This is a genomic window from Acinetobacter lwoffii, assembly GCF_019343495.1.
GTDB lineage: Bacteria > Pseudomonadota > Gammaproteobacteria > Pseudomonadales > Moraxellaceae > Acinetobacter > Acinetobacter lwoffii_P.
Genome location: NZ_CP072549.1, coordinates 2,074,780 through 2,190,122, shown reverse-complemented (window position 1 = coordinate 2,190,122; position 115,343 = coordinate 2,074,780). Strand labels below are relative to the sequence as shown.

At 40.9% G+C, this 115,343-nt stretch carries 96 protein-coding genes, 2 rRNA genes and 1 pseudogene (2 of these 99 only partly in view); 61 read left to right on the top strand and 38 right to left on the bottom strand.

The window, feature by feature from the left end; genetic code table 11:
* The 6 genes from J7649_RS10325 to J7649_RS10300 form a co-directional block, all read left to right on the top strand.
* A 23S ribosomal RNA gene (locus J7649_RS10325) occupies positions 1 to 2,721 on the top strand; it begins 173 nt to the left of the window's first position.
* Positions 2,722 to 2,945: 224 nt separating this feature from the next.
* Positions 2,946 to 3,060 (top strand): 5S ribosomal RNA (gene rrf, locus J7649_RS10320).
* 285 nt (positions 3,061 to 3,345) lie between these two features.
* Complete coding sequence (locus tag J7649_RS10315) at positions 3,346 to 4,710, top strand: MFS transporter (protein ID WP_005094821.1); 1,365 nt, start codon at positions 3,346 to 3,348, stop codon at positions 4,708 to 4,710.
* A 343-nt stretch (positions 4,711 to 5,053) separates the two neighbouring features.
* Entirely contained in the window at positions 5,054 to 6,403 is a 1,350-nt protein-coding gene (locus J7649_RS10310) for an aromatic acid/H+ symport family MFS transporter (protein WP_004647700.1), read from the top strand.
* Between the two features lie 90 nt (positions 6,404 to 6,493).
* Positions 6,494 to 7,261: a hypothetical protein gene (locus J7649_RS10305; protein WP_219307857.1), complete on the top strand. Its 768-nt coding sequence runs from the start codon at positions 6,494 to 6,496 to the stop codon at positions 7,259 to 7,261.
* A gap of 9 nt (positions 7,262 to 7,270) precedes the next feature.
* The gene (locus J7649_RS10300; protein ID WP_219307855.1) at positions 7,271 to 7,594 is read left to right on the top strand and encodes an ankyrin repeat domain-containing protein; all 324 of its coding nucleotides are present in this window, start codon (positions 7,271 to 7,273) and stop codon (positions 7,592 to 7,594) included.
* 49 nt (positions 7,595 to 7,643) lie between these two features.
* Here J7649_RS10300 and J7649_RS10295 read toward each other — a convergent pair whose 3' ends face one another.
* Both J7649_RS10295 and J7649_RS10290 read right to left on the bottom strand, forming a co-directional pair.
* The gene (locus J7649_RS10295) at positions 7,644 to 8,195 is read right to left on the bottom strand and encodes a type 1 glutamine amidotransferase domain-containing protein (RefSeq protein WP_005245514.1); all 552 of its coding nucleotides are present in this window, start codon (positions 8,193 to 8,195) and stop codon (positions 7,644 to 7,646) included.
* A gap of 367 nt (positions 8,196 to 8,562) precedes the next feature.
* Entirely contained in the window at positions 8,563 to 9,252 is a 690-nt protein-coding gene (locus J7649_RS10290) for a TIGR04219 family outer membrane beta-barrel protein (RefSeq protein ID WP_219307853.1), read from the bottom strand.
* Positions 9,253 to 9,386: 134 nt separating this feature from the next.
* Between J7649_RS10290 and J7649_RS10285 the strand changes: the two genes are divergently transcribed.
* From J7649_RS10285 to zupT, 4 genes are all read left to right on the top strand, one after another.
* Complete coding sequence (locus tag J7649_RS10285) at positions 9,387 to 10,835, top strand: aldehyde dehydrogenase family protein (protein ID WP_219307851.1); 1,449 nt, start codon at positions 9,387 to 9,389, stop codon at positions 10,833 to 10,835.
* Between the two features lie 579 nt (positions 10,836 to 11,414).
* The gene (locus J7649_RS10280; protein ID WP_174894033.1) at positions 11,415 to 12,890 is read left to right on the top strand and encodes a sodium-dependent transporter; all 1,476 of its coding nucleotides are present in this window, start codon (positions 11,415 to 11,417) and stop codon (positions 12,888 to 12,890) included.
* 10 nt (positions 12,891 to 12,900) lie between these two features.
* On the top strand, positions 12,901 to 13,011 hold the full coding sequence (locus J7649_RS10275) for a methionine/alanine import family NSS transporter small subunit (RefSeq protein WP_005268210.1): 111 nt from the start codon (positions 12,901 to 12,903) through the stop codon (positions 13,009 to 13,011).
* 88 nt (positions 13,012 to 13,099) lie between these two features.
* Positions 13,100 to 13,909: a zinc transporter ZupT gene (zupT, locus tag J7649_RS10270; protein ID WP_005268208.1), complete on the top strand. Its 810-nt coding sequence runs from the start codon at positions 13,100 to 13,102 to the stop codon at positions 13,907 to 13,909.
* A gap of 70 nt (positions 13,910 to 13,979) precedes the next feature.
* Here the strand turns inward: zupT and rsmB are convergent, their stop codons facing one another.
* The gene (gene rsmB, locus J7649_RS10265) at positions 13,980 to 15,287 is read right to left on the bottom strand and encodes a 16S rRNA (cytosine(967)-C(5))-methyltransferase RsmB (RefSeq protein WP_219307849.1); all 1,308 of its coding nucleotides are present in this window, start codon (positions 15,285 to 15,287) and stop codon (positions 13,980 to 13,982) included.
* Positions 15,284 to 16,246 carry a methionyl-tRNA formyltransferase gene (fmt, locus tag J7649_RS10260; protein WP_005268206.1) on the bottom strand — a complete coding sequence of 321 codons (963 nt, stop codon included), beginning with the start codon at positions 16,244 to 16,246 and terminating at the stop codon, positions 15,284 to 15,286. Before fmt ends, rsmB begins: the two co-directional genes overlap by 4 nt.
* Before the next feature lie 408 nt (positions 16,247 to 16,654).
* On the opposite strand from fmt, the gene ilvD (J7649_RS10255) reads away from it, so the two are divergent.
* From ilvD (J7649_RS10255) to J7649_RS10230, 6 genes are all read left to right on the top strand, one after another.
* Positions 16,655 to 18,484, top strand: coding sequence for a dihydroxy-acid dehydratase (gene ilvD, locus J7649_RS10255; RefSeq protein ID WP_026056552.1), 1,830 nt, complete (start codon positions 16,655 to 16,657; stop codon positions 18,482 to 18,484).
* A gap of 558 nt (positions 18,485 to 19,042) precedes the next feature.
* On the top strand, positions 19,043 to 20,728 hold the full coding sequence (gene ilvD / locus J7649_RS10250; RefSeq protein ID WP_005094796.1) for a dihydroxy-acid dehydratase: 1,686 nt from the start codon (positions 19,043 to 19,045) through the stop codon (positions 20,726 to 20,728).
* Between the two features lie 177 nt (positions 20,729 to 20,905).
* Entirely contained in the window at positions 20,906 to 22,201 is a 1,296-nt protein-coding gene (locus J7649_RS10245; RefSeq protein WP_219307841.1) for an RNA-guided endonuclease InsQ/TnpB family protein, read from the top strand.
* Positions 22,202 to 22,379: 178 nt separating this feature from the next.
* Positions 22,380 to 23,702, top strand: a complete 1,323-nt coding sequence (locus J7649_RS10240; protein ID WP_219310102.1) for a hypothetical protein — start codon at positions 22,380 to 22,382, stop codon at positions 23,700 to 23,702.
* Positions 23,683 to 23,970: a chorismate mutase gene (locus J7649_RS10235; RefSeq protein ID WP_219307839.1), complete on the top strand. Its 288-nt coding sequence runs from the start codon at positions 23,683 to 23,685 to the stop codon at positions 23,968 to 23,970. Before J7649_RS10240 ends, J7649_RS10235 begins: the two co-directional genes overlap by 20 nt.
* Before the next feature lie 308 nt (positions 23,971 to 24,278).
* A complete protein-coding gene (locus J7649_RS10230) occupies positions 24,279 to 24,458 on the top strand; it encodes a hypothetical protein (protein ID WP_004280844.1) in 180 nt (59 codons plus the stop codon).
* Positions 24,459 to 24,723: 265 nt separating this feature from the next.
* On the opposite strand, the gene J7649_RS10225 is transcribed toward J7649_RS10230, so the two are convergent.
* The 3 genes from J7649_RS10225 to J7649_RS10215 form a co-directional block, all read right to left on the bottom strand.
* Positions 24,724 to 26,019, bottom strand: a complete 1,296-nt coding sequence (locus J7649_RS10225) for a solute carrier family 23 protein (protein ID WP_004728924.1) — start codon at positions 26,017 to 26,019, stop codon at positions 24,724 to 24,726.
* A gap of 306 nt (positions 26,020 to 26,325) precedes the next feature.
* Complete coding sequence (ppc, locus tag J7649_RS10220; RefSeq protein WP_005268200.1) at positions 26,326 to 29,010, bottom strand: phosphoenolpyruvate carboxylase; 2,685 nt, start codon at positions 29,008 to 29,010, stop codon at positions 26,326 to 26,328.
* Positions 29,011 to 29,159: 149 nt separating this feature from the next.
* Positions 29,160 to 29,783 carry a TetR/AcrR family transcriptional regulator gene (locus J7649_RS10215; RefSeq protein WP_005268199.1) on the bottom strand — a complete coding sequence of 208 codons (624 nt, stop codon included), beginning with the start codon at positions 29,781 to 29,783 and terminating at the stop codon, positions 29,160 to 29,162.
* Between the two features lie 148 nt (positions 29,784 to 29,931).
* Here J7649_RS10215 and J7649_RS10210 point away from each other — a divergent pair, with 148 nt between their 5' ends.
* The 3 genes from J7649_RS10210 to J7649_RS10200 all read left to right on the top strand — a co-directional run bounded on the left by J7649_RS10210 (position 29,932) and on the right by J7649_RS10200 (position 34,684).
* A complete protein-coding gene (locus J7649_RS10210; RefSeq protein WP_005268198.1) occupies positions 29,932 to 31,035 on the top strand; it encodes an efflux RND transporter periplasmic adaptor subunit in 1,104 nt (367 codons plus the stop codon).
* Positions 31,036 to 31,037: 2 nt separating this feature from the next.
* Positions 31,038 to 34,175 (top strand): efflux RND transporter permease subunit, encoded by a 3,138-nt coding sequence (locus J7649_RS10205; RefSeq protein ID WP_219307837.1) that lies wholly within the window; start codon positions 31,038 to 31,040, stop codon positions 34,173 to 34,175.
* A gap of 131 nt (positions 34,176 to 34,306) precedes the next feature.
* A complete protein-coding gene (locus J7649_RS10200) occupies positions 34,307 to 34,684 on the top strand; it encodes a sodium/proton-translocating pyrophosphatase (RefSeq protein ID WP_164542996.1) in 378 nt (125 codons plus the stop codon).
* A 22-nt stretch (positions 34,685 to 34,706) separates the two neighbouring features.
* Here the strand turns inward: J7649_RS10200 and J7649_RS10195 are convergent, their stop codons facing one another.
* Positions 34,707 to 35,768 carry an RNA-guided endonuclease InsQ/TnpB family protein gene (locus tag J7649_RS10195; RefSeq protein WP_219307835.1) on the bottom strand — a complete coding sequence of 354 codons (1,062 nt, stop codon included), beginning with the start codon at positions 35,766 to 35,768 and terminating at the stop codon, positions 34,707 to 34,709.
* 212 nt (positions 35,769 to 35,980) lie between these two features.
* Between J7649_RS10195 and dnaJ the strand changes: the two genes are divergently transcribed.
* From dnaJ to J7649_RS10165, 6 genes are all read left to right on the top strand, one after another.
* The gene (gene dnaJ, locus J7649_RS10190; RefSeq protein ID WP_208462279.1) at positions 35,981 to 37,099 is read left to right on the top strand and encodes a molecular chaperone DnaJ; all 1,119 of its coding nucleotides are present in this window, start codon (positions 35,981 to 35,983) and stop codon (positions 37,097 to 37,099) included.
* A 606-nt stretch (positions 37,100 to 37,705) separates the two neighbouring features.
* Positions 37,706 to 37,921: a cold-shock protein gene (locus J7649_RS10185; protein ID WP_004280856.1), complete on the top strand. Its 216-nt coding sequence runs from the start codon at positions 37,706 to 37,708 to the stop codon at positions 37,919 to 37,921.
* A 108-nt stretch (positions 37,922 to 38,029) separates the two neighbouring features.
* The gene (locus J7649_RS10180) at positions 38,030 to 38,257 is read left to right on the top strand and encodes a hypothetical protein (RefSeq protein WP_004647679.1); all 228 of its coding nucleotides are present in this window, start codon (positions 38,030 to 38,032) and stop codon (positions 38,255 to 38,257) included.
* Positions 38,258 to 38,327: 70 nt separating this feature from the next.
* Positions 38,328 to 38,525, top strand: a complete 198-nt coding sequence (locus tag J7649_RS10175; RefSeq protein ID WP_004280859.1) for a hypothetical protein — start codon at positions 38,328 to 38,330, stop codon at positions 38,523 to 38,525.
* A 350-nt stretch (positions 38,526 to 38,875) separates the two neighbouring features.
* A complete protein-coding gene (gene dapB / locus J7649_RS10170) occupies positions 38,876 to 39,697 on the top strand; it encodes a 4-hydroxy-tetrahydrodipicolinate reductase (RefSeq protein WP_219307833.1) in 822 nt (273 codons plus the stop codon).
* Positions 39,698 to 39,753: 56 nt separating this feature from the next.
* A complete protein-coding gene (locus J7649_RS10165) occupies positions 39,754 to 40,398 on the top strand; it encodes an START domain-containing protein (protein WP_208462277.1) in 645 nt (214 codons plus the stop codon).
* A 48-nt stretch (positions 40,399 to 40,446) separates the two neighbouring features.
* Here J7649_RS10165 and ahr read toward each other — a convergent pair whose 3' ends face one another.
* The 11 genes from ahr to J7649_RS10110 all read right to left on the bottom strand — a co-directional run bounded on the left by ahr (position 40,447) and on the right by J7649_RS10110 (position 50,622).
* Positions 40,447 to 41,475, bottom strand: coding sequence for an NADPH-dependent aldehyde reductase Ahr (gene ahr / locus J7649_RS10160; RefSeq protein WP_219307831.1), 1,029 nt, complete (start codon positions 41,473 to 41,475; stop codon positions 40,447 to 40,449).
* Positions 41,476 to 41,479: 4 nt separating this feature from the next.
* Positions 41,480 to 42,061 carry a DNA-3-methyladenine glycosylase I gene (locus tag J7649_RS10155; RefSeq protein ID WP_219307829.1) on the bottom strand — a complete coding sequence of 194 codons (582 nt, stop codon included), beginning with the start codon at positions 42,059 to 42,061 and terminating at the stop codon, positions 41,480 to 41,482.
* Positions 42,062 to 42,085: 24 nt separating this feature from the next.
* Positions 42,086 to 42,331: a hypothetical protein gene (locus tag J7649_RS10150; RefSeq protein WP_004647674.1), complete on the bottom strand. Its 246-nt coding sequence runs from the start codon at positions 42,329 to 42,331 to the stop codon at positions 42,086 to 42,088.
* Between the two features lie 15 nt (positions 42,332 to 42,346).
* Positions 42,347 to 42,898 carry a M23 family metallopeptidase gene (locus J7649_RS10145; RefSeq protein ID WP_420868614.1) on the bottom strand — a complete coding sequence of 184 codons (552 nt, stop codon included), beginning with the start codon at positions 42,896 to 42,898 and terminating at the stop codon, positions 42,347 to 42,349.
* 60 nt (positions 42,899 to 42,958) lie between these two features.
* On the bottom strand, positions 42,959 to 43,987 hold the full coding sequence (mutY, locus tag J7649_RS10140) for an A/G-specific adenine glycosylase (RefSeq protein ID WP_420868612.1): 1,029 nt from the start codon (positions 43,985 to 43,987) through the stop codon (positions 42,959 to 42,961).
* A 162-nt stretch (positions 43,988 to 44,149) separates the two neighbouring features.
* Entirely contained in the window at positions 44,150 to 44,509 is a 360-nt protein-coding gene (locus J7649_RS10135) for an HIT family protein (RefSeq protein WP_026055739.1), read from the bottom strand.
* A gap of 93 nt (positions 44,510 to 44,602) precedes the next feature.
* Positions 44,603 to 45,337 (bottom strand): dienelactone hydrolase family protein, encoded by a 735-nt coding sequence (locus tag J7649_RS10130; RefSeq protein ID WP_219307815.1) that lies wholly within the window; start codon positions 45,335 to 45,337, stop codon positions 44,603 to 44,605.
* A gap of 164 nt (positions 45,338 to 45,501) precedes the next feature.
* Positions 45,502 to 46,191 (bottom strand): BamJ family beta-barrel-assembly machinery protein, encoded by a 690-nt coding sequence (locus J7649_RS10125; protein WP_005108287.1) that lies wholly within the window; start codon positions 46,189 to 46,191, stop codon positions 45,502 to 45,504.
* A 48-nt stretch (positions 46,192 to 46,239) separates the two neighbouring features.
* Positions 46,240 to 46,944: a BamJ family beta-barrel-assembly machinery protein gene (locus J7649_RS10120; protein WP_034170756.1), complete on the bottom strand. Its 705-nt coding sequence runs from the start codon at positions 46,942 to 46,944 to the stop codon at positions 46,240 to 46,242.
* A 167-nt stretch (positions 46,945 to 47,111) separates the two neighbouring features.
* The gene (locus tag J7649_RS10115; protein ID WP_219307813.1) at positions 47,112 to 49,295 is read right to left on the bottom strand and encodes a polysaccharide biosynthesis tyrosine autokinase; all 2,184 of its coding nucleotides are present in this window, start codon (positions 49,293 to 49,295) and stop codon (positions 47,112 to 47,114) included.
* Between the two features lie 250 nt (positions 49,296 to 49,545).
* The gene (locus J7649_RS10110; RefSeq protein WP_219307811.1) at positions 49,546 to 50,622 is read right to left on the bottom strand and encodes a polysaccharide biosynthesis/export family protein; all 1,077 of its coding nucleotides are present in this window, start codon (positions 50,620 to 50,622) and stop codon (positions 49,546 to 49,548) included.
* A gap of 742 nt (positions 50,623 to 51,364) precedes the next feature.
* On the opposite strand from J7649_RS10110, the gene rfbB reads away from it, so the two are divergent.
* From rfbB to J7649_RS10055, 11 genes are all read left to right on the top strand, one after another.
* Entirely contained in the window at positions 51,365 to 52,423 is a 1,059-nt protein-coding gene (rfbB, locus tag J7649_RS10105) for a dTDP-glucose 4,6-dehydratase (RefSeq protein ID WP_219310100.1), read from the top strand.
* Complete coding sequence (gene rfbA / locus J7649_RS10100) at positions 52,423 to 53,301, top strand: glucose-1-phosphate thymidylyltransferase RfbA (protein WP_219307809.1); 879 nt, start codon at positions 52,423 to 52,425, stop codon at positions 53,299 to 53,301. The genes rfbB and rfbA overlap by 1 nt, the downstream gene beginning before the upstream one ends.
* Positions 53,302 to 53,303: 2 nt before the next feature.
* Positions 53,304 to 53,729, top strand: a complete 426-nt coding sequence (locus J7649_RS10095) for a sugar 3,4-ketoisomerase (RefSeq protein WP_219307807.1) — start codon at positions 53,304 to 53,306, stop codon at positions 53,727 to 53,729.
* Between the two features lie 223 nt (positions 53,730 to 53,952).
* Positions 53,953 to 55,068: a DegT/DnrJ/EryC1/StrS family aminotransferase gene (locus J7649_RS10090; protein ID WP_219307805.1), complete on the top strand. Its 1,116-nt coding sequence runs from the start codon at positions 53,953 to 53,955 to the stop codon at positions 55,066 to 55,068.
* On the top strand, positions 55,069 to 56,313 hold the full coding sequence (locus J7649_RS10085; protein WP_219307803.1) for an O-antigen translocase: 1,245 nt from the start codon (positions 55,069 to 55,071) through the stop codon (positions 56,311 to 56,313).
* Positions 56,314 to 56,326: 13 nt separating this feature from the next.
* Positions 56,327 to 57,214, top strand: a complete 888-nt coding sequence (locus J7649_RS10080; protein ID WP_219307801.1) for a glycosyltransferase family 2 protein — start codon at positions 56,327 to 56,329, stop codon at positions 57,212 to 57,214.
* Positions 57,215 to 57,365: 151 nt separating this feature from the next.
* Entirely contained in the window at positions 57,366 to 58,508 is a 1,143-nt protein-coding gene (locus tag J7649_RS10075) for an O-antigen ligase family protein (protein WP_219307799.1), read from the top strand.
* A gap of 2 nt (positions 58,509 to 58,510) precedes the next feature.
* On the top strand, positions 58,511 to 59,377 hold the full coding sequence (locus J7649_RS10070; protein WP_219307797.1) for a glycosyltransferase family 2 protein: 867 nt from the start codon (positions 58,511 to 58,513) through the stop codon (positions 59,375 to 59,377).
* Positions 59,377 to 60,525 (top strand): glycosyltransferase family 4 protein, encoded by a 1,149-nt coding sequence (locus tag J7649_RS10065; protein ID WP_219307795.1) that lies wholly within the window; start codon positions 59,377 to 59,379, stop codon positions 60,523 to 60,525. Before J7649_RS10070 ends, J7649_RS10065 begins: the two co-directional genes overlap by 1 nt.
* 104 nt (positions 60,526 to 60,629) lie before the next feature.
* A complete protein-coding gene (locus J7649_RS10060) occupies positions 60,630 to 61,583 on the top strand; it encodes a GNAT family N-acetyltransferase (RefSeq protein WP_219307793.1) in 954 nt (317 codons plus the stop codon).
* Between the two features lie 1,182 nt (positions 61,584 to 62,765).
* The gene (locus J7649_RS10055; protein ID WP_228738677.1) at positions 62,766 to 63,416 is read left to right on the top strand and encodes a sugar transferase; all 651 of its coding nucleotides are present in this window, start codon (positions 62,766 to 62,768) and stop codon (positions 63,414 to 63,416) included.
* 255 nt (positions 63,417 to 63,671) lie between these two features.
* On the opposite strand, the gene J7649_RS10050 is transcribed toward J7649_RS10055, so the two are convergent.
* From J7649_RS10050 to J7649_RS10040, 3 genes are read right to left on the bottom strand one after another with little or no spacing between them, the layout of a single operon-like run.
* Complete coding sequence (locus J7649_RS10050; RefSeq protein ID WP_219307788.1) at positions 63,672 to 65,870, bottom strand: polysaccharide biosynthesis tyrosine autokinase; 2,199 nt, start codon at positions 65,868 to 65,870, stop codon at positions 63,672 to 63,674.
* Positions 65,871 to 65,886: 16 nt separating this feature from the next.
* The gene (locus tag J7649_RS10045) at positions 65,887 to 66,315 is read right to left on the bottom strand and encodes a low molecular weight protein-tyrosine-phosphatase (RefSeq protein ID WP_219307786.1); all 429 of its coding nucleotides are present in this window, start codon (positions 66,313 to 66,315) and stop codon (positions 65,887 to 65,889) included.
* Complete coding sequence (locus tag J7649_RS10040; protein WP_219307784.1) at positions 66,315 to 67,418, bottom strand: polysaccharide biosynthesis/export family protein; 1,104 nt, start codon at positions 67,416 to 67,418, stop codon at positions 66,315 to 66,317. Before J7649_RS10040 ends, J7649_RS10045 begins: the two co-directional genes overlap by 1 nt.
* Positions 67,419 to 67,713: 295 nt before the next feature.
* Here J7649_RS10040 and tviB point away from each other — a divergent pair, with 295 nt between their 5' ends.
* The 18 genes from tviB to J7649_RS09950 all read left to right on the top strand — a co-directional run bounded on the left by tviB (position 67,714) and on the right by J7649_RS09950 (position 88,423).
* Complete coding sequence (gene tviB, locus J7649_RS10035) at positions 67,714 to 68,991, top strand: Vi polysaccharide biosynthesis UDP-N-acetylglucosamine C-6 dehydrogenase TviB (protein ID WP_219307782.1); 1,278 nt, start codon at positions 67,714 to 67,716, stop codon at positions 68,989 to 68,991.
* Positions 68,992 to 69,009: 18 nt separating this feature from the next.
* Entirely contained in the window at positions 69,010 to 70,038 is a 1,029-nt protein-coding gene (locus J7649_RS10030) for an NAD-dependent epimerase/dehydratase family protein (RefSeq protein WP_219307780.1), read from the top strand.
* Positions 70,035 to 71,288: an oligosaccharide flippase family protein gene (locus tag J7649_RS10025; RefSeq protein WP_219307778.1), complete on the top strand. Its 1,254-nt coding sequence runs from the start codon at positions 70,035 to 70,037 to the stop codon at positions 71,286 to 71,288. Before J7649_RS10030 ends, J7649_RS10025 begins: the two co-directional genes overlap by 4 nt.
* Positions 71,272 to 72,405: a polysaccharide pyruvyl transferase family protein gene (locus tag J7649_RS10020; RefSeq protein ID WP_219307776.1), complete on the top strand. Its 1,134-nt coding sequence runs from the start codon at positions 71,272 to 71,274 to the stop codon at positions 72,403 to 72,405. Before J7649_RS10025 ends, J7649_RS10020 begins: the two co-directional genes overlap by 17 nt.
* Positions 72,405 to 73,235 carry a glycosyltransferase family 2 protein gene (locus J7649_RS10015; RefSeq protein ID WP_219307774.1) on the top strand — a complete coding sequence of 277 codons (831 nt, stop codon included), beginning with the start codon at positions 72,405 to 72,407 and terminating at the stop codon, positions 73,233 to 73,235. Before J7649_RS10020 ends, J7649_RS10015 begins: the two co-directional genes overlap by 1 nt.
* A gap of 5 nt (positions 73,236 to 73,240) precedes the next feature.
* On the top strand, positions 73,241 to 74,353 hold the full coding sequence (locus J7649_RS10010) for a hypothetical protein (RefSeq protein WP_219307771.1): 1,113 nt from the start codon (positions 73,241 to 73,243) through the stop codon (positions 74,351 to 74,353).
* 18 nt (positions 74,354 to 74,371) lie between these two features.
* Positions 74,372 to 75,529, top strand: a complete 1,158-nt coding sequence (locus tag J7649_RS10005; RefSeq protein ID WP_219307769.1) for a glycosyltransferase family 4 protein — start codon at positions 74,372 to 74,374, stop codon at positions 75,527 to 75,529.
* Position 75,530: 1 nt separating this feature from the next.
* Positions 75,531 to 76,133 (top strand): sugar transferase, encoded by a 603-nt coding sequence (locus tag J7649_RS10000; RefSeq protein WP_219307768.1) that lies wholly within the window; start codon positions 75,531 to 75,533, stop codon positions 76,131 to 76,133.
* 1 nt (position 76,134) lies between these two features.
* Entirely contained in the window at positions 76,135 to 77,325 is a 1,191-nt protein-coding gene (locus J7649_RS09995) for a type III PLP-dependent enzyme domain-containing protein (RefSeq protein ID WP_219307766.1), read from the top strand.
* Positions 77,326 to 77,338: 13 nt separating this feature from the next.
* A complete protein-coding gene (locus J7649_RS09990) occupies positions 77,339 to 78,352 on the top strand; it encodes an NAD-dependent epimerase/dehydratase family protein (protein ID WP_219307764.1) in 1,014 nt (337 codons plus the stop codon).
* Positions 78,349 to 79,323, top strand: a complete 975-nt coding sequence (locus J7649_RS09985) for an ATP-grasp domain-containing protein (protein WP_219307762.1) — start codon at positions 78,349 to 78,351, stop codon at positions 79,321 to 79,323. The genes J7649_RS09990 and J7649_RS09985 overlap by 4 nt, the downstream gene beginning before the upstream one ends.
* 214 nt (positions 79,324 to 79,537) lie before the next feature.
* Positions 79,538 to 80,713 (top strand): DegT/DnrJ/EryC1/StrS family aminotransferase, encoded by a 1,176-nt coding sequence (locus J7649_RS09980; RefSeq protein ID WP_219307760.1) that lies wholly within the window; start codon positions 79,538 to 79,540, stop codon positions 80,711 to 80,713.
* Between the two features lie 118 nt (positions 80,714 to 80,831).
* Positions 80,832 to 82,706: a polysaccharide biosynthesis protein gene (locus J7649_RS09975; RefSeq protein ID WP_219307758.1), complete on the top strand. Its 1,875-nt coding sequence runs from the start codon at positions 80,832 to 80,834 to the stop codon at positions 82,704 to 82,706.
* A gap of 12 nt (positions 82,707 to 82,718) precedes the next feature.
* Positions 82,719 to 83,594: a UTP--glucose-1-phosphate uridylyltransferase GalU gene (gene galU / locus J7649_RS09970; protein WP_219307756.1), complete on the top strand. Its 876-nt coding sequence runs from the start codon at positions 82,719 to 82,721 to the stop codon at positions 83,592 to 83,594.
* Between the two features lie 12 nt (positions 83,595 to 83,606).
* Positions 83,607 to 84,863 (top strand): nucleotide sugar dehydrogenase, encoded by a 1,257-nt coding sequence (locus tag J7649_RS09965; RefSeq protein ID WP_219307754.1) that lies wholly within the window; start codon positions 83,607 to 83,609, stop codon positions 84,861 to 84,863.
* Positions 84,863 to 86,530, top strand: a complete 1,668-nt coding sequence (gene pgi, locus J7649_RS09960) for a glucose-6-phosphate isomerase (RefSeq protein WP_219307744.1) — start codon at positions 84,863 to 84,865, stop codon at positions 86,528 to 86,530. Before J7649_RS09965 ends, pgi begins: the two co-directional genes overlap by 1 nt.
* Positions 86,523 to 87,542: a UDP-glucose 4-epimerase GalE gene (gene galE, locus J7649_RS09955; protein WP_219307742.1), complete on the top strand. Its 1,020-nt coding sequence runs from the start codon at positions 86,523 to 86,525 to the stop codon at positions 87,540 to 87,542. The genes pgi and galE overlap by 8 nt, the downstream gene beginning before the upstream one ends.
* Before the next feature lie 2 nt (positions 87,543 to 87,544).
* A complete protein-coding gene (locus J7649_RS09950) occupies positions 87,545 to 88,423 on the top strand; it encodes a beta-1,6-N-acetylglucosaminyltransferase (protein ID WP_219307740.1) in 879 nt (292 codons plus the stop codon).
* Positions 88,424 to 88,506: 83 nt separating this feature from the next.
* Here J7649_RS09950 and J7649_RS09945 read toward each other — a convergent pair whose 3' ends face one another.
* The 5 genes from J7649_RS09945 to J7649_RS09925 form a co-directional block, all read right to left on the bottom strand.
* The gene (locus tag J7649_RS09945) at positions 88,507 to 89,883 is read right to left on the bottom strand and encodes a phosphohexomutase domain-containing protein (RefSeq protein ID WP_219310097.1); all 1,377 of its coding nucleotides are present in this window, start codon (positions 89,881 to 89,883) and stop codon (positions 88,507 to 88,509) included.
* Positions 89,884 to 90,064: 181 nt separating this feature from the next.
* A complete protein-coding gene (locus J7649_RS09940; protein WP_180038353.1) occupies positions 90,065 to 91,678 on the bottom strand; it encodes a Tn7-like element transposition protein TnsE in 1,614 nt (537 codons plus the stop codon).
* A 2-nt stretch (positions 91,679 to 91,680) separates the two neighbouring features.
* On the bottom strand, positions 91,681 to 93,216 hold the full coding sequence (locus J7649_RS09935; RefSeq protein WP_219307738.1) for a TnsD family Tn7-like transposition protein: 1,536 nt from the start codon (positions 93,214 to 93,216) through the stop codon (positions 91,681 to 91,683).
* 27 nt (positions 93,217 to 93,243) lie between these two features.
* A complete protein-coding gene (locus J7649_RS09930; protein WP_219307736.1) occupies positions 93,244 to 94,926 on the bottom strand; it encodes an AAA family ATPase in 1,683 nt (560 codons plus the stop codon).
* A complete protein-coding gene (locus J7649_RS09925; protein ID WP_228738640.1) occupies positions 94,923 to 96,635 on the bottom strand; it encodes a Mu transposase C-terminal domain-containing protein in 1,713 nt (570 codons plus the stop codon). The genes J7649_RS09930 and J7649_RS09925 overlap by 4 nt, the downstream gene beginning before the upstream one ends.
* Positions 96,636 to 96,831: 196 nt before the next feature.
* Between J7649_RS09925 and J7649_RS09920 the strand changes: the two genes are divergently transcribed.
* Positions 96,832 to 97,860 carry an IS701 family transposase gene (locus tag J7649_RS09920; RefSeq protein ID WP_079255106.1) on the top strand — a complete coding sequence of 343 codons (1,029 nt, stop codon included), beginning with the start codon at positions 96,832 to 96,834 and terminating at the stop codon, positions 97,858 to 97,860.
* Between the two features lie 13 nt (positions 97,861 to 97,873).
* On the opposite strand, the gene J7649_RS09915 is transcribed toward J7649_RS09920, so the two are convergent.
* The gene (locus J7649_RS09915; RefSeq protein ID WP_228738639.1) at positions 97,874 to 98,149 is read right to left on the bottom strand and encodes a hypothetical protein; all 276 of its coding nucleotides are present in this window, start codon (positions 98,147 to 98,149) and stop codon (positions 97,874 to 97,876) included.
* Positions 98,136 to 98,939: a TnsA endonuclease C-terminal domain-containing protein gene (locus J7649_RS09910; protein ID WP_219307734.1), complete on the bottom strand. Its 804-nt coding sequence runs from the start codon at positions 98,937 to 98,939 to the stop codon at positions 98,136 to 98,138. Before J7649_RS09910 ends, J7649_RS09915 begins: the two co-directional genes overlap by 14 nt.
* 431 nt (positions 98,940 to 99,370) lie before the next feature.
* Here J7649_RS09910 and J7649_RS09905 point away from each other — a divergent pair, with 431 nt between their 5' ends.
* Together J7649_RS09905 and J7649_RS16790 are read left to right on the top strand one after the other, a co-directional pair.
* Positions 99,371 to 99,637, top strand: a complete 267-nt coding sequence (locus J7649_RS09905; RefSeq protein WP_219307731.1) for a type II toxin-antitoxin system TacA family antitoxin — start codon at positions 99,371 to 99,373, stop codon at positions 99,635 to 99,637.
* Positions 99,627 to 100,106, top strand: a pseudogene (locus J7649_RS16790) (GNAT family N-acetyltransferase). The gene J7649_RS09905 and the pseudogene J7649_RS16790 overlap by 11 nt, the downstream one beginning before the upstream one ends.
* A 594-nt stretch (positions 100,107 to 100,700) precedes the next feature.
* Here the strand turns inward: J7649_RS16790 and glmS are convergent.
* The 9 genes from glmS to J7649_RS09860 all read right to left on the bottom strand — a co-directional run bounded on the left by glmS (position 100,701) and on the right by J7649_RS09860 (position 110,648).
* The gene (glmS, locus tag J7649_RS09900; RefSeq protein ID WP_219307729.1) at positions 100,701 to 102,539 is read right to left on the bottom strand and encodes a glutamine--fructose-6-phosphate transaminase (isomerizing); all 1,839 of its coding nucleotides are present in this window, start codon (positions 102,537 to 102,539) and stop codon (positions 100,701 to 100,703) included.
* 11 nt (positions 102,540 to 102,550) lie between these two features.
* Entirely contained in the window at positions 102,551 to 103,915 is a 1,365-nt protein-coding gene (gene glmU / locus J7649_RS09895) for a bifunctional UDP-N-acetylglucosamine diphosphorylase/glucosamine-1-phosphate N-acetyltransferase GlmU (protein WP_219307726.1), read from the bottom strand.
* A 20-nt stretch (positions 103,916 to 103,935) separates the two neighbouring features.
* A complete protein-coding gene (locus J7649_RS09890; RefSeq protein WP_085064581.1) occupies positions 103,936 to 104,457 on the bottom strand; it encodes a phosphatidylglycerophosphatase A family protein in 522 nt (173 codons plus the stop codon).
* Positions 104,435 to 105,352, bottom strand: coding sequence for a thiamine-phosphate kinase (thiL, locus tag J7649_RS09885; RefSeq protein ID WP_219307724.1), 918 nt, complete (start codon positions 105,350 to 105,352; stop codon positions 104,435 to 104,437). The genes J7649_RS09890 and thiL overlap by 23 nt, the downstream gene beginning before the upstream one ends.
* 17 nt (positions 105,353 to 105,369) lie before the next feature.
* Positions 105,370 to 105,819, bottom strand: a complete 450-nt coding sequence (gene nusB / locus J7649_RS09880) for a transcription antitermination factor NusB (RefSeq protein ID WP_004280924.1) — start codon at positions 105,817 to 105,819, stop codon at positions 105,370 to 105,372.
* Positions 105,820 to 105,823: 4 nt separating this feature from the next.
* Positions 105,824 to 106,294: a 6,7-dimethyl-8-ribityllumazine synthase gene (ribH, locus tag J7649_RS09875; protein ID WP_004280926.1), complete on the bottom strand. Its 471-nt coding sequence runs from the start codon at positions 106,292 to 106,294 to the stop codon at positions 105,824 to 105,826.
* An 18-nt stretch (positions 106,295 to 106,312) separates the two neighbouring features.
* A complete protein-coding gene (ribBA, locus tag J7649_RS09870; protein WP_004280927.1) occupies positions 106,313 to 107,428 on the bottom strand; it encodes a bifunctional 3,4-dihydroxy-2-butanone-4-phosphate synthase/GTP cyclohydrolase II in 1,116 nt (371 codons plus the stop codon).
* A 400-nt stretch (positions 107,429 to 107,828) separates the two neighbouring features.
* Positions 107,829 to 109,340, bottom strand: a complete 1,512-nt coding sequence (gene exaC / locus J7649_RS09865) for an acetaldehyde dehydrogenase ExaC (protein ID WP_219307722.1) — start codon at positions 109,338 to 109,340, stop codon at positions 107,829 to 107,831.
* 345 nt (positions 109,341 to 109,685) lie between these two features.
* Entirely contained in the window at positions 109,686 to 110,648 is a 963-nt protein-coding gene (locus J7649_RS09860; protein ID WP_219307720.1) for an alpha/beta hydrolase, read from the bottom strand.
* A 293-nt stretch (positions 110,649 to 110,941) separates the two neighbouring features.
* Between J7649_RS09860 and J7649_RS09855 the strand changes: the two genes are divergently transcribed.
* From J7649_RS09855 to J7649_RS09840, 4 genes are all read left to right on the top strand, one after another.
* Entirely contained in the window at positions 110,942 to 112,642 is a 1,701-nt protein-coding gene (locus J7649_RS09855) for an NAD-dependent malic enzyme (protein ID WP_164542976.1), read from the top strand.
* Positions 112,643 to 113,134: 492 nt separating this feature from the next.
* Positions 113,135 to 114,031 (top strand): phytanoyl-CoA dioxygenase family protein, encoded by an 897-nt coding sequence (locus J7649_RS09850; protein ID WP_219307718.1) that lies wholly within the window; start codon positions 113,135 to 113,137, stop codon positions 114,029 to 114,031.
* Between the two features lie 227 nt (positions 114,032 to 114,258).
* A complete protein-coding gene (locus J7649_RS09845) occupies positions 114,259 to 115,068 on the top strand; it encodes an ABC transporter permease (protein ID WP_228738638.1) in 810 nt (269 codons plus the stop codon).
* A protein-coding gene (locus J7649_RS09840) for an ABC transporter ATP-binding protein (protein ID WP_219307710.1) crosses the window boundary here: on the top strand, positions 115,065 to 115,343 show its 5' portion. 384 nt of this gene lie beyond the right edge of the window; only the first 279 of its 663 coding nucleotides appear in the window; the start codon lies at positions 115,065 to 115,067; its stop codon lies off the right edge, out of view. Before J7649_RS09845 ends, J7649_RS09840 begins: the two co-directional genes overlap by 4 nt.

Genomic DNA, 115,343 nt, shown 5'->3' with positions numbered 1-115,343 from the left:
CAAGGCGAACGAGGGGAAGTGAAACATCTCAGTACCCTTAGGAAAAGAAATCAATTGAGATTCCCTCAGTAGCGGCGAGCGAAAGGGGAAGAGCCCATTAAGTCATATAAGTTCTAGTGGAACGCTCTGGGAAGTGCGACCGTAGACGGTGATAGTCCTGTACACGAAAGGGCTTATATGATGATGTCGAGTAGGGCGAGGCACGTGAAACCTTGTCTGAATATGGGGGGACCATCCTCCAAGGCTAAATACTCCTGACTGACCGATAGTGAACCAGTACCGTGAGGGAAAGGCGAAAAGAACCCCTGTGAGGGGAGTGAAATAGATCCTGAAACCGCATGCATACAAGCAGTGGGAGCCGACTTGTTCGGTGACTGCGTACCTTTTGTATAATGGGTCAGCGACTTATATTCAGTAGCGAGGTTAACCGAATAGGGGAGCCGTAGGGAAACCGAGTCTTAATAGGGCGTTTAGTTGCTGGGTATAGACCCGAAACCAGGTGATCTATCCATGAGCAGGTTGAAGGTTGGGTAACACTAACTGGAGGACCGAACCCACTGTCGTTGAAAAGCCAGGGGATGACTTGTGGATAGGGGTGAAAGGCTAATCAAACTTGGTGATAGCTGGTTCTCCCCGAAAGCTATTTAGGTAGCGCCTCGGACGAATACCATTGGGGGTAGAGCACTGTTTCGGCTAGGGGGTCATCCCGACTTACCAAACCGATGCAAACTCCGAATACCAATGAGTACTATCCGGGAGACAGACTGCGGGTGCTAACGTCCGTAGTCAAGAGGAAAACAATCCAGACCGCCAGCTAAGGCCCCAAAATTATAGTTAAGTGGGAAACGATGTGGGAAGGCATAGACAGCTAGGAGGTTGGCTTAGAAGCAGCCACCCTTTAAAGAAAGCGTAATAGCTCACTAGTCGAGTCGGCCTGCGCGGAAGATGTAACGGGGCTAAAACTATATGCCGAAGCTGCGGATGCATAATTTATTATGCGTGGTAGGGGAGCGTTCTGTAAGCCGATGAAGGTGGATTGAGAAGTCTGCTGGAGGTATCAGAAGTGCGAATGCTGACGTGAGTAACGACAATGCGAGTGAAAAACTCGCACGCTGAAAGACCAAGGGTTCCAGTCCAACGTTAATCGGGGCTGGGTGAGTCGACCCCTAAGGCGAGGCCGAGAGGCGTAGTCGATGGGAAATTGGTTAATATTCCAATACTTCTGTGTAATGCGATGAGAGGACGGAGAAGGTTAAGTCAGCCTGGCGTTGGTTGTCCAGGTGGAAGGTTGTAGGCATGTATCTTAGGCAAATCCGGGGTACTCTATGCTGAGAACTGATAGCAAGCTGTACTTGTACAGTGAAGTGGCTGATACCATGCTTCCAGGAAAAGTCTCTAAGCTTCAGTTACACAGGAATCGTACCCGAAACCGACACAGGTGGTCAGGTCGAGTAGACCAAAGCGCTTGAGAGAACTCTGCTGAAGGAACTAGGCAAAATGGTACCGTAACTTCGGGAGAAGGTACGCTGTTGTCGGTGATAGGACTTGCTCCTTGAGCGGGCGACAGCCTCAGAAACCAGGCCCCTGCAACTGTTTATTAAAAACATAGCACTCTGCAAACACGAAAGTGGACGTATAGGGTGTGATGCCTGCCCGGTGCTGGAAGGTTAATTGATGGGGTTAGCGTAAGCGAAGCTCTTGATCGAAGCCCCAGTAAACGGCGGCCGTAACTATAACGGTCCTAAGGTAGCGAAATTCCTTGTCGGGTAAGTTCCGACCTGCACGAATGGCATAATGATGGGGGCGCTGTCTCCAGCAGAGACTCAGTGAAATCGAATTCGCCGTGAAGATGCGGTGTACCCGCGGCTAGACGGAAAGACCCCGTGAACCTTTACTGCAGCTTGACATTGAACTTTGATCTTACTTGTGTAGGATAGGTGGGAGGCTTTGAAGTCGCGACGCTAGTTGCGATGGAGCCGTCCTTGAAATACCACCCTGGTAATATTGAGGTTCTAACTCTGTCCCGTTATCCGGGACGAGGACCATGTCTGGTGGGTAGTTTGACTGGGGCGGTCTCCTCCTAAAGAGTAACGGAGGAGTACGAAGGTGCGCTCAGCGTGGTCGGAAATCACGCGTAGAGTATAAAGGCAAAAGCGCGCTTAACTGCGAGACCCACAAGTCGAGCAGGTACGAAAGTAGGTCTTAGTGATCCGGTGGTTCTGTATGGAAGGGCCATCGCTCAACGGATAAAAGGTACTCTGGGGATAACAGGCTGATACCGCCCAAGAGTTCATATCGACGGCGGTGTTTGGCACCTCGATGTCGGCTCATCTCATCCTGGGGCTGAAGCAGGTCCCAAGGGTATGGCTGTTCGCCATTTAAAGAGGTACGCGAGCTGGGTTTAGAACGTCGTGAGACAGTTCGGTCCCTATCTACCGTGGGCGTTGGAAATTTGAGAGGATCTGCTCCTAGTACGAGAGGACCAGAGTGGACGAACCTCTGGTGTACCGGTTGTCACGCCAGTGGCATCGCCGGGTAGCTATGTTCGGAAGGGATAACCGCTGAAAGCATCTAAGCGGGAAGCCTACCTCAAGATAAGATTTCCCCGAGACTTTATGTCTCCTAAAGAGCCGTTGAAGACTACGACGTTGATAGGTTGGATGTGGAAGTGTAGCGATACATGAAGCTGACCAATACTAATTGCTCGTGAGGCTTGACTATACAACACCCAAACAGTTGTTGTACGAACTTCGAAAGAAGTGAGGATCAATTGATTCGATATTAAGCAAAACAGCTTGATTTAGTGAACGCTTAAGAACAAATGAGAGTATAATTAAGCACTGCTTAGTTCTACTCGCAAGAACTCAGATATACCTGTTAATGAATTCTATTTGACCACGCATTGGCATCTAAATAAGACCAAATGCAAAGTCATAAACAGTTGTGCTGGCGACCATAGCAAGAGTGAACCACCTGATCCCTTCCCGAACTCAGAAGTGAAACCTCTTAGCGCTGATGGTAGTGTGGGGTTACCCATGTGAGAGTAAGTCATCGCCAGCTCATTATTCAAAACACCCCCTGTTTTAGACAGGGGGTGTTTTTTTGTGGGTGGGTTTTAGTCAAATCACTGTGGGAATTGTTGAGTATTGATTAAAAACCGGACTCATGGGTTTAGAATTCTAAGGAATAAGTAAGACTTTAGTCGGATATTGCATGAAAAGTAGCTGTGTTGAACTAAGTTGTTGCGAAGACATGGCGATAAGAATCATTAAAAATAATAAATAAGAGTTAGGGTCATGTGTCGTGCTAAAAACAACGAAAAAAACTCACAGGAGGTGAGTAAAAATGGCAGAAAACATGAAGCGAGTAGCAAACACGGTGAGTGTGAATGATGTGATTGATCAGGCAAAATTCACTAAATTTCACTTAAGCATTGTATTGTGGTGTTTGTTTATTGTCCTATTTGACGGATATGATTTAGCAATTAACGGTGTCGTTCTGCCTCTACTTATGCAAGAGTGGGGCATGAGTGCTGTTCAAGCAGGCATGCTTGCAAGTACAGCACTCGCTGGCATGATGTTTGGAGCCATGCTGTTTGGGATGCTTGCAGACAAAATTGGTCGTAAAAAAGTTATCTTGATTTGTGTTTCTTTATTTAGTGCTTTTACATTTTTAGGTGGATTTACCACTAATCCAACAGAATTTGGTATTTTACGTTTTATTGCTGGTTTAGGGATTGGTGGTGTATTACCAAACTTAGTCGCTCTAACGTCTGAATATGCACCTAAACGTTTAAAAAGCACACTGGTAACCACCATGTTTAGTGGTTATGCGGTGGGCGGTATTATGGCTGCATTATGCGGTACATGGTTTACACCAAGTTTTGGTTGGGAAATTATGTTCTTCATTGCAGGTATTCCATTACTTTTTGTTCCATTTTTTTGGAAGTTCTTACCTGAGTCTTTAACTTTCCTCGTTAAAGAACAAAAAGTGAATGAAGCACGTCGTTTTATAAAGCAAGTCGAGCCAACTGCAGACATACAAGAAGATACTGAACTGGTTCTAGCTAGCGCTGATCAGACCCAAAGTGCATCAGTAAAAGCTTTATTTACAGAAAATCGTGCCACAGGAACATTCTTATTTTGGATTGCTTTCTTTATGTGCTTACTCATGCTTTACGCACTTGGAAGCTGGCTACCAAAACTGATGATGGCAGCGGGATATTCTTTAGGTAGCAGTTTAATGTTCTTATTAGCACTGAATATTGGTGCCGTGATCGGAACCATTAGCGGTGGTATTTTGGCAGACCGTTTTGACTTTAAACCTGTTCTTATGAGTATGTTAACTGTCGGTGTACTATCTTTGGTTGGTTTGGGCTTTAATTCTCCAACCCCTGTTATTTATTTACTTGTGAGTTTAGCAGGTGCCTCATCTATTGGTACCAGTATCTTGTTATATAGCTATGTTGCTCAATACTATCCTGTTGCAGTACGTTCTACTGGTATTGGTTGGGCTTCTGCTGTAGGGCGTACAGGTGCAATTGTTGGCCCAATCGTGATTGGTATGCTGCTTGGTATGGAGTTACCACATAAATGGAACTTTATCGCAGTGGCAATGCCAGGTATTATTGGCATCATCGCTATTTCAATGATTCGTAAGCCACAACCTGGTCGCGTGATGGTGAAAAAATTAAAAACAGCCAAAATTTAAACTCTCGTAATTAACCTACTCAGTTAAAAAAGCTCCTTACTTAAAGGGGCTTTTTCATATCTTTAGTATGAAATTAAATCAATATTCAATTGGTCAAAAGAATAAGCGGATTAATAGAGCTTAAATATTGGGCGAATTAAAAAATAAACATCAATTATTCAAAAGTTTATATTAATAATATTGTGACATATCACGCAAATAAATGACATTTCCGAGAGCATAGCAGAATATCAATTAGTCTTATTGTGCCTTAAATCCCGCTTGCGTATATTGCCTGACATTGAAGATTGACTTCAGTCTTCAACAAGATGTTATGGACAAGTACTCATGGGAGATGAGAACGATGACAACGGAAAAAATAGATGTAAATTCTGTAGTCGATAATGCGAAATTCACGCCTTTCCACTTCAATGTAGTTGCTTGGTGTTTACTCATTATCTTATTTGATGGCTACGATCTCGCAATCAATGGTGTAGTTTTACCGTTATTGATGCAAGACTGGGGCTTAAGTGCAGTGCAGGCTGGAATGCTTGCAAGTACCGCACTGGCCGGCATGATGTTTGGTGCGATGATCTTTGGTTCCCTCGCGGACAAGATCGGTCGTAAGAAAGTGATCATGATCTGTATTGTATTATTTAGTGGTTTAACTTTTGCCGGCGGCTTTGCTTCAAACCCAACCGAATTCGGTATTTTACGTTTCCTTGCCGGTCTTGGTATTGGTGGCGTAATGCCAAACCTGGTGGCATTGACTTCGGAATATGCCCCACAAAAAATGCGTAGTACGCTGGTGACCACCATGTTTAGTGGTTATGCGGTCGGTGGCGTAATGGCTGCGTTATTGGGTTCATGGTTTACCCCAAGTTTTGGTTGGCAAATCATGTTCTTTATCGCCGGTATTCCACTGTTTTTATTACCAGTGATCTGGAAATTCCTGCCTGAATCGCTCGCATTTATTGTGAAACAGAACAAGCAGCCAGAAGCTCGTCGCATTGTACGTCGCTTGGCGCCAAATCTGACAGTTACTGAGAATACAACTTTCACTTTGCCACAGGAAAATGTGCCTGAAGCAGCCAACGTGGTGAGTTTGTTCCGTCGTGGTCGTGCGGTCAATACTTTACTGTTCTGGGTCGCGTTCTTCACTTGTCTGTTAACCATGTATGCACTGAGTAGCTGGTTACCGAAGTTGATGATGGCAGCAGGCTACTCGATGGACAACAGCTTGATGTTCATGATGGTGATGAACGTTGGTGCGGTTGTGGGTATTGTCGGTGGTGGTATTCTCGCGGATCGTTTCCACCTGAAACCGGTACTGATGTTCCTCGGTATGATGGGTGCGATTGTGATGAGCTCAATGGGCTTTGCATCTAACCAATTCTTACTTTACATCTTAGTATTCTTGGCTGGTGCAGCGTCAATTGGTTCGCAAATGTTGCTGTATAGCTATGTTGCGCAGTTCTACCCACTTGCAGTACGTTCGACAGGTATTGGCTGGTCTTCTGCGATTGGTCGTATGGGTGCGATTGTAGGGCCGATTCTGATTGGTGGTTTACTTGGTATGAACCTGCCTGCTTACTTTAACTTTATGGCAGTTGGTTTACCGGTTCTGATTACTGCAATTGCTGTTGCATTGATCATGCATGACAATGAATCTGAAAAGATTGGTTCAATTGAACCCGCAGTGTCTAAAGCTTAAAACCAAGTTTGAAATAAGAAGCCTCCGAAAGGGGGCTTTTTTTTCATACCTATAGTATTATGTCTAAAATTTAATCAAAAAATACTATCTATGTTTAATTCAAATTTAACTTCAGATGATACTCAGATAGAGACTAATAAACTTATCTTGGATTTAAAAAGAGTAATAGAAAAAGAATTCAATGCTAGTGATTGGAGTGAGATTGGTCTTTTAGTTAATGCGGATCAAATAATTCATAATCATTCTAGATTGCTAAGAAGTTTGAGCTTTGGTGATGATGATTATGGTGCCAATATTATTGATGTCTTAAGAGCAATTAGTTATAAAAATCCTAAATCTTTACAACAAATTAAAGATTATCTAGAGCACAAATATCCTGATGAGAATACTCTATATGTATCGCATCAAGTAAGTGTAAATAAAATTACATTTTCTCCTTCAGTATTTAGTGTTCCCAGTGTAGATTTAGAAAATGATTTAATAGCTGTAATGATGCCTTTTTCAGGTTTTGATAGTGTCTATTCCTCTATTAAAGAGGCTGCCAAAGGATCTGGTTTTAGATGTTTAAGAGCTGATGATATTTGGGATAACAGTACGATAATTCAGGATATATTTGATTTAATATTTAGAGCTCGAGTAGTAATCGTCGATTTTAGTGGTAAAAATCCAAATGTCATGTATGAAACAGGAATTGCACATACTTTAGGTAAACTAGTTATTCCAATTGCTCAAAGTGTAAGTGATATTCCATCTGATATGATTCATCATAGATCTCTAATCTATTTAAAGAATGGTGAAGGGTTAAAAAATTTAGAAAGTGAACTGTGTAAAAAGCTAACTCAACTAAATTACCATTAGGAACTGACTATGCAATTTAATTCTATCTCCCCAATCCCTGAAGATGACGACGAACTACATCTTCCTGAACTGGTGTACTGGGCATCTTTAGGCGATGTTGAACAGGTCGAAGAGGGCTTACAGGAAGGTCTGGACGTCAACTCAGCCGATGAAGAAGGCTATAGCGCCCTACAAGCCGCTGCTGAAAATGATCATCTGGACATGGTCAAACTTCTGGTCAGCAAGGGTGCAGATATTGCACATCGCAGTCCACATACAGCTTTAGAGCTGGCTGAAATGGCAGGCAATAAAGAGGTGGTGGCTTATCTGAAAAGTCTGGCCGGAGGTGTCTGAATATAAAAAAAGAACCTCAATGCTGAGGTTCTTTTTTTAGTGTAGGAGCTTAGGCAGCTTCGCCTTCAAGCTCTTTTAAGATCGCTTCATTGAAAGCCGGTAAATCGTCCGGATTGCGTGAAGTAATCAGTACCCAGTCACCTGTATTGCAGCGGTGGACTTCTTCGTCGACCCATTTCCCGCCGGCATTTTCCAGATCTAGCTTGATGCTCTTATATGAGGTCAGATTCTTGTCTTTGATGCGCTGTGCATCAATCAAGGTCCATGGCCCATGACAGATCGCGGCAATCGGTTTGTGATTATCGGCAAAATGCTGAATGATTTTTTGCGCATCCTGATTGATTCTTAAAGTATCTGCATTGACTGTACCGCCGGGAATCACCAAAAGATCATAATCATTCAGATCGACGTGTTCAAGACTGGTATCCGGCGTATATTGGGTGGCAGCTTTGGTATCACCTTTGACAGTCGCGACATCTTCATTTTTTTCGGCAGCATGAATCACTTCAAAACCTTTGGACTTTAGAAAATTTAAAGGCTCAGTGAGTTCATCATGTTCAATGCCTTGATTGGATGTAATAAAGAGGACCTTTTTTACCATGATTGCTGTTCCCAAAAAATGTGAGGATTTTTAGCTTAACAACAAGGGGATTCTTACAATGTTGGAGTTTTAGCTCGGAACTGTTAAGCAATGATAAATAAAATAATAGGCAGAAAAAAAAGCCCCGACATCCTGTCGGGGCCTTTTCGTATCTCGTGATTTAGGTATAACTCCTGTCGTACCTCACGTCCTGGTGTTGCGATGTTATTCTTGTTTTTAGGTCTTCTGGAGCATCCTGCTCTCTATGTTTATAAAGTAATACACATCCCGGTGGCGCACTAGCAGCAGATTGCGGTTATTGTTGTACGCTTTGGCTTACATCAACGCAGAGTAATTGAGCTGTGCAAACTTAACCGGTTGTATTGCATTAAAAATGTATATCCAGACCGATATAAGGACCTTTGAATTCCAGCTGTAAATCTGGACGTTGATCCTGTTCAAAATCTACTTGCATGATGCGATAACCGATTTTGGCACCGACATCGACCAGCAGATTATCAATGAAATCATATTGCAGTTCGGCTTGTACATCGGTCTTTCGGGTATCACTGCCGTGACTGTAAACCGCTTCTGCTTTGGCACTCATACCGGTAAATGGCAATTTAACCCCGGCTGTTGCATAGAGCAGTGGGCTGTATTCATCCAGATCGTATTGAGTGAAAGTGCCGGCAGTTAGGTTTTTTACCGTACCATCCAGATTGGTTAAACCTGCGCCTATATCCGCATGTACAATAGTATCTAGCAATTCGTAATACAGAATATAGTCAATATTGTTCAACTCGATATCTGAGGCATTGACAGGAGAACTCTGTTCGCTGGTGCTGTCCAGATTAACGTATTTGATTTTTGCATTTGGCAATAACGGTACCGGATGTTCTACAGTGACAGATAGTTGTGCTGTACCTTGTCGATCCAGCTCATGCTTGAAATTGTTATTCTGGCTATAGCCGTCAAAATCCCAGTAGCTGAGATCCGCTTTCACGCCGATCATATCTGCATGACTGAGCTTACTGAGTCCAAAACCGAAGAATAAGGTAGTGAGTATTTTTGCGCGCATGGCTCTATTCCCTAAAGCTTTATTAAAATTGGAGGTGTCTGGTTACTTAAAAACATCTTCTTAATATGGAGTAGCAAGTGCATGATATAGAGAATTTCAAAAATGTATATCCTTGGATTTTGCAGGACAATAAGATGGTAGCGAGAAGCACACAACAAACGAAAGAGTATGCATTATATGTCGCCGGTCAGGCCGTTCAGACGGGTGAATGGTTAGAGGTCAAGCATAAATATAACCACGAACTGTATGCCCGTGTCGCCTTGGCAGATGCCAACATACTGGAACAGGCGATTCAGTCTGCCGTAGATGCAGAAGCTGAAATGGCCGCCTTGGAGCCGTTCCAGAAACAGAAAATTCTATTGCATTGTGTACGCCGTTTTCGTGAGATTCATGAAGAATTGACCGAAATTCTGATTGCAGAAGGGGGCAAGCCGCGTAAAGCAGCCGAAGCCGAAGTTGAACGTCTGATTAATACTTTCCAGATTGCCGCAGATGCCGTGACCCAGATTGATCAGGGACGTATGCTATCTTTGGCCGTGACTGCGGCAGCATCTGGTTATCAGGGTATTGTGAAGCAGGTGCCGATTGGTGCAGTGTCTTTGATTAGTCCGTTTAATTTTCCTTTAAACCTGACCGCGCATAAAATTGCCCCCGCGATTGCAGCCGGTTGTCCCTTTGTGCTGAAACCACCTAGCCTAACCCCGATTTCTGCCTTAAAGATTGCCGAAATTCTGGCGGAAACCGATTTACCGCGAGGTGCGTTTTCGGTATTGCCCTGTCCACGAGAGCTGGCCGATCTACTGGTCACTGATGAGCGCTTTAAATTACTCAGTTTTACTGGTTCCGATGCCGTGGGCTGGGATATGAAAGCGCGTGCCGGTCGTAAAAAAGTGGTTTTGGAGCTGGGTGGCAATGCTGCCGTCATGATTGAGCCAGATACCGAAATTAATGATGCCTTGATTAATCGTCTGATTGGTGGAGCGTATAACCATGCCGGACAGGTCTGTATCAGTGTGCAACGCATTCTGGTGCATCAGCAGATTTATGCTGAAGTGAAGGACAAACTGCTGGCGAAACTGAAAATGATTAAAGCAGCCGATCCGAACTTAAGCACAACGCTGGTCGGCCCGATGATCAAGGAAGATGAAGCCAAACGCCTGAAAAAATGGCTGGATAAAGCCGTGAAAAAAGATGCGAAAATCCTGATTGGAGGTGAGCTAAATGGCGTGATGTTTGCGCCGACCTTGCTGGAAAATGTAGACCACAGTCTGGAAATCTACCGTGATGAAGCCTTTGGCCCGGTGGCAATCCTGGAAGCATATGCTGATTTTGAATCCGGTATTGCCTGTATCAACCGCAGCCGTTTTGGCTTGCAAGCTGGAGTGTATACTCAGAATCTGAACAAGATGCTGTATGCCTGGGATCATCTGCATGTGGGCGGTGTCATCATCAATGATATTCCGTCTTTCCGAGTCGATAATATGCCTTATGGCGGGGTCAAAGATTCAGGTCTGGGTCGTGAAGGAATTCAGTCAGCCATTCGCGACATGCAGGAAGAGCGCATGCTGGTGATTAAAGCCTAGGTTCAGAATATTCAATTCATCGCTTCGATATCACAGGTGGCTGGTTTTAAATCTGCTTGTGATATTTAAAGAGGTTAAAGTTCCATGAGAGACTTTGATTTCCCATATCACAGTTTGGTCACGTGCCTTAGTATGAGCCGTTTCATTATCAAATAATGATCTAAAAACAGATGCTGGATTGGGGTCTTGGAATACATTTTTTGAAACAGCGACCCTGTAGTAAAACTTAAGAAAAAATATATTCCAAAAAGTTTGTCAATATATAACTTGTTTAATCTGGCCTATTTCGGAGAATTATTGAACGCTTAATTCGAATAGATTATAAATAACGAATATTTTAAGCAGAATTTACAGAAAAAATTTAAAAAAGTCAGTATTGTTAAATCATCTACAAGGTCAGTTTTTCGATCAGACTTTAAGCAAGATGTAAGACCTGCTGACCTGTTTGTACATTAGAATTCGACGCCCACAAGGTGCCCTCTAATTCAAACACCCAAAATTATTGAAAATGCTTCTTTTTTTGCTTGCGCCATAACCATAACAAGCAGCATCTAAAGGGGTTAAAAGTTTAGGTGTTCTATGACAGAAACTCGTGAGAATTGGTCCGCACGATCAGGATTCATTATTGCAGCGATTGGTTCCGCCGTTGGCTTGGGGAATATCTGGCGTTTCCCTTATGTTGCCTATGAAAATGGTGGCGGGGCATTCCTGATCCCCTATCTGATTGCGATTTTCGCAGCAGGTTTACCTTTATTGTTTTTAGACTATGCGGTCGGACACAAGTTCCGTAAAGCACCGCCTATGGCCTATAAAAAACTCATGAATGCCGAATCCTTGGGTTGGTGGCAGGTCATGGTCACTCTGGTGATCGGGATTTACTATGCCAGCGTCTTGTCCTGGGCTGGCAGCTATATGTTCTATTCCTTTGGACAGCAGTGGGGCACAGATACCCAAGGCTTCTTCTTCAATACTTACCTGCAAAATGGTGAGGGTCTGACGCTCGGTTTTGTACCTGTGCTGTTCTTTGGTTTGGTGGTCGTTTGGGCAGCAGTCATGCTGATTCTTTACGGTGGAGTACGCCGTGGGGTGGAACTGGCGAATAAAATCTTTATGCCATTGCTGGTGATTTTATTCACGATCCTAGTGATTCAGGCAGTACGTTTACCTGGTGCAGTCGATGGCTTAAATGCTTTCTTCACGCCGAACTGGGAAGCGATGGCCAACTATAAAGTCTGGTTAGCCGCTTTTGGTCATATCTTTTTCTCACTATCAGTGGGCTTCGGGATCATGTTGACCTATGCATCTTACCTGAAACGCAAAACCAACCTGACCGGTTCCGGGATCGTGGTGGCACTGGCCAACTCGTCTTTTGAAATCCTGGCGGGTATTGGTGTCTTTGCCGCGCTTGGTTTTATGGCATTCAGCTCAGGTGCGAAAGTTGAAGATGTGGTGTCCGGTGGTATTGGTCTGGCCTTTATTGCGTTTCCGAAAATCATTTCCAGTTTAGGTGCAGGTGGTGACCTGTTCGGTTTCCTGTTCTTTGGTTCATTGACGGTGGCGGGTATTACCTCCATGGTGAGCATCCTGCAAGTTCCGATTGCTGCATTCCAGGACAAGCTGGGCTGGTCAAAGAACAAGTCAGTGACGATTATTGCTGGTGGTTCAGCAGTGATTTCTACCCTGATGTTCTCGACACATAGTGCGATTACCTTTGTCGATATCATCGACTACTTTGCCAATAACATCGGTATTGTCGGTGGTGGTCTGTTATCGATTATTCTGTTGTCGTGGTTCCGTCGTCCATTAATGAAACAGCTGGAAGGCCATGTGAATGAGTTTGCCAGCGTGAAACTGGGTGCCAGCTGGAACTTCATGCTGACGGTGATCACGCCTTTGTCATTATTGCTGGCATTGGGCTTGACCCTGAAATCCGTCATGGCAGAAGGTTATGGTGGCTATGCTGCCAGTACCCTATGGATGGTAGGTGGAGGAGTGATGGCATTCTTTATTCTGGGCGCCATTCTGTTCAGCCTGATCAAAGACCGTCACAGCTAGGAGAGCGACTATGAATACATCTGCACTAATCATGATGATCATCTCCATCGTTTTATTATGGGGTGGTCTGGTACTGGCTGTGATTCATCTGGTAAAGAATCCGGAAGAACCAGAAGACTAAAAATCTTCACATAAACGTACTGTTGCCATAAACGGAAGTCATTATCATCCTTGATGATAATGACTTTTTTAATGGCTGATGCTTTGACATGATTTCCGTTTCAGATGGACAAGTCTATACAGCCTTTGCCGTAACTTTATTTGCCGGGCTGGCCACCGTGGTGGGTGGGGGGCTGGTATTATTCTTAAAAAAACCCAATTTCCGCCTGCTGGCCTTTGGTTTGGCCTTTGCTGCCGGTGCCATGATCTATGTCTCTTTAACCGAAATTCTGAACAAATCGATTGCGTCCTTTAGTCTGGATTTTGATGAAAAAACCGGTTTTGCCTTTGGCACTTTTGCTTTTTTACTGGGCGTGGTTTTGGTGTTATTGCTGGATCGCTTTGTGCCGAATCCGCATGACACGATTGAAACCCATTCTGCCAAGGGCGTCAGTTCCCCCCAATTACTGCGTACCGGTATGCTGACCCTGTTTGCGATTAGCGCACATAACCTACCAGAAGGACTGGCGACGTTTTTTGCCACACTAGAAAGCCCAGCTTTAGGTGCGCCGTTGGCGGTGGCAATTGCGATTCATAATGTGCCAGAAGGTGTGGCGATAGCCTTGCCGGTATATATGGCCACCGGCCGTAAAGATTATGCGCTCTGGGCCAGTCTGGTCTCGGGCCTGGCCGAACCATTGGGGGCAGCGCTCGGTTATTTTATTCTGGCACCTTATATGAGTGAAACCGTCTATGGTCTGATCTTTGGGGTGATTGGCGGCGTGATGGTTTATCTGGCACTGGATGAATTATTGCCGACGGCAAAACGCTATGCCAAAGGACATGAAACGGTATATGGGCTGGTCAGTGGCATGGCTGCATTGGCCAGCAGTCTGGTGATTTTTAAGTTTATTCAATAAACCTCATATTCACTAAATCACGAGATATAAAAAAGGCAGCTTAGGCTGCCTTTCATTTTAAACGCATGATTTATGCCGTTTTTTCAATACGGCAATAGAAGAAGCCGTCGCCTTGATCCGCTTTCGGTAACAATTGACGGCCATGAATCTGTTCGATGCCCCAATCGACTTCGATTTTGATTTCTTTGGCATCGGCATGTTGAGCAAAGAATTCGACCATCTGCTGTTCGTTTTCGGCTTTCAGAATTGAACAGGTGATGTACAGCAAAGTACCACCGACTTTCAGTTGCTGCCACATATTTTCCAGAATCTGCTTTTGCAGCTGTACCGTTTGCGGAATATCTGTAGAGTGACGTAACAAGCGAATATCCGGATGACGACGGATCACACCAATTGCAGAGCATGGTGCATCCAGTACGATACAATCGACCGGCTCCGGAGCGGTCCAGGTGATCGCATCAGCCGCGATAATTTCAACGTCGGCATATTCAGTTAACAGTAAACGTTCCAGATTTTCTGCCACACGGACTAAACGTTTAGCATCCTGATCAATGGCATACAGTTTTTTCGGGCTGTATTTTTCCAAGATATGCGCAGTCTTACCCCCTGGCGCAGCGCAGGCATCTACTACGATTTTGCCTTCAAGGTCAGGAACTAAGGTCGCACACAGCTGGGCATGTTCATCCTGCACCGAGAAACCGCCGGCTTCATAGCCCGGCAGGTTCGGAATATGCACATTCTGTTCCAGTACAATCCCAACTTCAGAAAGAGTACAGGCACGTGCTTCATAGCCTTCTTCTTCCAGAATTTCCAGATATTCATCACGGCTGACCTGATTGATATTGACACGCAAGGTAAGCGGCGCAATCTGTTTCAAGTCATGTGACAGCTCGGCAAGCTGTTCCGGCCAGTCTTTCTTTAAACGCTTGTAGAGCCAGCTTGGCAGGCCATGCGCCTGATTTAAAGCCAGGTCAAATTCTTCTGTTTCACGTGAAACACGACGCAGTACCGCATTGACCAGACCGCTTAAAGGTTCAAATCCCAGCTGTTTGGCTGCAGTGACGGTTTCTGAAATCGCAGCATGTGCCGGAATACGCGTACATAGAATCTGGTACAAACCCAAATATAAGCAGCTTTCTAGAGCCTGGTTATCAAGAGGTTTGGTTAATAGCGGCAGGGTGATGGCTTTCAGGCCATGCCACTGACGTAAACAGCCTAGCGTTAACTCGTGATAAAGACCACGGTCACGTTCAGACACAATATTAATATGTTGATTGAGTACAGAAGCAAGTGATTGGCCATTTTGTACAGCCAATAGCGTTTTTACAACTTGCGCGCGCAAATTCAAATTTTTAGCTGATGATTGAATTTGGCTCATGCGAATTTATATCCTACCGATAGTTTTTGAGTTTGATTAATTTGAACAGCATTCAGGGCTTTGCCGCCTGGCCATTGCAGATTGGTGATGCAAATGACATTTTGATCGCCACACATTACATGCACGCCGTCTTTATCCAGGGTAATTACTTCACCAGGCAGGGCATTGCTTGCGTTTTGCTTGGAAAGTGATGAACTCCAGATGCGTAAATTGTTGCTGTCATCAAGCGGGGTAAATGCCACTGGCCAAGGATTAAAGGCACGAATATTACGGTCAATGTCTGCTGCAGGCTGGGTCCAATCAATTTGCGCTTCGGCTTTTGTCAGTTTATGCGCGTAAACAGTCAGGCTTTCATCCTGAACTTCACGAGTCTCAAGATAGTGCTGTAAAGTCTGTTCCGATTCGAGCACGGCCACAATCGCCTCAGCACCTTGTAACGCCAGTTTGTCATGCAGGCTGGCAGAAGTATCCTCGGCGCTAATCGGGCACAATGTTTTATACATCATATCCCCGGTATCCAGACCGGCCGCCATTTTCATAATGGTTACACCGGTCTCGGCATCGCCGGTAGCAATCGCGCGCTGAATCGGGGCTGCACCGCGCCAGCGCGGCAACAGGGAACCATGAATATTCAGGCAACCATATTTTGGCGTATCCAGAACCACTTGTGGCAGGATCAGGCCATAAGCCGCCACTACCATCACATCTGCATTTAAGGCTTTAAGTTCCGCTTGCGCTGCCAGACCTTCTTCAGTCGAAGATTTGAAGTGAAGCGGTTGGTAGACCGGAATATTATTTTCTAAAGCCAGCTGCTTGACTGCAGAAGCTCTCAGTTTTTGTCCACGTCCAGCTTTGCGGTCCGGTTGAGTGTAGACCGCAACAATTTCATGTTCGGTTTTAAGCAGTGCAGCCAATGCTGTGGCTGCAAATTCTGGTGTGCCCGCAAATATGATCTTCACACATGAAATTCCAAATAAACTTAAAGGGTATTATAAGCCAAAAGCCAAATTTCAGCCTAATCGTTGCAAAAACTTATCGAATAAGGCCTGTGAGTACTTGAATTTCGGTGGAATTTTTATATAAAAAAAACTCATGCAAATTGTAAAAATTATTCATGAAAGTTTTGTATTGTCCTGATGATGATGGCGGTATAGTAGATTTCATTAAGAAATTTTTATCGTCAGATCATCCAAACCTCTCTATAGACATTTTTGCCTGCATCTACACCCAAAAGGCCATCTTGTAAATCAAGGGCTTGTAGTATGATAGGTTTAAAATTCAACTGATTTAAGCTCCTTGTCAGTATGATTTAGCCAGAGTGGATCTGCCCGATTCATTGCAAGCTCAAACTTTGTTGGAAATATAAAATGCCTGACTATCGTTCAAAAACATCGACACACGGAAGAAATATGGCTGGCGCACGCGGTTTATGGCGTGCCACCGGCATGAAAGATGAAGATTTCGGTAAACCGATTATTGCGGTGGTGAACTCGTTCACCCAGTTTGTACCGGGTCATGTGCATCTTAAAGATCTGGGTCAGCTGGTGGCACGTCAAATTGAAGCGTCAGGCGGTGTAGCAAAAGAATTCAATACCATTGCGGTCGATGACGGTATTGCGATGGGTCATGACGGCATGCTGTATTCATTGCCTTCACGAGATCTGATTGCAGACTCGGTCGAGTACATGGTCAATGCCCATTGTGCCGATGCGATGGTGTGTATCTCGAACTGTGACAAGATCACCCCGGGAATGTTGATGGCCGCGATGCGCCTGAACATTCCGGTGGTATTTGTCTCTGGCGGTCCGATGGAAGCGGGCAAGGTCAAAATCCGTGGCAATGAACACGCGATTGACCTGGTGGATGCCATGGTGGTTGCGGCAGACGACAGCTTTACTGATGAAGAAGTGGCAGCTTATGAGCGTTCAGCCTGTCCTACCTGTGGTTCATGTTCAGGCATGTTCACCGCCAACTCCATGAACTGTTTGACCGAAGCTTTAGGTTTATCTTTACCGGGTAATGGTTCTACGCTGGCAACCCACGCAAATCGTAAAAAATTATTCGAGCGTGCGGGTCAATTGATTGTTGAAATCACTAAACGTCATTATGAGCAAAATGACTACAGCTTGTTGCCACGTTCAATCGCGACCAAAGCAGCGTTTGAAAATGCCATGACGCTGGATATTTCAATGGGTGGTTCAACCAATACGGTTCTGCATCTGTTGGCAGCAGCACACGAGGCTGAAGTCGACTTCACGATGACCGACATCGACCGTTTGTCGCGTAATGTGCCGGTTCTTTGTAAGGTTGCCCCAGCGAAACAGGATGTCCATATGGAAGATGTACACCGTGCCGGTGGCATCATGTCGATTCTGGGCGAACTGGATCGTGCAGGCTTGCTGGATACATCTGTTCCAACCGTCCATGAAAAAACTTTAAAAGATGCCTTGGATAAATGGGACATCATCCGTACTGAAGATGAAGACGTGTATCAATTCTTTAAGTCAGCGCCGGGCGGTGTACCAACGCAGACGGCATTCTCACAAGACCGTTACTATGCCCGTTTAGATGGTGACCGTGACAATGGCGTGATCCGTAATGCAGCCAACGCCTTCTCGCAAGATGGTGGCCTGGCAGTACTTTATGGCAACATCGCACTGGAAGGCTGTATCGTAAAAACAGCGGGTGTGGATGATTCCATCCTGAAATTCAACGGGACTGCACGTGTGTTTGAAAGCCAGGATGCTGCTGTAGAAGCGATTCTGGGCGGCAAAATCACTGCGGGTGATGTGGTGGTAATTCGCTACGAAGGTCCACGTGGTGGTCCGGGCATGCAGGAAATGCTGTATCCAACCAGTTATCTTAAATCGAAAGGTTTGGGTAAAGACTGTGCACTTTTAACGGATGGCCGTTTCTCAGGCGGTTCGTCTGGCCTTTCAATCGGTCACGTATCTCCTGAAGCTGCGGAAGGCGGTGCGATTGGTCTGGTTGAAGATGGTGACCGTATCGAAATTGATATTCCAAACCGGACTATTCACCTGGCCGTAGACGAAGCAACCATGGCAGCACGCCGTGAAGCACAAGAAGCCAAAGGCTGGAAGCCTGCGGAACAGCGTCCGCGTAAAGTGTCTAAAGCACTGAAAGCGTATGCGATGCATACTACCAGTGCCTCGAAAGGTGCAGTACGTGATATCTAATTTGTAATTTTACAGATTTAAATAGCACTCCAGATGGGGTGCTTTTTTTATACAAGAAACTATTTTTAGACTTTCCAAATTATGCCCAGTAGAATGCGACAGGAAGTCGCACGTTTGCCCGTATGGCAGGGATGCCATATCGGGCAAACAAAGGGATTTTGTTTACTTTTGGCCCGGCAAAAGTAAAAGTGCCTACGAGATAGCATTAAAAATTACTCAGGTAATTTGAGGCTGTATGGTAAAAAAATCGAAGATCCACTTAAAATCAAAGCGTTAATAACTTTAAAAGTTCTGATGATCTTTGTGCAGGCAGAATCTTACTTTTGACGGCGCAAAAGTAACAAAACGCTCTTGTTCCGCTAACTTTACTTCCCTGTAGAGTAGCGAAACGGCGACATCCATGTCGCTTGATCATGTGATTAAAATTTTTTAAGTATTCATCAAAATGTTTTTCTATAGGGTAATTTCTTTTACATGCCGAATGCTTTCTATACAATAGTCTTAAAATAAATTGCTGAAACTGAAGTTTCAAATCAGTCGACGCCCAGGAAGAAAATAATGAGTAAAGATAATATCCGCGAGCATTCAGCCCCCGTTTATGAAGGCATTGAAAATGCACCAGCCCGTTCCATGATGCGTGCCACAGGTTTTCAAGATGCTGATTTTGAACGTCCATTTATTGGTATTGCCTCGACCTGGGCCAATGTCACGCCTTGTAATATGCATATTGATGGTCTGGCCAGAACTGTAGAGCAGGGCGTGAGTGCGGCAGGCGGCAAGGGGATTATCTTTAATACCATTACCATTTCAGATGGTATTTCCAATGGCACGGAAGGCATGAAATATTCACTGCTGTCACGGGAAGTGATCGCAGACTCGATTGAAACGGTCGTGGGCTGTCAGGCTTATGATGGGGTGATCGCCATTGGTGGCTGTGATAAAAATATGCCCGGCTGCATTATGGGGTTAGCCCGTTTAAACCGTCCGGGTCTGTTTATTTATGGCGGCACCATCAAACCAGGCGAAGGCCATACCGACATGATTTCGGTATTTGAAGCGGTCGGTCAATATGCCAAAGGTGAAATTAACGCGATTCAGGTCAAGCATATTGAAGAAGTGTCTTTGCCGGGTCCGGGTTCTTGTGGTGGTATGTATACGGCTAACTCGATGGCCTCTGCGATTGAAGCACTCGGTATGAGCTTGCCGGGTTCGTCCGCGCAAGAAGCAGTTTCGGATGACAAACAAATTGACTGTGCCCGTGCCGGTGAGGCGGTGATGAATCTGTTGCGACTGGATATCAAGCCGCGTGACATCATGACCAAGGCTGCCTTTGAAAATTCGATCAAGGTTTTGATTGCGTTGGGTGGCTCGACCAATGGTGTACTGCATCTTTTGGCCATGGCGCATACCGCAGGGGTTGAATTGAGTCTTGATGATTTCGTACGGATTGGTAAAGATATTCCGGTGGTGGCCGATGTGCGCCCATCTGGTAAGTATTTAATGTCTGAACTGATTGCCATCGGTGGGATTCAACCGCTGATGAAGCGCATGCTGGATGCCGGCATGCTGGATGGTTCCTGCCTGACGGTGACCGGAAAAACCCTGGCAGAAAACCTGGCCGAGGTTCAGGACTATCCAGAAGGCCAGCAGATTATTCTGCCTTTTGATGCGCCCGTGAAAAAAGACTCTCATCTGGTGATTTTAAAAGGCAATCTGTCGCCGAAGGGCGCCGTGGCCAAGATTACCGGTAAGGAAGGTCTGCATTTTGCTGGTCCGGCCCGGGTATTTGAAGGCGAGCAGGGTGCCATGCGCGGGATTCTGGATGGTGAAGTCCAGCCGGGTGAAGTGGTGGTGATTCGTGGCGTCGGCCCTAAAGGTGGTCCGGGCATGCCGGAAATGCTGAAACCGACTTCTGCGATTATTGGTAAAGGTCTGGGCGCTTCGGTGGCTTTAATTACTGACGGACGCTTCTCTGGTGGCAGTCATGGCTTTGTGATTGGTCATGTGACGCCAGAAGCTTATGAGGGTGGCCCGATTGGTCTGGTGAAAAATGGTGACCAGATTTCAATTAATGCTGAAACCCGGGAAATGACCTGGCATGTTGCGGAAGAAGAAATTGCCGCACGTCAAGCGGCCTGGACCAAACCTCAGCCAAACTATACTCACGGTGCGCTGGCCAAATTCGCCAAACTGACTTCAGGTGCAGAAACCGGTGCAGTCACTGACCTGAATCTTGACCTCTAATCCATTGTTAAACATTGAACATTTGCTTATCTTAATCGGGCGTAAGACCCTCACCGACAGTCAGGTGGAGGATACAAGCGAGTGGCGATAGCCATATTAAAGATAATGTTTTCTTGGTTTTATTGCTTATTTTTGCTATAATTTAAACACTACAATTCTTTTATAAACAATGATTTAATGAAGATTTCACAACACTACAAGTTTAGGCTTCTGCCTAACCAAGAACAGGAAATATTGCTTAATCAAGCAATAGGTTCTGCTCGTTTTGTGTGGAATCAAATTCTCGCTAAATCATTTGAAATGTTTGCTAAAGATGAATATATTCGTTACGAAAGCATTGAAAAAAAATTAGTGCCCCTTAAAAAAACACCTGAATTTTCTTTTCTTGGTCAAACATATTCAGCTTGCTTACAGCAAAAAATACGTGATCTTGCTCAAGCATGGGGTAAGTTTTACAACAAAAAAGAACAAGCTCGTTTAAAGCAAAACAAGCGGAAACCACGTAAACCCAATTTTTTTAAATTGGCTGATGGTGGTGAGATTCAGCTTAGACCACTCATGCCAAGATTCAAGAAGAAATCAGATGGTGAGCAATCTTTTAGACTTCCATTTGCAGATTGTGAGGTTATTGGTGATCGAGTTTCTTTGCCTAAAAAAACAGGTTGGATAAGATTTAAAAAATCACAAGAAATTGTTGGTAAAATCACAAGTATTACAATTAAGAAAATTTGTGGGCTTTGGTATGTTTCATTTTGTACTAACCGTGAAATCGAACAACCAATTCATCCATCAAAATCTGCAATTGGTGTTGATCTTGGCATTAAGCAATTAATTACAATATCAACAGGTCAGGTATTTGACCCAATCAATAGTTTTAAAGCCAATCAAGTAAAGTTGGCTAGGCTTCAACGCAAGTTGAGAAAGAAAACCGAATTTAGTCAAAATTGGAAAAAACTTAATTTAAAGATCAATAAATTACATCATCATATTGCCAATATTCGGCATGACTACTTGCACAAAGTCACGACAACTCTCAGCAAAAACCACGCAATGATCGTAGTTGAGGACTTAAAAGTAGCCAATATGTCGAAGTCAGCCAAAGGCTCAATCGAAGAAAAAGGAAAGAATGTTAAAGCTAAATCAGGCTTGAACAAATCAATCCTAGATCAAGGTTGGTCAATGCTTGTTAATATGTTGGTGTACAAACAGCAATGGCGAGGTGGTTTACTCGTTAAAGTTGACCCTAAATATACAAGTCAGACTTGTAGTTCATGTGGTCACGTTGCAAAAGAAAATAGACCTACTCAGGCTAAGTTTGAGTGTGTTAGTTGTGGTTTTAGCGAGAATGCAGATATTAACGCTTCTCGTAACATTTTAGCGGTGGGACACACCGTTTTGTCTGTCGAGGGAAGATGCGGTAAAGGTCGCCCTGTGAAGCAGAAAGCAAGTGAAATCCGTGAGGAAGTCACCTAAGAGCTTTTGCTTTTAGAATCCCCCACTTGAGCTAGTCGAAAGTGGCGGGAGTATGTCAAGACTTGATATAAGTTTTTACACCATGCAGGGCTTTGGCTCTGCGATCTTAAAAATAGATTATTCTGTACAGATTCAATTTTTTGAACTGCACACCGTCATCTTTGTCGAGGCCGAACTCATGTCCCTGTTACGCCGTTGGTTTGATCCAATCCGATCGAGTTGGTTTTACCAGAAACCAATCCGTCAAACGGTGTTATCTATTCAAGATGGGCTGAGTATCCATTTAAGACTGGATGATGTGTACAGCTATCTGGCGGTACAGCAGCTGCCCCAGCTCGAAGAAATTTTAAGTCCGCAGCTCAAGCCGCTGAAAGTAATTATTTCCAGTTCGCATGCAGCCCCCCCAAATCAGATGTCTTTTGATGAATGGCAGCACTACACCCTAAATGATGCCAAGATTCTGTCGAAACAGCATCGTTTTAGTTTTCATGACACGCCAGAATTGCCCAGCGCTGAAGCCTTGCAACAGGCGGAACTGATTTTACGGCATACCCCGCTGCGCGGGCAGGATTTTCTGTATTTGCTGGAAGATGTGTTTCATATGTTGTGGCAAAAACAGACCGGAAAATTACGAACCCTTTATGCCATGGCCAGTCGTCATCATCAGCCACAGAACTTTCCCGAACGTATTTTTGACCAGACCCCGATTCTGGCCAGCTATTTTAATTTAGGCGGACGCCAGTATCAGGCAGTCGATGACCTGTTGCGTCTGACCCGGCGTCTGGAGCAGCAAAAACTGCTGACCGGTAATCCGATTTTTATGATCGATCACATTGAATGGCGTGAGCATCTGATCAGTGATGCTGAAGAGCTGAACGAGATCCAGTCGATGGATCCGGAACTGGACTTGTATATCGCGCTGGAAGATCCGATCTCCTGGCTTTTGCTGGCCTATATCAAGGAAGAACTGGCCGATTATTATAATATCCAGTTGAATGTCTATCCCTTGTCCTATCGTGGCCGGGATGAGTTTGACTGGAGTCTGGCCACACGTTTATCCAAACGGACGGACGTAGAATTTACCCCGTTTTGCCGACCGACCGAGCAGGCGATTGCGCCAATGGCACAGTTATTTTATAGCTGTCCCGAGGAGCAGCGGATTGAGGCGATGTACCAGATCTTGCAGGCTGTCTGGACCCGTGGTGAAGACCTGTCTTATGCACCCCATTTCAAACTTTTGCAGCAACAGTTAAATATTGTAGATCTGACCCAGAACGATATTCTGGTGAAGCTGCAGGACAATGATATGCTCTGTGAAATGAAGTCGCAGCCGAACTTTCCGGTACTGGAACTGCGGATAGATGATCAAAGTTATACATTTAATAGCTTATATCGGGTCTGGATGATTGAAAGTATTTTCAGTAATGTGTTAGAAGAAAAGTATAAAAGTAATAATCAAACTGAAAGTGAACTGAAAAAACATGGAAAAGATCAAAGCTGAATCACTAGAACATGCACGTCAACAGATCGATGCCATTGATAGAGCTTTAGTTGAGCTGATCGCTGCGCGTCAATTTTATGTTGATCAAACCACCCGTTTCAAAAAAACCGAAACCGATTTGCAGTCACCAGAACGTATGGAACAGATTGTAGAAAATGTTAGGGCATTGGCGCAAAAGCAGGGCCTCGATCAGGAGTTTATTGAACATCTATACCGTGAAATGTTCCAATACTTTATTCAACGTGAACTGAAAGAGTTTCGTCCTTAAACAGGCTCATTTCAGTTCAACTACGCCGGACGATCTTCAAGCTATGCAGGAGATCTTGCTGTAGCCATGGCGATTTTTAAGCATAATATCGCCTTTTTGCAAAAATAATTTATCCATAAAAAGCCCATTCAGCCAATTGCCTAAAGCCTTGCCTGGACAGGCTTTGCACGGTTTTATAGAAATTGTAGTAAAAAAAAGAAATTGATTTTATTAAATATTTTTACAATGTAAGTTTGATTTAATTTAAAAAGTATATATATTGTATATACATCTTTTGCAAAGCAGTCTTTATTTTGGAGAGATAAGCAATGAGCGAGCAAATAAAAAAAATAAAGACAGGCAAGAAAGATGGACAACTTTTAATTCGTATTCAGAGTACGGAGCGTGATGAATTTATTCGTCTCTGCGAAGAACTGGATACTAGTGCTGCTCGTGAATTAAGAAAATTTATTCGTGGTTTTGTGAAACAACACAAGCCTAACGAATAGCCTTACTAGGGAGTAATACCATGGCTAAGCAAGTTAAATCTTTAAAGCAAGAAATCAAAGCACGTTTGAAAAAGATTTCAAAACATAAAGGCAAATTGAAGCAACTGAAGCAAGCGCTTAAAAAACAGAAATAAGCCAACGTGAATCAATTGCCAGTCACTTAAAACAGTTCATTCTAGACAGACTGTTTTAGGCTACAAAAAGACCGAACATATATGTTCGGTCTTTTTGCTTGCAACAGGCTGTGCCCAGGCATCGCTGAATTTTATTTTTTATCGACCAGACTGAAGAACCAGTTTAAGAACAGGGCTGCAAACGTTGCCGTACCAATACCACCCAGATTGAAGCTACCAAAAGTCAGGGCAAAATCACCCGTACCTAAAATAATGGTCACCGCAGCCACCATCAGGTTCTTGTTCTGCGAAAAATCGACCTTGTTCTCAATCCAGATTTTGGCACCAGCAATAGTAATCAAACCAAAGACTATAATCGAAGCACCGGTCAGAATCGCTGTCGGAATCGTATGAATAATCGCACCAAACTTAGGCGATAAACCCAGGAACACAGCAAAGACACCCGCGACGGCAAAGATGATAGTCGAGTAGACCCGTGTTACGGCCATCACGCCAATGTTTTCACCATAGGTGGTCATACCCGGCGCACCCACACCACCCGCTAAAGTCGTGGCAATACCATCTGCAACAAAGGCTTTACCAATATGCGGATCCAGGTTTTCACCGGTCATCGCACCTACGGCTTTAATATGGCCCAGATTTTCAGCCACCAGAATCAAGGCAATCGGCGCAATGATCAGCATGGCATTCAATTCAAAGGTCGGTGCATGGAAGGTCGGTAAACCGAACCAGGCTGCTTGCTGAATGGGAAGGAAGTTGATTGCAGTGCCATAACCCATGACATTGCTGAGCATGAAATAGATCAGATAGGCCAGTAACAGACCGACCAATAATAGCAGGCGTTGCAGCAGGCCTTTGGTAAAGACGGCAATCGAGCCCATGCACATCACGGTAACGAGAGACATCCACATATTAAAGGTGTTGCCCATGACGCTTTTAACCGTGACTGGAGCAAGGTTCAGGCCAATGATCATCACCACGGCACCGGTCACTACCGGTGGCATCAGCTTTTCGATCCAGCGGGTGCCCGTCGCCATGACCAGAAAGCCCATCAGCGCATAGAAGATGCCACATGCGATAATCCCGCCTGCTGCAACGCCAATATTCGGATTCAGTCCGCCACCACCCGCATAACCAGTTGCTGCGATGACCACACCAATAAAGGCAAAGCTTGAACCTAGATAACTTGGAACCCGGCCACCGGTGATTAAAAAGAACAGGATGGTACAGATCCCTGACATTAAAATTGCCAGGTTTGGATCAAAGCCCATTAAAAAAGGTGCCAGTACGGTTGCGCCAAACATGGCAAAGGCATGCTGTACACCCAAAACTACCGTTTGTGCGGGTGGCAAATACTCTGCGGTACCTACTGGTCGTGCATCGATACTGCCCTCATACGGGCGCCATTTGGGAAACCAACTGGACATAAAATGAGCACTCAAAAGATAAATTGTGCACATCATACTCCGGTTTTTTGGAAGTTTTAATCACTCCTTTCAACTTTTTGTTCAAGTTAATTCATTGACTTTTATTTATTTTTTATCAATTGGTAAATATTTTTAATATAAAAGTAGCGTTAAATCAGTGGATTAATCATATAGCTATGCTTAAAATTCACTCATAAAGATTTGTTATTTTAGTTATAAAAAATACGATGCAGTGAGTGGTTTTGGCCAATTCATGTACAAAAAAAGCACATCACCAGGATGTGCTTTGAATGCGAGGGCGAAAAATCAGCCGGTATTACGTAAACCGGCTGCAATGCCGGCAATGCTGACCATTAAGGCATGATCGACCGGGGTATTTTCAGCCTGCTGCTGTTCCAGATATAAACGGCGACGTTTCATCAGTTCAGCTTGCAGTAAGTGCAGCGGTAACAAATAGGGTTTACGTACTTTCATCGACTGATCCAGTACACCGTTACTGCTCAGGAGTTTCGATTCGCCTTTTAAGCTCAACAGGGTTTGTACAGCATCCTGCAAACGCTGACGCAGTTCTGTTCCCAGAACTTTAAGATCTTCATCCTGAGTCAAATGCGATTCATAATATAGCGCCACATTGGCATCGGCTTTGGACAGTACCATTTCCAGCATATCAATCAGGGTCTGAAAATACGGCCACTCTGCCAGCATCTCATCCAGTACCGTGCGTTGTCCCTGATCCAGTACCGCATTTAATGCAGCACCGGTACCGAGCCAGGCCGGTAACATCAGGCGAATCTGGGTCCAGGCAAAGACCCAGGGAATCGCTCGCAGTGATTCAATCCCACCACTGACTTTACGTTTCGCCGGCCGTGAACCCAGTGGCAGCATTTGCAGTTCAAGTTCTGGCGTGACGGTACGCAGGTATTTCACAAAATGCGGATTTTCCCGGACGGTCTGGCGATAGACCTGCACCGATAGCTCGGTCATTTGATGCATCAAGTCGCGCCATTCCTGTTTGGGTTCAGGTGGCGGGAGTAAGGTCGCTTCCAGTGTTGCAGCGGTATAAATTTCCAGATTCTGCAGGGCGATTTCTTCCAGACCGAATTTGAAACGGATCATTTCGCCCTGTTCAGTCACCCGGATCGCACCTGAAATCGACCCTGGCGGTTGAGAGAAGAGTGCCTGCTGGGTTGGCGCACCGCCACGGCTAATTGAACCGCCACGACCATGGAACAGGGTCAATTGCACGCCATGTTGTTGGGCAACTGCGGTCAGTTCTTCCTGGGCACGATATTGGGCCCAGTTGGCCGACATAAAACCAGCATCCTTGGCAGAATCCGAATAGCCAATCATGACCTCATGTTTGCCCTGAATATGCTGTTTGTACCAGTGCATATTGAACAGGGTCGACATGGTTGCGGCTGCGCCATCCAGATCTTTTAAGGTTTCAAACAGGGGAACCACCCGTAGCGCCTGCTTGATGCCGGCTTCTTTCTGTAGCAATAAAACCGCCAGCACATCACTTGGATATTCCGCCATCGAGATGATATAAGCACCCAGAGATTCGCTCGGTTGCTCGGCTAGCGTACGCATGGTGGCAAACACTTCCTGTACATCCGGATGTTCAATCAGGCTGCCTGCTGGCTCATTCAGATGTTTTGGCAGCAACGGACGTTTGCTTTGCAGCTCTTGCAGTAAAAAGTTTTGCCGTGCCTGTTCAGTCCAGGTTTCAAAATTCCCCAGTCCTAAATATTCGGTAATCGCAGAAATCGCCTGACGGTGACGACCCGATTCCTGACGGATATCCAGTTTTAGCAGTTCGATCCCAAAACTGTTGACCCGGTAAATAAAGTCCAGCAGGCTGCCATTGGCAATTTCGGCCAGATTGCAGTCCATCAGCGAACGGTAGCAGGTCAGGAGTGGCTGTAAAAGTTCGTCTTTACTTTTAATCACCAGACTGTCATCGGCATCATTGCCTTTTAATTTTTCTGCCAGCCAGTGCCGTGTGGCTTTCAGGCGGGTACGGGTGTCACGTAAATATTCACGGTAGGGTTCAGGATGGGGCTGGCCCAAGGCTTCGGAAATTTCCGGGCTACATTGCTGGATAGACAGTTCCCAGCGCAGGTTTTCAATATCGCGTACATAAAGGTCGGCTGCTTTCCAGCGCGACAGCCACAGCACTTCCTGGGTGACGGTATGGGTCACATTCGGGTTGCCGTCGCGGTCACCGCCCATCCAGGAGGCAAAACGTACCGGTGCCACATCTAGGGGCAGGTTCTGAGCACACTGTTCTGTGACCATGCTATTCAGTTCCCGGATAAATTTCGGAACCGCATTCCACAAGGTCTGCTCAATGGTGGTAAAGCCCCATTTGGCTTCATCAATCGGAGTTGGACGATGCTGACGGATTTCATCGGTTTGCCAGGCAGAGCTGATCAGCTGTTTCAGATCGGCCAGAACTGCCTGACGTTCACGTGGAGTCAGTTTCTGCTGGTCAAATTTGGACAGGGCATTATTGATACCGTCATATTTTTGAATCAGGGTACGGCGGCTGACTTCTGTGGGATGCGCGGTCAGAACCAGTTCAATTTTCAGTTCACAGATTTGCTGATACAGCGTATCGGCAGAAATCTCCTGCTGTTTAAATTTTTCAAATAAAGGCACCAGAGGATTGGGCGATTCTGCAGTGTCATCAAACTCGCTCTGACGGCGACGACGTACCACATGATATTGTTCGGCAATATTGGCAAAGTTTAAAAAGTGGGTAAAGGCGCGGGTCAGCGGCAGGATTTCTGCATCTTCTAGACTCAAAAATAGTTGTTCCAGTTGTTTTTCTGCTTCGACCTGTCCATCGCGAGCGCCTTTGGATAGGGCACGGATCTGCTCGATCTGATTAAACAAATCCTGCCCGGCATGTAATTTTAAGGTTTCCCCAAGCAAATTACCCAGTAAGCGTACGTCTTCGCGTAGTGGTGCATCAATCTGTTGAATCATTTTTTATTCCCTCACATGCATGCTTTGACTATACCGCGACTGCATGACAATCCAAGTCCCTTAGAGACAAAAGTTGCAGAGCATTGGCTGCTTTTTTAGCAAATTTTAGGCCACATATGGTTATCGGTGCTCGATCCTGAGAGAAGGCTTTAGTCAGGCAGAGCATATTTCAGCATAAACAGTTCAATGGCCTCGCTAATGATCTGTTGCTGTTCTGCGCTTGAAGGGGGAGGGCTGAGACCCAGCAGGATTTTCTGATGACGGGTTCCGGTCAGCAGGGACACGATCAGCTCGGTCTGTTTTTCTGGAAGATCGACCTGAATAAAGCTGTACTGTTGGGCCAGAGCAAAGAAATCATTCCAGACTGCATCCAGTTTGCTATGCGAGGCCTCATAAAACTGTTCTGCCAGAGGACTTTGCTGCGAGGCCAGTTCCATCAGTAACAGGTCCAGCTTGATCGCTTCTGGTAAATTAATAATATTTAAAGCGCGCTGACAGGCCTGATAAAACTCCTGCGCAAAGTCACTGCTCGGCTGCAAGAGCTGAGGATGTTCATGCAGAATGGCTTCACAGGTATCCTCAATCGCACAGCTAAACAGGGTCGCCTTGTCCTGAAAATGGTTATACACCGTCAGCTTGGTCACACCTGCCTCACGTGCAATCTGGTTCATGCTGGAGGCATGATAGCCATGCGCTAAAAACAGCGCTTTGGCCACGCTGAGGATGCGCTGACGCTTTTCCAGATCCTTGGGTCGTCCTACAGGTATTTGCACAATTTCTTCCAAAAAAAGTCAATACGGTCATTGCTTTGAAGCTTGAGTTTTAATTAGTGTACCGGGTGGTATATTAATTAAAAAACAAGCAATTCAATATATCAGCATAGTTTGCCCTAAAAAAGACGATCAGATAAGAGCGAATAAGATGAGCAGGATTTACAGCGTATTGGCTGGCATGGTGGTGCTTTGCAGCGTGACTTTAAGCGGGTGCAGCAAAGATACTGCTGCAGCACAACAGGAAGTTCCCTTTGTCATGGTGGCGACACCCACCACTTCACAGCATGAATTAAAAAGTTATGCCGGTGATGTGCAGGCACGCCAGCAAACGGCGCTGGCATTTCGGGTCGCTGGGCAGGTGACCCAGCGCTTCGCTGATGTGGGTGACCAGGTCAAAGCCGGGCAAGTCCTGGCAACTCTGGATGTCAAAGATGCCCAGCTGCAGCTGAATGCAGCACGTGCCCAGCTGGAAAGCGCGCAGTCTGCTACTAAGATTGCTCAGGATGAATTACAACGTTTCAAGCAGTTATTGCCATCCAATGCCGTGAGCCGCTCACAATATGACGCGATCGAAAACCAGTACAAGACCGCCCTATCAAATCTGAAACAGGCACAATCCAACTACGATACCGCTAAAAACCAGACTGCTTATAACCAGCTGATTGCCACCAGAAACGGCGTGATCACTGCACGCAATATAGAAACAGGACAGGTGGTGGCTGCCGGGCAGGCGGCGTATGAACTGGCGATTGCCGGTGAGCGTGAAGTGGTAATTGGCGTACCGGAACAGGCTATTTCGGAGATCAAGGTTGGACAGGCAGCTACAGTGACATTATGGTCCAAACCTGAAGAGGAATTTGCCGCTTTTGTCCGCGAGATTTCACCAGCAGCGGACCAGTCGCGGACCTTTCGGGTTAAAGTTTCCTTACGTGAAGGCAATGGTCAGATCCAGCTGGGGCAAAGTGCCCGGGTATTTTTTCAGCACAGCCGCGACAATATGCTCAGTGTGCCGCTATCCAGTGTCTCGGCAACGGATCAGCAGGCTTATGTGATGGTGGTCCAGCCGGATCATACCTTGCGTAAAGTTCCGGTTCAGCTCGGTGCCTATGGCCGGGACAGTGTTCCTGTACTCAGTGGCCTCAAGCCGGAAGATTATGTAGTGATTGGCGGCGTACATCTGCTGCGTAACCAGCAAAAAATCAATCCGATTGATCGTGAAAACCGTCGTGTGACCATTCAGGCAGGGAGTTAAGCATGAACTTTAACCTGTCGGAATGGGCCTTAAAAAATAAAGGTCTGGTGCTGTATTTTATGATCCTGCTGGGTCTGATCGGCATTGTCTCTTATTCCCAACTGTCACAAAGTGAAGATCCGCCTTTTACTTTTAAAGTCATGGTGATCCAGACCTATTGGCCGGGTGCCAGTGCCAAAGAAGTATCCCTACAGGTCACTGACCGGATTGAAAAGGAACTGATGACCACGGGACAGTATGACCGCATCATGGCCTATTCACGTCCGGGTGAATCCATGGTGACTTTTGTTGCCAAGGATTCTCTGGCTTCGAAAGATGTCGCGGATGTCTGGTATAACGTGCGCAAGAAAGTGGGCGATATCCGGCATGAATTGCCACAAGGAGTACAAGGGCCGTTCTTTAATGATGAATTCGGCGATACCTTTGGCAATATTTATGTGCTCAAGGGTAAAGATTTTGACTATGCGACCCTCAAGGAATACGCCGACCGCTTACAGCTGCAACTGCAACGGGTCAAAGATGTCGCCAAAGTTGAACTGATTGGCCTGCAAGACCAGAAAATCTGGATTGAGATTTCCAATACCAAGGCCATTCAGCTGGGCGTTCCAGTCATGGCGATTCAGCAAGCCCTGCAGCAGCAAAATGCCACCACCCAGTCCGGTTTTTTTGAAACCGGTTCAGACCGGATTCAGGTGCGGGTCAGTGGTGCATTAAACAGTGTTGAAGAGTTAAGACAGATGCCGCTGCTGGTCAATGGCAAAACTATTCAGCTGGGGGATGTCGCAGAAGTCTATCGAGGCTTTAGTGATCCGGCACAACCGCGGATGCGCTTTATGGGCGAAAACGGCATTGGTATTGCTGTATCGATGCGCAAGGGCGGGGACATCATTGCTTTGGGTAAAAATCTGGAACAGGAATTCGCCCGCCTGCAAAAAGCCCTGCCCCTCGGCATGGAACTGCAAAAAGTCTCCGATCAGCCGGTGGCAGTTAAACGCAGTATTAACGAATTTATGAAAGTGCTGGCAGAAGCGGTGATTATCGTATTGCTGGTCAGTTTTTTCTCGCTCGGTTTCCGGACCGGTCTGGTGGTGGCTTTCTCGATTCCGCTGGTGCTGGCCATGACCTTTGCCGGTATGCAGCTGTTTGATGTCGGACTGCATAAAATTTCCTTGGGGGCGCTGATTCTGGCCCTCGGTCTGCTAGTCGATGATGCCATTATCGCCATTGAAATGATGGCGATTAAGATGGAGCAGGGTTATAGCCGTTTACAGGCGGCCGGGCATGCCTGGCGCACCACGGCTTTTCCTATGCTGACCGGGACCCTGATTACCGCTGCCGGTTTTCTGCCGATCGCCACTGCAGCTTCGAGTACCGGGGAATATACCCGTTCGATTTTCCAGGTAGTGACCATCGCATTGCTGGTATCTTGGCTGGCCGCGGTACTGTTTGTGCCATATTTAGGCGATAAACTTTTACCGGATTTCAACAAAGATTTAATTCAAAAAGCACCGTGGTATCAGCGGCTTTGGGCACGTCTGTGCAAACAGCCAGAACCTCAGCCGATTGTGCATCATGCCAGCGAACATTATGATCCTTATCAAACCCGGTTTTATCAGGGTTTTCGTCGTTGGGTCGATGCCTGTGTGACCTATCGTAAAACTGTCATTGCTGCCACGGTCGGGATTTTTATCCTGTCCATTTTAATGTTTAAGCTGGTGCCGCAGCAGTTTTTTCCACCTTCAAATCGAGCTGAAATTCTGGTGGATCTCAAACTTGAAGAAGGTGCATCACTGAAAGCCACTGAAGCTGCAGTAAAAAAAGTCGAAGCCTTTTTATCGAAACAAGAGGGTATTGATAACTATGTGGCCTATGTCGGGATGGGTTCTCCGCGTTTCTATTTACCGCTGGATCAGCAGCTGCCGCAAACCAGTTTTGCCCAGTTTGTGGTGCTGGCATCCTCTTTGGAAGATCGTAACGAAATCCGTCAATCCTTGAGTGACCAGATTCGGCTGTTATTACCGGAAGTCCGTACCCGGGTGTCCCTGCTGGAAAATGGCCCTCCAGTCGGTTATCCATTGCAGTTCCGGGTCTCTGGTGAAGATCTGGGACTGGTTCGTGAATGGGCGCAGAAAGTTGCAGCCACCGTGGGAGACAATCCGAATACCACCAATGTACATCTAGACTGGGGTGAGCCGAGCAAAGTCATCAAACTGGAGATCGATCAGGATCGTGCCCGTCAGTTGGGCGTGACTAGCAGCGAACTGGCCAATGTGCTGAACAGCTCGATTTTGGGGGCCGGCATTGATCAGTATCGGGAAAAGCGTGAACTGATTGAAATCCGTTTACGTGGTGCGCAGGCTGAACGCGTTGATGTCGCTTCTTTAAGCAGTCTGGCGATACCGACGTCACGTGGTACTTCGGTACCGTTGGCACAGCTTGCCAACATTGAATATAGCTTTGAAGAAGGCTTGATCTGGCATCGGAATCGTTTACCGACCATCACGGTGCGTGCCGATATTCGCACGGCCTTACAGCCGGCCACTGTGGTGAATGAATTACACGATTCACTGCACCAACTTCGAGCTGAGTTGCCGAATGGCTATCTGCTGGAAGTCGGCGGTACGGTCGAAGAATCCGCGCGTGGACAGAACTCGGTCAATGCTGGCATGCCTTTATTCCTGGCGGTAGTGATGACCCTGTTAATGATTCAGCTCAAGAGCATCTCACGGGCCTTTATTGTGTTCCTGACCGCGCCTTTAGGCATTATCGGAGTGGTGTTATTCCTGTTACTTTTCAATAAACCTTTCGGTTTTGTGGCCATGCTCGGGACGATTGCGCTTTCTGGAATGATCATGCGAAATTCCCTGATTCTGATTGACCAGATCGAGCAGGATATTCAGGCCGGAGAATCCCCATGGGATGCCATTATCAATGCCACAGTCCGCCGTTGTCGCCCGATTGTCTTGACCGCACTGGCCGCTGTTTTAGCCATGATTCCCTTGTCCCGCAGTATTTTTTTCGGGCCGATGGCAGTGGCCATTATGGGCGGTTTAATTGTGGCGACACTTCTGACCCTGTTTTTCCTGCCTGCCTTATATGCACAATGGTTTAAAGTGAAAAAAAGTTTAAATTCTGTTTAAAATTGTCATAATTTCAGGTGCGAAATATTGAAATTTTCAATATAGTAGCAGCTGAGATTTTTATAATTTAAAAAAATAAGTAACTACTGCATTGGCCGAACTGCCAATCCGGTAATGAGGTTAAACCAAACATGACTCAAACTACATTAACCAAGATGCGACGTTCCGTAGCGATGGCTTATGTCTTCATGTTTTTGGCCTTATTTACGCTATTTAGTGGACTTTTTGCTTACTGGTTGGCCCGTAAAGTTACCCAGGTTGATTATGCTGAAGTCTGGTTACAAGCACAGGCACTATGGATCATGCGTAATATCGTGATTTATACCATTTTGGCGATCTTTGCTGCACTGTGGTTTATTCCCCTGTTTTTCTTTGCCTGGGACAGCCAGTTATGGGTCAAAGCCTGTGTGGTGACCGGGGTGATTTTCAGCTTTATTGCCTTTATTTTCCTGATCAATGCCTGGTTTAAAGGTATTTATAAATTCTCTCAAAATAAAGCTGTGTTCTAAAGCGTTTGACATCCTCCCCCAGCTAAAGCAAGAGGATTCCTCCTGCGAGACGCTTATGCCCAAGCGCAAGTATGTTCAGGGCGGAATTCAAATCCCGCTGCCAGACTGTACCGCAGTTCTGGCATGTCCATTCTCTTATTCCAAGATCAACCCTACCTTTTGGACTACTGCTTGATATTCGCTTACAGCACGAGCAGATCTGGGTGGTATAGGCTTCATTGACTTCTTCAAACAATACACTTGCGTTCTCGCATTTATACTTGAGCATTGTTTTGAGTTTTGAAAACCCTGTATCTAAAACCGATTTTGCCATTTTAGTTTTTACAAGCTTTTTAGCGCTTAAGCTACCTACAACAATCAGTGCATTATTTCGAACAAGCATAGTGCTTGCTTTGTGCAAACGGTCTTTACGACGGTTTGCAATCTTGGCATGTAATGCACGAACACGCTTCTTATTTCTTGCTCTTTGAGCAATACCCAATTTCTGCTCATATTTACGGTAGAACTTGGGATTTGAAATGACCGTACCATCAGAACAGGTAGCAATATCCTTTAAGCCTAGATCAATACCAATTGCTTTAGTCGCTTTAGGCTTCTCTTGCTTTGGTAAATCTACAACAAGGCATACATACCAATGCCCACGACTATCCTCAACAAACGCACCTGTTCTTACAGTGTATTTGCTTAGGCCATAGCTATCCCACATGCCAAACTTGTTTTTTCCATATTGAATTAAGCCATCGGAATATTTAACGGCAACCTTTTTAAAGGGTATCCAACCAAGAGAGCGCCTTGCTGATTTCTTGTTACTTACACGCCATTTTAGCTTTGCTTTTTTGAATTGCTTGCGTCTTGTTACTAATTCTTCTGTCACAGCCTGAATGGTTTGACTATGTAGGCTGCATTCTTTAGATGCACCTTTTGTGTATTTCGCTACATCGTAAGCCGATAGAAATTCACCTTTTCTTTTTAAATGTTTAAACCCTAAATCATTCACATAATTCCAGACAAAGTTTACCTCAGATGCTAATTGACCTAGCACCTTGCAATGTTTGTCTTTTATGCGTAATTTAAGTGTTTTCATGGGCTTATATTAGCTCATAATAAATTAAAGTTGTTGATTTAAAAAAACCCAACGACATTTCATGTCGTGTCGCTTATATCTCTGCTCTGAAGGACAGCGTTTTACGCTCCATTTGATAATTTTTTCATATTTCCCCTTGTAAAACTCGGTTTGACCCCAATTTCAGACCTCAGTTGAATATTAAACAAATTCCGTGAGGAGCATCGCCAGACATGGCTAAACGTGATTATTATGAGGTTTTGGGCGTCGCTAAAACCGCTAGTGATGATGAAATCAAAAAAGCCTACCGTAAGTTGGCGATGAAATATCATCCAGACCGTAACCCGGACAATGCTGAAGCTGAAGAGAAATTCAAAGAAGCAGCAGAAGCCTATGAAGTGCTCTCTGATGGTGAAAAGCGCAGCATGTACGACCGTATGGGCCATCAGGCCTTTGAAGGTGGTATGGGCGGCGGTGGCGGCTTCGGCGGTGGTTTCAGCGCAGAAGACATTTTCAGCCAGTTCGGTGATATTTTCGGTGGTGCTTTTGGTGGCGGCGGTGGTCGTGGCCAGCAACGTGCACGCCGTGGTTCCGACTTACGCTATGTCATGGAACTGACCCTGGAAGAAGCGGTCAAAGGCGTCAAGAAAACCATTACTTTTACTGCACCGGCACCGTGTGACGCCTGTGATGGTAAGGGTTCACAAAATCCAAACGATGTAGAAACCTGCCGTACCTGTCATGGTGCCGGTCAAGTGCGTATGCAGCAAGGTTTCTTCTCGGTACAGCAAACTTGTAGTACCTGTCGCGGTCAGGGCAAGATCATCAAGAATCCATGTAATAAATGTCATGGTTCGGGTGTGTCGGATCGTCAGCAAACATTGGAAGTCACTATTCCTGCGGGTGTGGACAATGGCGACCGCGTACGCTTGACTGGTAAGGGTGAAGCGATCCGTGACGGTCAGTCAGGTGACTTGTACGTAGAAGTGGTGGTGCGCGAGCATGAAATCTTCCAGCGTGATGGCGCTGACCTGTATATGGATGTGCCGGTATCAATTGCTGATGCAGCCCTAGGTAAGGAAGTTCAGATTCCCACGCTGGATGGCCGTGTTAGCCTGAAAATTCCGGAAGGTACGCAAACAGGTAAACTGTTCCGCTTACGTGGTAAGGGTGTTAAACCGGTACGTACCAGCATGCAAGGTGACTTGCTTTGCCGTATTGTGGTGGAAACTCCAGTGAATTTAACTGCACGTCAACGTGAATTGTTGAAAGAACTGCAAGAAACCATGGATGGTGAAGACAGCAAATCATCACCAAAGAAAAAATCATTCTTTGATCGTCTGTTTGATTGATCGAATGAAAATAAAAAAGGACGCTGCGGCGTCCTTTTTTATTATGTAGATAAGATACTCTAGATTAGAAGATGCTATTTATTAGTTGATAGGTATAGCTTAAAAACAGAAACCGCCTAAAAAGCGGTTTCTGTTTTTATATTTCATTATCTAAATAGAAAGTATGAGTCCAAATTTGGAGGGTGATAGATATTTTGTAAGTGAGAAAAAAGCATCATTCCCGAAATTAAAAAGGCCAATATTGTTATTACAGAGCTATATAATCGCATTCATTACTTATCAAATTTACCAGTACAGCAGATTACTCTTATTTTGTTATCATGACAATTAAAGCTTAATCTTATTGAAATCACTATAAATTTTTAAAGTTTCATTTTTAATAAATAAAATAAATATATATATAAGAAAACTTGATTAATTAAATTTTTCGTGTATAGTTAACTTAACTAGAAAAAAGTCTTGTTTCGGTAAATCTTCTTTAAGTATCGCAGTTTTAGTCATAATCCTTCGTTTTTTTCAGATTTTAAGTCTCATTCTTTATTATTTCAAAGTTATATTCAGTCAATAAATTGACTAAAAATTATTAAAAAATTAGTAGGATATATTATGTCAAACTCAAATGTTGTTAAAGGTACTGTAAAGTGGTTCAACGAAACTAAAGGTTTTGGTTTTATTCAACAAGAATCAGGTCCAGATGTTTTTGCTCATTTCAGCGAAATCGCCAGTTCAGGTTTTAAAACCTTAATGGAAGGCCAACTGGTTGAATTCAGTGTAGCTCAAGGTCAAAAAGGACCGAATGCTGTAAATATTGTTGCTATCTAAGCAAGAATAAACAGTAAAAAAGCACTTAATAAGTGCTTTTTTATCGTTCAAATTTAATTTTAAGTTATTTTCCAAATTGGAAAAATCTTTAGAAAAACAGGATTCAAGTTGTTAAAAATAAATGATTTAATTGCAAAATCTAAAAATGGTACTGAAATTATTGTTTCGTTAATTCCTCTCAATAAAATGCAAAATACACGTCAGGGTTTAAAAAGAATTGAAGTGGGTAAAAGAGTTCTTCTTTCATCTGGAGTTGAGGTAGATTTAAACTTAGATGGCCGTACATTCTATACTTCTCTAAATCAATTATTTAAGTTAAATCATAAAGTTATTTAAAGATAAAATTAAGAAACATCAATTTTTAGTGGATATTTTGCCACTTTAACTAATTATTAAAGGTATAGATATGCTTAAACAAAGTATCAGTGTGAAGGATCAGTTTGGGGCTCAACACGCTATTCAAGCAACAGTCGATCATCATTTTTCTAAAACACAATCTCATTCCAATATAAAACATATCACTGTAGATGGTGAAGATATTCGTCCCAGTTTTGAAATGTGCTTTCAAAGTACCTTAAGTGGAAAAATTTTCAAAATTGTATAGATCATCCCTAAGTGACTCAGGTTCGTCGCTTCAATGAGAGATAAGCCGAGCTGAATTGAAAGACAATAAAAACTCTAGACGATCCTAATCTGCCCCCGAAGCTTGAATGTTCTTCATCTGATTTGAAAGCTACTTTTTGAAGACGGTTACGTTCATGCGTGCTATTGATCCATATCCGACGACCTGGATGAGATCTAGCCCATAATTCCAAAGACCGGATTGAAACTCTTATCAATATCAGTGATTTCGATCTTTGAGTATTTTCATTGATTTTTATGCAATGCATCTTAGTGTTATTCTGCAGTTTTGCTATAGTAAGAGCAATTTTGGATCAACATCAGGACTATGTTATGTCAGCTACACCACGCATTGGGATCTTGGGTGCAGGCGGTCGTATGGGGCGTATCCTTATTCAGGCTGTGCATGAAGCAGGTTATCAATTGGCGGCTGCGGTAGAACGCCCTGAAAGTACACTATTAGGCGCAGATGCTGGCGAACTTGCCGGAATTGGCGCAACAGGTGTTAAGGTCGTGGGTAGCCTTACCGATGTAGTCAAAGACTGTCATGTCGTGATTGATTTCACTGCGCCAGCAGCGACCGTCAATCATCTGAAAATCTGCCGTGAAGCCGGTGTTGCCATCGTGATTGGTACGACGGGTATGAATGACGAGCAAAAAGCCTATCTGGATCAATCTGCGACGGAAACTCCTGTAGTTTATGCAGCGAATTATTCAGTGGGCGTAAACGTCTCGATCAAACTGCTTGAACTGGCCTCTAAAGTATTTGGCGATACGGTTGATATCGAAGTGATTGAAGCACATCACCGTCACAAAGTAGATGCGCCATCGGGTACAGCTTTGATGTGGGGTGAGGCGATTGCGGAAACTTTGGGTCGTGACCTGAAAGAAGATGCCGTATATTGCCGTGAAGGTCATACCGGTCCGCGTGAGCGTAAAAGTATTGGCTTCCAGACCATTCGTGGTGGCGATATTGTCGGTGAACATACCGCGATGTTTATTGCCGATGGGGAACGTGTGGAAATTACTCATAAAGCCACCAACCGCATGAACTTTGCGAGCGGTGCAGTACGTGCTGCTGCCTGGGTGGTGGGCCGTGAAGCCGGTAAATATGATATGAAAGACGTGCTTGGTTTTAATGATATTCAGGTTTAAAACCGAGTTAAAATCATTTATAAAAAAATCTAAAACTAAAACAAGACGAATAAAAAATGCAAAAAATGATTTTCCTGCTCTGTGCAGTGGCGCTTGGTGCCATTGCGCAGGCCAAGCCTGTCGGGACGCCTAAACTCAGTATTCATAAAAACAATATCAAGGTCTGGACCTACCAGAATGAGCAAAACCCGGTCTTTCTGTATAAAGCTGAAACCACCTATACCGCGCCCATTGAAAATGCCGTGTCCCTGATTCTAAATGTCGAGCATGCCGTACAGTGGGTTCCCTATATGGGTAGCATCAAGATTCTCTCCCGCGATGATAAAAAAGGTGACTTTACCCTGTATATGGTGCTGGATTTTCCATTTCCCTTAAAAGACCGTGACCTGATTGTACAGGGCAAGATGATCAAGGAAGCCAATGGCCAAATCACCATCAAGAATAAAGCCATCCAAAGTACCTATCCTTTAAACCCAGATTATGTGCGTTTAACCGATTATCAGGGCGACTGGACTTTTCAGAAACTGGCCAATAACAAGGTTAAGGTCTCTACCTATGGTTATGCCAATCCGGAAGGTTCCATTCCTTTGACCTTCGTAAATATGTTTGTGCAACAACAACCCTATCAGATGCTGCAAAAGATGAAGACCGAGCTGGCCAAGCCTTCACCTATTGCGATCTTGCCTGAAGCCCTACAATAAAAAAGACCCCATCGCTGGGTCTTTCTAATAGATGAAAACAAACTAAATTTAAGCTGTAAAATCTGCTTTAAGTACAATCCGGTAACGGGCTTCACCAGAATGCAGATGTTCAATGGCCTGATTCAGTTGTGACATCGGGAAGACTTCAATTTGTGGCGAAATATTTTTACGTGCAGCAAATTTCAGCAGCTGGCGCAGGGCAGCCGGCGAACCCGTCGGTGAACCGGTGACTGATTTAGCTCCGCCAATCAGCATGCCTGCCGGAATCTGCATCGGCTCAAGTGGTAAGCCCAACATATGCACAGTACCGTTCGGTGCCAAAGTTGCCAGATAAGCCTGCCAGTTCAAGGTGACATTGACGGTACTCAGTAATAAATCAAACTTGCCACGCTGGGCTTTTAATGCAGCGACATCACGACTGTTCACTACATGGTCAGCGCCCATGGCTTTCAGCTCATCGGTTTTATCCAGATTTGAAGTGAAAGCGGTAATCTCGCAGCCCCAAGCTTTGAGCAATTTAATTGCGATATGACCTAAACCACCAATTCCGATTACACCAACATGATGAATGGCCTGAATCTGATGTTTGAGAATCGGATCGAATACGGTAATTCCGCCACAGAGCAGGGGACCAGCACTTTCAGGATCAAGATCTTCAGGTAGGGGAATGACCCATTGCCATCCGGCACGCACTTTGTCGGCAAAACCACCGGCATGTCCGATAATGGTAGCCACCTGACCGCCAGTACACAGCACCTGCTGACCTGAAATGCAGGGATCGCAATATTGGCAGCTTTCCGCTGTCCAGCCGATGCCAACCCGTTGCCCAACTTTCAGGCCTTTGGCTTCTGCACCCAGATGGGTAATGGTGCCGATAATCTCATGTCCTGCTACGACCGGATACACTGAAGAACCCCAGTCATTGTTAATGACTGAAATATCAGAATGACAGAGACCGCAGTATTCCACTTTGACTTCGACCTGATGCGGCTGCAGTTCTCCGGCATCGAATTGATAAGGTTCCAGTTCCGCACCTGCGGACATGGCAGCATAAGCTTGAATAATATTATTCGACATGATTTCAGCTCTTATTTAAATGCGAGGATATTGTTTTAAAGTCACAATGATTTTCATGGTCATCGACCATACCAACGGCCTGCATAAAGGCATAGCAAATGGTGGGTCCGACAAATTTAAAACCAGCCTGTTTGAGTGCTTTAGACATCTTCTGGCTCTCAATGGTTTGAGCGGGTGCTTGCCGATAATCCACAACATCATTATTCAGTCGCGGTTGCTGGGCAAAAGACCAGAGCCAATCCACCAGATTAATCCCTTGCTGTTGCAGTTTCAGCCAAGCTTGGGCATTCTCCCGAATGGCATTGAGTTTGCCGCGATGCCGTATCAGGCTAGCATCTTCAAGTTTTATTTGGAGTTGTTGATCTGTAAATGAAGAAATAGACTCAATCGAATATTGAAAAAAATGTTCACGATAAGCTTCACGTTTTCTGAGAACGGTAATCCAGGCCAGACCGGCCTGCTGTCCTTCCAGACACAGCATTTCAAACAGGCGATTTTCATCCAGCAGAGCCTGTCCCCATTCCTGGTCATGGTAGGCGATATACAGCGGATCACCGGAGCACCAGCCACAGCGTTGCACAGTCATGTGATGCTCCTTGTTTTGATGCTTTTATAATTTAAACACAGTCCATTGATCCTGCTGATTGTCCCAATACGACAGTTCAGCCTGATCCAGATCGCTAAATTGAATCCACATATCTTTACCGGCCTTGTCAGCATAACCGGTACTGATCAGAAGCGCATCCTCGGTAATTTCCATCACCCAGCCCTGGTAAGTTTGACCATTCAATACAATTTTTTGTTGATTGCCTGATTCAGCAAATTCCACCAGACGATTGATCAACGCTTCTGACATGTAAATATCCTAAAATTAACGTAAATAGGGATAAGGGTTGACCACACCGCGGCCCTTGCCCTGTAAATAAATTCCATAATGTAAATGTGGTGCAGTATGCCGGGCATTGCCGCTGTTACCGACATAACCAATCAGCTGGCCTTTTTTGACATAGTCACCGACTTTTAAGCCGCGTTTATGGCCATCCAGATGCGCATAATAGTGCCAGGAGCCGCCTGGTCCCAGAATCCAGACTACTTTACCACCCAAATTGTTGTTACGTAAATCTGCAATCAGACCCTCAGTCGCGCTAAAGACTTTGGTTCCACGTGGAGCCATGATATCAATACCTTCATGTAGGCGTCCGCGACTGCGCGAAGCACCCCAGGTATCTGTTAACTCACGTGCTTGTATGCGTGCCACCGGGATTGGCAGAGAGGACGGTACTCGCATACTTTTCAGTTTTTGCACGAGGATAGGGTTGAGCTGTACAGCAGGGGATTTTTTTGGTGTACTGCTACAGGCAGCCAGCAGCACAGTGATGAAAGCAATCCATGTCAAAGCAAGGTATTGGCGCACTTTATTCATCCTTAAATATTGGCAATGCTCTTGTCGAGCTGATCGATATTCTGCTTTGTCTAGACTATGTCACAGATGGACACTAGTGATCAATTTTTTCATGGCAGTCGGAATACCGGCATCGGTTGCTGTTTGCGGACTCATCCAGCAGCCTTGCAGTTCAATCGCCAGATGTTCCGGCTGATCCTGATCTACTGTAAAAACAATCGCGTCAAGGTGCCAGGTAAAATGGGTAAAGCTGTGGCTAATCTGGATTTTTTTGACGATATTTTTCAGGCCAAGTTGCTGGCATTGCTGTTCAAATTCATATGCATTTTCAATAATAGGCAGACACCAGAGACCGCCCCAAAGACCACTATTGGGACGTTGCTGCCAGAGCCAGTCTTTACCTGACTGGATCAGCAAGACCTGAGCAGAGCGTACCGGAACCGGTTTTTTGGCCTTCTTGAAAGGCAATTCATTTTCCAGTCCTTGCTGATGTGCCTTGCAATGCTGCTGCATTGGACAATACAGACATAAAGGCTTTTTCGGGGTACATACGGTTGCGCCCAAATCCATAATCGCCTGGGTATAGTCATGATTGCGTTCGATAGGACAGAGCTGTTCCGCCAGTTGCCAGAGGGCACGCTCATGCACCGGTTTGGACAGATCATCTTCAATGGCAAAGAAACGTGACAATACCCGTTTAACATTACCATCCATGATTACACCATATTGACGTAAACCGAGTGACATCAGCGCGCCCGCGGTAGAACGGCCAATGCCGGGCAAGGCCATCCATTCTTCCAGGGTTTGAGGGAACTGCTGCTGTGCCGTCACGATGCCGGCAGCTTTATGCAGATTGCGGGCGCGGGCATAATAGCCGAGACCTGCCCAGTAAGGTGCAACCTCATCCCATGAGGCTTGACCTAAGTCCTGAACAGTCGGAAAACGCTGGATAAATCGTTCAAAATATTGCAGTACAGTTTTGACCTGGGTTTGCTGCAACATGATTTCAGAAACCCAGACTTTATAGGGATCATCTGTCACCTGCCAGGGCAAATCATGACGACCATGCACATCGAACCATTCCAACAGGGCATCTGAAAATACAAACATGAACACCTAGCAACCGAATAAGCAGCAGCTAGTATAGCGGAATCAGCAGGGTGGGAATGTGAAAAGTGGGATAAAAACGTAGATGTGAATCTACTGAAATAGAATCTTGTTCTCATAAAAATAAATGCTCCGTAGAGCATTTATTTTTGATCAAGAACCCGGTTAATCGTTAATTCCCCAGCGCTCATCCAGCTTCAAGGTCTTGCCTGCATAACGCGGAATAATATGAATATGCAGATGTTCTACCTTTTCCTGAAAAACTTCACCATCAATAAAGCCGACATGAAAACCGGCAGGCTGGTAACGTAATTGCAGTTCATTGCGTGCCTGTTCCAGTAAAGACATCAAACTTTTACGTTCTTTATCGGTCACTTCGAAAAACGAGGCCACATGCCGCAATGGAATGATCACACAGTGACCTTCGGACAATGAATTCGGTTCAGGCAACACCACACCATAATCATTTTTGGCAATGACATCATATTCGTCAAAATTGCAGTAGGGGCAGTTGGTTTCAGCCATCATACACATTCTCCTCTGGTAGGATTTATCTTCTTCTCTTCATGAAGTATCTGAAATATTCAGCCTGTGAACAAGCCGGATAGTTGTTTCTATTTATACCAAATGACGGTCTAGCAAGGCATACATCGCTGCCAAGCTTTTTCGTTCCACTTCTGCATTGTAACCAAGATCCACACCATTGGCTTTGGCCCGTTCATCCGCAAGCGGGTTGCTAAAGCCATGTTTGGCATTTTCAAAAACAATCACTTCATGCTCGACTTTGGCGGCATACATTTCCTCACGGAAACTGGCGACATCATCCAGGGTCACCATGCTGTCTAGTTCACCATGTAGCACCAGGATTTCCGCCTGTACCTGACCTTCTTGAGCCGGTGCTTTTGGCGACAGAGTGGCATGGAAAGTGGCCACAGCTTTTAAAGGTGCATTAGAACGGGCCAAATCTAGTACGACTTTGCCACCGTAGCAGAAACCAATCGCTGCAAGCTTCTCAGCATTGACTTCATCCTGTGCTGCCAAAGTATTCAAGGCTGCTGTTGCACGATTAACGATAGTGTCAGGATCTTCAAAAGTTTGCATCATCCACTGATAAGCCTGATCAGAATTGGTTGTAACTTTTTTATCCCCATACATGTCCATGGCCAAGGCCGCATAGCCATGTTCTGCAAGTTCACGGGCACGTTGTTCAGTATATTCATTCCGGCCCCACCATTCTGGCGCGACCAGTACACCGGCAACAAGGGTATCTGTCTCTGGGACGGCAAAATAACCAATTAATGGGCTGCCATCCTGCGTAGTATAATGAATTTCGCGGGTCTTGATTGCTGCCATGCTGACATCCTCTATTGTTGTTGAATTGCTTGATTAAAACATAACATAGCAAAACTGATAGGAATGTGACATGAAAACCTGCGATTTACGGATACTTAAGCCCATAAAAAAAGAGAGGCAAATATAAAACCTCTCCGATGTTAGATCTGGAAAAATAGGACTTATTATTTAATAATTTCCAGTAATTCCACATCAAAAATTAAAGTACTGTTCGGTTCAATTACATCCCCTGAACCAATCTGTCCATAGGCCAGTTCGGCCGGAATAAAGAAACGATATTTGGCACCTTCTTTCATCAGCTGTAAACCTTCGGTCCAGCCGGTAATGACCTGGGTGGTACGAAATACCACGGGCTGATTACGGGCAATCGAGCTATCAAAAACCGTACCATCGATCAAACGGCCTTCATAATGTACACGGACATTACTGTTTGCGCTCGGCGATTTACCTTTTCCTTCCTGAAGAATCTGATATTGCAAACCTGATTTTGTGGTTTTTATCCCCGGTTTTTTTGCATTTTCAGCCAGAAAAGCCTGACCAATTTTGGCATTTTCATCCGCCTGCTTTTTCAGGGTAATCAGCTCTTTGGCTTCAGCCTGACGCTTAAATTGGGTCAACACCCGCGCCATGTCTTCCTCGCTTAAAGTCGCCTGTTTCCCAGCGGCTGCCGCTTTTAAACCGGCGCTGAAGGCATCCAGATCAATGCCTTGTAAGGAATCTGCATTGCTTTTTCCCATCAGATAACCAAAGCTGTAGCCGACCTGTTCAGCCTCAGGGCTTTTATTGGTGACTTCTTTAGCAAACAGACTGCCAGAACTCAGCAGTAAAACCATCAAACTTATTTGTATTTTCATGATTAATTCTCAAAATAAAGGAGAGCGCATTGCTCTCCTTTTCGTGGATTATTTTACTTCGATGAGTTCCACATCAAAAATCAAAGTACTGTGTGGAGGAATCGTACCTGGCACGCCCTGCTCACCATAACCCAGTTTAGATGGAATATAAAGGGTTGCTTTACCGCCTTCTTTCATCAGTTGCAGACCTTCGGTCCAGCCTGGAATGACCTGATTGAGTGGGAACTCAATCGGCTCGCCACGTTCAACAGAACTGTCAAACACGGTACCATCAACCAGTTTCCCTGTGTAATGTACTTTCACAATTGAAGTTGCTGCAGGCTGTTTGCCCGTACCTTCTTTGGTCACTAAATATTGCAAACCAGATGCAGTAGTTTTTACCCCAGCTTTTTTGGCATTTTCAGTCAGGAAAGTATCACTTGATGCTTGAGCCTGTTTGGCACTATCCACTTGCTTTTGCTGCATTTCTTTTTGGAACTGCTCATAAGCTGCTTGTAATTCTTCTTCAGTATAAGCAGGTGCAGTGCGAGCATGACCTTCGCGAACGCCTGTCACAAAGCTGTTAATATCCAGCTCAGGTGGAGTTTGATGAGCGACTTCATAACCGAGTGCATAGCTAATTTTAGAAACAGCAGAGGCATCTTTAGATGCTTTTGTGGTTTGAGCAGCTGGGTTTTGAGTTGCATAGTAAACAGGTACTAGCGCGGCACCGCCTAAAAGAACAGCGACAGCAATCGGTAAGGCCTTACTCATGTATTATTCCAATCTAATGTTATCGTTGAGGTTCATTCCATCTTAGCAGAAAATTTTGAGAAATCTTGCAGAATGGGTGGTTTTTTAGCAAGCGGACATCGCAGTTGTGTTGAAGTTTAAAGAGATAAAAAAAACCAGCAATAGCTGGTTTTTCTATCTAAATGGGATCAACCATTTTGTTCTCTAGACTTATAACTATAAATGTAATCATAGCTATAGCTCCCCCCGGCTGAACGCTGAATATCATTCAGGATAAAGCCATTTACGATACTACCGGCCTGTTTAAAGCGGTTTAATGTAAGCTCTAGCTCCTTCATTTGTGTTTTTGCATAGCGCGCCACCACCAAATTGAGTCCAACATATTGAGATACGATAATCGCATCCGTGACTGCCAGGACAGGAGGTGTATCAATAATGATATGGTCATAGTGCGGAATCAGAGATTGTAGTAATTCCTTGAAGCGTACTGAATTAAGAAGCTCAGAAGGGTTTGCTGAACTTTCACCACAGGTGATTACATTCAAGTTCGGAACATTGGTGTTTTGTACCACCTGTTCCAATGTAATCTGCTCATTCAGGTATTCAGTTAATCCATGTTGATTATCTAGATCAAAATATTTGTGGATATGACCACGACGCAAATCTGCATCAATCACCAATACGCGTTTATTTTTTTCCGCCATGATGACTGCCAGGTTGCTGGAAACAAATGATTTCCCGACTTTTGGTGCTGGACCTGAAATCATGATGATATTGTTTTTGGCTTGGCTTAGGGCGAAATGACTCGCTGTACGTATGCTTCGCAAGCTTTCGATCGCAATATCATCGCTATGTTTAAGAGCTAATACAAAAGGAATCTTTTTCTTTTTGAGTAGTTTTAGCCCAGGTTTCTGACTCGGAGAATGGGCAATATTTGCATACACTGGAAGTTCCAGTTGATATTCTATTTGACTACTATCTTTCACACCAGAACGCAGCATATTGCGGAATAATGCCACCAAGATTCCCACAAAAATACCGAACCAAAAGGCGAGGAACAGAATCAGTGGTGTTTTCTGTTGCACTTGGTCAATGGGTTCAAGTGCGGTATCAATGATATGTACATTGCCAATTTCACCCGCTTTGGCAACACGCAGTTGTTGGTAGGAATTCACCAGGTTGGTATACAGTTGCTGTTTGACTTCGACTTCGCGTGACAGTTGCAAATACTGGCGTTGTATCTCTGGAATATTTTTGAGTGTTGTATTCAGTTCACGAATCTTGCCATTGATCACACGAAGTTGAGCCGTAATTTCTCGCATGGCTGGATGTAGTGCTGCATATTTGGCAGCTATTTCTGCCTGTCTCTGTTCAAGTAAGACTTTTTGTGTTTCTAAGGTGATGCTCTGATTTAAATACAATTCAGATTCTTTAGCGATATCAACTGTATTATGCCGTTGACGAAACTGGTTAAAGGCAAATTCTGCATTATCAAGCTGTTTCTTTAAATCCGGTAATTGTTCATCCAGAAACGCCAGTGTCTGCGCTGTTTCTGTTGAACGTCGCGTAATATTGTGCTGGCTATAAGTCGCTAAAATCGTGTTCAGGACCTTAGTGATATGCTGTTTATCTTGACCCTGATAGCGAAGCTGCAGAACTCCACTCAGTTCGCCTTTTTCTGTCACTGAATAATTGGCAAGAATAGAATCAATCGCTGTTGGTAATGAGAGTTTTTGTACCCGATAGCTGTTATCTAGCTTATCCTGAGTAAAGATGGCAACTTTCCAGTCTCCCTGTGCAGTTTTGGCTTGAACGGGCTGGTTAAGTGCACCCTCAAAGACAGTTTCTTCTGTCACTGGATTGATCAAGCTAAAGCTCTGTGGTTGAAACTTCAGCAGGAGATTTTTATCTTGGTACGCTACGGGAACTTCAAACTGACGGATATCAAAGCTTTTTTCACCTTCTTTAAAGCGTACAGTTTCGGGTTGATATTCGGTCTGAGAATTTCTGCCGTAAATAAGACGATTGATAAAAGAGTCTTCAGTGCTCGCAATATGGAGATCCAGATTTAAACGATCAATCACTGATTCAAGAATCGTGCGTGATTTTAAAACCTCAATCTCAGCATTTGATGAAGACATCTGACTAATAATACTTGACAAGCTGCCTAATAAGGCAGCTGATGCCCCTCTATTTTCTTCGACCTGAACGATTGCATCCACCTTATAGTTAATGGCTGCGGTACGCATGTACAGCAACACTGCCATCAGGCTAAGCAAACCACATAAGAGGATGAGCTTCCATTGCGAGAGCAAGGAAAAGAACACCCCTTTTAGGTCAATCATATTTTCGGTATTGTTATTTTTGTTCATAATTTTACTATCTAAAAGTTTAAAAGTGATTTTTCCAGTCGATGATATATTCTTAAATAAAATTATGAAAAATAATCAAAGACTTGCTGCTTTTGTGAGAAAGAATCCTACATATTTTGGTTTTATTGTCCTTTCTTGAAATATCTAACCCGCATAAGGCCAGATATTTTAATAATGATCAGAAGAAGACAGTTCTTATTGTGTCTGTTTCATATTCAGTATTAAGCACCTAGTACTATAGCTAAATTACCTATCGTATAGCCGAATCAGCGACATATGAAAATGGAAGAATCTGGCTAACAACGCGTTCCCAACGGGTCAGACCTGTGGCATCAACATAGACAATATCATTGCTACGCATTTTGAACTGTTTCGCCAGGCCAAAATCTCCAAGATTTTTTAGACTTAAGTGATATATTTCAGTCATCTGATTGTCTGGATTGCCACGTAAGACATAAATCCGGCTAGAATTCGCGGAATAGGGGTTAATGCCTTCACTTTCCCCCAATACATCAGCGAGAGTCATACCTTGGTCACGTAGTGGTAAGGGCTTATTGGCACTGGCCTCACCCATGACATAGATCTTCTGATTTTCACGAGGACTGATATAAAGAGTGTCATTCGGTTGAATCAATAGCTTATGCAAGGAATATCCAGCCTTTTCCAGTGCAATGGTATTCAGGTCATAGGTTACACCCTGACGCACAAGTTGAATTGAAGTAGAGTCACCTTGCTCATTTATACCACCCGCCAAACCGAGCGCCGTATAAACACTTACTGGTTGGTCAGACAGGTAAAATTGTCCTGCCGATTTCACATTGCCAACCACAGAATAGCGTTGCCCTTGATATGAAATCACGCGTACCACTACATCCGGACGGTTTAAATAAGGTGTTAATAGGCGTCGTACTTCCTGATTCACTTGCGGAAGAGTTTTTCCTGCTGCTTTATAGCGTCCAATGAATGGGAAGTGGATATAACCATTTCGATCAATTTGATAGCCGTTGTTATTATCGCTGGCCGTAGGGGCTGCACTGATTTCAGGGTAAGCCCATAGTTGAAAAGATAAGATATCACCTGGATTCAAGCGATAATCCTGCACCTCGGTCTGAAATAAAGTTGCATAATGATTGAGATTATTCGTTTGAGCCGACTGTACGACAGGTAGGGTTTGCTGATTCAATTGCACCAGATTGACAGGCGTTCCTAGCTCAGTTTGATAGATGCCTTCTTTCGGTAAATTATAGGTTTGAAAGCCGGATATTGCTGCACATCCAACTAGAGATAGGCTTAAGGTAAAAATACCTAAAAGGTGTCTATGGTTCACTTGAAACCCCTTTATTTTTATATATTCAGAATTGGTATTTATTAATAATTATTAATTTTTTAATTCGATTTATGTGATTAACATCTAAAAAATATAATAGATCACATACCTTGTCTATAGCTATTTTTGACCCAATTAAATAACGCCAGGTTAAGACTTTGCAAAAAGATGGAATAAAATAGACGTGAAAGCTTGATTGAACAAGCGATAGAGATATAGAAAATTTTTTAACGTTATAAAGAATATTAATTGTTTCTAATTGTTATTTTTTAATAGATGAGTTAAATCTTATGAAAGGAGCTATAACGATATAAATTAATCGAGGAAAGTATTTTCATATAATTTTTATCTGATCTAAAGGTTTCTTAGATTGTTGATTTTCATCTAATTCAAGTATTAGTTTAATAATTTATAAAATAATTATACCTTGCAAAAGTTAAAATAAAACATTGTTAATTAAAGTATTGGAATAAAAAAAATGATGAATATTGGGACAATATTAGCTGAAAGGTGTGTAAAGGATTAAGATCAATATAGAGTAAAAATATTTTTAAAAACTAAAATAGATCCATAAAATGTAACTACATTTAAGTATCGGCTTTTTTTGTAAGTGGCTTGTGTAATAGAATTAATATATCTTATGAACAAATCAATAAAAATAGATATGCCCAGAAAGCAGTAATACATTAAAAATAATTTGTGAAAAGTAAAATAAAAATATTAAAGGACACTAAAAATGGTGATGAAAATATTGGTGACCGGTGGGGCTGGTTTTATTGGATCTGCTGTTATCCGGCATATCATTAAAGAGACCGAACATCATGTTTTAAATGTTGATAAGTTAACTTATGCAGGTAACTTGGAGTCATTAGTTTCTGTATTGGATCACCCTCGTTATCAATTTACTCAAACTGATATTTGTGATCATGTATCTTTAGCGCGATTATTCTCAGCCTTTGAGCCAGATGTGGTCATGCATTTGGCGGCAGAGTCTCATGTGGACCGTTCGATCGATGGACCGGCTGAATTTATCAGTACAAATATCGTCGGTACCTATACCTTATTAGAGGTTGCACGAAAGTATTGGCAAAATTTGGCTGAAATTAAAAAATCCAGATTCAAATTCCACCATATTTCAACAGATGAAGTATATGGCGACTTAGAAGACACAACTGATCTATTCACTGAAACCACCCCTTATTTACCAAGTTCGCCCTATTCGGCAAGTAAAGCCAGTTCAGATCATTTAGTTCGGGCCTGGTATAGAACCTATGGTTTACCGGTGGTTATCACGAACTGTTCGAATAATTATGGACCTTATCATTTTCCTGAAAAACTGATTCCTTTGATGATCTTAAATGCTTTGGAAGTTAGACCATTACCGGTCTATGGGGATGGTCAGCAGATTCGTGACTGGCTTTATGTTGAAGACCATGCTCGTGCTTTATATCAAGTTGCGACTCAGGGTGTTGTGGGTGAAACCTATAATATTGGTGGATGGAATGAAAAACAAAATATAGACGTGGTTAAAACCATTTGTCAGATTTTAGATGAATTAAAACCGCTGTTGAATGGGCAAAGTTATGAAAGCTTAATCACCTTTGTTAAGGATCGGCCTGGACATGATTTACGCTATGCCATTGATGCTTCAAAAATTGAGCGGGAACTGGGGTGGAAGCCACAGGAATCATTCGAGACCGGTATCCGTAAAACTGTGCAGTGGTATCTGGATAATCTGCAATGGTGTCGTCGCGTGCAGGATGGTTCTTATCAGCGTGAACGTTTAGGGGAGGCAGTCTAATGGCTAGCACAACCAAAGGGATTATTTTAGCCGGTGGTTCGGGAACACGTTTGCATCCGATTACCAAAGGCATCTCGAAACAGCTACTTCCGATTTATGACAAACCGATGGTTTATTACCCATTATCTGTCCTGATGTTGGCCGGTATCAATGAAGCTCTTGTCATTAGTACGCCAGAGGATATTGAGGGATTTAAGCGTTTATTAGGAGATGGTTCACAGTTTGGCATGGAGCTGAGTTATGTAATTCAGCCTCGCCCTGATGGTTTGGCACAAGCCTTTATCCTGGGCGAAAAATTTATTGGCCAAAGCAATGTATGTCTGGTGCTGGGCGATAATATTTTCTACGGGCAAGGTTTTACCCCTATGCTACGCCAGGCTGCAGCACGGCAAAAAGGAGCAACGGTATTTGGTTATCAGGTGAAAGATCCTGAACGCTTTGGTGTGGTGGAATTTGATGAACAGCAACGTGTGATGTCAATTGAAGAAAAACCGAAACATCCTAAATCTAACTTCGCTGTAACGGGTCTGTATTTTTATGACAATGATGTCATTCAGATTGCCAAACAGGTTCAACCATCCGAACGGGGCGAGCTTGAAATTACCTCGATTAACCAGGCATATCTGGAGCGTGGTGATTTAAATGTTGAATTGTTGGGGCGTGGATTTGCCTGGTTAGATACAGGTACACAGGGCAGTCTGCTTGAGGCTGCTCAATTTGTAGAAACTATTGAAAAACGTCAGGGTTATAAAGTGGCCTGCTTGGAAGAAATTGCATTGAATAATGGCTGGCTGAGCAGAGAGGAAGTTTTAGCGATTGGTCAAACAATGAATAAAAATGGCTATGGACAATATCTGATTTCTTTAGTGGGGAAATAATAATGAGTTTAGTTAAATTAATTGATTTACCTAATTTAGGTGATGAACGAGGTGGATTAGTTGCAATTGAATCAAATCAATCTATTCCATTTAAAGTTAAACGTCTTTATTATATTTTTAGTACTTTGAATAAAGCTCGTGGTTTTCATGCTCATATTGCTTTGAAACAAATAGCTATATGTATAAAAGGTAGCTGTCGATTTATATTGGATAATGGATGTATTAAAGATGAAATTATTTTGAATTCTCCTTTAAAAGGATTATATATAGAATCTTTAATATGGAGAGAAATTCATGATTTTTCTGAAGATTGTGTACTATTGGTATTGGCGAATAATCATTATGATGAAAATGATTATATTCGAAATTATCAGAATTTTTTAAAAGAGGTAAATAAGCCAATTATAAATTTAATAGTAAATAATTAAATCAATAATACGATAAAAGTACAATAATTATTAATTTTCAATGTATTCGTTGTAGAATAATATTTTAAAAAATAATTAAAAATTAATAAATATAGTAGAGTTAATTTTTTATATCAATAAATCTAGAAGCAGTACATTAAATATAGGAACAACTGTTTAAAAATAAGCTCTTATTTTGGAGCTATATTCCCTAATTTTCTGATTTTTTATGAGATTGATAAGAATGATTCCTTTTCTTGACCTAAAAGCGATAAATGCTCAATATCTTGATAAACTTATCGTAGCTTGTACACAGGTAGTTGATTCTGGCTGGTATATATGTGGCAAACAGGTAGACGATTTTGAAAGACATTTTGCGCATTATTGTGGAACGCAGTATGCCATAGGGGTTGCCAATGGTTTGGATGCTCTTATTCTGACCCTGCGTGCATGGAAAGAATTGGGTAAGCTAAATGAAGGAGATGAAGTCATTGTGCCTTCAAATACTTATATTGCGAGTATTTTGGCGATTTCACAAAATAATCTAAAACCGGTGTTGGTCGAACCAGATCTTAATACTTTAAATATTGATACTAAAAAAATTGAAGCAGCTATTACTACCAAAACAAAGGCGATTTTACCCGTTCATTTATATGGACAGCTTGCTGCCATGCCAGAAATTATGGTGATTGCCAAGAAATATAATTTACTGGTCCTAGAGGATTCAGCACAAGCACATGGTGCTGAAATAGATGGTAAAAAAGCAGGTAATTGGGGAGATGCCTCAGGCTTCAGTTTTTATCCAGGTAAAAACTTGGGGGCATTAGGAGATGGGGGCGCGATTACCACCAATGATGCCGAGTTAGCCAATATGCTGAAGGCGATACGTAATTATGGTTCGCATGAAAAATATAAAAACCTGATGCTTGGAGTAAATAGTCGTCTTGATGAAATTCAGGCGGCAATTCTGAACGTAAAACTGAAATTTTTGGACCGAGAGAACCAGCATCGCCGTCAGATTGCAGATCTCTATTTAAAAGGAATTCAAAATCCAACCATTGATCTTCCACTCATAAATATAGACGCGGAAACTTATACCCAGCATGTTTGGCATCTGTTTGTCATCCGAACCCGACATCGGGAAGAATTACAAAAATATCTGGCAGACCATGGGGTACAGACACTGATCCATTACCCGATTCCACCGCATAAACAACAAGCTTATAAAGAGTGGAATGACTTAAGTTTACCAATTTCAGAACAAATTCATGCCGAGGTCTTGAGCTTACCGATCGGACCTACTTTATCTATGGATGAAGCAAAGCAAATTGTTCAGTTATGTAATGGTTTTCAAATATAGATGAATTTACTTACGACCAGCGTACTCAATGGTGTGGCGGTGCTGATTAAGACCCTAACTCTATTTGTACTGAATAAAATTTTGGCTGTATATCTGGGACCGACTGGATATGCCGCTTTAGGACAATTCCAAAATTTTATTCAAATGGTAACAACTTTTGCAGGTAGCGCAATTAATACTGCCGTCATTAAATATACGGCCGAGTATCATGAAGATCAAAACAAACAACGTGCAATCTGGAAAACAGCAGGCAGTCTTGTTCTTCTATTCAGCCTGATTTTTGCAATATTAATTTTAATTTTCCAAAACCAGCTATCACTTTATATATTTCATACCCTTGAATATCAAAATGTTTTCGTATGGTTCGCAGTATTTTTAATATTTTTTAATTTTAATACATTGTTTTTAGCAATATTAAATGGCAAAAAAGAAATATTAAAATTGGTAATTGCTAATATTTCAGGCAGTTTATTTGCTCTTATTATTACAAGTATTTTAGCCATAAAACTACATTTATATGGTGCCTTGATTGCATTATCCATTTATCAGTCTATTGCATTTATAGCCACGTTATTTCTGTGTTGTAGAGCGGACTGGTTTAAATTTTCGTCTCTGTTTGGAAAAATAGACTTCGAAATTACTAAAAAATTTAGTTCTTTTGTTTGGATGGCATTGGTAAGTGCGATCTGCGTGCCTTTATCGCAAATGCTGATTCGTGCCTATTTAAGCCAGGAGTTTAGCGTGGCATATGCAGGATACTGGGAAGCGATGATCCGTCTAAGTACCGTATACCTGATGCTGGTTACAACAATATTGGGGGTCTATTACTTGCCGCGCCTATCAGAGCTCAAGATACTTGAAGAAATTAAGAAAGAAGTCTATTTAGGCTATAAGTTCCTTTTTCCAATGGCTGTGGCAGGAGGCATAATTGTTTTTGTGTTACGTGATTGGATTATCAATGTATTGTTCAGTCCCTCCTTCGCACCCATGCAAAGCCTGTTCTTTTGGCAAATGATGGGCGATGCATTAAAGATAGGGAGCTGGATACTAGGCTATTTAATGTTAAGCAAAGCCATGACCAAACTGTATATCTCTACAGAAATTATATTTACTCTTTCCCTTCTGATTTTGACCTATGTGTGTACCCAAGTTTTTGGATTTGAAGGGGTTTCGATTGCTTACCTGGTAAATTACGGGATGTATTGGATAGTCATCAGTTTATTTATATTTAAACCATTAGAATAAAAAGAGATATAATATGAAAATTGAACACCCTTTAATTTCTATCATTATACCAAGTTATAATCATGAGAGATTTGTGTGTGACAGTATCAGGAGTGTCATTGACCAGTCGTATCAGAATATTGAGTTAATTGTCATTGATGATGGATCTACAGATTCTTCCGTAGAAAAAATCCAAGAACTGATTCCGCTCTGTGAAAAACGATTTACCCGATTTGAGTTTAGACATCGACCCAATCAGGGCTTGAGTGCAACCTTGAATGAAGCATTAGCATGGACACAGGGAGAATATTTTTCTTCTCTGGCTTCAGATGATATAATCTTAAAAGATAAAATAAAAATACAATCCGAATTTTTAAACCAGAACAAAAATTGTATCGCAGTATTTGGAGGAGTGACAGTTATTGATAATGATTCTAATCTTGTCAAAAATAGAGTTAAAAAAAGACAAAGTTATAATTTTGAAAAAATTTTATTATTAGAACATGATTTGCCAGCTACGACTCAACTGATCCGATCTAAAGCTTTGAAAAAAATTGGCGGTTATGATGCTAAGGTAAAAATCGAAGACTGGTATATGTGGTTGCTTTTAGCACAGGAGGGGGAGTTATGTTATCTTCCAGTTATTTTTGCTAAATACAGGCTACATGATAATAATATGCATAAACAGACGTCTCTTATGCATGATTCGAGAATGATGATTTTAAATGAATACCAAAATCATATTCTATTTAATAAGGCAAAAAAAAGAGCTTTATGGATAAATGCATTTGAGTTGGGGTTGTTTTCCAAAAAGCAATCATTGGAAAAAATGCTAAGCATTTTGAGAGAATATCCATCTGAAATTTTAAAATATGATTTTTTCAGGTTTTTTTACTGGTTAATTATTAAAAAAGATTTTTAATATAAATAAGTTTGATAAATATTATTGATTTTGTTAGAGAATACCATTTTTAAATATATTAAATAAGAAATTAATTAAATTAATAATATAAAATATTAATCGGTTCTTTTGCTTTTCTGTCGAGCAAAAGACAATAAAAAAGGAATGGATAATGATTATTTTAAATGAAACTAATTCAAAAAATAACATTATTTTTTTAAGTGATACTAATATAAGAGATAAGTCAATTGTATATCTTATACTATTTTCATTTTTTTTATCTCAGTTTTATTTTTGGTCAAGTGGAGTTCCACAATTTAGCCATATTTTTATTATGGGTGCCATTTTATTGCTATTTAGCAAAAGCTCTAAAATAAATATTGAGTATTCAAATATAATTTTATTATTCGTTGCTTATGCAATTTGTGTAAATTTTGCTTGGTATTTAATTGTTCTAGATTCAAGTTATATGATGTCGACTGTTTACTGGATATTTAATTTACTATTTTTTATATTAATGATGAATTTAAATCAGGTCCAGATCAACTTTTTATATGAAAAGTTATTATTCCTTATTCCTTTTTCTTATATTGTTGAAATTATTATCTGGGTAAGTAATTTAGGTCGTTATGATTTTGAACCTCGATACAATGGTCTTTTTAATGATCCTAACCAGATGGCATTTTGGGTGCTAAGTAGCTGCGCAATTTACCTGTATATTTCAGGAAACGGTTTTAAAAAAATAACCGTCTATTTTTTAGCTTTATTCTTGATTTTATTGACCATGTCAAGATCTGCTTCAATTGGCTTTTTAATGTTAACGCTGGGACTTATATTTAGTCAAAAAGGGGACCTGAATAAAAGAATATTTGTATTCATTGGAACATTAGCGTTTTTTGGAAGCTTAAGCTACTTTTTATATAGCTTAGGGGTTTTTGATAGCATTGCACTACGCTTTATAGAAGGGTTAGATCAAAGAGACAGTCAGGTAGAAGGACGTGGTCTTTTTAGTTTTTTAGATTATCCTCAATATTTAATTTTTGGGGCTGGACAAGGTGCTCACTGGTTATATAACCCTACCGGAAATGAAATTCATTCAACTTGGTTAGGTATCTTATTTTATTATGGAATTATAGGTATATCCTTATTTTTAATATTTCTATACCAAATATTTAAGAAATTATCACTTTCAAACAAGATGATATTCTTAGGACCAATGTTATATGGGTTTACCACCTATAGTGCAAGAACGCTGATTTTTTGGTTTTTATTGGCAGCTTTTTTAATATTTTCAAATAATAATAAGGAAGAATAAATATGTATATTTCTATAGGAATTCCATTTTTTAATGCTGAAAAATATTTAGAAGATGCGATTAAATCGGTTCTGGCCCAAACTTTTCAAAACTGGGAACTAATATTAGTAGATGATGGATCAACAGACCGGTCTTTAGAGATAGCTCGATCATTTGTTGATCCTCGAATCCGTATCATTTCTGACGGTTCCAATAGAAGATTGCCTTATCGCTTAAATCAGATTATCAATGAAGCAAAATATGACATTATTGCACGTATGGATGCTGATGATTTAATGGCAGTAGATCGGCTTGAAAAACAGATTAAAGTCTTAAATGAAAACCCAGAAATTGATTTAGTGGTAACCAGTTTATATTCTATTGGAAATAAAAATGAGATCTTAGGAAAAAGAATTTTTTCTAACCACCAGATGCAGCCAAAAGAAATTTTGCAAGGGTTGACAAATTTATTACATCCTTCACTTCTTGCACGTAAGACATGGTGTCAAAGAAATCCTTATCAGGAAAATAACTGCCTAGCTGAAGATTATGAATTATGGTTATCAGCAGCTATAAAAAATGATTTTAATTATGTGGTGATGCAAGAACCCTTATATTTTTATAGAGAAGTGGAAAATGTAAAAAAAGAAAAAATGATACGTGGATATAATACTCAAATTGAAGTGATTAAAAAGTATTATAACAATGTCATATCTGATCTTGAAAAAAATAAGATTGTTCTAAAATTTGAAATAAAAAAAATGATTGTAGAAATATTAAGTTTTTTGAATTTAATGCAAATTTTAAATAAGCGTAGGATGACTACTGTTTCTGAAGACGATAAAAATTTTTATGCGTCACAATTAGAACTTATAGGACGATTAAAATAATGATAAATAAAAAAATTGCTATTATAGGTTCTACTGCTTATAACCTTTATAATTTTCGTAAAGATTTTATTTTTGCATGTTTAGAGCAGGGTCATCAGGTTTATGCTTTTGTCTCCGAGTATGATGATCAGTGGCTAGATATAATTAAAAATCTTGGAGCAACTCCTATTTCCTATCAACTTAGTCGTGGGGGATTGAACCCATTATCTGATCTATATTCTATTTTTCAGCTTATAAATAAAATAAAAGAAATTCAACCTGATATAGTCTTTTCATACTCAACTAAACCTATTATTTATGCTACTTTAGCTGCTTATAAGACAAATGTTCCCTATATCTATGGAATGATTGAAGGCTTGGGTTCACCTTTTACCATTCATAAACATGGTCAAAGTTTAAAGACTAAATTCATACGCTTTGTACAAATTTCTTTATATCGGCTTGCATTTCCATATTTAGATAAAATTATTTTCTTAAATCGCGATGATCCTAAAGATCTAGTACATCATTATAATCTTCCCCATAAAAATAATGCAATTGAAGTCTTAGGACCAATTGGTCTTAACTTACAAGAGTATGCCTATACGAAATGGGATACCGAGAAAAACTTATCTTTTATCTTTATTGCCAGGTTAATTGCTGAAAAGGGTATATTTGAATATTTAGAAGCTGCTCGAATAGTTAAAGAAAAATATCCTGATATAACATTTAAAATTATAGGTGGATTGGATCCTGAAAATCCAACTGGTTTAAAGCAGGCACAATTAGATCAATTGATAGAAACAGGAATTATAGAATACGCTGGTTTCGTTAAAGATGTGAATCAAAGAATACGTGAGAGTGCAGTTTTTGTATTACCTTCCTATTATCGTGAGGGCGTACCTCGCAGTACACAAGAAGCAATGGCTATAGGAAGACCAGTGATTACGACTGATGTACCTGGCTGTAATGAAACTGTAGTAGAGGGTGTTACAGGTTTCCTAATTCCTAAATGGGATGTAAACGCATTAGTAAAGAAAATGATTTATTTCATAGAATATCCTGAACAAGTAAATGAAATGGGGTATCAGGGATTTTTATATGCTAAAAAAAATTTTAATGCTGATCATATAAATCATAGATTATTGCAAATATTAGGAATGAATTAGGCTTAGAATTCATTTAATAATATTTTTATTTATAAAAATAATTTTGATTAAATTTAACTTAAAAATAATAAGTAGAGAATGTTTGACTTATACAGGAGATTGCAATGGGCGAAGATATAAGCTTTAAAATAAAAAAATACGAAGATTCAGATAAAATAATGTGGAATAAATTTTTGTTAAAATGTAAAAATTATCACTTTATGTTTAATCGGGATTTCATGGAGTATCATTCTGATCGTTTCGAAGATTTCTCTTTAATATTTAAAAATGATGAAGATGAAATTATGGCTTTATTACCTGGAAATATTAAAGATAATATTTTTTATAGTCATCAAGGTTTAACCTTTGGTGGATTTTTATTTGATAGAGGCATGCATGCTGCTGATATGCTTGAACTCTTTACTCAATTAAAGATTTTTTTTAAAGAAAAAAATATTGAAAAAATTATATATAAATGTATTCCAAGTATTTATCATAATTATCCAGCGCAAGAAGACTTATATGCTTTATTTAGAAATCATGCCAACCTTTATCGTAGAGATATTAGTGTTTGTATTGATTTAGAGGAAGAATATTCATATTCGGAAAGCAAAAGAAGATCAATTAAGAAGCTCAAAAAAAATGGTATTATTTGTGAAGAAGTAGATCAGCCTAGTATTGTTTGGGGTGTCCTTCGTGAAGTATTACGTGAGCATCATAACCAACAACCTGTCCATAATGAAATTGAAATAGATTTATTGAAAAGCAGATTTCCTAATAATATAAGAGCTTATAAGTGCTGTCTTGATGGTAATATTGTGGCAGCAGCAGTTACTTTTGAAACTGAGAGAGTGGTTCATATTCAGTATTTGGCGAGTAATGATAAGGGCAGAGAGGGAAAAGTATTAGATTATCTGATTGATTTTTTAATAAATAACAGTAAAAAATTTGCTAAAATATTTGACTTTGGTATTTCTAATGAAAATGAAGGGAAGTTTTTAAATAGGGGGTTGATTAATCAAAAAGAAAGATTTGGTGCTCGTGCGATTGTACATGATTTTTATACTATAGATTTTTGACATACTCGCCCATTTTCGACAAGCTCAAACCTGTTTTATGATCACGATCTTATTTTTCAGGGCTTGTGGTGGTGCGTCTTTAGATGTAATTAAGAAGTATATTCAAAGTTAGCAGGGTTAAAGCTTTGTGAAATTCACCTCCACCTTGACTGTCGGGTGGAGTCCTCTTCCCTTACAGATAGAACTTTATTTTACAAGCCCGTAACTACAGGCTTTTTCAAACGTCATTATTGAGTGATTTAATTGAGTGATTTAGCTTGTAGCTATAATTTAGTTCAGCCAACTCCTCGTTCTTCTTCTATTCAAGCAAATAACTCACAAGATTTAAATAAAATCTATTTTTATGCAGATGTATGAAAGCATACAAACATCAGTCTAGGGATAATTGCTAATAGTAAAAATGACATATTTGATACAAATATTAAAAATATAAGTTTTTCAGTTATATAGAAAAATTTCAGGTACTTGTTAATGCTATACACTTGCTAAATCAGTCTCTTGACGTTTTTGATGTAGTCAAAATATGGAGTCAATTGGTGACTTTAATCACAGTCTTCTTTGTTAAATTACATTTTGTCACATTTTTTTTAGTGTGAGCTGTGTTGTATTTTATGAATTTTTATTTAAAAAAATTACCGCTACTTTTCTATATTTATTGAGGATATTTACTGGATACTATGAAGTGCTAATCATTCACGAAATAGCTTATTTTATTGATAGGAGAACAAAGATTTTATTGCAATATCAAATAAATTTTCATTTATAATATTTAAATTAAGGTTTTAATAAAAAAATACTAATATAAGATTATTTTTAGGTCGATAATTCCATCTAAGATATATTGCTACTTAAGAAATGAAACCCTTGATATGATTAATAAAAATAGATATATCGAGGTGTTTATTAATGTATCTAAAAAAAGAAAAAGCTAAGATCAAAAATAATGAAGAAAATACTATTTTAATATATAAGCCTTTATCTGATAGAAAAAATACTATCATATTAAAAAAATATTCTAAAAATAAAGGAGAGTGTAAAAGTAAAATAATAAAATTTTCTTCAAAAAAAGATCAATTAGATAGAATGGGTAAAATAAAATCTAGACATTTTGTGCATAAAGATAATTGGATATCAAAAGAATCTTTCACGCCTCAAATTTATTTTTATTCTATTGCTGATTTAATGAGGAATAAAGGGGAGGTATCTAAGCGGGTGGTTGATATAGTGATTGCATTCATGGCTTTGCTTATATTATTCCCGGTTTTTATTATCATCGCTTATAAAGTACGAAAAAATTTGGGTTCGCCTATTTTCTTTTACCAAGAACGACCTGGTGAAAATGGTAAATTATTTAGAATGATTAAATTTCGTTCTATGCGGAATGCCGTAGATAAAGAGGGTAATCCTTTACCTGATAAATTTCGTATCACTGCATTTGGACAAAAGTTACGCTCTAGCAGTTTAGATGAAATGCCACAGCTGATTAATGTTTTGAAAGGAGATATGAGTATTGTTGGGCCTCGGCCTCAAATGAAAGAATTTCTAGAGCATTATACTGATGAACAAATACGACGGCATGACGTTAAACCTGGTATGACAGGGCTTGCTCAGGTGAGTGGACGCAATAATTTATCCTGGGAAGAAAAATTTGCATTAGATGTACAATATGTTGAACAGCATAATATGTGGTTAGATTTTAAAATCATGTTTAAAACAGCTCAAGTGATGTTGAGCCAAGAGGGAATTAATGCTCCTAATCAGGAAGTCGGTGCTGCGCGGTTTTCGGGAAAAAACATGCCTGAAACTCCTTTATTTACAAAAGAAGTAAAATAATGTGATCAAAAAATTGATTATTGCTGACGCTGGTTGAAGCATGTATTTCCTAATCAATAATGATTGGGTTTCAAGGCGATATTGTACGTGAGGAATCAAATGATGTGTGCGGCTGTTCTGGATACAATGATATTCACTACTTAGAAAAATATAAAAAAGCTTCAAACAGATTTAAATTGATTGAATGATTCCAAATCTGTTTGAAGCGCTATAGTGTTGATATTCCCTTGATAGCAATTTTTTATCTGTGCTAGCTCAATCCTTGTCTTTTGAAGCTTTATAGGCATAGGCATAATTATAGCCATAGCCATAGCCATAGCCATAACCTGCACTTGAACGCTGAATATCATTCAAGATCACGCCATTGACCTTGACGCCAGCCTGTTCAAAGCGATTGACGGTTAATTCCAGCTCTTTCATCTGAGTCTGTGCATAACGTGCAATCAACAAATTCACACCTGCATGTTGCGAGATGATAATCCCGTCAGTCACTGCAAGAATAGGTGAAGTATCAATCAGGATATGATCATATTGACTGGATAACTGAGTCAGCATTTCCCCAAATAATGGAGTACTGAGTAACTCGGATGGATTCACCGGGCTTTTACCCCGAGTCAATAGATCTAATCCTAGAATATCTGTGGCTTTGATCACTTCATTTAAAGTAGCCTGTTTATTTAAATACTCGGCTAAACCAGGCTGATGATTTTGATTAAAGTATTTATGGATATAACCGCGACGTAAGTCTGCATCAATCAAAAGCACACGTTTCTGGCTTTGTGCCAAAATTGCAGCCAGATTGGTCGAGATAAAAGATTTACCCACTTCTGGTGCAGGCCCAGAAATCATCACAATATTGTTCCGTGCATTGCTTAAGGCAAAGTGAATGGCAGTACGCATACTACGCAAACTCTCAATCGCAATATCATCACTGTTTTTAACTGCCAGAATAGGAATATATTTTTTCTTCTTGGCCAGCTTGATATAGCCATTTTGTGCAGGTGAGCGAGGTACCGTCGCATATACCGGCAAATCTAGTTCATTTTCAATTTGACTGGAATCCTTAATGCCTGAACGTAGCATGTTGCGTAGCAGTGCCAGCAAGGTTCCCAGGAAACCGCCCAAGAAGATGGATAAAATCAGGATTTGCAGTTTTTTCGGTTTGATTGGTTCTAATGGTTCAACAGCAGTGTCGACTACACGTACATTACCAATTTCACCAGCTTTGGCAATTCGTAGCTGTTGATAAGAGTTTAACAGGGCAGTATAGAGCTGCTGTTTCACTTCAACTTCACGGAAGAGTTGCAAGTATCGGCGTTGCAGGTCGGGCAATTGCTTTAAAGTACCTTCCAGCTCGTTAATTCTTTTGTTGATGGCAGCCAGTTGTGCATTCATCTGCTGCATCACCGGATGTTCATTGGTGTATTTGGCAGAAGCCTCAGCCACTTGCTGTTCGAGCTGTGCTTTCTGGGTTTCCAAGCTAATACTTTGGGTCAGATACAGTTCCGACTCTTTGGTGACATCGACCGTATTGAATTGCTGACGGAAAGTATTGAATTCTCGCTCAGCTACATCCAGTTGCTGGCGCAATTCAGGTAACTGTTCATCCAGAAACTTGAGTGTCTGGGCCGTTTCTGCAGAACGACGTTCAATATTTTGCTGGCTATAGGCAGCCAGGATGGCATTGAGAACCTCAGTAATATGCTGTTTATCCGTGCCCTGATAATTCAGGCCTAATACACCGGTCATTTTGCCCTTTTCTGCAACCGAGTAATTGGCGAGAATTGATTTTACTGCAGCGGGCAGAGATTGCTTGCGTACAAGATAAGGTGCCTTGAACTGGTCCTGGCTATAAATGGCAACTTTCCATTCACCATGTTCGGACTGTAATTGACTGCGCTGGTTTAATGGCGCAGAGAATACCACCTGTTCTGTGACCGGATCGGTTAAAGTGTATTTGCCCGGCTGAAAGTCTAGACGTAAATTTTTGTCATGGAAATAAGCCGGCACTTCAAACTGACGGATATCAAAGGATTTACCATTGTCCTTAAACAGAACAGATGTTTTGCTGTATTCAGTCTGATAGTCATGTGGTGATAGTAAACGGTCGGTAAAGCTGTTTTCAGTGCCAGCAATGCGTAGATCGAGGTTTAAGGCTTTAATGGCCGAACCCAGCACCAGACGTGATTTCAGGAGTTCTATTTCTGCCTGAGCGGGTTGCTTTTGCTCTATCATGTTGGATAGATCACCCAATAAGGCAGCAGAAGCTCCTTTATTCTCTTCGACCTGTACCAGCGCATCGACCGAATAGGTGTCCGGGGTGACTCTTAAATAAAGCAATGCGCAGATCACGCTTAAGATGACACACAGGGCAATCAGCTTCCACTGGGCAATGAGTGAAAAAAATAATTCTTTTAAGTCTATCGTATCTTCAGTATTGCTATTTTGGCTCATAATCTTGATTTCAAATTTAAATATATTTTTTCCAGTCGGAAATACAGCTCTGTATTAACTGGCAGGTATCATCAAATACAGCTTGGTCATGCTGATAGGGATCAGCGATATTCCTGGCTTGCCAGTGCCCCAAACGGAAGGTTTTACCTTTGGCAAAAGGCCAGGTCTGTTCCAGATGTTTTTGTTGGTTTTGACTCATCACCAGAACCAGATCGGCCTGTTTAATCATCTCGGCATTCAGCTTTCGAGCGACATGCGGACTCATATCAATGCCCAAACTTTGCATGCACAGACTGGCTTTTTCATCTGCTGCATGTCCTACCATGCCCGCAATACCCGCAGATTCAATCTTTAAATGCGGATACTGTTGTTTTAAAAAGTATTCGGCCATAGGACTACGGCAGATATTGCCAATACAGACCAGTAAAATATGTTTAATCTGCATTATTGCCCCAAGCGATCCAGGTTATAAAGTGCATTCGAGAATGGAATCACCTGGTTTACGACACGTTGCCAGCGTGCCAGACCTGAAGCATCGACATAGACAATGTCATTACTGCGCATCTTGAACTGGTTGGCCAGACCGAAGTCGGCAATACTGCTCAGGTCCATGTGATAAACTTCAGTGTGCACAGCATTTGGCTGACTGCGCACAATATAAATCTTGCTACGGCTAGCAGAGAGTGGATTTAGGCCCAAACTTTCACCTAATACATCACTTAAACTCATCCCCTGATCGCGCAGTGGCAAGGACTGGTTTTTGCCAGATTCACCCATGACATAGATTTTTTGATTTTCGCGATTGTTCACATATAAAGTGTCATTCGGCTGGATCAGCAAGTTATGCAGTGAAAAACCTGCTTTTTCCAGTTCTACGGTATTCAGGGTATAGGTCTGTCCCTGACGGACCAAGGTAATGGAAGCATTATTGCCCTGTTGGGCATTTACACCACCAGCCATGCCCAAGGCCGTATAGACACTTACCGGCTGATCGCTTAAATAAAACTGACCGCCTTTGATGACATTGCCCTGAACGGAGTAGCGCTGACCCTGATAGGACAGAACCCGTACAATGACATCTGGAGTTTTTAGATAACGGGCCAACTGACTGCGCAACTCACGGTTGACTTGGGTCAGGGATTTGCCTGCAGCCTTGTAGCGGCCAATAATTGGAAACTGGATATAACCTTGAGAATCAATCTGATAGCCAATTGAACGCGCAGAGTCTTCACTTGCTGCATTTGGAGAAGATGGAGTCATTTCCGGATAAGCCCACAAATAAATCGACAGGATGTCGCCCGGACTCAGACTGTAGCTACGATGCGGGGTGCTAAACAAATGGGCATAATCTTGTTGAATATTTTGTACAGCAGGCTGAACGGCCAGCATAGAGTCCTGGGTGAGTTTAATCACATTGACTGAAGTGCCAAGTTCGGTTTGATAAACACCTTCTGCTGGTAGGTCATAAGTTTGCAGACCAGAGGTAACTGCACAGCCGGTCAAAGTGAGACCGCAAGTCAGTAAAAAAGCCAGTTGAATTTGTCGCACATGAAATCCCGTTTTTAATATTTAATTCGTTAAATCTGCGATATTCTACCTGAGAACTTTGATTTTATTATAACAAAATGTATCTGATTTTAACTGAATAGTGAATGAACACAATAAAAGTCTATTTGCTCAATAAAATCTTTTTTAAAGTATTCCTTTATAAGCTTAGTTAAATATTTTCTTATTTTTTTTGTTTTTTGGTGTTAAATCACAACAGAATTTTCATGTTTTTCTGCTAGTATGCGCGCCGAAAGATTGAATCTTCATAAGTACAGTACATTAATAAGGCGTTGAAATGCTATCTATTGCAGATTTAAAAATTGCGGTGATTGGTCTAGGTTATGTGGGCTTGCCACTTGCAGTTGAATTTGGGAAAAAAGTACCTGTGGTCGGTTTTGATATCTACCAAAAACGAATTGATGAACTTAAAAGTGGCCAAGACCATACCCTCGAAGTTTCCCCAGAAGAACTCAAACAGGCAAATCAGCTCAGTTATTCAGCAAATTTAGAAGATTTAAAAAGCTGTAACTTTTTTATCGTGACTGTGCCTACACCTATTGATGAATTTAAACAGCCAGATTTAACGCCACTTGTTAAGGCTTCGACCGGCATTGGTCAGGTGCTTAAAAAAGGCGATGTGGTGGTTTATGAGTCTACTGTCTATCCGGGTGCAACTGAAGAGACCTGTATTCCGGTTCTGGAACAGGTATCAGGTCTGAAGTTCAATCAGGACTTTTTTGCCGGTTATAGTCCGGAGCGAATTAACCCGGGCGATAAATTGCACCGAGTGACCAATATTCTGAAAATCACCTCAGGTTCTACCCCTGAAGTCGCTGAATTTGTTGATCAGGTGTATAACCTGGTGATTGAGGCAGGTACGCATAAAGCGACTAGCATTAAAGTGGCTGAAGCGGCAAAAGTAATTGAAAATACTCAGCGTGATGTCAACATTGCCCTGATTAATGAACTGGCCGTGATCTTTAATAAAATGGGAATTGATACCGAAGCAGTATTGCAGGCCGCCGGTACCAAATGGAATTTCTTGCCATTCCGTCCAGGTCTAGTCGGAGGGCACTGTATTGGTGTCGATCCGTACTATTTGACTCATAAAGCACAGTCTATCGGTTATCACCCTGAAATTATTCTGGCAGGTCGTCGTTTAAATGATGGCATGGGGGCTTATGTGGTTACCCAGCTGGTTAAGGCCATGATTAAGAAAAAAATTCAGGTCGAAGGTGCCAAGGTTCTGGTTTTAGGCTTAAGTTTTAAAGAAAACTGCCCGGATATTCGTAACACCAAAATTATTGATATTGTTAATGAACTGACAGAATACAATATTGCTGCAGATGTGTATGACCCATGGGTGGACGCAAACGAAGCTCAACATGAATACGGGATTACTCCAGTCTCCAATCTGGAACAGGGGCAGTATGACGCGGTGATTCTAGCCGTTGCCCATGATCAGTTTAAAGCCATGGGTGCCGAAGAATTACGTGCCCTAGGCAAGTCAGCACATATTTTATATGACCTGAAATATGTACTGGATCAATCTGAATCTGACCTTCGTCTGTAATCTATAGGGACCATAAACATGAGCCAATATCAAACTGTATGCGAGCAATTACAACAAGCACCAAAAACCTGGTTAATTACCGGTGTAGCAGGCTTTATTGGCTCAAATTTACTGGAAACCCTGTTAAAGCTGAACCAAAATGTGGTGGGTCTGGACAATTTTGCCACAGGTCATCAGCATAATCTGGATGAAGTGCAAAGTCTGGTCAAGCCTGAACAATGGGAAAACTTCAAGTTTTATGAAGGTGATATCCGTAATTTTGCAGATTGCCAGAAAGCATGTGCAGGAGTGGACTATGTCTTGCATGAAGCAGCTTTAGGTTCTGTACCCCGTTCAATTGCCGACCCGATTACCACCAATGCAGCCAATATTACCGGCTTTTTAAATATGCTGACAGCTGCACGAGATGCAGAAGTCAAAAGTTTTACCTATGCCGCCAGCAGTTCAACTTATGGTGACCATCCGGCACTGCCTAAAGTTGAAGAAAATATCGGCAAGCCACTTTCGCCTTATGCGGTCACCAAATATGTAAATGAGCTGTATGCTGAAGTCTTTGCTCGAACTTACGGCTTTAAAACGATTGGTTTGCGTTACTTCAATGTCTTCGGCAAGCGTCAGGACCCGAATGGGGCCTACGCTGCAGTCATTCCAAAATGGACAGCAGCCATGATTGCTGGTGATGATGTTTTCATTAATGGTGATGGTGAAACCAGTCGTGATTTCTGTTTTATTGAAAACACGGTCCAGGCCAATATTCTGGCAGCAACTACACAAAATGATGAAGCCAAAAATCAGGTCTATAATGTCGCAGTAGGGGATCGTACGACTCTAAATGATTTATTTAATGCCATTAAAGCTGCATTAAATGAAAATGGTGTGACTTATACGAAAGAGCCTGTATATCGGGATTTTCGGGCTGGGGATGTGCGACATTCACAGGCAAGTATAGAAAAAATTAGAACTCTTTTAGAGTATATACCTCAATTTTCAATTTCACAGGGTATTGATAAAACAATGCCGTGGTATAGTAAAAAATTATTAAAATGAAAGCTAAAATTGAAAAACTTGGACTCTTACTTTTGGGTACGTTATTAGGTTCAGGGGCGAATCTTTTAATACAAACTTATTTAGCAAGAGAGTTTTCTCTTAAAGAATATGGGATTTATATATCTATATTAAATATTATAAACTTACTAACACCGTTTATAGGTTTTGGCATAGCTAGTTTTATGTTAAGAGTATACATGGTAGAGGGAGGGGGTGCAAAAAGATGGCTTAAGGGGGTGTATGAAATTATATTCTATAGCTCATTAACAGTATTTTTTTTGTTACAATTATGGGGTTGGGTTAATAATAAAAATTTAAGTATGTTTGCTATTTATACTTTCTTTTTTATTTATATGTTAGGAACATCATTAAATGGTTTTATGCTAAGCAGATTGCAAATAGAAAATAAAGTAAGAGTGCTTTCTTTGTGGCAATTAATTCCTAATAGTTTAAAACTAGCATTTATATTATTTTTATTTTTATTTTTTGAAAAAAGCATATTAAATATCTCGATAGCATACGCTTTATCTGGTTTATTAGTGTGTGTGTTTTCTATAAATTCATTGCATAAGATGAGATCTGGAAGTGTATTTTTAAGTTTTGATAATAAAAATAAAAATACAGAAAATGTGTCCAAAATAGATTTAATTCGTTCAGCATTTCCATATGGTTTAACAGGTATATTTTATTTAATATATATGCAAAGTAGTATAATGATAGTTACCTTCCTGAAGGGTTATGAGGAGGTCGCGTATTTAGGATTGGCATTAGTTTTTTTAACAGCACTTTGCTTAATTCCTAGTTTGTTTTTTCAAAAATTATATATGCCAAAAATTTATAACTGGTCAAATACAGATAAAATAAAATTAAAAAATTTTTATATTAAAAATACAATTATTTGGGGTGTTTTATCAATTGCAATAATTATATTATATTTTATTTTTATTAAATATTTTTTTGTAAATATTTTTGGACCCAAGTATGATGATAGAATAGAAATATTTTATTTTATATCTTTGTTGGTTTTTGTGAAATACTTTACTTTAAATTCTGGATCAATAATGAATACAGAGAAATTAATTGATATTAAGGCTAAATTAATGACTAAGGCTGCAATTGCAAATATAATCTTAAGTATTATTTTGGTTTCTTATTGGGGGATTTATGGTGCTATAATGGCATTGATCTTGGTTGAATTTTTTATTCTTTTATCATTTTATAAATGTATTAAGAATGAGTATGGTTTCTAATATGGTTGATATCTGTAAAATAAAAATTTCTGGTTATTATGGTATGCTAAATTATGGAGATGATTTATTTTCCTACTTAACATATCATACAGTTTCTAAAAATTTTAAAACTAATGAATGTAGGATTGTTAGTCCTAGCTATGTAGATAGAAACTTAAGTTATTCAGAGTTTAAATTTTTAAATGCTTATTACAATCAATTTAATTTTAAGGGAAAAATATCAAGATTAGTTAATTATTTTATCTCAACATTTAATACTGATTATTATATATTTTCAGGTGGCTCTTTATTTTCTAATGATGGAGTAAATATTAAAGATATTGTATATAGTGCAAATTATAATAGATATAAGCTTCATGCTATGGGTGTTTCAATAGGGCCATATAAAAGTATAGCAGCAGAAAAAAATAATATAGAGAAGCTGAAGCTATATGAATACATAGCTGTAAGAGATAAAAAATCGTTTGCACGATTATCTTCATATAATTTAGATGCAAAGATAGTTTTAGCAGGGGATCTAGCAGGCTTGGGGTGTGATATATTTAAAAATTCCCAATTTTTAAATAGAAAAAGTAATAATTTTATACTTGGATTTTCTCCTTGTAATTTGGGTAGTTTTGAAGATTCAAAAAAATATGTTGAGAATTTTTTAAAAACTACTATTTTACTTAATAAAAAAAATGAACTTGAAGTTTATTTACTATGCTTAAATGATAATCCTTATAATGGTGATGATGTACTTTGTAGGTATTGTTCTAAAATCTTAACTGAAAATAATATTACACATAAAATTATAAATTATTCTAAGATAGGTATTGAGGAAACATGGAATTTAATTGCTAGTCTAGATTTTTATGTGAGTGTACGATTGCATGGTGCAATAACTGCTTATTTAAATAAGATTCCATTTTTTTTGTATGAATATCATGAAAAATGTACAGAATTTTTAGATTTTATTGGTATGGAAAAAGAAATTACGGATCTAGTATTGGAGGATCCAAAGATTTTAATTGAGAAGATAGAAAGAGAAAATATAGATTTATTGAGTGTTGAAAATTTCAGTAATATGTCAAAATTGAATATAATTGAAAGCCCTTTATATTATAAGGATATATAATGTTAAGTCATTCTATAAGTGTTATTATACCCTTTTATAACTCAGTAGATACTATTGAGAGAGCAATAGTATCTGTTTTTAATCAAACTTTGCTTCCATTGGAAATAATAATTGTAGATGATAAGAGTTTGTTTGAATCAAAGATTTATGCTATGGAGATTGTAGAAAAATATAAAAATAAAAAAATAATTGATATAAAATTCTTTTCATTAGAAAAAAATGTAGGAGCTGGCGAAGCAAGAAACTATGGTTGGTCAAAGGCTTCAGGTGACTTGATAGCTTTTTTAGACTCTGATGATAGCTGGTTGGATAATAAGCTTGAAATACAGTCTAAATATTTTTACTTAGATAATGATTTAGTATTATGCGGACACTTATATTCAATACAAACTAAAAAAGAATATTTAAAAAAAGAGGAATCTCATAATGAAATAGGTTGTAAAATTATAAATAAAAGATTGCAATTACTAAAAAATAGATTTGCTACATCAACAGTCATGATTAGAAATAATATTGATAAAAGATTTGAAGCTAATAAAAGATATTCTGAGGATTTTCTTTTATGGAGTGAGATTATATGTAGTAATTATAAAGCTATAGAAATTAATGAAGTATTAGCGATATATTATAAATCTATATTTGGTAGCTCTGGTTTAAGTTCAAATATGTTTAAAATGTATAAAGGAAATATTGATTCATATAAAGTGCTATTTAATCTGGGTCATATAAGCATAATATCTTATTTATTTTTTATATTATTTTCTACTTTAAAATATTTGAGAAGGATTATATTAAAATGGGTGCGTGACTTTATGATGTTGCTTAGGTAAGTGTTATGGAAATTAAGTTATCAAATTTTTTATTAGTTAAAGCAGTTGTATTTCTGTCTATACTCTTGTTTCCAATATACTTTTTACCTTCTGGAGGAGTTCAAATATCAAGCTTCTTCTTTATCTTGTTATTTTGTATTTCACTTTATATGACTGATAGAAATACATATAACTTGTTTTTTAGAGTAACTTACCCTTTCTATTTTTTTTTAATTTATGCACTTTTTCTAAATTTGGTTTGGTTTTTTATATTACTTAATCCAGGAATTTTTTTTTCATATTTATTTTTAATATTTAACTTCCTTATTTTATATTCATTCTCTTTAGTTTTGTATAAAAATGATGAACTATTTAAGAGTTTTCCAGTTTATTTGATTATTTCTCTTCTTGTGCAAGTATTTGTATCTTTTTTATTAAATAGTGATAGTGCTAGATCATCTTTATTGTTTAATAATCCAAATCAGTTAGGGTATTTTGCCTTAATATCTGCTTCAATATTAGTATTTTATTATAAAATAAAATTATTAAATATCTATTTTTTTATATTAGGTATCTTTTGTTGTTTATGGTTGGTGCAATTATCTTTATCAAGTGCTGCTATATTTTCTATTTTATTGTTAATTTTTTATGTATTATGTACAAATATTCGAAGTTTGATTTTTTTATTTATTATTTTTTTAATTTTAATTTTAATTTTTTATATCAATGATTATAGTTTAAATGATGAAAGACTTTATGTGGTTTTAGAGAAGTTAGGGAGTACTGGTGAAGCTAGTGATGATTCACTCGGTGGAAGAGGATATGATCGTATTATCAATCATCCAGAAATTATACTTACTGGTGGCGGAGAAGGAGTTTTTGATAGATGGAATTCTATATTATCGGAAAGTGAAATACACTCTACTTGGGGAACTTTATTATTTAGCTATGGAATATTTGGGTTAATTTCATTTTTGTGGTTTTTAAGAAAAATTGTTTTTGCAGAATATCTGATTTCATTTATTCCTTTTTTGTCTATTGCATTATATGGACTAACTCATAATGGTTTAAGATTTAGTTTTTTTTGGATATTTTTAGCTGTTATTATTTCTCACTCTTTACGCAAGTTAAGATTTTAAATTTACGAAGATTTATTAATGATGAAAAAAATTTTAATCATTGCTACAAGCTCAGATTCTTTAATGATTTTTAGAAAAGCTCTAATTGTGGATTTTCAAAAAAAATATTTTGATGTTCATGTTGCAGCTCCTAATATTAACTCTAATACAGTTATTAGAGAACAATTGGATAATTTAGGAGTTGCTTATCATCAAATTAAATTAGATAGAACAGGTCTAAATATTTATTCTGATTTTCTTAGTATAATTTCACTAACTAAGCTTATATTTCAGATTAAGCCAGATTATGTGCTTAGTTATACTATTAAGCCTGTTATTTATGGAGCTATAGTTTCTAAATTTTTGGGAGTAAAAAATATTTACTCACTTATTACTGGTTTAGGCTATATTTTTATTAGTTTAGATGACTCTAAATACAAAACAACAAAATTACAAAAAATTGTTTTTGTGTTATATAAAATTTCATTATTTTTTTCTAAAAAGGTAATTTTTCAAAATCCTGATGATGCAAATTTATTTGAAGATATGAAGCTTGTTAATCCTGAGAAAATTAATATTGTAAATGGTTCAGGAGTTGATCTGAGTTTTTATGATTATGATATATCTATTTTGGAAGATTACACTTCAGAGCAATCTTTAAAATTCCTAATGTTAGGTCGAATTATTGGTGATAAAGGTATACGTGAGTATATTGGGGCTGCTAGAGAACTAAAGAAAAAATATGGCAAAAAAGTAGTTTTTCAGTTGGGTGGAGGGCTAGATACAAATCCAACAGCTATTTTAAAAGAAGAATTAGATGAATGGATTAATACTGGAATTATTGAGTATTTAGGAGAACTAAAAGATGTTCGTCCTGCTATTACTAATAGCCATGTATTTATATTACCTTCATATCGTGAAGGTACCTCAAGGTCTATTTTAGAAGCTATGTCTGTTGGTCGTCCTATTATTACTACTAATGTTGCCGGCTGTCGACAGTTGGTAGAAGTGGGTAAGAATGGATATCTTGCAGAACCAAAGTCAGTACAAAGTTTAATTAAGGAAATTGATAAAATTATTCAATTATCTTCAAGTGAGATAGTAAAAATGGGCAGTTATTCACGTAAAATAGTCGAAGAGAAATACGATGTTCGTAAGGTGAATAAAGATATGTTAAGTATTATGGGTGTTGTTTAAAATGTATCATCTAGTTGGTAAAAAAATATTAGATTTAATAATAGCTTTAATAGGTTTTATTATACTTAGCCCATTATTTTTTTTGATTTTATTTCTATTACTTATTGCTAATAGGGGCTCCCCTTTTTTTACACAGTTGCGCCCAGGAAAAGATGAAAAAATCTTTAAAATTATTAAATTCAAGACCATGAATGATAAAAAAGATGAGAGTGGAAATCTCCTTCCTATGGGTGAGCGGATCACACCTTTTGGGAATTTATTAAGAAAGACTTCCTTAGATGAAATACCACAACTTCTAAATGTCATAAAAGGGGATATGTCAATTGTTGGTCCTAGGCCTTTACTAGAGCAATATCTTCCCCTTTATACAAAAAGGCAGAAAAAAAGGCACTCCGTTAAACCTGGTATTACAGGTTGGGCACAGATAAATGGTCGCAATCAAGTAACATGGAAAGAAAAATTTGAGATGGATATTTGGTATGTAGAGAACATCTCTTTTAAGACAGATATTTCAATTATGTTGAAAACGGCACAACAGGTTTTATTGCGGAAGGATATCGCAGATATTGAATTAGCAGTAACACCAGAAGACTTTATGGATTAATATGAAAAGTTTAACTACACCAGCATATATTTTAGATAATGAGATTTTAGAAAAAAGTATTAATAGTATTAAGGATTCATTGTTCCTTAATTTTAAGAAAAGCGTACTAAGCTATTCTTTAAAAACAAACTCATTACCTTATATTTTAAATAAGGTTATGGCAGCGAATGGTTATGCTGAAGTTGTTTCTAAAGATGAATATGAGCTAGCTAGATTAATTGGATTTAATATTAATAAGATTATATATAATGGGCCTCTAAAATCTAAAGAAACTTTCCTAGAGGCTATTATTAATGGTGCAATAGTTAATATTGAAACTAAGGCTGAAATTGAGTGGTTGAGCGAGTTGCCTACAGAAGAAATATTTAATATTGGTATACGTGTTAATATTGATTTAGCTACTATATCTCCTGACGACTCTAAATTAGATGAAGACTATAGTCGTTTTGGTTTTTCTGTTGAGAGTGGTGATTTTAAAGAAGCAATCAATAAAATTAATGCGTATAAACATATTAAACTAAATGGTTTGCATGCTCATAGAACGACGCTTACGCGCTCTATTTCTGCTTTCGATAAAATATGTGAATATGTAGGTCGGATTGCTAAAGAATATGGTTTACATTTAGATTATATTGATATTGGTGGAGGATACTATGGAATCATGGAAAATAAGCCAACTTTCAATGAGTATTTTTCATCAATAGCAAAAAAGCTAGAACTCTATTTTGATTTAAATAAAACTACTGTGATTATTGAGCCAGGTAATGCAATTGTTGCATCTTGTTTAGATTTTATAACCAGTGTGATTGATGTAAAAAAAATACGTGATTTTCATGTTGTTACAATAGATGGATCACGTAATGATATTGATCCATTTTATAAAAAAAATAATTATTCTTATTCTTTGTTATCGTCGAATAATACCGTTTCATCATTTGTAAATACACAAATAGTAGCAGGTGGAACTTGTTTAGAATATGACAAACTATTTAAAATAGATAATCAACAATTACTCTCGGTTGGTGATAAAATAATTTTTAGATCAGTCGGGGCATATACGATGACTCTTTCTCCGCTATTTATTCGGTTTTTCCCTAGCGTTTATCTTTTAAAAGATAATCAATATAGTTTAATACGGAAAAATTGGATAGCTAAAGACTTCTTTAATATCTATGACACCGCGAATTTGTAGAGGGTATTTTTAAGTGAAAAAAAAAGTAATAGTGTTTGGAGCAACTGGTAATTTAGGAGCTTATACTTCAGTACATCTAAATGATTTAGGTTATGAGGTTCATGCTGTTGGTTCTAGAAAATCAGATAATGGATTCTTTTCATCAAAAGGTATGAAGTATTACTCTGTAGATATTACAAATAAGGAAGATTTTAAAATCTTACCTGATGATGTTTACGCGGTAGTGCATTTGGCAGGTGAGCTTCCTTCAAGATATAAATATATTCCTAGTAAATTAGTTTCAACTATTATTGAGGGGACATTAAATGTTTTAGATTATATGGTTAGTGCAAATGGAAAGAAATTGGTTTTTCCACAAACACCATTTGATCAATGTGAGAAACATAATACGCCCGAAATGATTTTTGCAGATACTCCAAAAACTTTTCCTTTAACTGGCGATCATTCTGTTTATACTATTGCTAAAAATGCTGCTGTTGATTTAATTGATCATTATGCTGCCACATATAGTTTTTTAAGATTTCATCTTAGATTCTTTACAATTTATCATTATCACCCAAATCCATATCATTTTTCAAATTATAAAAAGCAGATGATGCCTTATAGAATGCTAATAAATCGAGCAATAAATTCTCAAGATATTGAAGTTTGGGGTGACGTCAGTCGTTCTAAAGAAATGGTTTATGTGAAGGATTTTACACAAATTATTCAAAAATGTTTGGAAAGTAAAGGGCCTGGTGGAATGTATAATGTAGGTGGTAAGGCCGTATCTTTAGAAGAACAAATTGATGGAATTATAAAAGTTTTTTCTCCACTAAATAATCCTTCAAGAAAAATTTATAAACCAGAAAAGCCAGATCCTTTACTAGCTAAACTTGATATAAGTAAAACTGAATCTGAGTTAGGTTATATTCAAAAATATTCATACTTAGATTCACTAATTGATTTTAAACGAGAGATGGAAACTGAGCCATTTGCTCTGCTTTGGGGGTGTAAAGAAGATTATAGTGAGGAAGAAGGTAAATGAATATTCTTTTTTGTAGTGTAGGTAGACGCGCTAAGCTGTTAAAAAATTTGAAAGAAACATATCCAAATGTAAATATTTTAGCAATTGATAATTCTCCTTATGCGCCAGCATTAAATTTTGCTGATCAACGATATTTAGCTCCACGGATTGATGATCCTAATTATATTGATTTTCTTTTAGATTTTTGTAAAGAGCATAATGTTAAAGCAATCACAACATTAATTGACCCTGAAATCGAATTACTTGCAAAGAATAGAAAATTATTTTTATCTCACGGGGTTTTGCCTTTATGTCCTAATGAGTCAACAGCAAAATTATGCTTTGATAAATTTCTTATGTTCCAGTATTTAACTGAGAAAAATATTGATACGATATTAACTTATGGAGATATTGAATCCTTTCAACAAGCTCTGCAAAAAGGTAAAATTAACTTTCCTGTTTTTATTAAACCTAGAACTGGAAGTGCAAGTGTAGGCGCAGAAAGAATTGAAAATTTAACTGATTTAAAGGATAGGTTTAAAGAAAATATTAAGCATAATTATATAATTCAAGAATTAATGTTAGGAGATGATATAGATGCAGACGTTTATGTAGATTGTATTTCTAGTGAAGTGGTTTCGGTTTTTTCGAAAAGAAAATTAGAAACTAAAATTGGAGGTGCTAGTAAAACTATTTCATTTAAAGATTATAAATTATTTGAATTAGTAAAGAATATTCTTTCAAATTTCAAATTTTATGGTCCTCTTGATATGGATTTCTTTTATAAGGATGGTAAATACTATTTATCTGAAATAAATCCAAGATTTGGTGGGGCTTATTTACATGCCTTTGGAGCAGGTGTGGATTTTTATAAATTAATATTAAATAATATAAGTAATAAGCAGAATTTAGCTTCTATTGGTAATTATGAAAATGATATTTTAATGATGATGTATGATGAGGTTGTTATTAAAAAGCTTTCAGAACTATAAAGCTTTATTTTAGATTGTATGAGATATAAAAGTAATATTATTACTTTTATATCTCATCATAGTGTTATTTTTTTGAAATATTATTTTATTGTTATGAATTTATAGTTTGAAACGATAGTTTTTGTAAATATCAGCTTTCTCTCAAATTATAAATTTTAAGACTATATCTTGTACTAGTAGCATTATATAGTATTAAACCCTATTAGGAAACATCATGTTAAACACTGCATTTGAACCATGGCCAAGTTTTACCCAGCAAGAAGCGGATGCGGTTTCCCGGGTTTTATTGTCGAATAAAGTCAACTACTGGACCGGACAGGAATGCCGTGAGTTTGAAAAAGAATTTGCCCAGTTTGCAGAAACCAAATATGCAGTGGCATTGGCCAATGGAACAGTTGCTCTGGATGTTGCACTTAAGGCATTAGGCATTGGTGCAGGGGATGATGTGATTGTCACCTCACGCACCTTCTTGGCCTCGGCTAGCTCGATTGTGACTGCTGGGGCAAATCCGATTTTCGCCGATGTTGAACTGGATTCACAGAATATCTCTGCTCAAACTATTGAAGCAGTACTTACCCCAAATACCAAAGCGATTATCTGTGTGCATCTGGCAGGCTGGATGTGCGACATGGACCCGATCATGCAATTGGCTGCCGATAAAGGCCTGTATGTGATTGAAGACTGTGCACAGGCGCATGGCGCGAAATATAAAGGTAAATCGGCCGGTTCAATTGGTCATATCGCGGCCTGGTCTTTCTGTCAGGACAAGATCATGACCACAGGTGGCGAAGGCGGTATGGTCACCACCAATGATGAAGAGCTGTGGAAAAAAATGTGGTCCTATAAAGACCATGGCAAGAACTTTGACAGCATCTATAACAAGCAGCATCCACCGGGTTTCCGCTGGTTGCATGACTCCTTTGGCACCAACTGGCGCATGATGGAAATGCAGGGTGTGATCGGCCGTATTCAACTGAAAAAAATGCCGGAATGGACTGCAAAACGCCTTGCCAATATGCAGAAAATTGATGCAGCATTTGCAGACAGTCCTTATTTTACTGTCCATCGCCCATCCGATGATTATGTGCACGCTGCTTATAAATGTTATGTCCAGGTCAATATCGATATCTTACCAGAAGGTTGGTCACGTAACCGGATCATGCAGGAAATCAATGCACAGAATGTGCCTTGTTTCAGTGGCTCTTGTTCAGAAGTTTATCTCGAGCATGCTTTTGATGATACGCCATGGCGTCCGACACAGCGTTTGAAAAATGCGCAGCAATTGGGTGAAACCAGTCTGATGTTTTTAGTTCATCCTACTTTAAGCGATGAAAGTATTAACAAAACAGTCACCGCAATTCAACAAGTTATTAATAGAATAGTTGCTTAAACTTTAAGAATATAAGTGCACCGTGTTCGGTGCATTTAACTTATATAGAATATGTTTTTAAGTTACTCATCGCATTGTGACTTATTAAAAATTTATTAGAATTGAGACAACGCATCCAGTGAAATCGATCATTACGCCTTTCGTAGAATCACCACGAGCCGCCAAACTTGCATTTTTAATTATTCTAGATTTTTGTGCTTTTCCTGTCTTGATCTGGCTGTGTTATGCCATTCGCCGTTTTGATTTAGGCGCAGAAGTGGTACCGAATCTGGCTTTTGGTGCGGTTTGGGTCAGTGTAATTGCAGTCGTATCCCTATTCGTGTGTGGGGTCTATCGCTTTATTGTCCGTACTTATAATGAAGTGTTTATGATCAAGATGGGGCTGGCGACGGCATTGACTGTCGCTGGTCTTTATGCCCTGGCTTATTTTACCCCGGCATTTATTCCGACCTCTATTCCTCTGATGTTCGGCTTTATGATGTTTGCCTGGATCTGGTTTAGCCGGGGCATCATCCGTTTTATTATCCGTTCCTACTTGCAGGCCGATGTACAGAAAAAACGCATTGCGATTTATGGTGCGGGTCATGCCGGTCAACAGGTTGCTGCTGCACTGTATCGTTCCAATGAACATTTGCCGATCATGTTTATTGACGACAAACGCTCGCTGGCGGGACAGCAGCTGGGTCGACTTAAAGTCTATGATGCACAGACTGCCTTAAAACTCATGCGCAAGCAAAAAATTGATGAAATCCTGATTGCGTTGCCTTCGGTAGGGCGGGTCCGTAAAAGTGAAATCATCAAGTTTTTAGAACCGGCACATTTAAAAATTACCGAGATTCCAGGGCTGACCAAACTGGTGGATGGTGAAATCCGAATTTCTGATATTCAGGAAGTGGATATTATCGATTTGCTGGGGCGTGATCCGGTGCCGCCAGTGCCGGAGCTGCTGGCCAGAAACATTAAAGATAAAGTGGTGATGGTGACAGGCGCTGGCGGGTCGATTGGTTCAGAACTCTGCCGCCAGATCATTAAAAACCAGCCGGCCAAACTGGTTATTTATGAACTGACTGAATTCGCACTGTATAGTATTGAAAAAGAGTTACGCCTTAGCGCTAGCTGTGAAATTATTCCGATTCTGGGCTCTGTACTGGATGAATCCAAGCTGGAACGGGTAATTGAACAATATGGTGTACAGACTGTTTACCATGCTGCCGCCTATAAACATGTCCCGCTAGTGGAATGTAATCCGCTGGCAGGGCTAAAAAACAATGCCGTCGGAACCGCCTTTAGTGTGAATGCTGCGGTGAAGAAAGGCGTCGAAACTTTTGTGTTAATTTCAACCGATAAGGCCGTACGTCCAACCAACGTGATGGGAGCGACCAAGCGTATGGCCGAGCTGTATTGTCAGGCCATGGCAGAAGCCCAGAACCAGACCCAGATCAGTATTGTGCGCTTTGGCAATGTACTCGGTTCTTCGGGTTCGGTGGTGCCGCTGTTTAAACAGCAGATTGCCAAGGGTGGACCGATTACCGTGACTCATCCGGAAGTGACCCGGTTCTTTATGACCATTCCGGAAGCTTCGCAACTGGTGATTCAGGCCGGTGCTTTGGGTACGGGCGGAGACGTATTCCTGCTGGATATGGGCGAACCGGTACGGATTCAGGATCTGGCACGACAAATGGTTGCGCTGAGCGGACTCAAGGTTCGAGAAGAACAAAATCCAAATGGTGATATTGAAATTCAATATAGCGGATTACGTCCGGGCGAGAAGCTGTATGAAGAGCTGCTGATTGACGAAGAAAATACGGAAATTACCGCGCATACGCGTATTCTGCGTTCTGTCGAAAAACATTATCCATTGGCAGAAATTCTGGCAGTATTTAACCGTATACATGAACTTACCGCGACTCAGGCCGATATTGAATGGGCACTGGCACAACTGGAACATTATGTCGACGGTTATGTACGCGGTAACGAAATTAAAGTGAACTAGGTTTTTATAGATATGATCAAAAAAGCAATTCTCCCTGTGGCGGGTCTAGGTACGCGTTTCTTACCTGCCAGCAAATCCATTCCGAAAGAGATGGTGACTGTCGTGGATCGCCCTGCGATTGAATATGTGGTCCGTGAAGCGGTTGCTGCCGGAATTGAGCAGATTATTCTGGTGACCCATTCTTCCAAGGCTTCGATTGAAAACTATTTTGACCGTAACTTTGAGCTTGAAACCACCCTTGAGCAAAAAAACAAAACCGACCTGCTGAAAGAAATTACGGAGATTCTGCCTGCAGGCGTGAGTGTGATTAGTGTACGCCAGCCACAGCCTCTGGGTCTGGGCCATGCAGTATTGTGTGCCAAAGCAGTGATTGGCGATGATGATTTCGCGGTATTATTGCCGGATGTACTGGTCAAGGATCAGGATCCGGAAAATGATCTGGCACGCATGATTCAGCGTTATGCTCAATCTCGGGCTTCACAAATCATGGTAGAAGCGGTACCTGAACATCTGGTCGACCAGTATGGCATTGTTGATGTTGCAGCATCGCCTGAGGAAGGGGAAAGTATCGTCATGCAAGGAATCGTCGAGAAACCGGCCATCGGTACTGCACCTTCAAATCTGTCTGTGGTCGGACGTTATATTCTGCCGGCAAAAATCATGCAGCTTTTGGAACAGACCCCACGCGGGGCAGGTAATGAAATCCAGCTGACCGATGCGATTGCCATGCTGCAGCAAACCGAAGCCGTAGAAGCCTATCGTATGAAAGGTCAGACCTTCGACTGTGGCAGCAAGTTAGGTTATTTAAAGGCTGTTTTACATTATGGCATTGATCATCCTAAACTCGGTAGCGAGTTTAAAGCATTGATTCAGGAACTTGCTTTATAAGAAAGGAATATTATGAAAGTCGCAGTATTGGGAAAAACCTTATTTTCCGGAGTCATGTCGGCTCTTTTATCTGAGTGTGGTCACCAGGTGGTCTGGTGTAATAGCTTCAATGCAGATGAGTCGGCCCGGCCCTATTTCCAGGATGAATCTCTACAACAATTACTGCAAAAACAGGAAAAATCTGGCTTTTTAAACTGTTGCGATTTTCAGCATCTGGATTTTAATCAGGATGTTTTTTTCTTTAGTTTTAATGCGACTGAAGAACAGCAGGCATTTCAGATGCTGGACACCATCCGGCATGCCTGTTTTGCCCATCCCAAACTGATGATTAATGCCTCCACCTTTGGCTTGCATGGCACCCAGCGCTTTCAGCAGTTGCTGCCGAATGATGACTGGATTTATCTGCCAGATATTATTCAGGAAGGGAATGCACTGCGTAGCTTTACTCAGGCCACCCAACTGATTGTGGGCTGTGATCATGCAGATATACAGCCTAAAATCAAAGAATTATTACGGCCATTATTTCCACGTACCCAACAATATTTATTTATGCCAGTTCTGGATGCTGAATTTACCAAGCTGAGTATTTCCGGCATGCTGGCCACCCGGATCAGTTATATGAATGATCTGGCCAGCGTGGCAGAAAAACTGGGCATTGATATTGAGCAGGTACGGCAAGGCATGGCTGCGGATAACCGGATTGGTTCTGCCTATTTGTTCCCCGGCGTTGGTTTTGGTGGAGAGAATTTCTCTCATGATATCCGGACGCTTACTCACGCCGTGGCAGATTCAGGAGTGAAAAACCAGCTGTTGGAGCAGGTCTGGGACATTAACGAACAGCAAAAAGAATTATTGTTCCGTAAACTCTGGAACTATTTCCGTGGAGATTTAAAGGGTAAAGTCATTGCGATCTGGGGTGCAGCCTTTAAGGAAAATACTCCAAGTATCCAGCAGTCTCCGGTACATGCCATGCTGACCGCTTTGTGGGCACAAGGCGTGACGGTCAAGCTGCATGATCCTCAGGCAATCGCAAATATTGAAAAGGTCTATGGGCCACGGGAAGACCTGATCCTGTGTAAAGACCAGTATCAGGCTGTGGAAGGGGCGCATGCCTTGTGTCTGATTACGGCATGGAAACAGTACGGCAGTCCGGATTATCCATATTTGATCAAGCTGATGCAGCATCCCCTGATTCTGGATGGGCGTAATCTGTATGATCCGACGTATGTCAAGACACGTGGTTTTAATTATATTGGGGTGGGACGTTAATGTTGAGCCATTTTAATCCAAATCTCGACACTGAAACTGTGTGTCAGAAACTCGCCTCGAACAAAGAACAGCTTCAGTCTGAGCATTTGCGGGAGCTGTTTGCTGCTGACCCGCAGCGTTTTAATCGATATTCTATCCAGTTTGAACAACTGCTGTTTGACTATAGCAAACACCGAATCAATAAGAATGTGATGCAGGGGCTGATCGAATGGGCCGATGCACAGAACCTCAGATCCTGGATTGGCTCCCTATTTTCCAATCAAAAAATCAACTATACCGAGCAGCGTGCTGCCATGCACTGGGCATTGCGCCTGCCGAAACAGGATCAACAGCATGCTGATCTGGCAGCTGATGTGCATGCCCAGCTGGAGCGTATGTATGCGCTGGTGGAACAAATTCATGCCGGACAGCGTCGCGGTGCCACCGGGGAAGTCATTCAGGATGTGGTCAATATCGGGGTGGGCGGATCAGACCTCGGTCCCTTGATGGTCACGCATGCTTTATCTGATTTTAAATACCAGTCTGCCCAGCCACTCAACGTACATTTTGTTTCGACTATGGATGGCAGTCAGTTGTCTGAGCTGTTGCATCAGCTGCGTCCGGAAACGACACTGTTTATTATTTCCTCCAAATCCTTCGGCACCATTGATACCCTGACCAATGCTCAGACGGTACGCTTGTGGCTGGAGAAGGCTTTGGGTCAACATCCTTATATTCTCAAGCATCATTTTATTGGAGTATCAACCAAGCCGGAAAAAATGACCGCATGGGGAATTGCACCGGAAAACCAGTTGCTGCTCTGGGACTGGGTCGGTGGGCGTTATTCACTCTGGTCCTGTATCGGACTGCCAATTGCCTTGAGTATCGGCATTGAAGGCTTTAAGCAGCTGCTGGCGGGTGCCTATGCCGTGGATCAGCATTTTCAGTACCAGCCTTTCGAACGCAATATTCCGGTATTGATGGGACTTTTGGGAGCATGGAATACCAATTTTCTGGATATTCAGACCCATGCAATTCTGCCTTATGATGGGCGGCTGAAATATTTTGCCTCCTATCTGCAACAGCTGGAAATGGAATCCAACGGCAAATCAATTCAACGTAATGGCGAGAAAGTCCAGCTAGATACCTGCCCGATTATCTGGGGTGAGGTCGGGCCGAATGCCCAGCATGCCTTCTATCAGTTATTGCATCAGGGTACGCAGTCAGTCAGCTGTGATTTTATTGCACCGGTAGAACGTTATAACAGCCAGCAATATACCTATGCAGACAGCGCTGAAGCATTAGTCGAACAACATCATCTGGCCTTATCCAACTGTCTGGCGCAATCGCGCTTACTGGCTTTTGGCAATGAAGCACTGGATCAAACTGAATTGGCGAGCTTACCGGCTTATAAACAGTATGAAGGTAATCAGCCGAGCAGTACCCTGTTATTGCAGGAACTCAATCCATACAGTTTGGGCATGCTTATTGCACTGTATGAGCACAAGGTATTTGTCCAGTCCGTGCTGTGGAATATCAATCCGTTTGACCAGTGGGGCGTAGAAAAAGGCAAGGAAATTGCCAACCAGCTATTGCCAATACTGAATGGTGAACAAACCGATCTGGATGGTTTGGACGGTTCTACCCAAGGTCTCATTAAAATTTTATTAGGAAAGTCAAATGGCTAAAATTTTGGTCACAGGTGGGGCAGGCTATATTGGTTCACATACCTGTGTAGAATTGTTGAATGCCAGACATGAGGTAATTGTACTTGATAATCTGTGCAATAGCTCCTCCGAGTCCTTAAGCCGAGTAGAAAAGCTGACCAAAAAAAGCCTGACCTTTGTGGAAGGCGATATCCGGGATAGCCAGTTACTCGATCAGGTCTTTCAGCAAAATTCGATTGATGCGGTAATTCATTTTGCCGGTCTTAAAGCAGTCGGTGAAAGCCAGCAGATTCCATTGGCTTATTTTGATAATAATATTGCCGGTTCAATTAGTCTGGTTCAGGCGATGCAGCGCGCACAGGTGTATAAACTGGTCTTTAGCTCTTCCGCCACTGTGTATGGTGAAGATAATCCTTCTCCATATCAGGAAGATATGCCCTTAAGTATGCCGAATAATAATTATGGCTATACCAAGTTGGTTGTTGAGCAGATGTTAGAAAAAGTAGCAATTGCAGATGAACGTTGGTCCATTGCCTTGCTACGTTATTTTAATCCGGTCGGCGCGCATAAAAGTGGACAGATTGGTGAAGATCCATTGGGTATTCCCAACAATCTGATGCCTTTTGTGACTCAAGTTGCGGTAGGTCTGCGTGAAAAGCTGTCTATTTTTGGCCATGATTACGACACGGCTGATGGTACCTGTGAACGTGACTTTATTCATGTGGTCGATTTGGCGAAAGCACATGTTTTAGCCATTCAGAATCGTTTAAATCATCAAGGCTGCCGGGCCTGGAATATTGGTACGGGTCAACCGGTATCGGTATTAACCCTGAAAGATACTTTTGAGAAAGTGAATCAGATCCAGATTCCATTTGAGTTTGCTGCACGACGTGCCGGTGATCTGGCAAGTTTCTATGCAGACAATGCGCGTGCAGTAAAAGAGTTGGGCTGGACACCCGAATATGGCTTGGAAGATATGCTTGCTGACAGCTGGAAATGGCAGAAGCAGAATCCCAAAGGATATGGATCATAGATATGAATTTTATTTATGGGGTTATTTGTCATCAACTTACCCATTCACTGGTTTTTCTGGTGAATGAGCTGCTGAAAAGTCCTCATAGTATTATTCTTATTCATGTCGATCAGAAAGCCGACCTTGCCCCATTTCATACTCAATTCGGACAGCATGATCAGGTATATTTTTTAGCAGACCGGACAGATGTACGATGGGGCAGCTATAGCCAAATTGAAGTCATGTTAAAACTCCTGCAGGAAGCGCAAAAATATGATTACGGCTATTTTTTCTTCCTGTCCGGAGATGACATTCCTTTATGTTCCAATACAGCAAGAGAATTATTTCTAGAAAAAGAATATCAGAAACAGACCGAGTTTGTGGGCCATGATGATTTAGCAGATGATGTGGAACAACGGGTGAATGTCCTTTATTTACCGATTATGTATCAGAAAGCTAAATCACCATTATTTCAACTCCTGAACAGATGGGCATTATGGTATTGCCGGCACTTTCGTAAACAGGATATTTCTCATTTACCTAAACTATATAAAGGTTCAAACTGGATTACTCTCACCGATCAGGCGGTGACATTTATTCTGGATTATCTGGAAGCGAATCCGGATTATGCAAAAACCTTTAAATCTTCACTCTGTGCAGATGAAATCTTTTTCCATACCATTATTTATAATTCCCATTTTCAGCAACGCATCTATCATGCCCAGCATAGGATAGAGGATTGTGAAACAGGGCTAAGATATATTGACTGGGATTCCGGGCCGGATTATCCAAGGACTTTAGATGAATCTGATTTTGACAAAATGAAGCAGTCAGGCATGCTGTTTGCGCGAAAAATGAATACAAATATCACAGTGGATATACTCGAAAAACATTTTTCATAAAAGCTTAAGGCCGGAAAAGTACCCTAAAAACTGGAGTCTTTTCTCTGGTTTAAAGGGCACTGTTTTTAGGTTTTTTTGAGGACTTAAGCTTCGCCTTGGATCAGCTGGGTCAGCTCATCAACATAGTCCTGCATCGGCCGTGGATGATGATCACGGCGGCTTTCAATATTCAAACGCAATAATGGTTCAGTATTGGATGCACGCACATTAAAACGCCAGCTACCAAAATTCAGGCTGACGCCGTCGGTCTGGTCAATTTCAGGTTGCTGATCGGCATAATGATCGAAAAGTTTTTGGATGGTTGCCTGGGTATCGGCCACTTTAAAATTAATTTCACCTGAACATGGGAACTTGGCGATCATTTCTTCCACGAGAGAAGATAAGGATTTTCCTGTTTCAGACAGTACTGCCATAGCCAGTAACCATGGAATCATGCCGCTGTCACAGTAAGCAAAATCACGGAAATAGTGATGGGCACTCATTTCCCCGCCATAAGCCGCATTATGTTCACGCATGACATCTTTAATGAAGGCATGCCCTGATTTTGATTGGACGGTAATTCCCTGATACTGCTCCACCACATCCAGCGTATTCCAGACCAGACGCGGGTCATGGACAATTTTTTCACCAGACTGCTTCAGCAGGAATGCCTGCGCAAGAAGCCCAACAATATAATAACCTTCAATGAACTGACCTTTTTCATCGAACAGGAAGCAGCGGTCAAAGTCGCCATCCCAAGCAATGCCCATATCCGCACCATGCTGAATGACCGCATCACGGGTGCTATCACGGTTTTCAATCAGAATTGGATTCGGGATACCATTCGGGAAGTTACCATCGGCCTTATTGTGAATTTTGACAAATTCAACCGGAATCTGTAGCTGTTGAAACTTCTGTTCAAGCGCATCCACCACATGACCTGCGGCACCATTACCGGCATTCATCACCAGTTTCATCGGGCGGATTTTTGCCGGATCGATATAGGTCATCAGGTGGTCGATAAATTCTGGCAGGATATTATATTTTTCCGTATGACCTTTTTGGCTAACTTCAAGGAATTGCCCTGATTCGGCCAAGGCCTGGATTTCTTTTAAGCCTGTATCTGCACTAATCGGACGGGCATTTTCACGCACCAGTTTCATGCCGTTATAGTCCATCGGATTATGGCTGGCAGTGACTTCAATTCCACCTTGTACATCGAGGTGGAAGGCCGCGAAATAAACTTCTTCAGTCCCGGTCATGCCGAGATCCAGCACATTGACCCCAGCATCATTTAAACCGCGAATGGTCGCCTGTTTTAAGCCTTCACTGCTGAGTCGAATATCACAGCCAATGGCTACTGTTTTAGGTTGATAAATCTGTCCATAAGCACGGCCAATTTTATAGGCAATCTCTTCATTGAGCTCGGTGCCGAGTTTGCCGCGAATGTCATAGGCTTTGAAGCAAGTCAGTTTGGTCATGTAAGTCATTAAAAACCCTGAAAATAAGAAAAATATATAATTTATGCTAGTAGTATAGAGCCAAAATTATTTAATACAGCTTCCTTCATTCATAATTTTGTGAGCTAGCATTCCAGAATATTCAGCCAGTAATTGTAAGATCTCACGATCAGCACTTTTGTTAGAGAATAACTTTAGAGATTTATGGTGAGTCATATATAGATTTCCATTTTTCTAGAATACGCTGCGCCCAGTCTGCATGATAAGTATTTGATACAATGTAATCTTTTTTCGAAATATGGTTAATCATTATATATGACTGGATATTACAAACTTTGTTAATAAAGTCCTTTGGCCAACTTAAAGACTGTGACAAAATTGCAATTTTGAAAGATTCTAAGGTTTTGTTCAGGAAGATTTTATTTGCATTAACATCGTATGGTATCAGTAATGTGGAAATATTCTTTTTTCCATCAGAGGTATCAATTTCACATAAATAAAAAAGCTCATTATCTTCTCTGTCGAGTATTAGATTTACATAAAATCGGCGATTTTGACCATTAGTCAATTTATGCCCTCTGAATCGGCCATATTTTATGAAAGACTTATTATGAATTTGTTTGACTTTATAGCCTTTGCCTTCTATTTTTTTCAGCATTTTGCTAAGGTCTTGATAAGTTGAACTTGTAAAATTATTTTCTGCCTCTATGCTAAATCCTGGAAGGGTGCCTTCGTCTTCTCCTTCTCCACCAGCAAATGGTTGGTCCTCATGAAGAGCTTCCCTACTTGTATTTCGTCTTGTTATATTAATTTCTGAGCATGAAGTATTTAGTGAGATTTGTAGGTCTTCTATGGTATAAATTTCCCCCACAATATTTTTGAGTTGTGTAATTTCCTGATCAATATCAGCGTTAGCTTCATCATCAAATTTAGATTTATCCTGACTTGTCTGTTTTTTAGTATGCTGGTTTTTATCTAGTATGTCTTTAGCCTGTCCAAAACTTTTTTGGGATAAAAAATGAAATTTAACAGGTTTATGTATTCCTGTTTCTAAATTTCCGAATGAATTGATACGTTCGATCCGAAATATTTTGCTGTCTGAATAAATACATCCATCAACATCAAGTTCAATGTTTTTGAGGATAGGGGCATCCATATCAAAATCATAGGCTTTAGATTGAGCTTGGTTTTTAATGGTTTTTTCATAAATACTTAAAAAAGATTGATTTAATTCAGGGTGTAATAAAATTAATGCCAGTTTTTTTAGAAAAACAGGGTCCTTCAGATCCTTGGCTGTTATTTTTCTGTTTGGTGCAACAAAAATATGAAAGGCTTCGGTATCGTCACGATCAACCAAGACATCTGTTGTATATCTTTCAGAAAATAATGCAGCGCGTAGTAAATATGGATGAGAGAAAAAAAGATCTCGTGCGAGTACCAGTTTAGGTAATTGGATGGTCCACCCCTCCAAAGCATCTCCTGGGTTGTGATATTGGAAACTGAAGCAGGGACGATTGCGATATGTCGGATGGGTATTTACAGTTGAATTTTCTGCATTGGTCTCGTTCAAAAATCCCAAATTGATTTGAGTGAGCTTATGGTTGACTAAACGTACAGGGAAAACACTGCTCAGTGGTGTTTTGTAGTGGTATAAAAGGATACTTTCAATTGGTCTTTTTGAATGAAAAAAACGCTTTTCTTCGGAATTGCGCATTGTAGTTTTAATATTGAAACGAGTTTTACCACGATGAGTTATCTGTGTTGCACTGTAGTATTGTGTTGCTTCAGGTAAACATACGAATGGAAGGTTAGCCACTTTTATTTCCCCATAATATTCTTAAAGAATCGACGTGTTTCTGGTGTCAATCGCTGCTCACTTAATCCAGATTCACGTAAAAAAACACTTGGTGGATAGTCTTTATTTTCAGTTTGTTGACGAATATAGGTTCGAGTCAGACGACGTATTTGGTAACAATCCACAGACTCAGCATAACGATCTAAAAAGACTGAAGTCAATGGGAAAAAATTCCAGTTTTTTTCAATCATACTCACTGAACCCAGTTGTCTAATAAAAAACTTTTTTGTCCATTGTGGGGAGTCTAGATCTTCTAATAATTCATCCCGTATTTTGATGAGTTGTTTAACAAACTGTCGATCTCGAGCTCTCCAGTCAATACGTGGTTTAGGGATAGAAGGCGGGGGAGTTAAAGCTGATTTATTGATAACTAATAGCCAATCTTTATGATTGCGATATAAGCGAGCATACAGTGAGCTATTTTGTTGGCGAGCCTGTTTGACAGGCCTTTCTAGGATTAATTTTGTCCATTGTTTTTGGTCCTCAGATAATGTTCGATCTACTTTATTATCCATACATATTGTTACTGTTGTGGTGGCTTCCTCTAGATCCATGGATGCTAGGTGAATATATTGCTTATATGTTTCAATCGGATTTTTCTCTGTAACAAGAGCTTTTAATAGGATGAGGTGCTCAAGATAAGAAAATGCTTTACGATGTTTTCTTAATATATTTTTCAGCCAGCAGTTTTCACTATCTAAATCTGCTAATTGATAATATGCAAGAAAACTTTCGCCCCAATATTCAATGACTAATTGACGGACTTTTTCGTAATTGATATTTTTACGGCCTGATAGTAATTCGCTATCTTTTAAAATCAGAAAATAAGCATCTGATATAGTCGAAAAATCTGGAATACTAATGGATGTTGAATGAGCAAGTAGCTCTTCGATTAGTTCCGCAAGCTCGATATGGTGACGTGAGTCCTGAGGATTAAATGCAAGTCGTGAAGAGTCTTTCAGCGCATTTAAATGAGCAAAATAGAATTTTCGGTCTATCCCATTGCAAGGGATAGAACTCATAAAGAGCGGTTGCTTATGCTTTGTACAATACTCGTATCCAGTAATCTGCCAGCTACGTTTCCAGTAAACTTCTCCATATTGCTCCATCTGTTCTTGCCAGCAATCTGGACAGAATCTGAAAAAACTCACCGATTTGATCCGGGATGCATTTTTCCCCAATTTCGTATGCAGTGATTGGTATTGCTCACTCCGTAATGCCTGCATAGCATGACGCATCACTGTATCAGTTTGAAATATTTGGTAAATTGGGAGTAGGGTATGCTGGCTGATCAAAGTAAGCGCATTATATTGATCTGGTAAATAACTGGCTAAGGTATCTATATGCGAAGGTAAATCGTAAGTTGGTGTTAAATTTCTGTTATTGAATAATTCTTCGGTGAGATATTTTGGACTCAGAATCCCATTGTGAACTGCATAACGTGCAATTACGCTGTAAATCAGCTCATCCTGATATGGTATTGGAAAATTCGAAATCATAATACCGTGCTCTCCATTCTTTGTTGCTTAATGCAAAATGGGACGGGTAGGATCAAACAAATAGTGCGATGATTTTAATAACTCATAAACATCTACATCCTGTTCTTGTGCTTGACTGAAAAAGTTTCGTAAGTCAGTAGCTTCAGTACTTTTCCATTCCTCTGCCTTCATGACTTTACGAGATGTCCGTGGCTTCCTTGCCGGAGTCGTGGTTTGATGCTGTTTAAACTTATCTTCTGCTACAGGGCTGTCTAATACTTCCAGAATATGCTGGAGGAGTACCTGTAAGTTTTCGTTTGGATATTTTTTTAATGCAGAAGTGACATGCGGTTCTATTGTAGCGGCGGGATGACCTAATGCTGTCAGCATACCTATTAAAGTAGAATAATGCGGTCCCAGATCTTTATGCTGTTTTTCTGTTTTTAATGCGGCTTTAAAACGGTGTTGTTCAACATACTCCTCAATTTGAACTTGAGGGATAGTGAGGTCAGAATACCGTGCAATACGTGCAGGATTGCCTGAACGCAGTGCATCTAGAATATCGTGGACTGGCTGCAATTGTTCTTCGTAGACTTTTTTAAATAATTCTGAGGTGATTTTTTCCAGACCGATGGTGATTGCATGAATTTGTACCAGACAGAACAACTTAACCACTAGATCCGGAATACCTTGCGTATAATAATACCAAGTGGCTCTTAATTCATCGGTCAGTTCAGCTGGTTGTTGAACCCATTGATACTGCCATAGCTTGTTTGTAAAAGCATGCCATTCAGAAATAATCATTTGATCGGGAGTACTAGGATCGGGAGTAGGGGCTTCATTACGCATAGGTTCCCAGATTAAAGAGCCTAATCCTGCACTGCGTCTAGCTGATCTCAAGTCTTCTTGCAAAATTTCATTGGCTTTGGGTGTCCCAATCATCACGATCGGAATGGATGCGACATTCACCAAGGTGACAAAGAAATTAAGAATAATCTCAGCCCCGCCAGATTTTTTTGTATTCAAATGCTGGATTTCATCAATGATTAAAAGTCCAATTGAATAGTTATTTGCGATGATTTTCATCTGCTGCAGCATTGCATTTACATTTAAGCGGCTTCTGGTAAAACGATGCTCGAAGTTAGTATCTCCTAATGCTAAATCTACTGCTCTAAAAAAGTTTGAGCATAAGTTTTTTAAAGAGCTATCATGAGGGCAATCAATTTTAAGATAAACAATTTGCTTTAACCCCAGTTCTTTATGCTCAATCACTTGCGGATAATAACGCAAAATCTTGTTCATCGTGGTCGTTTTCCCACTCCCAGAACATCCTATAATAGACATACTAGTGGCTGTCGATTCTGGAGGAGCGTAGCGGTAAGAGCTTTCGTTTGAAGGTTCTAGTTGTTGAAAAGCCGCGTGCAAATGCCTGTGTCGATCACCATTATTGATGTTTCTACTCACGTAACCTTGCCGGATCATGATAGAAATTTTTTGTTCAAGGGATAGATGTTTGGTGAGTGGTTGGAAAAAATCATGAGGCAGTTGAGCAATTAGATGAATTCTTTCTGGTTGAGGCAAAAAACGCTGCTCTGGAATAAATTTTAGTTTCCCTCGTAGGTGTTTAATAACCGACTTCGTGTCAAGAATGGGCGGTAATTGAGTAATGAGAGGATTATCCCCATAGATGTCTTCTATTGATGTATTAATCGTGAGTTCATTATTATTCATTCTTCATCGTCCTCTTCAAATAATTGTCTCATTAAATCTGGTTGACTTGTCAAATCTAGATTGCTGGTTTGAGATGGGGGTATTTGAGTATTATCTTTATTGGGATTGATGGTCCGGATAGAATTAACAGGCCTGTTTTGTAGGTGTTCCGCACGTTCCATCTGCATGGCTTCTTGTTTATTCTGCCGGATATTTCGAGTACGTTGTGCGTTAGAAAGTTGGTGAACTCCCGCTTGAGCCCGCCGACTCTGTGCTGACTTAATGATGTTGTCAGTAAAATCCTGCAATTCGCTGATGGCTACAGACTTGAGTTGCGAATGCTGTTTTTCAACAGTTTTGATCGCTTTTTGAATTTGTTCAGCTTCCCACCAGGTCAGATGTTGATATTGACGTGAGGTATCATTTAAGTGAGCCTCCCAGTATTCCAATTTATTTTCATCATAAAAAATATAAATGGTATTTACTGAGTATGGGTCAAAACCAATCCGCAACTTTTTCGGGCGAGATTTGGTTGTGTTACGAATAAACCAGCCTTGTTGATGCATTTCCAGACATTGATAGACTAATCCTTTGACTTTAAGTCCTTTGTCACTTAAGGAGGCGTCGATCCTAGGTAACAAGCCCACATAGAGTGATTTGTTATCCACTTGTCTTAACATCCCAGTGCGGTGCTGTAGGCCCCACTGCCAGAGCTTAAGAGGAATAGATGGCAGGTCAGTTGGCATATCGGCACTGCGATCATATTTCGTCAAGACATCAAAATTATTGCGTAACAAGATGCAGCTTAATATGATTTTTCTGAACTCTTCCAGAGTCAGGCACGCTTCTAGCCGATAATCATGTCCGCCTTTCTTTTTTTCCTTGAATCCAGAAACAACACCGATATTATCATAGGATTTAAAGCGTGACTGAATGATTCCGAAAGCCCTCTCCACAATACCTTTGGCATCGCTTCGATACGGTGGTGCATTTTCAATTCGAACAGAAAAGTTTTTTTCAAGAAGTTCAATTTGATAGCCAATTAGTTCGCCGCGGTCTGCAAGTATGGCGCTAGGTAAACCATAAATCGGCCAGTCTTCCGCTTGTATTTGTAAGCCATAACTCTGACAGAATGTTACTTTATCTTGGATTGCGACGCTGAGGCATTGTATGGCTGTGTTAAATGAGCTGTTTTCCATACCGACATAAAGCCCAGTAATCATCCGGCTAAATACATCGATAGCAATATATACGGTAGGTCTGCCAATAATCTGTGATGGATCTCGTGATGATACAAGGTAGATATCAGCGATTGTTGAATCTATTTCATAACGTGCACCAGGACCATTTGCGTGCTTGGTCGCTGTTGAAGTCAGAGGTTTGTGATCTTTCAGAGTTTTCTGATTCTTCAGAATTTCCTTGGAATTGTTCTTATTTCTATATCGCTTATTATAAAAATAATAGAATTGGGCATAGGTTGGAATATCTGCGGCTTGCACTTGATGAAAGTGCTTAGAAAATAAATTTTTAAACCGAAGATAAGTTTCGTTAATGGATTGTTTTTTGACAGGAACTAAATACTCTTCGATGGCTTGCTTAAAATATAATTCAACCTGTTCAGTGACATTCTTACCTTCATTCAATTCATAAATGCGTGGTCTGCCAATTTTTTTATCACCTATAGCTCTTTTTTGGCCTTTTCCACCTGAGTTTTCATAGTCCGGTACCAAAGCATTTATAGTTTGACCACGTTGCCAGTAGCGTCTTAGGAGTCGTAGGATTTTATTAATTGATACTTCTTTTTCTAGATGTATAGTTTTAATTTTTGCAGTCCTGATTTTTGCATTGATAAGAACTTGTTCATCATTAATAGGACTTACGCATTGACGGATTCAAAAAAGTATTAAAATACTTTATAAAGTATCTGTGATCAGACGAATTAAACATGCTTCTACAGCAACTTGTACATTACCCATTTATATGGGCTTTCTCATGACAGAACCGAACTCTATTAGCTGCACACAACTTGCCGAGACTTATAATATCTCGCATGATAGTGTAAATCGCTTTCTAGAGCGTGAAGACTACACACCTCACGACCTATATCAAGAATCAATTCAACATATTGATAATAATAAACTTATAGTCAGCATTGATGATACTGTTTTAGATAAACCATATAGTCAACATATGGACTTGGTTAGCTATTTTTGGTCAGGCAAACACCATCGATCCGTCAAGGGTATTAATCTCATTACCTTGTATGCGACAGATCAAAATGGTCAAAATATTCCAATTAATTTCCGAATTTATGACAAATCTGAAAGTAAAACCAAGAATGATTACTTTATGGATATGTTAAGTGAAGTACTCAGTTGGGGTGCAAAGATTCAATTTATTACAGGTGATAGTTGGTATTCATCGACTGGAAATCTAAAAACCATAAGAAAATATGGTATTCGATTTATGTTTGGTATCGACTGTAACCGTAAGGTTTCCCCAGAAAAAGGACAATGGTTTCAACTGCGTTTATTGCCAGATTTCCATCAGGGTCAAGTGGTCTGGCTCAAAGATTTTGGCTTTGTACAATTATTTAAGACTCAGTTAAAAGAACAGCAGAGGTTTTATATTGTGCATCAAGATGAAGATGATTTATTGTCCTTTGAGGGTTTTCATGAATTGCATTCAAGTCATTGGAAAATAGAGCAATATCACCGGGTGATTAAACAGGTTTGTCATATTGAAAAGTTTCAAGTAAGACGATCTAAACTGATTTTGAATCATATTTTTTCAGCCTTGATGGCCTACGTTGAGATACAAAAGAACCAGTTTGAGCGGATCTTTGAAAATGTATATCGTTGGCAGAAGAAATTATTTAGACCAGTTATCAAAAACTTCATTGATGACTTTATTCTCGATAAAAATCATCTGCTACCACAGAGAATCTATAAATAATAGTGCGTAAGTCCTAATTAATTAAATCTTGAATAATAAAAAAGTTTTCATCTCTTTTTTTGAGTTGAATAGAATCCTCACTCAAGTTTAATCGTTTTAAGTGTTCATAAGGATCTTGTGCTGGTATTAGGCTTTGATCATCTGAGAGAGTTTGAAGTTCCTTGGATAAAATGAGTTCAGGAAAAGCATTTTTATTATCAATCGCAATCCATACGGTATACTGCGGTAAGAATTTGAGTATCCGGTATTGTGTTGAATTCAAGATGTAAACTGAATTAATTAGTTGCATGGACTGTATTCTCGTTCTGGAGCAAGTTACTTGCATGAATATCAGAGAGTTTAAGCTCCAAGTACGAAATTTCTAGATTAAATTGCAGTATTCGCAGGGCAAATAGTTTTCTAAACAATGCGAGCGTCGTTCCGATACCCCTTTTTTGAGTTTGGTCAGTATGCTTGCAGAAAGAGATCAATGAGCTTTGAGGATACTGGCTAATTTCTTCCATAAAATAAATTGCTTGATCAATCATATGATTTGTTATTTCAAGATTATTTTTTTCTACATACAGCCATTTAATGTTCTCTAGTACCGTAGCAGGAATATCCTTTTCGGTAATCAGCTTGAATGGCGTATTGTGCTCTTCTTCCCAGTAACGACGTTTAATTTCTAAAGACTCAATAATATGAGCTTTATTCAAATCCTTGCTATAAAGAGTGTCGAGGGCTATAGAAAACTTACCAAAATCAACTAAAAAATCTGAAGATAGGGTAAAAGGTAGATAATCAACCGATACCTTTTTCATCCGGTAACGAGAACAGATGGAGTTAAGATCATAGATATCCAAAGGATAATGTTCACGAATATCTGTAACGTTCTGATTCCAGTCAAGCAGCAAAAAGGTGGATAACTCTAGATCAGAAAACAAGTGGTGAAGACGTTTACTCACACGACCTTGTACTCTATGAGAGCGACCAATTGAACTGAAGTTATGAACAGTTTTGCAAGGTTTATAATCTCGTCCATGGCCTTGGCCATATCCTTCTTTTACTAATTCCTCATAGTTTTTTATAATTTTTGTCATACAGAAGACCTATGAATTTTGGTTGATAATTCATCATATCTCAAAGAAGATAATTTTGTATTTGGCAGAAATATACAAACTTAAATATATTTATATACAAACAAAATTTTATAATTTTTATTTAATTATTTATTAAATTCAGTAGCTTAATAATTTATCGGGTATTTTAGCACTCAATTGCTGAGTTTAAAAAACGTTTAGGATAGGCAAAAGTATTCAAATTACATCTTAGTAAACATCGTTGCATATTTTTATGTAAACCAACTGCATATTCAGACTCAAACCCGACCATTCATTCTGGTTCATAGTAAAATGCTTATTTTCTATTCCAAATATTTTAATAAAACAAAATATGCAAATTTGAATCTTAAAGTACTGCCTTAATCTGCTATAACTTGTACATCATATTGATGCACAAGTTGGTGGGAAATATGGCTAACTTAGCAACAGAACGAATCAATGTTCGTTCAACTGTAGATGCAAAGAATGTAATTGAGCAAGCTGCGAATTTATTGGGTCTTAGTGTGAGTTCCTTGATGATCCAATCCTCATTTGAACGAGCAAAAGAATTACTTAAATCTCATCACGAGTTAAAAGTAAATAATGCTGATCGTGATATGTTAATGAATTTCCTTGAAAATCCACGCCCTGCAAATGATGAGATGAAAAAATTAATGAGTTTATTGGATGAAAATTGAGGTTTTACAAGACCATCATCAGAAAAAAATCATTTAATTGTGGGCAAGATGATTTAAATAAATTCATAAAACAATACGCATCCCAACATCAGAAATCAGGAACAAGTAAAACCTATGTTACTATTGATGATACACAGTAGGTGAGAGGATTTTATTGTCTATCAAGTACCTCTATAGGATTTGATGCTATTCTCACTAAACGATTACCTCATTATCCATTACCTTGTGTGGTTGTGGGACGCTTTGCCGTTGATCAAGCAGCGCAGGGCGAGAAATTGTAAAAGTACTTTTAGCTCAGGCTCTTAAACAAGTTTCAAAAGTTGCTCAAATTATTGGTGTTAATTTTGTTGTAATACATGCAAAAGATCAAAAAGCCATAGAGTTTTATCAGCGTTTTGACTTTATCTCATTAACATCAAATCCATTAACATTAATATATCCAGTGAATGAAATACCTAATTTTAAATAAGGTGGGCTGCTAGTAACAGGAGTAGCTAGTATACTTATTCAGAATTTGCACATAGCTCCTTATCCCTTATTTTGCTTTATGACCAAATATTGCGCCTAATTATGGGAATTTAATTAAGTTTGTTTTATTTTTTGCCTTAAGTTATTGACATTTATTGTTCTTTGTATTTTAATTTTAAAATTAAGTTTGTATTAAAATTCGGTATCCTGAGTTTTAGGTGAAATTAAGTTTGTATTAGATTCTTCCACTTTAAAATACGAATTCTTGCTCAGAAAGGCGAATCATACTTTAAATAAAAATGAAATGTTTTCAAGGTGAGGTCAAAAAGGGATGCTTTTTGAATCTAGGGTAAGATTTTTATATATCTATATTGTTGAATATATTAGTAATAATTTTATATTTCTGGTGTGATTCTAATTTGAATTTAATTATATTAAAAACCCTGTAGACTTGGTGAAGAATCACTAGGTCTACAGGGTAGGGTTTTGTTCGTTTACTTCATTAATATACAAACTTAAATAATTAAATCTAAACTTAATTATTTGATACAAACTCAATTATACGAATACAACACCAGCCTTGATTCAATTTTAATTATTCTACGGTGACCGATTTTGCCAGGTTACGTGGCTGATCTACATCCGTACCACGTAATACAGCCACATGATAAGACAATAACTGCACCGGGATGCTATACACAATCGGTGCCAGTACTGCATTGACTGCCGGAATATGTACCACATGCTGGCGTTCTTTGGCTTTAATGCCGCTGTTTTCATCAGCAAACACAAATAGCTCGCCACCACGCGCCTGAACTTCTTCCATATTGGATTTGAGCTTATCCAGCATGTCATCCTGTGGTGCCAGAATCACTACTGGCATGTCATTGTCAACCAGTGCCAATGGCCCGTGTTTTAGTTCGCCTGCAGCATAACCTTCCGCATGAATATAGGAGATTTCTTTCAGCTTGAGTGCACCTTCCAGAGCGATCGGGAAATGCGTACCACGGCCCAGGAATAGGCAATGCTGCTTTTCAACAAACAGTTCTGAAAGACGTAAAATTTCATCATCATGACGTAATGTATCCAGAATCACTTTAGGCGTATGCCAAAGTTCTGTGGTGATCTCCGTCATTTGTGCTGTAGAAATCGTATTTTTCACAGAACCGATTTTGAGTACCAACAGCATCAATGCAGCAAGCTGGGTAGTAAAGGCTTTGGTTGAAGCCACACCAATTTCAGGGCCAGCCAGGGTTAACAGGCTATGCTGAGTTTCGCGTACCATTGATGAGGTCGCCACGTTACAGATGGTCATCGTGGTGATGTCGAGGCCTTTGGCAGCCGCACGTTTCTGTGTATCACGTAATGCAGCCAAAGTGTCGGCAGTTTCACCGGATTGGGAAATACACACATACAGCGTGTTATTCACAATCACCGGAGTGCGATAACGGAACTCGCTGGCAATCTCGACCTGGCAAGGCAGGTCAATCAGCTGTTCAAACCAGTATTTGGCAATCATGCCGGCATGATAGCTGGTACCGCAGGCAATAATCTGGATTTGCTGGATTTTTGCAAAGTCTTGTTCCGCACTGGCAAGAAAATCTTCACGCAGGTCATTGCCATTTAAAGCTTGGGAAATGGTCTGTTTGATCGCTTCAGGCTGCTCATAAATTTCTTTGAGCATGTAGTGCTTGTATTCACCTTTAGAAGCATTGCTGACGGCAGCATCCAGTTCCTTGACCGGACGATCGACAAGTTGACCATCGACAAAGACTTCAATGGTGGTGCGGGTCAAACGGGCAATATCACCTTCTTCAAGATAAATAAAACGGTTGGTAATCGGGAGCAGAGCCAACTGGTCAGAACTGATAAAGTTTTCACCAATACCGACACCAATGACGAGCGGAGAACCTTCACGTACGGTAATCAGTTCATCTGGATGATCCGTATGTACGATACCGAGTGCATAGGCACCTTTCAGTTGCGGAACCACTTGGCGTACAGCTTCTAACAGGCTCGAGGTAGATTTCAGCGCATCATTGATCAGATGGGCCACCACTTCAGTATCAGTCTGTGAGGTAAACACATAGCCCAAAGCTTCAAGATCATCTTTGAGTTCTTGGTAGTTTTCGATAATTCCGTTATGGACTACTGCCACATTTTCAGAAATATGCGGATGGGCATTTTCTTCAGTTGGTTTGCCATGGGTTGCCCAGCGTGTATGTGCAATACCGAGTGAACCACTAATCTGTGATTCATTCACCGCCTGTTCAAGGTTGGAAACTTTGCCGACACGGCGTTCACGTAAGACCTGATGATTGTTGATCAGGGCTAAACCTGCTGAATCATAGCCACGATATTCCAAGCGTTTTAAGCCTTCAATCAAAATATTGGTAATGCTGCGTTCCGCAATGCCACCGACGATACCACACATATTTGTTCCCCTTATTTCTTGATTTTTTGCGGACGTGGATAGTTTTCTTTGGCAAATTGCTTAGAGCGCTCTACTGCCAAACTGTTGTCTTCCACATCACGGGTAATCGTCGAGCCTGCACCCACTGTAGCACCGTTACCAATTCTCACAGGTGCCACTAATGAACTGTTCGAGCCAATAAAGGCTTGATCACCAATAATTGTTTTAAATTTGTTGGCACCATCGTAATTACAGGTAATAGTCCCTGCACCGATGTTTGAGCCTGCACCAACTTCAGCATCACCCAGATAGGTAAAATGGTTGGCTTTAGAGCCTAGACCAATCGAGGTATTTTTAACTTCAACAAAGTTACCGATATGCACTTCATTGGCCAATTGTGCACCCGGACGGAGTCGTGCAAAAGGTCCAATCTGGGTATCTTCACCAACGATAGCATTGTCAAAAATGCTATATGGTTGAACCTTGGTGCCAGCTGCAATCTTGCTATTCTTAATGATACAGCCAGCGCCAATTTCAACGTTGTCGCCCAGCTCGCAATCACCTTCGATAATCACATTGATATCAATGCGGACATCCTGACCGACAGTTAAATTACCACGCAAGTCAAAGCGGCTTGGATCAATCAGATGTACACCTTGCTGCATTAGCTGTTTGGCTTGATAAGACTGGAACTGACGCTCTAAAGCAGCGAGCTGCACCCGGTCATTTACCCCTTCAACTTCAAAAGCCTGCTCAGGTTCTACCGATGCAACTTGCATACCATCTGCCAAAGCTATCGCGACGATATCCGTCAGGTAATATTCACCTTGAGCATTGTCATTACTTAAACTTGGCAGCCATTGATGCAGTTTGGCATTGCTGACCGCATAAATACCGGTATTAATTTCTTTAATCTGACGTTGCTCTTCGGAAGCATCCTTGTGCTCAATAATGGCCTGGATCTGACCCTGTTCACGCACAATACGACCATAACCATTGGCATCTGGCAGGGTAAGCGTCACCAGACCAATACCGGTTGCTGCAGTGGCATCGAGTAATTTTTGTAAGGTTACAGGATTAATGCACGGCACATCGCCGGAAAGAATCAGCGAGACGCCGTCTTGTGGCAGGACAGGCAAGGTCATTTGTACGGCATGACCGGTACCCAGCTGTTCAGCCTGTTCGACCCATTTAATATCCTCTTGTGCAAATGCTGTCTGAACCCGATCACCGCCGTGACCATAAATCGTAATAATATTATCTGCGTTTAATTTTTTTGCCGTTTCAATGACATGGCCCAGTAAAGGACGTCCTGCAAGGGGTTGTAATACTTTCGGTAAGCTAGAGCGCATGCGCGTTCCTTTACCTGCAGCAAGAATAATAACAGTCGTTGACATGTTCTAATCCTAAATATGGCTTATGCCACGATGAAGTAAAAATAAAGCAAAATACAAAGAGCAGCCCAAAGGCCGGCAATAATGTCATCCAGCATGATGCCGAAGCCACCGTCGACCTGTCGGTCAATCACACGGATCGGCCAAGGTTTCCAGATATCAAATAATCTGAATAGCGCAAAACCGATGAGCAACCATAACCAGTTCATCTGGCCTAAATAGATCAGGGGCAAAAATGTGATGGATTGTCCTGCAAATTCATCCCAGACGATGCGGCCATCATCATGTACACCCATGACTCTAGCAGTATGCCCGCAGATATATATGCCAACCAGGGACATGATGGCAATGGCAAAAACACTGTTTAGAAAACCAAGATGCAGCCAAATAGGAATAAATAAAAGTGCAAAGGCCGAACCAAAGGTACCGGGTGCTTTAGGTGCCAGACCAGAACCAAAACCAACCCCACTAAAGACAATCAGTCGGTCGATCCATGACATGGCTTTAAAATTAATCGCAGGTTTATGCAAAATGTTGATACCCATTAAATTGAAGTGAATGATCTACGCCATCTTTTTCAAAAGTTAAGCCGTGTTGCTGCTGAATTGTGCCGATCATACTAATCGAAACATCAAGTTGTTTTTGCAATAATTTTTCGTAATTTTGCGGGCTTATTGTAAAGCATAATTCGTAATCGTCGCCACCAGCGAGGGCATATTGCCATTTTTGCTCATCGTTTAAAGCATGCAGGGTGGGACTGATCGGCAGGTTTTCAAGTTGCAGCTTGGCACCGACTTGAGAGGCTTTGAGAATATGTCCAAGATCTTGGGCCAAACCATCCGAGACGTCAATCATGCTATGCGCCAGACCTTTTAGGGCAGCACCGAGCTGACAACGTGGCGTTGGATAGTCCAGACGTTTTTGCAGTGGATGACCAAGATGCTGGAGTGCAAAAGCTGCATCACCGACAGTTCCACTGACACAGATCAGATCACCGGGTTTCGCACCTGAGCGTGGAATGGCTTGACCAATATCCACCCAGCCCAATGCTGTGACAGACAGGGTTAAATGAGGACTTTGAGTGGTATCACCACCGATTAAGCTCACACCAAATTGATCGCAACAATCATATAAACCCTGACTAAAAGCTTTTAGCCAGTCATGATCAATTTGGGGTAGGCTCAATGCGAGTAAAATACTGTGCGGGGTTGCGCCCATCGCGGCAATATCAGATAAATTGACAGCCACAGATTTCCAGCCAATCGCATGCGGATTGGTATTCATTGGAAAATGGCGTCCAGCAATCAGGGTGTCGGCACAGATGACCAGTTGTTGCTGAGGAGGAGGGGTGAGCAAGGCTGAATCGTCACCGACGCCCAGATCGACAGAATTGGCATTCTTGCGATTGAAATAGGTGTCGATAATCGAAAATTCAGCCATACAACGAATCTACGCTATTAGTTAGACTGCTGTTTTTCTGCTGCACGCAAAGTTGTCGCTAAACGATCCAATACACCATTGATGTATTTATGGCTATCGGCACCGCCAAAATGTTTAGCCAGCTCGATCGCTTCATCTAGAACCACGCGATATGGAATCTCAAGATGTTCTTTGAGTTCATATGCACCAAGACGAAGGGTCGCAAGTTCAACACCATCCAGTGCTGAAAGTTCGCGATCGAGTACCGGGATTAAGAGCGCATCCAATGCTTCATGATTGGCAACCACTTGAGTCAACAATTCATGATAATAGCTCAGATCCACTTTGTGCATGGCATTTTCCACACGAGTACGTGCTTCAATCTCATGCACCGGATTGTGGCTCATTTGCCATTCATAAATTCCTTGTACAGCAAAGCGACGTGCTTTACGTTTTGCTGCATAAGTTGCTTGAAGTGTTTGCGACATAGCGTTAAATAGCCTTTAACAAGTTAACCATTTCAATCGCAGTCAGGGCAGCTTCGCTACCTTTATTGCCTGCTTTTGTTCCAGAGCGTTCAATCGCTTGTTCAATACTGTCCGTAGTGAGTACACCGTTAATTACAGGTAAGCCAGTGTCCAGGCCAACCACGCCTAAACCTTTGGCACATTCGCCTGCAACGAAATCGAAGTGAGGCGTGCTACCACGAATCACGGCGCCAAGCGCGATGATGGCATCGAAACGATCTGAAGCTGCCAGTTTTTTCGCAACTACAGGAAGTTCCCAGGCACCAGGTGCATGAACAACAGTAATATTATCCTCTGATACACCATGACGTTTCAATGTATCAATGGCACCTTCTAACAGATGTTCAACCACAAAGCTGTTAAAACGACCAACTAAAATCGCATAACGGTCTTCGTTCGCGAGATGTAACATACCTTCAATACGGCGAACTGCCATAACAACCTCGATGATTTCTTAAGATGTTTGTTGTGCGGTGATGTATTCCACCACTTCTAAGTTAAAGCCTGATAGTGCATTGAAACGTAATGGAGAGCTCAGCAGCTTCATTTTTTCAACGCCTAGATCACGCAAAATTTGTGCACCCACACCAATGGTTTGATACTGCTGAGACAGTGCAGAATTTGATTTTACATTTTTTGGTGCTTTAAGGGTATCTAATGCCGGGCCCAAATCCTGTAAATGGCGTTGACCAATCCAGACCAGTACACCACGATCACTATTGGAAATTTCTTTCAGGGCACGATCCAGGTTCCAGGCCGGCTCGCCATCCTGTTTCTTCAGTTTGAGCAAGTCGCGGGTCGGGTTAAAACCATGTACACGCACCGTGGTCACGCCCTCTTTAGGCTCACCTTTGACCAAGGCCAGATGGATATCCGGATTGCCCAGTTCACGATAGCGGTACAGGTCAAAGCTGCCGTATTCAGTCTCAATACTTTGCTGATCGATACGCTCAACCGTCTGTTCATTGGTCATGCGGTAATGAATCAGATCGGCGATCGTCCCGATTTTCAGGCCATGCTTTTCAGCAAACACTTCCAGATCCGGACGGCGCGCCATCGTGCCATCTTCATTGATGATTTCACAAATCACAGAAGCCGGTTCCAGTCCTGCCAAACGGGAAAGATCACAACCTGCCTCAGTATGTCCGGCACGGTGCAATACACCACCTGGTTGCGCCATCAGCGGGAAGATATGTCCTGGCTGTACAATATCGGCCGGTTTGGCATGAGCAGCCACAGCAGTTTGAATTGTATGAGCACGTTCAGCCGGAGAAATACCGGTAGAAATACCTTCAGCCGCTTCAATCGACAAGGTGAAATTGGTCCCATGCTGGGCGCCGTTGGCATCAACCATCAAAGGCAGATTCAACTGCTGGCAACGCTCTTTACTTAAAGTCAGGCAGACCAGACCACGTGCATGGGTGATCATGAAGTTGATGTCTTCAGGACGTACGTGTGTGGCAGCAATCACTAAATCGCCTTCATTTTCACGGTCTTCATCATCCATCAGGATGACCATTTTTCCTGCACGGATATCTGCTACAAGCTCTTCAACAGTATTGAGCGGCATCAACCTTCACCTTCTTTTTTGATCTTGATCAGACCGAATCATGACATTATTGGGTACATAGTCTAACGCTTTTTGCGCAATTTTGCCTATGCTTATTGCTTTCCCTCTAGTGGTTCATTGTTATACACAGTCTTGATAAACATGAAAAGCCGACTTTAAATGAAAGCCTGGGCTTTATGCAGGTTTTTTGAGCAATTAAAAAGCATAAAAAATGAGAAACTTAGGTGAAATCAACATAAGCTCAGACATTAAGGTGTTTTTAGAAAGTATTTTTATTCATTGTCAGTCATTCAATGGAATTCTGGACGAACAATGTTGGGAAATTTTACCTAGTATTAAAAATTTTTAAAAAATAGGGGATTAAAAGCGGACCGAAGCCCGCTTTTAATCATCAGGTTGTTTAGAAAAAACCTGCCGGTTTGGTTGAATAGCTCACCAGCAAGTTTTTGGTTTGCTGATAATGATCTAGCATCATTCTGTGATTCTCACGTCCAATGCCTGATTTTTTATAACCACCGAAAGCCGCATGAGCAGGGTAGATATGATAACAGTTGGTCCAGACCCGACCGGCCTGAATGGCACGGCCAGCACGGTAGGAAGTATGCGCTGAGCGTGACCAGACCCCGGCACCGAGTCCGTAAATCGTATCGTTGGCGATCTTGATCGCATCATCGAAGTCTTTGAAGGTGGTCACAGCCAGTACAGGCCCGAAGATTTCTTCCTGGAAGGTCTTCATGTCATTGGTGCCTTTAAAGATGGTCGGTTCAATATAGAAACCTTGACCCACTTCATGACGTGCTTCACCACCGGTCAGGATCTGTGCGCCTTCTTCACGGCCAGTGGCAATACAGCCGAGAATCTTGTCCTGCTGCTCCTGCGAAGCCTGCGCCCCGATCATGGTTTCCGTATCCAGCGGATGCCCGGTTTTAATCCGTTTCACCCGTTCAACGGCACGCGCCAGAAATTCGTCAGCAATACTTTCCTGGATCAGCGCACGCGATGGACAGGTGCAGATTTCACCCTGGTTCAGGGCAAACATGGCAAAGCCTTCCAGAGCTTTGTCCAGATAATCGTCTTCCTGATCCATAATGTCGGCAAAGAACAAGTTTGGTGATTTACCGCCAAGTTCCAGAGTCACCGGAATAATATTTTCAGTCGCATATTGCATGATCATCTGACCCACGGCAGTCGAGCCGGTAAAGGCAATCTTGGCAATACGGGGATTGGTCGCCAGTGGACGGCCGACTTCGACCCCGTAGCCATTGACGATGTTCAACACGCCCGGCGGCAAAATGTCCTGAATCAATTCAGCGAGCACCAGAATACTGACCGGAGTCTGTTCTGCAGGTTTCAGCACAATACAGTTACCTGCAGCCAAGGCTGGCGCGAGTTTCCAGGCGGCCATCAGAATCGGGAAGTTCCAGGGAATGATTTGTCCGACTACACCAAGCGGTTCATGAAAATGGTAGGCGATAGTATCTTCATCAATTTCGGAAATGCCACCTTCCTGAGCCCGGATACAGCCGGCAAAATAACGAAAATGGTCAATGGCCAGTGGAATATCGGCAGCCAGCGTTTCACGGATCGGTTTTCCATTGTCCCAGGTTTCTGCTACAGCCAACATTTCCAGATTTTGTTCCAGACGGTCGGCAATTTTCAACAGAATATTGGAGCGGGTGGTCGGTGATGACCGGTTCCATTGCTCTTTGGCTTTATGCGCTGCATCAAGCGCCAACTCAATGTCTTCTACAGAAGAGCGCGGCACTTTGGTAAAGACTTTGCCATCTACCGGAGAGAGATTGTCAAAGTATTCACCTTTGACTGGAGCGACCCATTCGCCGCCAATGAAATTATCGTATTGTGTTTTAAATTGGATTTTTGAACCGTCAGTATTGGGGTCTGCATAACGCATAATCTATTCCTTTATATGATTGTTAGTGGTGCAGGTCGAGCGCATGTTGCCGATCAAAAAATATAGGCGCTTCTGCATTCAGCTCTACTATAAAGAGGGAAAAAGACGGGCAGTTGTTTGTTTACAGGCTTGCTACAAAAGACAATATTTGGAGACAAGCAGTAGAAGAATAAAAGTTATAAATTCTCAAGTCTTAAATTTAAAAACAAGGGTTTATAGCACTTATAAACCATCGAAAAATTGGCATATTTTTAATGCGATTGATTACATTTCGACCTAGTCAGGATTTAAAAGAAGCCAAGCAGGAGAAATGAGGGCAAGTTTCATTTCTTCTTCCGCGTTTATCTAAAGTCCTTTGTCATGCAGCCATTGAAACAGTTGCTGATAAACCTGCTCACGCACAGATTGCTCTGAAAGTACCAGATCATGTAAACCGTTCCGGATACTTTGAACCGTGACATCGCCTTTAATTTTTTTGGCATATTTCTGAATGTCTTTAATGCCTAGAATTACATCACTGCTCTGCGCCGCTTTGCCCCATTTTTTAGGATATAAAGTCTGATGCGAATGCATGATCAGTACCGGAACATCGAGCTGAACACCGCGATGAATTTCTTTCTGTGCCTCATGAATGGCACGAATAAAACTGATCCGAACCATCGGATAGCGGGTCTTTTTCCAGTCCAGACTGAAGTCCCATTCGCCTTTTAAATCCTTATGCAGGCTGGTGGCATACCACTTGTTCAGCTCGCTTGGAAATTTAAGATTGGGAAAAATTTTGGCCAGTCTGCTCAGTTGTGGAATGCCAAGCGCACGTTTAATCGGATTCATATTGAAGTCATAAAATGGACTGTTGACCCAAAGTGCTTTAATTAAAGAATGCTGCGGATGATGTGCTGCATACAAGGTCGTGGTCAGGCCACCGGTAGAATGACCACAGAGCAGGGCAGCATCGTGACCCTCGGCTGCTATAATGTCGAGTGCCTGGGTAATTTCTGCATCATATTCAGCTAGGTCATAGACGTTATAATATTTTTGATGCGGCAGAATCGACCGTCCGTACTTTCTTAAATCCAGCGCATAAAAATCAAAACCATGCTGATTAAAGCGCTCTGCCATTTCGGTCTGAAAAAAATAATCGATAAAGCCGTGAATATATAAAACTGCTTTTTTTGTGGGTTGGGCTGCTTTTTTACGGATCAGGGTTGCTACGACTTTGCCCTCATAATCATCGGGAAAGTTTAAGGTCGCTTGTTCATAGCCTGTCCCCAGAATATCGAGCTGATAAAGCGGTTGCAGTTCACTCATTTTTATACTCGTTGGTCTTATTAAATTTATGCTTTATCCTTGATGAGCTGAGGTTTTTTGTCAAACAGATCTTGCTGCCGATTTAAATTAAAAATACGAATAGGGATTAATTTTAGAAACCGTCCAAAACCTAGGCTGAAAATGAGTGTTATCAGATTATAAAATCCTGCTACAAGTATTATAAATTTGCTAAATGACCTAACAGCTTAAAATCAGGCTAAGCTATATAAAATAAACAAAGTGATGTGACTATTTTGGCAGAACTGCCGAAGATTGATTAGATGAGTTAAATAATGCCCAGAGAAAATTTGAACAGTAAACGCCCTTTATATATTCCTTATGCTGGAAATACTCTGCTAGAACTCCCACTACTCAATAAAGGCTCTGCATTTTCTGAAGAAGAGCGTAGAAGCTTTAACTTGCATGGCTTGATTCCTCATGTCACCGAGACGATTGAAGAACAAAGTCAGCGTTCTTATCAGCAGTATTGTGCTTTTAGCAGTGATATTAACAAGCATATTTATTTGCGGAATATTCAGGATACCAATGAGACCCTGTTTTACCATCTGATTGAAAATCACCTCAGTGAGATGATGCCGATTATCTATACCCCGACTGTGGGTGAGGCATGTCAGCGCTTTTCTGATATTTATCGCCGTCATCGTGGGATCTTTATTTCCTATCCTGACCGTGATCAGATCGACCAGATTATTCACAATATCAATAAAAAGAACGTGAAAGTGATTGTGATTACAGATGGTGAGCGCATTCTTGGTCTTGGAGACCAGGGCATTGGTGGTATGGGGATTCCCATTGGAAAACTGGCACTCTACACCGCATGTGGCGGGATCAGTCCGGCCTATACCTTACCGATTACTCTTGATGTCGGTACCAATAATCAGCAGTTGTTAAATGACCCGATTTATATGGGCTGGCGTGAACCACGAATCAGCGGCGATGAATACTATGCTTTTGTCGAGACGGTGATTCGGGCGATTCAACAGCGCTGGCCAGATGCCTTAATTCAGTTTGAAGACTTTGCACAGAAAAATGCCATGCCTTTGCTGGAAAAATACCGTGATCGAATCTGTTGTTTCAATGATGATATTCAGGGCACCGCTGCGGTGTCTGTCGGCAGCCTGATTGCTGCTTCGCGTGCAGCAGGCAAACAGCTTAAAGATCAGGTGGTTACTTTCTTGGGTGCTGGTTCAGCCGGTTGCGGGATTGCAGAACAGATCGTTAAGCAAATGGTTGCTGAAGGCTTAAGTGATGCTGAAGCACGTGCACGTGTGTTTATGGTCGACCGCTTTGGCCTGATCACAGAAAATCAGCCGAATTTATTGGATTTCCAGCGCAAACTTGCACAGCCGCTTGAAAATGTAGAAAGCTGGGCAGATGCAGAGAGTATGATTTCTCTACTGGATGTGGTCAAACGTGCCAAACCGACGGTACTGATAGGTGTATCTGGACAGCCAGGTCTATTCACTCAGGAAGTGATTGAAGCCATGGCTGAAAATAGTGTACAACCGATTGTTTTCCCTTTATCTAACCCGACTTCCCGCGTAGAAGCTGTTCCGGCCGATATCTTGCAATGGACCAATGGCAGAGCATTGATTGCGACAGGTAGCCCATTTGCACCAGTGAATTATCAGGGACAGATTCATCATATCTCCCAATGCAATAACTCTTATATTTTTCCGGGTATCGGTCTGGGTGTAGTTGCTTCAGGTGCGAAACGTGTCACAGATAATATGCTGATGGCCTCGAGTAATGCCTTGGCGGACTGTTCTCCGAAACTGAAAGACCCTCAGGCAGATTTACTGCCGAATCTGGATTGTTTACAGTCAATTTCGAAGCAGATTGCCTTAAAAGTAGCGCTTGCTGCGATTGAAGACGGAGTAGCACCGAAAGTTAGTGTAGAAGAATTACAGCTAGCAATAGAGCATAATTTCTGGACACCGCAATACCGTGACTATCAGCGAATTACCTTTTAATTATATTGAAAATGGACTCTGTATTGTGGCTAGTGGTTTGCTAGCTTGAGTTCATCTGATGCGTTGGTGAAATATAAAAAGCCCTGATCTTTTGATGAGGGCTTTTTAAACATCTTCTAGATTTTAAAAACACTGTTTTTTATGATTACTGGTTAGGGTGGAAAATGATTGAACAGAAGTATTACCGGGAGAGTTTGTTTTTGGTTATAATTTTTTGAAATATTGATCAAATACAGAACAGGGTTAATCCAATTGAATTTCTTTAAAAAAGATGTTTTTGAAAATATTAAAAAACTAGATCAGCAAAAACAAAAAAAAATAGCTGCAGCTCAGGAGTTGGGCAAGATATTGGTTAAATCTCCAGGAAAATTTATATTGGATAGTCTGGCTTTGGTCACACAGTCCAAATCCTTCGAATCTAATTCTATATTAGGGAATTCCAAATTAAATCAATTGGGTTTGCATCGGTTTCGGGTACAGTTTGCTGCACAAATGGCAGCCCAACGCAGATCAAAGTTAGCGAAGTTTATTCCTCCCGCAGATGTTGAAAGTTTTCAAAAAAATGGATTTATATTCAGAGAAAATTTTTTAGCTACAGAAGAGTTCGCGCAATTAAAACAAGAATTACTGATGACTCCGCTAGAAACACGGGAAACCCTACAAGGGGATACGGTGACTCGCCGTATGGCATTAGATGGCAAAACCTTGAAGCACATGCCTGTCACCCAACACTTCCTATATTCAGATGAATGGCGAAACCTGCTGAATTATGTTGCCAGTTTTAAAGTTCAGCCCATCTCTTATCTGCAAGTTATCTTTTCGCATGTCAGAAAGGCCAAAGCAGATCCTCAAACGAATTTACATAGTGATACTTTTCACTCCAGTGCAAAAGCCTGGTTGTTTTTAGAAAATGTCACTGCAGATGAGGGCCCTTTTGTCTATGTACCCGGCTCCCATCATTTGAATCCTGAACGCTTAAATTGGGAACAGCAGAAATCTGAGTCAATCACAGCTAAAACGGATGCCATGACACGTCGAGGTTCTTTTCGAGTCTCTGAAGAGGAAGTACTTGAATTAGGCTATGCGAAGCCGCAAGCTTTTGCTGTGAAAGCAAATACATTGGTAATTGCGGATACCTATGGTTTTCATGCCAGAGCAAAAAGTCTCAAACCTTCGGTGAGGATTGAACTATGGGCTTATGCACGTCGAAATCCATTTGTGCCTTGGTTGGGTGGTGATCCACTTTCCTTTCCTTTTTTGAAATCAAATTTAGTGCCTTGGTATTGGGCAAGTCTGGATTTCCTGGAAAAACGCTATCAGCGAAATAATCCCTGGAAAAAAGTAGGTAAAAAGCGTGCAGCAGATCCTGCTGTTCTGACCAGTAAATAAGAAACGTTTTGAACTTAGAACACTGGATCGGCCTTGAATATGGACAAAAAAGCTCATATTAAATAAAGCAGTGATTGAATTTTTTTCTCATTCTGCTGTCTACCACTTAAGTATAGGCTGGTTTATTTACTGGGGGTTTAACTTTCTTCTCTTTATTGATCGCTGTATGATAGTGAAAATTTTACATAATAAATTTACAAGTCATCGTCATGGAACCACAGCATCAGATGCCATTAAGAAAACTACCGCGATTGAAAGCGCGTGGTGGTTTACAAGTGATGTATGCATCGATACGTGCATTGTTGCTTCGGGAATTACAAACCCGCTTTGGTCAATACCGTCTAGGCTATTTATGGGTTTTTTTAGAGCCTTTATTGACTATTGGGATCATGGTGGTACTTTTTGGGACCGTCATGCAAAGAACACTACCGGGGATGGATTATGCTGTTTTTTTAATTAATGGCATTATTCCTTTCTTTATGTTTAGAACGGGAGTGACTTTGGGGATCAGTGCCACTGAATCCAATCGGGGTTTGTTTAGCTATCGCCCAGTCAAACCGATCGATGCTTTACTTGCGCGTAATATTCTTGAGTTTTTGCTTAAATTTACTGCTTATATTGCTTTTACTGCAGCCTTTGTATGGTTTGGCTATCACATCAGTTTTGAACAAATTCCACAACTTCTAGGCTATTGGACGCTCTTATTTATATTCATGTTGGCGTGTAGTCTTATTTTTATTGTGATTGGCGATTTTTCAAAAGAATTAAATAAATTTCTTTCAGTATTCTTTTTAATTCTTTATTTTTTATCGGGTATTTTATATTCCATTCATATTATTCCAGTGGAATATCGTGAATATTTATTATACAACCCCCTGATTCATATCTTTGAGTTAATGCGCCATGCGGTTGCGCCTACTTATAGTTTGGTGCCGGGAATTAGTCTAAGTTACTTCATGATATGGATGATTATTTCTTTATTTATAGGTTTACTTCTGTATAAGCGCTTTGAACGCCGTATGGTGAAATCGAAATGATCGAACTCAAAAATTTAACCAAATCATACGCAACGCCTAAAGGTCGGCATTATGTATTTAAAGATTTAAATGCGATTTTACCTGAAAACAAAAGTGTGGCCCTTTTAGGAAAAAATGGTGCCGGCAAGAGTACCTTGCTCCGGGTTATTGGAGGAATTGACTATGCTGATTCTGGAAGGGTAGTTACTAATAAAACCATTTCCTGGCCAGTCGCGTTGTCAGGTGGATTTCAGGGAAGTTTAACGGCCCGACAGAATGTGCGCTTTGTCGCCAGA

Excerpts from the sequence above, each read along its gene's own strand:
- J7649_RS09850 (WP_219307718.1), top strand. The coding sequence starts at position 113,135 with ATGGCAGCCCAACGCAGATCAAAGTTAGCGAAGTTTATTCCTCCCGCA.
- J7649_RS10030 (WP_219307780.1), top strand. The coding sequence starts at position 69,010 with ATGAGCCAATATCAAACTGTATGCGAGCAATTACAACAAGCACCAAAA.
- J7649_RS10155 (WP_219307829.1), bottom strand. The coding sequence starts at position 42,061 with ATGACTGTGCAACGCTGTGGCTGGTGCTCCGGTGATCCGCTGTATATC.
- J7649_RS10010 (WP_219307771.1), top strand. The coding sequence starts at position 73,241 with ATGGAAATTAAGTTATCAAATTTTTTATTAGTTAAAGCAGTTGTATTT.
- J7649_RS10080 (WP_219307801.1), top strand. The coding sequence starts at position 56,327 with ATGAAAATTGAACACCCTTTAATTTCTATCATTATACCAAGTTATAAT.
- J7649_RS10225 (WP_004728924.1), bottom strand. The coding sequence starts at position 26,019 with ATGTCCAGTTGGTTTCCCAAATGGCGCCCGTATGAGGGCAGTATCGAT.
- J7649_RS10195 (WP_219307835.1), bottom strand. The coding sequence starts at position 35,768 with ATGAAAACACTTAAATTACGCATAAAAGACAAACATTGCAAGGTGCTA.
- J7649_RS09845 (WP_228738638.1), top strand. The coding sequence starts at position 114,259 with ATGCCATTAAGAAAACTACCGCGATTGAAAGCGCGTGGTGGTTTACAA.
- zupT (WP_005268208.1), top strand. The coding sequence starts at position 13,100 with ATGATTTCCGTTTCAGATGGACAAGTCTATACAGCCTTTGCCGTAACT.
- ppc (WP_005268200.1), bottom strand. The coding sequence starts at position 29,010 with ATGATTCAACAGATTGATGCACCACTACGCGAAGACGTACGCTTACTG.
- J7649_RS10125 (WP_005108287.1), bottom strand. The coding sequence starts at position 46,191 with ATGAAAATACAAATAAGTTTGATGGTTTTACTGCTGAGTTCTGGCAGT.
- ribH (WP_004280926.1), bottom strand. The coding sequence starts at position 106,294 with ATGGCAGTTCGCCGTATTGAAGGTATGTTACATCTCGCGAACGAAGAC.
- rfbB (WP_219310100.1), top strand. The coding sequence starts at position 51,365 with ATGAAAATATTGGTGACCGGTGGGGCTGGTTTTATTGGATCTGCTGTT.
- J7649_RS09930 (WP_219307736.1), bottom strand. The coding sequence starts at position 94,926 with ATGAATAATAATGAACTCACGATTAATACATCAATAGAAGACATCTAT.
- J7649_RS10120 (WP_034170756.1), bottom strand. The coding sequence starts at position 46,944 with ATGAGTAAGGCCTTACCGATTGCTGTCGCTGTTCTTTTAGGCGGTGCC.
- rsmB (WP_219307849.1), bottom strand. The coding sequence starts at position 15,287 with ATGAGCCAAATTCAATCATCAGCTAAAAATTTGAATTTGCGCGCGCAA.
- J7649_RS09905 (WP_219307731.1), top strand. The coding sequence starts at position 99,371 with ATGGCTAACTTAGCAACAGAACGAATCAATGTTCGTTCAACTGTAGAT.
- J7649_RS10000 (WP_219307768.1), top strand. The coding sequence starts at position 75,531 with ATGTATCATCTAGTTGGTAAAAAAATATTAGATTTAATAATAGCTTTA.
- J7649_RS09860 (WP_219307720.1), bottom strand. The coding sequence starts at position 110,648 with ATGAGTGAACTGCAACCGCTTTATCAGCTCGATATTCTGGGGACAGGC.
- J7649_RS10150 (WP_004647674.1), bottom strand. The coding sequence starts at position 42,331 with ATGTCAGAAGCGTTGATCAATCGTCTGGTGGAATTTGCTGAATCAGGC.
- ilvD (WP_026056552.1), top strand. The coding sequence starts at position 16,655 with ATGCCTGACTATCGTTCAAAAACATCGACACACGGAAGAAATATGGCT.
- J7649_RS09855 (WP_164542976.1), top strand. The coding sequence starts at position 110,942 with ATGCCCAGAGAAAATTTGAACAGTAAACGCCCTTTATATATTCCTTAT.
- glmU (WP_219307726.1), bottom strand. The coding sequence starts at position 103,915 with ATGTCAACGACTGTTATTATTCTTGCTGCAGGTAAAGGAACGCGCATG.
- rfbA (WP_219307809.1), top strand. The coding sequence starts at position 52,423 with ATGGCTAGCACAACCAAAGGGATTATTTTAGCCGGTGGTTCGGGAACA.
- J7649_RS10315 (WP_005094821.1), top strand. The coding sequence starts at position 3,346 with ATGGCAGAAAACATGAAGCGAGTAGCAAACACGGTGAGTGTGAATGAT.
- dapB (WP_219307833.1), top strand. The coding sequence starts at position 38,876 with ATGTCAGCTACACCACGCATTGGGATCTTGGGTGCAGGCGGTCGTATG.
- J7649_RS10055 (WP_228738677.1), top strand. The coding sequence starts at position 62,766 with ATGAGGAATAAAGGGGAGGTATCTAAGCGGGTGGTTGATATAGTGATT.
- J7649_RS09985 (WP_219307762.1), top strand. The coding sequence starts at position 78,349 with ATGAATATTCTTTTTTGTAGTGTAGGTAGACGCGCTAAGCTGTTAAAA.
- J7649_RS10245 (WP_219307841.1), top strand. The coding sequence starts at position 20,906 with ATGAAGATTTCACAACACTACAAGTTTAGGCTTCTGCCTAACCAAGAA.
- J7649_RS10200 (WP_164542996.1), top strand. The coding sequence starts at position 34,307 with ATGACTCAAACTACATTAACCAAGATGCGACGTTCCGTAGCGATGGCT.
- J7649_RS09980 (WP_219307760.1), top strand. The coding sequence starts at position 79,538 with ATGTTAAACACTGCATTTGAACCATGGCCAAGTTTTACCCAGCAAGAA.
- ahr (WP_219307831.1), bottom strand. The coding sequence starts at position 41,475 with ATGTCGAATAATATTATTCAAGCTTATGCTGCCATGTCCGCAGGTGCG.
- galU (WP_219307756.1), top strand. The coding sequence starts at position 82,719 with ATGATCAAAAAAGCAATTCTCCCTGTGGCGGGTCTAGGTACGCGTTTC.
- J7649_RS10060 (WP_219307793.1), top strand. The coding sequence starts at position 60,630 with ATGGGCGAAGATATAAGCTTTAAAATAAAAAAATACGAAGATTCAGAT.
- J7649_RS10085 (WP_219307803.1), top strand. The coding sequence starts at position 55,069 with ATGAATTTACTTACGACCAGCGTACTCAATGGTGTGGCGGTGCTGATT.
- thiL (WP_219307724.1), bottom strand. The coding sequence starts at position 105,352 with ATGGCTGAATTTTCGATTATCGACACCTATTTCAATCGCAAGAATGCC.
- J7649_RS10305 (WP_219307857.1), top strand. The coding sequence starts at position 6,494 with ATGTTTAATTCAAATTTAACTTCAGATGATACTCAGATAGAGACTAAT.
- J7649_RS10275 (WP_005268210.1), top strand. The coding sequence starts at position 12,901 with ATGAATACATCTGCACTAATCATGATGATCATCTCCATCGTTTTATTA.
- J7649_RS10075 (WP_219307799.1), top strand. The coding sequence starts at position 57,366 with ATGATTATTTTAAATGAAACTAATTCAAAAAATAACATTATTTTTTTA.
- J7649_RS10185 (WP_004280856.1), top strand. The coding sequence starts at position 37,706 with ATGTCAAACTCAAATGTTGTTAAAGGTACTGTAAAGTGGTTCAACGAA.
- J7649_RS10205 (WP_219307837.1), top strand. The coding sequence starts at position 31,038 with ATGAACTTTAACCTGTCGGAATGGGCCTTAAAAAATAAAGGTCTGGTG.
- J7649_RS09910 (WP_219307734.1), bottom strand. The coding sequence starts at position 98,939 with ATGACAAAAATTATAAAAAACTATGAGGAATTAGTAAAAGAAGGATAT.
- dnaJ (WP_208462279.1), top strand. The coding sequence starts at position 35,981 with ATGGCTAAACGTGATTATTATGAGGTTTTGGGCGTCGCTAAAACCGCT.
- J7649_RS10005 (WP_219307769.1), top strand. The coding sequence starts at position 74,372 with ATGATGAAAAAAATTTTAATCATTGCTACAAGCTCAGATTCTTTAATG.
- J7649_RS09890 (WP_085064581.1), bottom strand. The coding sequence starts at position 104,457 with ATGGGTATCAACATTTTGCATAAACCTGCGATTAATTTTAAAGCCATG.
- J7649_RS10020 (WP_219307776.1), top strand. The coding sequence starts at position 71,272 with ATGAGTATGGTTTCTAATATGGTTGATATCTGTAAAATAAAAATTTCT.
- J7649_RS10230 (WP_004280844.1), top strand. The coding sequence starts at position 24,279 with ATGAGCGAGCAAATAAAAAAAATAAAGACAGGCAAGAAAGATGGACAA.
- J7649_RS10015 (WP_219307774.1), top strand. The coding sequence starts at position 72,405 with ATGTTAAGTCATTCTATAAGTGTTATTATACCCTTTTATAACTCAGTA.
- J7649_RS10130 (WP_219307815.1), bottom strand. The coding sequence starts at position 45,337 with ATGGCAGCAATCAAGACCCGCGAAATTCATTATACTACGCAGGATGGC.
- J7649_RS10240 (WP_219310102.1), top strand. The coding sequence starts at position 22,380 with ATGTCCCTGTTACGCCGTTGGTTTGATCCAATCCGATCGAGTTGGTTT.
- J7649_RS10300 (WP_219307855.1), top strand. The coding sequence starts at position 7,271 with ATGCAATTTAATTCTATCTCCCCAATCCCTGAAGATGACGACGAACTA.
- ilvD (WP_005094796.1), top strand. The coding sequence starts at position 19,043 with ATGAGTAAAGATAATATCCGCGAGCATTCAGCCCCCGTTTATGAAGGC.
- J7649_RS10310 (WP_004647700.1), top strand. The coding sequence starts at position 5,054 with ATGACAACGGAAAAAATAGATGTAAATTCTGTAGTCGATAATGCGAAA.
- galE (WP_219307742.1), top strand. The coding sequence starts at position 86,523 with ATGGCTAAAATTTTGGTCACAGGTGGGGCAGGCTATATTGGTTCACAT.
- glmS (WP_219307729.1), bottom strand. The coding sequence starts at position 102,539 with ATGTGTGGTATCGTCGGTGGCATTGCGGAACGCAGCATTACCAATATT.
- J7649_RS10090 (WP_219307805.1), top strand. The coding sequence starts at position 53,953 with ATGATTCCTTTTCTTGACCTAAAAGCGATAAATGCTCAATATCTTGAT.
- J7649_RS09965 (WP_219307754.1), top strand. The coding sequence starts at position 83,607 with ATGAAAGTCGCAGTATTGGGAAAAACCTTATTTTCCGGAGTCATGTCG.
- ribBA (WP_004280927.1), bottom strand. The coding sequence starts at position 107,428 with ATGCCGCTCAATACTGTTGAAGAGCTTGTAGCAGATATCCGTGCAGGA.
- J7649_RS10210 (WP_005268198.1), top strand. The coding sequence starts at position 29,932 with ATGAGCAGGATTTACAGCGTATTGGCTGGCATGGTGGTGCTTTGCAGC.
- J7649_RS10165 (WP_208462277.1), top strand. The coding sequence starts at position 39,754 with ATGCAAAAAATGATTTTCCTGCTCTGTGCAGTGGCGCTTGGTGCCATT.
- exaC (WP_219307722.1), bottom strand. The coding sequence starts at position 109,340 with ATGCGTTATGCAGACCCCAATACTGACGGTTCAAAAATCCAATTTAAA.
- J7649_RS10115 (WP_219307813.1), bottom strand. The coding sequence starts at position 49,295 with ATGAACAAAAATAACAATACCGAAAATATGATTGACCTAAAAGGGGTG.
- J7649_RS09945 (WP_219310097.1), bottom strand. The coding sequence starts at position 89,883 with ATGACCAAACTGACTTGCTTCAAAGCCTATGACATTCGCGGCAAACTC.
- J7649_RS10285 (WP_219307851.1), top strand. The coding sequence starts at position 9,387 with ATGGTAGCGAGAAGCACACAACAAACGAAAGAGTATGCATTATATGTC.
- J7649_RS10145 (WP_420868614.1), bottom strand. The coding sequence starts at position 42,898 with ATGAATAAAGTGCGCCAATACCTTGCTTTGACATGGATTGCTTTCATC.
- J7649_RS10070 (WP_219307797.1), top strand. The coding sequence starts at position 58,511 with ATGTATATTTCTATAGGAATTCCATTTTTTAATGCTGAAAAATATTTA.
- J7649_RS10045 (WP_219307786.1), bottom strand. The coding sequence starts at position 66,315 with ATGCAGATTAAACATATTTTACTGGTCTGTATTGGCAATATCTGCCGT.
- J7649_RS09950 (WP_219307740.1), top strand. The coding sequence starts at position 87,545 with ATGAATTTTATTTATGGGGTTATTTGTCATCAACTTACCCATTCACTG.
- mutY (WP_420868612.1), bottom strand. The coding sequence starts at position 43,987 with ATGTTTGTATTTTCAGATGCCCTGTTGGAATGGTTCGATGTGCATGGT.
- J7649_RS10295 (WP_005245514.1), bottom strand. The coding sequence starts at position 8,195 with ATGGTAAAAAAGGTCCTCTTTATTACATCCAATCAAGGCATTGAACAT.
- J7649_RS09935 (WP_219307738.1), bottom strand. The coding sequence starts at position 93,216 with ATGATTTCGAATTTTCCAATACCATATCAGGATGAGCTGATTTACAGC.
- J7649_RS09995 (WP_219307766.1), top strand. The coding sequence starts at position 76,135 with ATGAAAAGTTTAACTACACCAGCATATATTTTAGATAATGAGATTTTA.
- J7649_RS10095 (WP_219307807.1), top strand. The coding sequence starts at position 53,304 with ATGAGTTTAGTTAAATTAATTGATTTACCTAATTTAGGTGATGAACGA.
- J7649_RS10065 (WP_219307795.1), top strand. The coding sequence starts at position 59,377 with ATGATAAATAAAAAAATTGCTATTATAGGTTCTACTGCTTATAACCTT.
- J7649_RS10025 (WP_219307778.1), top strand. The coding sequence starts at position 70,035 with ATGAAAGCTAAAATTGAAAAACTTGGACTCTTACTTTTGGGTACGTTA.
- J7649_RS10135 (WP_026055739.1), bottom strand. The coding sequence starts at position 44,509 with ATGGCTGAAACCAACTGCCCCTACTGCAATTTTGACGAATATGATGTC.
- J7649_RS10175 (WP_004280859.1), top strand. The coding sequence starts at position 38,328 with ATGCTTAAACAAAGTATCAGTGTGAAGGATCAGTTTGGGGCTCAACAC.
- pgi (WP_219307744.1), top strand. The coding sequence starts at position 84,863 with ATGTTGAGCCATTTTAATCCAAATCTCGACACTGAAACTGTGTGTCAG.
- J7649_RS10280 (WP_174894033.1), top strand. The coding sequence starts at position 11,415 with ATGACAGAAACTCGTGAGAATTGGTCCGCACGATCAGGATTCATTATT.
- nusB (WP_004280924.1), bottom strand. The coding sequence starts at position 105,819 with ATGTCGCAAACACTTCAAGCAACTTATGCAGCAAAACGTAAAGCACGT.
- J7649_RS10235 (WP_219307839.1), top strand. The coding sequence starts at position 23,683 with ATGGAAAAGATCAAAGCTGAATCACTAGAACATGCACGTCAACAGATC.
- J7649_RS10290 (WP_219307853.1), bottom strand. The coding sequence starts at position 9,252 with ATGCGCGCAAAAATACTCACTACCTTATTCTTCGGTTTTGGACTCAGT.
- J7649_RS09915 (WP_228738639.1), bottom strand. The coding sequence starts at position 98,149 with ATGCAACTAATTAATTCAGTTTACATCTTGAATTCAACACAATACCGG.
- tviB (WP_219307782.1), top strand. The coding sequence starts at position 67,714 with ATGCTATCTATTGCAGATTTAAAAATTGCGGTGATTGGTCTAGGTTAT.
- J7649_RS10050 (WP_219307788.1), bottom strand. The coding sequence starts at position 65,870 with ATGAGCCAAAATAGCAATACTGAAGATACGATAGACTTAAAAGAATTA.